This is a genomic window from Halomonas bluephagenesis (genome assembly GCF_054790765.1).
On the sequence record NZ_CP133631.1, the window covers coordinates 806,929 to 921,979 of the forward strand.

The window sequence follows — 115,051 nt, forward strand, 5'->3', positions numbered from 1 at the left end:
ATCTTAATATCGGTATTTAGCCACTTGGGCACCCAGCTAAAGCTTGTTGAAGACGGCCTTTTGCTCTTAAAAAGCAACATACTCCGCTCCAGGCCCTTCATGACGCGGCCAAGTGGCCGTAATTCGCCAACTTCTCAATATTGTGCACCAAGCAGTAGAGCTGCCACTGACCTTGCACTTTTTTCTTACCCCGAAGGCTGAAGCGGTTCAGCCTTTTCGTTGTGCCAATGTTGCCGAAGACGGGCTCCACGACTGACATACGATGGCTGTAAACTTCTTTGCCCCTGGGGGGCTATCGACTCGATGCTTCATCCAGTCGATCAGGTAGTGCACAGCGTGTTCAAAGGTGCCTAGCTGGATCTGATCTTGGTAATTGATCACCACCATAGCGTTCTGATCGTAGCTATAAGCCTTGAAGCGCGGCATGCTGACCACTCCTCGTATTTTTTCTCGATCCTACCAAAACTTAGCCGTCAGCGGAGTTTTTATACAGGCTCAACGCCCGGCTCACGAGCCGATTTAGAGCCGCGAAGCGGCGGGAAATAGGCCGCTGTGCAGCCGATTGTTAGAGGGCGGCATTGCAAGCAGCGAACGAAGATAATTTAAGTAGATGTAATGGTTTTGATGACTCTTCCTCAACGCCTTCTTTGTATAAAGCTAAGTCAGCCACGTGCAACATATCTCTCGCTAGAACCCATCTAAAATGAGCATAAACACGATTCGATTCAACTAGATAGTAATTCTCCGCCCTTTGACCGCTTCCTGCACCAATTCTAGATACCCCAGGAAGAACCCGAAATATGGGCAACCTCGCGATCTTAAGCGCATCACGTGACATAGAAGCCTGCCAAATTCGAGCATCATTACTTCCATCACCCCATGTTTTTGGGCTTGAGTTAAAAGCCCAAGCTTGCTGAACCTTGGCACTCGTTTGTTCATGCTTTGTTACGTGAACTGCCAATCCACCACCCAGTGAATATCCGGCAACGACAAACTTCATCTCCGGAAACTCCTTCTCAACATTAAGTACATAATTTCTTGCTTGGTCATACTGACGTCGATTTATAAAAGAAAAATTTGTTCTCCAATCAGCCATATCATTCGAGCCAATGAAAACAATTACAACCTCAAATAGATTGCTCTGACTGGAATATACCTTAAAGACCTCAGCTTCGAACCCTGTCTCATCATCCTGCTCAGAAAGCGATTCAACTCTTTCAATATACTCTGGCAATACAAATAGATGGTCTGAACCACCTTTGCTATCTTTTTGGAATGCATAAGCGCCCAAGAAGGCATACAGATATCCATTCTTTGCGACATCGAGATGCAGCTCGTCTTGTACTGTTTCAATCGAATCTCTTTCCGGCAAATACCTTTCATTGCACCAAACGCTATGTGACCCGATTGCTACTTCGCCATATCTATTTCCCGCGCATCCAGCCAGCACGAACATTATCAGAATAATCCACGCAATCTTCATGAAACATCCTCATATTTTCACAACATATCTAGATCCATATTTTTTGAGCGTATCGGCTGCTGGTCATCGCTCCACGCCACATCGGTGTGCAGTAGGTGACATCACCCTTGAGCGGACAATACGTGGTGGTTTCTGAAATAGTAAGTAAATCCATTCTCACGTCTTCACGTGGGAAGTAGTGGCGTGGTGGTTAGCCGTATTCGCGGAGTTCAAGCGTATTGGTGGAGTCGGCGATTAACGTGCCGTCAACCTGCGCCTGCACGCGTTGGCTAATAGGGTGAAGCTCAATGCGTGGGGCATTTTGCATTAGGTTGTTCCCTGCGGCGTTGTTCGCTCTAGTAAAATTAGCCTAGCAGTTAAATCCGTTGAGTCCTACGCTTGCCCCATAGCACTTTAGGCTACGGGCATGACCTCGGGCAGTTTTTTGCGATTTTCTCTATACCTCAGCGGCCAGTGACTGATTCAGATCCGCTCATCCCGCTAGTAGTGGAGCTTGTAATGGTTCATGAAGCACGCTTTTTACCTCTGCTTCATGAACGCCACAGCCAGACCCGACGATACAAACGTAACGCCTGCCCCAATATTTAAGCCAGAAACCAATTTTGGTTTGTTTCTCAGCCATTCTGATAATCTAGATGAAAACACGCCCATAAGGCTGAAACCTACCGCTGTTAAAACCGCAAACCAGACCCCATAGCCAATCATTTGCCAAGTCACAGATCCCAGATTAGGGTTTACGAATTGAGGAACAAACGCGAGCACAAACATACCCGGCTTAGGGTTGAGTGCCGCTGAAAGGAAGCCCGTTGAAAATACGGTTTTTAAAGACTGTTTTTTTGCAGGCTCTAAGGAAAATAGATTTCGAGACCGAAGGACTTTAACGCCTAACCAAATGAGATAGCCCGCACCAATAATCTTGACCACATAGAAGGCTAGCTCGGACGTTTGAATTAAAAGAGTCAGCCCAAATGTCGCCGCTAGCACGTTGAAATAGAATTCCCATCCCAGACGATAAGCCAGAAACGGTTGCGGCCAATCTGCCTTGGCTTAAACCTCGTCCTATCGCCAGCATGTTATCTGGCCCAGGGGAAATCACTAACAGCAAACATGCCAGTGTATATGTAGCCAACACCTCTAATGGAAACATGTCATCTCCTTCTACCTGTAACCGAACGTCATCGCCAGCGGGACTTCCTGCTCAGGTGGTGGTTAGGAACGGTATTGCTAGGTTCGTTTAGTCATAGAGCAGAGAACTCCATTGAGTATATAGCCTGTTGCAGCCCTCCTCGCGGGGGCGCCGGAGGCTTACCACGCGCTACATAACCATTAGCCTTGATCTATTATTGTAACTACCGTCGTCGAGACTGACCTTGTTAAGTGTTTTTTTGGACAAAGGCACGGTAGCTTTGAGCCTAGCAGTCAATTCAGGTGAAGCCTGCTTCTGTTGAACATAGATGCCTGCAAGGCGCGCATTGAACGGCTTTGTTAGCCGTTGAGGTTAATATCGATTCCTTTACGTTTCATGGCGGTAAAAAAGTCATACAGCGATTCGTTATCAAAGGCGTTCATGGCGAAATCGAGTTTGAAATAGTCGCCGTTGCTTAGCACAACCGTCAGCCGCGAGGCAGCTTTGCTTTTAGCGCCGCCCTGCCCTGACGCTGGCTGTTGCATGGTATGGGTATGCGTGCCGATGTGTATTTTTTTAACATCATTCACCGGCAGTTCATGTTCAATGGTTCGCCGCCCCGAAATGCCTTTCACGATGAGCTGATTGCCTCTCAGGGAAAGCTGGTATGACGACAGCGCTGTCAGCAGCCACTTCACATAGATGTAAAACAGGCCACCCAGTAACAGCACTCCGCTTGGTAGCCCGACTGTTTGCGCGACGGCTTGCTCCATGCCAAACAACTGCATTAGTAGCCATATAGCGAGCCCGACAAATAACGCGCCGTAGAGAATGAGCGCGACCAGCACCATAGGCAACCAGGAGTAAAATGACTTCACGATCTGCTCTTGCGTGTTGAGTCTGACGTCCATGATGGCCCTCTAGGCGAGTGAAGGTGATTCAGGCTTTTTTCACAAACTGGGCGGTGACCATCATGTCGCCAGCGCCATCGACCTTGCAGTCGAGCTGGTGGTCTTTGCCTTCCTTAAGCCGCTTGATGACCGCCTTGGTGCCAATCTTAAGCACGATTGAGCTGCCTTTGACCTTGAGGTCTTTGATAAGCGTTACCTTATCGCCTTCAGCAAGCAGGGTGCCATTGGCATCTTTCACCGTGACGGTGTCTTCCGCTCCAACCTCGGAAAGGTTCCATTCGTGGGCGCATTCCGGGCAGATGAACAAGCTTTGATCCTGGTAGACGAATTCAGATTGGCAATTGGGGCAAGGTGGGCATGACATGGAAGGTGACTTCTGTGATTTGGTTGGCTGCTTATGATACTGAGCCTTTGCAGCCTTGGCGAATGCATCCAGGCAGGTGCAGCCTGTTGATGGCTCAGTGTTTGAATCGTCGCGGGCTAAAGCCACCTCCTACGGGGCGTGTGGTAGGAGGTGCAATACGATCAAACCGGCTCCAGGTGCCAGCCTTGTTCGGTTGCTAGCAGGCGGTCTGTCAGGGCTAGTTTTTCCAGAAAGGCATCGTCGTGGGATACCACCATTAACGCGCCTTGGTAACTGCGCAGCATGGTTTCCAGTGCTTGTGCTGAAGGCAAATCAAGATGGTTATTCGGCTCGTCCAGGAGCAATAGTTGCGGTGGGGAATCGGCGTAGAGGATGCAGGCCAGCGCTCCTTTCAGGCGCTCACCACCACTTAGCAGCCCGCTGGGCGTGGTGATCTTTTGCGCGCCTAGGCCTAGCTGGGCAAGCCGCATGCGCAGGTCCCCTTCACTCGCGGTTCGGTTGGCCAGCTGCAGCTGTTCGAGTAGCGTCTTTGCTGGGTCTAGATTCCCCAGTTGCTGGTCAAGATAGGCGCTTTCAGGCGTTATGTTGTAGGTTCCTGATAAGGGCTCAATCTGGCCCGCCAGCACGCGGAGCAGCGTAGATTTACCACAGCCATTCGGCCCTATGATGCCTAGTCGCTGCTGCCCTTTCAGCATTAGATTAATGTGCCGAGTGGCTCCCATGACGAACGGTAGCTCAACCCTTTCTAACTCAACCAAACAGCGCTTGGCGGCCTGGGTAATAGGTATTTCATGCAGGTTGATTTGTAGCTCGTTTTCAACCTGCTTTGCGGCGTCACGCACACGTTGATTTAGCTGCGCCTGACTGGTCGCCTGCTTTTGGCGCAGCGCGCCCGCCGAGGTTTCGCTGCGCTCTTTCTGACGATCTAACAGAATCTTAGCCTGGTTGGCTTCCTTGCCCAGCCGATTGCCGTGAGCCTGGCGTTTCTCCTGACGTTCACGCTGCTTGCGCATCGCGCGCTCTTCGCGTTGGCGTTCGAGCTTTCGCTGGCTGAGCTGATCAAGGGCAGCCTGCTGTTCATGCGCTTTGGCTTGGGCATAGAACGTGTAGTTACCGCCGTAACTGTGCAGCCCTAAGGGCGACAGTTCCACGATACGTTCCATGGTTTCCAGCAGTTGTCGGTCATGGCTAACCACGATCAGCCCACGCGGCCAGCGCTGCAGCTGTTCGATAAGCGCCTGCCGATTGGGTCGGTCGAGATGGTTGCTTGGCTCATCAAGAATCAGGCAATCGGCATTCGAGAGCATGGCGCCCATTAAAGCAACGCGCATGGCTTCGCCGCCGCTCAATGTGTTCGCTGGTGTGCTGGCTTCAAGATAGCCCAGGCCATTGCGTTCGAGTTCATGGCGAAATCGCTGGGGCATATCCCAGCGATCATCAACTGCCTCAAAATCCTCAGGCGCTGTGCTGCCAGCCTCAATGCGTGTCAGCGCATCCAACGTTGTTCGAACACCGGCAAGATCAGCGACACAAACACCCTTCGGCTGCGCCACCTGCTGGGCAAGATAATGGACGCTGCCGGGGCGCTGACAATGGCCAGTGGCTGGCTGCAACAGGCCAGCAAGGATTTGGGCTAGGACTGTTTTGCCGACACCATTACGCCCCACTAACCCGGTTGGGCGGCTATCGAACTGCTCGTGAAGATCAGTGAAAAGCTTTCTGCCATCCGACAGAACGTAGGAAACACCTTTTAAGGTGAGATAGGTATTTGTCATTTGTGATTCCAACGATGCCAAGAACTCTCTCTAAAACCCCTCCCAAGGACTATTCCAAGGACCATCCCTAGAACTATTCCAAGAACTATCCTTACTACTGGGGGCTGGTGGAGACTGGTCGTTATTGCAACGGCGGCATCAATGGTTCATTAGACAAATACCTCTGCTAAACGTGGGAAGACTTAAAACCTAATACAAATAACCTTAGTTATCTATATGACTCACTAAGCGGGCGTGACCGCCGCCACTGGGCCAACGCCTGAATATCCGCTGGCGCTGTTCGGCAGCAACCACCAATAGCTGACGCGCCTGCCGCCAGCCATTGCTCTACCCCTTGTGCCAGCGCGGAAGGGCCACTGGCGGTGTGGTCGCATGTGGCCGGGTGCCAGGTTTTGGTCACCGCGTCGTACACTTCCCCTGAATTGGGGTAGACCAATACTGGCAGATCGCACTGACGCCGGATCGCCTGAATCAGCGACTCAATGTGGGGCAAGGCGGTGCAATTCACGCCAATCGCCGCCACGCCTGGGCAATTGGCCAGGGCTGCCGCGCACTCCTCTATCGGCGTACCATCGCTGATATGTTTGCCATCCTTTGCTGAGAAGGTGATCCAGGCCTGTGCGCCGGGATGCTCGGCCAACAAATCGGTGATCGCCAGCGCTTCATCTAATGAAGGCAAGGTTTCAGCCGCCAGCAGATCAGCACCTGCCGCTAGCAAGAGTTCAAAACGTTCGCGGTGAAACGCTACCAGCCCGGCACGATCCAGATCATAGCCGCCGCGGTATTCACTGCCATCGGCCAGGTAAGCGCCCTAAGGGCCAACAGACGCAGCCACTAACGGCTTGGGGCGATCGGTTTGACCAGGCTGCCAGACTGCATCACGCGCCTGCTGCGCCAACGTGACCGATAACTGAATCAGTTCCCGCGCTTCCTGCGCTGTCAGCCCTGCCTGCATAAAACCAGGCACCGTGGCCTGATAGCTGGCGGTAATCGCACAATCAGCACCGGCTTCAAAGTAGGCCTGATGAACTTGGCGAATTTTCTCTGGGGCCTGAGCCAACAAGCGCGCTGACCAGAGGGCGTCGTTGAGGTCGCAGCCAAGCGTTTCCAGCTCGGTGGCCATAGCGCCGTCAATAACCATAAAAGGCACGTCAGCCAACAGGGCTTTGATCGGGTTCAACTCACTCATACGGGCTTTTCCTCAACGGCGTTATTCGAATGTGCAGGACAGCTCGCTTGACGTGCGCGCTCTAGCTCATTCATGGTGACATCCCTATCTTTGGCTTAGCAAACCAATCGGACCTTAGGTGCCTAGCTCAAAAAGAGCCCCATTTTAGTGCATCACGCCTTTCCCAAAAAGCATAAAAAAAGACCCGTATATTCTTATTTTAAATATATCAATTGGTGATCGTTAGTAAGCGATAGATGATGAACGGTAGATGATGGCCATACCGCTTGCCGACGGGGACTCTTCCCCGCCGCTACTGTTAGCCTACAAGAAAGACAACCCTCTAAGTGAGCAGCTTAGGGATCTCGTTGAAGCGCATCCTTCATAAGCTTGGAGAATAGCGTGTTTTAAGCTGAGAAGTTGTGTGGTTATACCGTTCCAGATCCAGCCCCAAGAACTGGGTTCCAGGGACAGGGTTATTCGTCACGGGTGGGTGTGGAACGAACCCATATGACAGGTACAGCGCTAAGGCCGCTTTGAACTCAGGCAGCACATCAAGGCATATTTTCTTATACCCACTGCTGATGGCTTCCTGCAATATTCGCTCTACCAACCTAGCGCCCAACTTACTTCCACGAGCAGTTGGACGAACATAAACCCGCTTCATTTCGCAGGTATTATCGTTCACCTTGCGAAATGCAGCACACCCCACCGGTATCTTATTAATTGTCGCTAAAAATATCTTTGACTCATCCGAGCTATACTTTTCAGATAAGCTATTAAATTCTTCATCGTTACCTTGAAAAGTAAGGTCAACTGACGTGCTCGCTATATATTCTCGATACAAATCAAGTACAGCATTTAAGTCAGCGGGAAACGTTGCTCTTTCTACTGTATACACACCTTCCTCCTGATTGCATGACACCTAGCGGTAAACCAGCACCGTTGACACACTTGTTCACTTTAGGGAAAGGTCTCTCCCAATCCTGATACCCAGCTTTTTGTGTGAGAATCAGCCCACACAAGCAATGCTTTTGCTTTGAAAGCAACCATATGAAAATTAATGGTAGGATGGTATTCTTACGTTAATACACATAAGGTATTACGAATGCAATTCCTTCGTTTAGCTCTATTCAACTTTACCCTCCTGGCCATTTCGATGCCGGTGATTAACCAGCAAACTGCATGGGCTGCTGATGAAGAGCTATATACAGAAGCTGAGGCTATGCAGCATATCGCGCTCTTTTCCAGAATATCGCTTTCTGCCTTATACAATAAAATTCGTGTTTGCCACCTGGATAGTATCTTCTATTTGCATATTGGCCAACTCAAAGATGAGCAACATAAGTCGGAAGAAGAGCTGCTAGGCATGTTTTCAGGTGACCTAAGGTCTGTGGAAACTATCGCTAGCGTATTTGCATCAGAGGAACACTATTACGACGGCGCGATGGCCGTTTATGATGAATGCGCTAATCAAAAATTAGAAGAAATGAAGTCACTAAGCTCATTCGACCAACTTCCCACCATCGACCTGGAAACTGATTAAACACCGAAAAATGCGCCATAGCCAAGCTACCGGTAACGATTCGGTTTCCGAAAGTTGCATGGGCCGTACGCCAACAAACATCTGTTATGTCACCGAATGCGCACCAAAGAATGCATTATAAAAGCCCATAGCAAGAACAAACATCACAAAGGTAATAAAACCAAAAAGGGTAACCCAATTGACATCCCGCTGTGTTAACGCTCCTCTTGGGTATCGACCAATAGTGAGCAACCATAGGAATAGGCGCCCGAGATTAAAGAATATAACCTGGAGAAGCAGCACCATAACGAGAAGCTTTAGAAGCTCGACTATGATTTTAACTAATCTGTTAAGCGCATCATCCATCACTCAAATCCTTTAGCATATAAACTATACTTCTCCAATTTATTGCGAGTCCATTGACTCGCTAGAAAGGCATTTAAACCGAAACAGCTAGTTTCGCTTTCGCTTTATAGGGAAAGCAGCACTCATGCCTAAAATTTTACTTATTAACTATCAAATATTTCTTTATATGAACCGCTAGCCACCTTAGCTTCTCGAGTGCCATCTAACTACCGACAGACAATGTCAGCCTATTGCTTATCGACCATACATATTACTGAAGCTACCTCACTGACTATTTTTACGCCACTCTCTACCCTCTGCCCACGCTTAAACAGTCGTGGACGACGACCTTACCCCAAAACTACAGCCGCCTCCTACGCGGCTTTTTCCCAACCACGCAGAAATGAAAGCAATCGCTATTGGCTTATCCCCGCCTCGGCTCCTAGACTGAAAGCTCGTTTCTTATGAGATACCCGACCTATGCGTGTTTTTTCTAATCCGGTCGGTGCCGGTTCACTCTGGTTTGATAATTTGGTGACCGCCGACGGCGTTCCTGTGGCTTACGACCCGCAAGCGCGCGCCTTTCTGCCAATGCCGCCCTTCTGTGCCAACCGCGAAGTGATCGGTTGCAACTGGATTGCCCCTAAGCAAGGTGAATTCTGCCGTGCCTGCGCGATGACCGCCCTTGCACCTGACCCTTCTATTTCTGATGCCATGCCTAACTGGGCGCAAACCGAAGCGGCTAAGCGCTGGGTGATCGATAACCTGGGCCGTTGGAACTGGTTTCGCCCGGAAGACCCCGGTACACCACCAACCTTTCATATGCTGGCCGAAGGGGGAACGCCGGTACCCATGGGGCATGTCGGTGGCGTGGTGACCATCAGTGTGGCCGAAGCAGATGCGGTGCTGCGTACGACCCGCAAGGAGGCGTTGGAAGAGCCTTACCGCACGATGATTGGCCATATGCGCCATGAAATTGCCCATATGCTGTGGTGGCGGCTGAGTTTAAGGGATGACTTTCTTGATGCTTTTCGTGAGATGTTTGGCGATGAGCGGGAGGATTACCCCGCGGCGCTGCAGCACTATTATCACAATGGCCCGCCTGCGGATTGGCGGCAGCGGTTTCTGTCTACCTATGCGTCTTCCCACCCCCATGAAGATTGGGCGGAAACCACCTCGCACCTACTGCACCTGACCGATATTACCGATAGCTTTGTGTCAGCAGGCATGACGTCACCAGCTTTGCCCTACACCCATGGCTGGGGTGCTTACGCCGAGCCGGATGCTGAGCGTTTGATTCATATTGCGGCATCATTAGTGGCCGGTGTTAACCATGTAAATCGCTCAATGGGGCTTTCGGATCTTTATCCGTTTGTGCTTTCAGATGCGGCAATGCGCAAGCTAGCTTTCGTGCATGATTGGCTGCGGCGCGGCGCCCAAGGGCTTTAATTCGCATTTGCAACTGGCCCTGGGGAAAGCAGCGCATTACCCAGGGCCGGCCATTCTTCAACGCTTTAGCTTAGCTCGAGCGCGTCAATCGCCGCTGCCACCCTTTTCCGGGCATCGCCTTGCAGTGTCTGAAGCGGCTGGGGCAAGCAAGGCTGGCTTACTTTTCCAGTGAGTTCTGCAATAGTAGCGGCTACTCGCAGGCTGCCGCCGAAGTCCCGATAGAGTGCCCATAACGGTTCAAGCGCAGCGGAAAGCGCATGGGCATGTTGTTCGTCTCCCGCTTGGGCGGCACGGGTTAGCGCCAGCGCAGCTTCGGGGTATAACCCACCAATCACCGAGTACCAAGCATCGCAGCCAGCAAGTAGCCCTGTGGCAGCGGCTGGGGCGCCACTAATGCCAATTGTCACGTCGCTGGAAATCAATCCACGCAGCCGTGCCACACGTTCTTGTGCAGCGGCCATATCATTTTGCACTGGGGGAATTTTAATCGAACGAACCTGGGGCAGTTGGGCGATGCGTCCATGCAGTTCATCGCTAAATTCAAAGTGCGTAGTACCAGGGTTGTCATAGACACATAGCGGCACGCTCAGCGAACGACAAACCGTCTCGAAAAGACTAAACACCTCATCCTCGGTCAGCTTTTGATAAGACACTGGCGCCAACAGCACGCCGCACGCGCCTGCTTGCTGGGCGCTTTCTGCATTGGCCAGCACATCGCGGGTGCGTAGCGCGCCTATGCCCACTACCACTGGTACGTCAGCGGCATGCTCAACGCATAGTTTGGCCACTCGGGCGCGTTCTTCACCACTTAAATAAGCATAGCTGCCCGTCGACCCCAGCACGCCGATAGAATCCACCCGCGCCTCCACCAAGCGTTCCACTAAACGAGTAAACTCATGCTCATGAATGCCCTGCTCGTTCATGGGAGTTAGCGGAAATGCGCTCAGGCCGGTGAACATGGTGAATGATCCTTTTAAGAGGGTAGATAAGAAGCTTTTAACATACGTGATGCTGCTTGCTGAGGCTAGAGAGTCTCTCAAGGTTAATCAGAGGTTTCTTAGCAATTATGTACAAGCATTTGATATCCAGGAGCACATAAGCTAGGTGGTGTGACTCATCAGGAGGGTTTGGCATGGCGAATGCAAGCCGGTTTCAATTCATCAAAAGTCAGCATGTGCCAACACTAACGGTGCTTCAGGCAGCGATTAAAGACTTCAGCTATGACCGTCACGCCCATGAGGAATTTGCTTTCGGCGTAACGCTGTCTGGGCGTCAGGATTTTTTTAGCGGCGGGCAGTTCCACAAAAGCCCGCCGGGCAATGTGATTCTGTTCAATCCTGAGGAGGTTCACGATGGCCAACCGGGTGGTAAGCACGCACTGGACTACCTGATGGTTTATGCTCCCCCGGACCAGGTAAAGCCGCTGTTCGCTGATGCGCTTGGACGTGAACATGCCACGGATTTTCGTTCCAACCAAACGCTGATTCAGGATGCTCAACTGCGTCACGCCATTTTGGAACTGGCGCGCTTGGTCACCTCCCAAACAGGTAGCTGCATTGATCAGGAAAATGCGCTTTATCGGGTTATCGAGAGAACCGTTCAACTCGGCGGCATTTCACAGCCTAGCCCCGTCACAAATCGTCCTGACACCCTGCTACGTCTGGCTAAGGAGTATATCCATGCTCACCTGGAAAGCGATATGTCGCTTGATGATATTTGCCAGGCAGCGCATTTATCCAAGTACCATTTCTTGCGCTTGTTTCGCCAGCATTACGGTATTACACCCCATCAGTACGTGATTAACTGTCGAATCAATGCGGCCCGTACTGCACTAGACGTCGGCGCCCCACTTAACGAGGTGGCATTACGCTTTGGCTTTGCCGATCTTAGCCATTTTAATCGGCGTTTTAAGCGCATTTATGGCATGACTCCCCACCAGTACCAACGCGATATCGCGCGTTAATCCCCAGTTTAAGAACTGCCATTAAACAAACGAGGCTTCACCATGCTAGGAATCGTCGCCTATGCCCTGGGCGCTATGTATACGCCTGGGCCTGTAAATCTGCTGGGCTTAAACGTTGGCATCAATGGCCAAGCCAAAAAATCGCTAGGTTTTTGTCTGGGAGTAGGCACCGCGATGTTTACTTACTTATTACTATTGGGCTGGGTAGGAGCCGCTTGGATCGACGATGAGGCACTGATCGTCGTGAGCGCCTTAGGGTGTAGCTATATTGTTTATCTCGCAATAAAAATTGCCCGCTCAAGCGCTGATTTAAGTAGCGACTTAAACACCCATTTAAACAACCATGACCACACCCCACATCTGCTGCGTTTTCGCGATGGGCTGGTGATGCAGCTACTTAACCCAAAAGCCATTATTGCCACCCTTCCCCTCGCCACACTGCAGTTTCCTGCGGCGGGTATTGAGGGGCTTAGCTTGGTAGTTTGGGCATTCGGGCTGGCAATATTAGCCGCTGGCGCACCCGGCAGTTATGTCTTGATGGGCAGTTTGGTTGGCCATCGTATTCAAAGCGTAGGGATCGTTAAGGGCTTTAACTGGGTAATGGCGGGGCTGCTGGTCGCCGTGGCGTTATCGATTGGCTATGAGCATGTTTGGCTGCCGCTTGATGCTAGCTAGCCTGCTGACACGGTAGGTTAGCCATTCTAACGATTTGATTGCTCGCTACATTTGCGATATGTCACACACCTTCTTGCGCCCTGGCAATAGCAGCAGAAATAGCTGACGTTGCCTGAGGGCTGTTTTTCCAGCAGGTTGTGTGCAGCATGGCGGCCACCATTTCTGCTATCTCATCAACTTGACGGGCGGCCAGCTGCGTAAATGAGTCGATACCAATCTCTTCAAAACGCTTAATGACAGTGGGACCAACGCCTTTCACACTTAAAAGTGCATCTCTTTCTGCATCAGTAAAGGCCACTTATGTCATCCTCTTGAATCTGTTCTTAAAAGGGGAAGCGATAGTAGCACCTTATATGAGCACCTCTGACCAAACCGCAAACTCATTGCCACTGGGTTCTAAGAAGTGAAAACGAAAGCCGCCTGGGAATTCAAAAATAGGCTGAATGACCTCACCACTGCTTTTTTCTACCTTAGCAAGCGTTGCGTTAATATCTGCGCTGTAAAACACTAACAATGCGCCGCCATTAGCAGTTCGGTTGCAGGTATCTGCATGATAAAAACCGCCATCTAACCCCTGGTTAGAAAACGCTGTGTATTCAGGGCCGTAATCGACAAACTCCCAGCCAAACACCGCCGTGAAAAACGTTTTTGTCGCGACTAGATCTTTCGCTGCAAACTCGACGTAATTAAGTTTTTCATGCGGGTGCATTGGCTTGTTCCTTTAAACTTAGTCTAGCGTGACTGTTTAATAACCAGCTCAACCGCTTGCTTAACGTACGCGTACATTACTGGGCAAGTGCTGGCTCTGGGGCCTGCCACGTTTAAGACGCTAATGTTGCGATCATGCACAAAGTCGGCAAGCAGCATCGCCGCGTGCAGTGGGTCTATCAGCTCAATATCGATTAGCTTGTAGGGTTTTGATTGCTGAATACAGAAAAGTGCAGTGGCTTCTGTTCCCCCTTGAAGATAAGACGCATAGAAAATGGCGGTGCCATCGGCATCCTGTACATTTTTATGGTTGCGCTGACGGTAATCGCCGCTCACTTCTTCGAGGGTATAGATGCTACTCATCGGCCCATCTTCGGCCATTCTGCCTACTGGGCAAACACCACCAATAGGGAAATCCAGTGCTAGTGCGGCATCCAATGCCGCTCGGTCAGCGCCTGTTTGGCCGCCACTCATGATTTTGGAAAGCATAAATTAGCCACGTGTCTCTGATTGAGCGGCAAACGTGTTGCCACGCGGTGTTAGTAAGTGAAAACGAACGCTGTAAAGGCTACTGCCCAAAACCGATTCCCAAGCTCAGTGCTTGAAGTCCATCAAACTCAACGCTTACGTCATCAGAAAACACCGGGTGCCCTTGTACCACCATGTTCACTGCTGCCTGAGAACCGCGGTAAGTAACGGTTACTGTCAGTTCTGCAGAGGTGTTAATCGGCGCGAATAGACCATACTCAACGTTATCAACACTCACCGAAGATAGGCCGCGATCATCTAACTGCTGCTGCACTTCTTGTTTTACGGCGACTCCGTAATAGATATAGATGCCCACATAGCCAATTGCCAGTAATACGATCAGTGAAAAGAGCTTTCCCATTATTTTCCCTCGAAGTGACAAAATCCTTATGGTTGCCGCCTTTGGCAGGCAACCGTGAGCGGTGATAATGCCTGCGGTAGTAAGTAGCTACAAGCACTGAAAAATGAACATTATTTACAAACAAGCGAGAAGGATTCTAATGGTGAGGTGTCGGGAGTAAGTGGCATGTTGTTCACTGCGAACACTTCGCTACCGTCATCTGAAACTACGGGAACGACCTTCACGAGGCACCAGAGGATTTTTGCTGTGTTCATTCCTCACCGTTGGACATGAACTAAAATGGTCGCCTCCTAGGCTGGTAGCAAGACGCGAAAAAGAGCAGGCGCTGCTGGCCTGCTCTCTTAACGTATCGTTCTTTTTACTCTGCCTGTATCAATCTGCTTGTATCAACAAACTTGTGGCTCACTCGCCTCCCTGCACCCCCTAACTCTTTCAGCCAACTCACTGACTAAGCTATGCACTCGCTCAACGGCTTCGTCAGGCGTGTTGGCATGTTCAATACAGTCAACAAGTGCGGAGCCGACCACCACCGCATCGCTAAAGCGGCCAATGGTGGCGGCTTGCTCGGCGGTGCGAATCCCAAAACCAACGGCAATAGGTAGCTCGGTATGCTCGCGCAGTTGGCCAACCGCGCTTTCCAGCCGCGCTGGTGTGGGTGCACTGCCACCCGTTACGCCCGCGACAGATACGTAGTAGATAAATCCAGAGGCGTTACCCAGCACTTTGGGCAACCGCTTGGCATCGGTAGTCGGGGTGGCCAACCGGATAAAATCAATGCCGTGCTGAGCTGCTGGCTGGCAGAGCTCTTCGTCATGCTCGGGGGGGAAATCCACCACAATCAACCCATCTACCCCAGCGCTGGCAGCATCAGAAAGAAAGCGCTCAACGCCATAGCAGTAGATAGGGTTGTAGTAGCCCATCAGTACGATTGGTGTGGTGCTGTTCTGTTCGCGGAAACGGCGCACCATTTCCAACGTTTTAACTTGGGTTTGGCCGCCTTCCAGGGCACGCAGCGCGGCTTTTTGAATCGCGGGCCCATCGGCCATGGGATCACTGAACGGCATGCCAAGTTCGATGATATCCACTCCTGCTTCTGGTAGCCCATGCAGCAGGCGGCGAGAAGTCTCGGCATCTGGGTCCCCTGCAGTAAGGTAGCTGACCAGGGCTGGGCGATTTTGCTGTTTGAGCGCTGCGAAACATTGCTCAAGGCGAGAAGGATGGTTCATGGAAAGCTCCTTGTGCACGCTCATAGGTTTTTAACGCCGAATTTGTCACCCAGGTGGTGGGCCACGCTCATCATGTCTTTATCACCCCGCCCACTTAGGTTGACCACCATTAGGTGATCGCGGGGCAACGTAGGTGCTCGCTTGGCGACTTCAGCCAGGGCGTGGGCAGTTTCGAGGGCTGGAATAATGCCTTCCTGGCGGCAGCAGATCTGGAAGGCTTCCAGCGCTTCGTCGTCGGTGGCGGAAACGTACTCTACCCGCCCCTGCTCGTGGAGCCATGCGTGTTCTGGGCCGATACCGGGGTAATCTAACCCCGCTGAAATTGAGTGGGCATCAATAATCTGGCCATCCTCGTTTTGCAGCAGGTAGGTGCGGTTGCCGTGAAGCACTCCTGGCGTGCCGCCGTTCAAGCTGGCCGCATGCAGGCCACTTTTAACGCCTTTGCCGCCCGCTTCAACGCCAATCATCTTGACGTCTGGATCGTTGATGAAGGGATAGAACAGCCCCATTGCATTAGACCCCCCGCCGACACAAGCGACCAGTGAATCCGGCAAGCGGCCCTGCTTTTCGAGCATTTGACTGCGGGTTTCATGGCCAATCACGGCTTGAAAATCGCGCACCATGGCAGGGTATGGATGCGGCCCAGCCACGGTACCGATAATGTAGAAAGTGTCATCAACGTTGGTCACCCAGTCGCGCAGCGCTTCGTTCATGGCATCTTTGAGGGTACCTGTGCCTGAAGTGACCGGCACGATTTCCGCACCCAACAGTTTCATGCGAAAAACGTTAGGCTGCTGGCGCTCAATGTCCGTCGCGCCCATGTAAATGACGCAAGGCAGGCCAAAGCGTGCCGCCACCGTGGCGGTGGCCACCCCGTGCATGCCCGCGCCGGTTTCAGCAATGATGCGTTTTTTACCCATCTGCTTGGCCAGCAGTACCTGGCCGATGCAGTTGTTAATTTTGTGCGCGCCAGTGTGGTTTAGCTCTTCGCGCTTGAGATAAATACTCGCGCCGCCGAAGTGTTCGGTCAGCCTTTCAGCGAAGTAGAGCGGGCTTGGCCGCCCCACGTAATCTCCTTGGAAGTAGGCGAGCTGGCGCTGAAATTCGGGGTCATTTTTAGCAGCAGCGTATTCGTCTTGGAGCTCTAAAATGAGCGGCATTAGTGTTTCAGCGACAAAGCGGCCGCCGAAGCTGCCAAATAGTCCGTTGGCATCGGGCAGGTTCACGAATTGATTCATCACGACCTCTGAGTGCGGTATAGAATTTTGGAATGCACTGAAGGTAGCGCAGGCAGGCGGGGATAAAAATCGATAAGATGGCTGCAACATGTGAGATATGGTCAACTGTTAACACAGCACAAACCATGCAGGAAAAGCTATGCAGGAAAAACTATGCAACACAGCATGCCACCATTAAGCGCCCTGCGTGCCTTTGAAGCGACTGCTCGGCTAGGCAGCGTGACCGCTGCAGCAAATGAGCTCAACGTTACCCATGGTGCGGTTAGCCGCCAGTTAAAAAGTCTGGATGAACATTTTGGTGTGGCGCTATTTGCCAAAGTGGGGCGTGGGTTGGTGCTTACTCACCACGGTGAGCAGTTGCAAAGCGGCGTGGGCGAGGCGTTCTCACGACTGCGTGATAGTTGCGCAGCGCTCAAGCATGAAGTGGAAGAGACACCCTTTACCCTGGCCTGCCCTGGCAGCCTGCTAGCGCGTTGGCTGATTCCTCGGCTTGATCGTCTTCACCGTGAGCTACCCGAACTAAAACTGCAGGTGGTGGTGAGTGACACTGAACAGCTCGGTAAGCCTAGTGATGCCAGCGCTACCCTGGCGTTTACTGAACCGCCCTGCCCTGCCGATATGGCGGTTATACCGCTGATGCCCGAACAGATTTGTGCAGTGGTGAGCCCAGCGCTGGCAGCGCAAATCGATTCCGCCAAACCAGCATCGCTGTTTGCTAACAAGCTGTTAGTGACCGCTTCGCGGCCTCAGGCCTGGCCACAGTGGGCCAATGCTAAAGGGTTGGAGCAACGTGCATTGGAGGACGCCCTTCAGCAGGGCCAAGGCTTTGCCCATCTTTACTATTTGATTGAAGCAGCCGTGGCCGGTTTGGGTGTCGCCATCGCACCTAAACTATTAGTAGAGGATGATTTGAGCAGCGGGCGATTAGTCGCCCCGTGGGGAAGTATCGAAACGCCCGCGCAGCTCTGCCTGTTGCTACCTAAACACGCCAACGTTCGCCGCAGCGAGCCACTGGCAGAGTGGTTTAAGCAGGTGCTTAAAGGGTGAGAACGGCGCCTTGCTGGGAGGCTGCGCCTCCATTCGCGGGTGCCTCATTTGCTCGTCCCTCACAGGATTCGTTACGCCGCGCTACAGAACCCAAGCTATTGAATTTTAATATGTCGTAGCGCGGCGTAAGCGTCAGCGCACCCACGGGGGCGGCTACATAAATGCTGTCTGTTGAAAACTATCCCTAGCAATTACTGCGGCATGCCATGCTTTGAGCTGTGGGTACGCTTCCTGCCAGTGCACTTCTGGCAGCCTGAAGGCCAAGTAATCTAGCGCAACAGCGCAGGCAATTTCACCAAGAGTAATCGACGGCGCCAGCTGACTTTCGTGGAGCTCACTGTTCAGTTGTTCCACTATTCGTTGCATGGCTCGCTGGCGCCTTCGCCCAAGCTCACTGTAATCAATCTCAGCACCATAATGTTTTCTGGCGATAACGGTTGTAAACGCAACATCCATAAGATTCTGACCGAGCCCGGCCAGGTGCAATACATCCGCTAATCGGGATTGGGGAATCATAGGCAAGCTAGAACTGACGCTATCAAGATAAACAGCAATCAACATCGACTCACTAAGTGTCGCCCCTTCGTCAGTCACGAGCGCTGGGATTCGCCCGGCGGGATTAACCGCTAGCAGCGCTTGGTCGTCGGTCCAGGGATCGCACCAGCGCAATGTAACGTCGTCTGCCAGGCCTTTCTCCAGCAAGAAAATCCGCGCTAAGCGCGCATAGGGTGAGGTCGCGTTCAGGAAGAGTTGCATTATTACCTCCGTTTCTTAGTAGTGAGAGAAACAGTAGTGAGAGGAACAGTAGAGAGAGGAATATGACGCTGCTCCACGCCACGGCTAAGCAGTACCAGCACAAAGCCGCCTACCAACATCAAGCCGCTAATCGCAAATAGCGGTGAGTACGTGCCCCACGCCACATATAGCCCAGACATTGCGTAGCCAGAAAGCGCCTGAGCGGCAGCAAAGGCGGCGGTTGCTTGCCCCCAGAGCTTTTTGTGGGCGATGGGACCGACTAATTCAGCAAGTCGCCCAGAGGTCAGCGCCACAATGCCAGGGATCATCGCGCCCACTACAAACGAGGAAACTGACTGGCTAGCAAGTGCGAGAGAAAATACGGGTAGGGATACAGCGGCAGCCTTGGCTAAAAAGGCGATGGTTAGGCCATGGTGCCAGCCTACTTGTCGCGCCAATGCTCCTACTATTAGCGGCCCGCACACGGCACCCAAGCCGAAAATGCCCCACTGTAGAGAAGCCGCTTGATTGCCTAGCGCATTTTCCCTGGCGAGATAATCCACCCAAAACACGGTATGAGGAACAAACCCGATGGCGTCTAGGGCATACGCACCAATTACCAGTAGCACGGCGACCTTTACCCCTGAATACCCTTTCTGACTCTCCGCCCCTTCGTTACCTGTCACCGGGGGTGAAGCCAGTCGCGTGACACCACGGACACCTACCAACCCCGCCAAGATGCAGAGCAGACCAAGCGCCCCCCAAGTCGCTGTTAGGCTTAATTCCAAAAGCATAGGCACTACCGATGCTGAAAGCAGTGCACCAAGACCAATGCCAGTAAAAACCAGGGCACCGACACCGGCTCGCCTTTCAGGGGGTGTTGCCGACAGAGCCATCGATGGGCCAACCACCATGAGAATAGCGCCAGCAATACCTGAGACTAATCGCCAAAAGAAGAACCAACTGAAACTGCCAGCCCCAGCACAGAGAAAAAAGCTCAGAGCAATCGCCACGAAACTTGCCGCCAACACTGCGCGAACTGGAAAGCGCTCACTCAGCGCGTGAGCAGAAAGCGCACCGATAAAGTAGCCCAAAAGATTGGCGGCCCCCAGGTAAGCCCCTTGGCTGGCGGTAAACCATCCCTCTTGAATCAGCGCCGGTAATAGCGGTGTGTAGGCAAAGCGGGCGATGCCTATTCCTGCCAAGGTTGCCATCACGCCGGTAACCAGGGCAGGCAAATCTTTACTGTTGATCATGTCGTGTCCTTACTGAATCGCTGTGCGGCAAGATTGGCGACGGGCATATTTACTAGTAGCCTACGCACACCAGCAATTCTTTAAAAACGTTTTATAATGATAGTAGCTATCTTATTTTGAGATAGAAGACGCTTAAAGGAGATGGGAATGCAGTTGAAATCGTTGCGGTTGTTTATGGCCGTGGCTGAAACCGGCAGTTTTATGGCCGCTGCGAAGCAACTGCATACGGTGCAATCTAACGTGACCACGCATATCAAAAAGCTTGAGGAAGAGTTAGGCGCGCAGCTGGTTCATCGCGCTGGTGGCGTGCGTCTTACCTCTGCCGGGCTGGCATTACTGGATTACGCGGAACGGTTGTTGGCGGTTCATGATGAAGCGTTAGCACTATTTAAAAGCCCAGAGAACGCTGCTGGGCAACTGCGCTTAGGGTCGATGGAAACCACCATGGCACTGCGCCTTCCCCCGATACTGGCGGCCTATCATGCCAACTTTCCAGACGTTGATATGACCCTGGCGACCGGTCCCACCGCCAGCTTGATCGAGAAACTCATGACCGGCCAAGCGGATGGCGTGTTTGTGGCAGGCGCTATCGATCATCATCGCTATCATTCGCTCAAGGTCTTCAGCGAACAGCTTGTACTGGTAAGCTCAACCCCTTTGACGAGCGTGCCCAGCGCTGAAGAACTACTGACAGCAACGTTTCTGGCGTTTCGCCAGGGTTGTAGTTATCGCCAACGTATCGAATTGCTGCTGGCATCTCAGGGAATTAATGCCGTGCGTGTTTTTGAATTTGGCACGCTAGATGCCATGCTTGGCTGCGTCGCGGCAGGGGTGGGCTACACCGTGCTGCCACGTATTACTATTGAAGCCCACCGGCACCGCTTCGGCATTCACACGATGGAACTGCCCTCCGCCATTGCCAATATTGACACTTACTTTGTTACACCAGAACCCGCCACTTGGTCTCCCGCCTTAGCGCGTTTCGTCGATACGTTACGCCAGGAAGCCAAGCTATAACTCTGCCCCACTCTTCATCTCATGTCTTTTGAGCAATCAAGTATGCGTGCAGTTCAGGATGTTGGTCATACTCTAGATGCTTACATACCGCGCCAAGCTTTATCAGCAGGGATAAAAACCCGTTAGTACCGAGCGATGAGTAGTAAACCGCTGGCCCCATGAAGCTGTCGGTGTGATCAGCGGGTTCATCGGTGCCACCGAAGGAGAAGATAAATACGCCACCTTCGTTCAGGCTATTAATAATTTTGGCTATCACAGCTTCCTGCTGAGCGAGAGGAATATGCCAGATGCTATCCCACGCAGTAATGACATCGTAGTTGCCCGGCAGTTGCCACTGACAAATATCCTGGTGGTGAAAAGTCACGCTTGGATGCTTCTGTTTAGCCAGCCGCAACATTTCAGCAGAGATATCAACACCTTCTGGTGTAAAGCCTTCCTGCTGTAGCAGATCAATAAAGCGCCCCGTGCAACCACAGCCAATATCCAGCGCCCTGCCTCGATTCTTCACAAACGATAGCGCTCTTTTGTGCGCGTCTATACCGTTCGTGAGGTTAAATTTTTCGCTCTGCCAGAGATGGGTAATCTGATTGTATGCACGGCCAATATCGGCGGGAGTCATCGGAGCCCTTTTTAAGACGAGATTACTGAACGATCTCCTCAATCGATCGTTTGCCATCCAGCAATGTGTATTCCTGGTTAATTATGCTCGACGTTTGCACCACATGCAGCAGCGCGTGCGCAACGTTAGCCCGGGAGATTTGGTTATCACCCGCCTCATCCATTGAGCTAGCAAACTGGCGGCTGGCTATTTCGTCGGTCAGGCGTCCTGGTTTAAGGATCACATGAGGGATATCGCTTCTGCGTAAGTGCGCATCGGCAGCGAATTTAGCCGCCATGTAGGGGCGCAACTTTTCCGGTGCTTCCAGCGGGTTTTCTGCTCTCATGGCACTAACCATGATATAGCGAGAGAGACCTTTTTGACTGGCCACATCGGCTGCGCGAATGGCGCCAAAAAGATCAATCATCAACGTTTTATCTGGCCCGGTATGCGGGCCAGACCCCGCAGTAAAGACGGCTTGGTCGCAACCTTCAAAGGCATGTTCAAATTCACCTTCTAAATCGGCTACAACGCTTTCAATGCCACGCTCGTTAAACCACGCTGCCTGCCCTTCGCTGCGAATCATTGCTTTGACAGGTGTGCCCGCCTGCTGCGCCAGCTCGCAAAACTGTTTACCAATCTGTCCGTTTGCACCAATGACTAGCGTCGTCATACTTTCTCCTTTTGAATGGCTCTCAATACTCTGAATGCAGGCGCTTTTGTTTAATTCAACCCTTGTAGCTTAGGCACCTACCTCAAGCCCTTGCCAACCATACTTCTCTACCAATGCTTTCAACTGCGGCGGTCGGTAACGGCTGGCGCGCTCGTAACGAGCTTTTACGCTGGGGTGAATCAAGGTGGGCTTATTTTGAACCACTAGCGGTCGATCTAAGGGTTGCTTGAAGCGATAAACATGCTTACGCGAGCGGTGGACCTGACCATTAGCTCCATCGGTTAGCTCATTGTGAATATGCGGCTCAGTCATCAGTCCCGCCGCTTTCGCTTCATCCAGCATCCAGGCAAGTGGGGTATCAGAGGCTTGAATGCCGTTTTGATCAGGCTTGTATGAACCGCCAACATCTGCATGAACCCCAGCAAACCATACTTGCTTTAGATCAACACTCGGCCGCGGTGTCCAAAGGGTAGGAATGAAGTCCTCGCGCTTTTCATCAATGGCAAGTGCATGGCGAGCAATGGCGACGTTGGAGCCCATTTTGGTGTCGTAGAATTCATCATCGCTTTCAAACAGCCCCATGATACTGAATGGTATACCGAGAGCCCCTACCGTATCCCAAACGCCGATAAAGTGAATATTGCTGGCAGGCTGACAATAGGTGGCCCGAAAACGCTTCGACGTCTCACCACTAGGGTGATGCGATGGCGTTGGGCTTTTGTAAATTTTCCAGGCTTCTACAATAAGGCGCGCATCACTGCGCTGGAGAATACCGCAATTGTTAATTAACCCACTAAGCGCCCTCACGGTGTAAGCGCCTCGGCTAAAACCAAACAGGTAGATGTTGTCGCCTGGGGCGTAATTTTGAACGATATAGCGATAGCCATCTAAGATATTCTTGTGAATACCTGACCCCGTAGCACCGGCGGTGATGCTGTTATGATAGGAGCCAATCCCCCAGTCATAAAACACATGCTGTTTAATGTTCCCTCTTTTGGGAGCTACTGCGCGTGCCAGTTTTAAAACGTTGCTGGGAAAGTCGTTTTGAAGATCTTCTTCCGGGCGATTCCAGGTGCCGTCGGCACATATCACGATATTGGCCATACTTAATGCCCTCCACCGGCCGCTGTTTCGACTTCAGTAGTTAGCAGCTACCGATCTCGTTCGCTTCAGTGTTGGCTTAAACTCTACCGATGAGGATAGACCACAAACGCCAGCTTGTTGCCGTCGGGGTCTCGCACGTAGGCTGAATAAAACCCTGCGCCATATTGAGGACGATAGCCAGGTGCACCTTCATTGCTGCCCCCGTTGTGCATGGCTAAATGATAGAGCGTATCGACTTCTTTGGGGTCAGCAAATTGAAACGCTGTCATGCTGCCGTTGCCAACGCTAGCGGGATAACCATTAAAGGGGAAACCAACAAAAAACCTTGGCACATTGACATCATCGGGGTCGCCGAAAGAAACACAGGCGTCATCTTGCCAACACACGTCCAGCTCCATTGTGTTGAACAACGGAACATAAAAGTGAAGCGCACGCGCTAGGTTATGCGTTCCCACCATCGTGTAAGCAATCATTATGGTTACCTCTATTATCTATCTCCTTAGGGAACACCCGCAACACTCTGCCCGCTGGGCTATCGGTGAGAAGATAAACTGCCCCATCCAGGCCGACTCGTACATCGCGAATGCGCTTTTCTAACTCGCCTATATAAAGTGCTATTACTGAGTAAGCGATGAAAAAGCATCCACTTAAGAATAGCTGATGTTGTGTCGGGGTAAGCGTTGAATGGCACGCTCACCTGTCAAAGCGTGCCTTCCTTTAATAAGCATAAACAGATCACCTATTTGGCATTTGTGTAGTGAGACCTGTAGGATAATTGAACAACTGTTCAGTTAAGGAGTTTTTATGCAACGACATCCGTTGATTGCTGCCGTTTCACTGGGTCTTTTTGCTGGTGCTGCTACGTCCACTGCACTCGCAGAGGCAACGCCACTAGAGCAGCAGCTAAAGGATCTGGAGTCGTTTCAGGTGATCGCTCATCGCGGCGCCAGCGGACATGCGCCGGAAAGCACCATGGCAGCCTATGAATTGGCTCACGAGTGGGGTGCTGATTACTTGGAACTGGACGTCCAGCTAACCTCCGATGGTAAGTTAGTGGTATTCCATGATGATACTATCGATCGTACAAGTGACGGCGAAGGCAATATTAATGATTACACACTAGAAGAGCTAAAGGCACTGGATAGTGGTACCTGGTTTAACGAAGCCAATGCCGACAAAGCAGATACAGCCTTTGAAGGAGCACAAATACTCACACTGGAAGAGCTATTTGAGCGCTTTGGTCATGATGCTCGTTACTACATTGAAACCAAGTCCCCCCTGTTAAACCCAGGTTTAGAAGAAGCCCTGGTTGAGACACTTGAAAACCATGAAATGATTGAAAATGGCCGAGTGCTGGTGCAATCGTTTGAACAGGGTAGCCTACTCAAAGTACGTGAGCTTAATGAACATGTCCCACTCATTCAGTTAGTGTGGTACTCGCCAAGCGAGGAAGATAGTGACCGCTTAGTGGAGTGGACAGGCGTTACACCAGCGCCAGCAGAGATTACTGATGAAGACTTTCAGGCAATCGCAGAGTACGCGGCGGGTATCGGCACTAACGTAACGTATAAAGGCGAAGACGTTATTGATGCTGGCTTTATCAGCCAGGCGCAGGAAAATGGCCTTCCTGTTCACATTTACACTATCAACGAAACTGATGAGATGCAGCGTTTACGGGGCTGGGGCGTCAACGGTTTATTTACCGATTACGCTGACCGGCTTCTTGAACTTGAGGACTAACCCATCGTTGCTTCATCACTCTTCACGCCCGGCTTTGACCGGGCGTTTTAGTTGATTGGAGTGAATCTGCGTAACACATCAAAAATGCGTGTAAAATTAGCAATAACTTATTTTACACAGGAGCCATACTTTCGTCGTGGGCCGTTTCGTTGATTGTGATGTAGGTAAGTTCAACAAAATTGATGTAGGGTTTAAAAATTGTGCTGTTTCCACTTGCCAATGCTGGGCCGAAGCTCAAAAGAGTTCATTCGCCATCACACAGAGTACTTATAAAACAATAGTTTACCTCTAAAGACTGAAGAGGAGTAAGCGTCATCATTTCACACACATATAGCGTGCTAGTACGAATGGCATGGTGCATGGACTTGGCGTTCAGCAAGCGATGGACAAGACTCGCGCTATGCCGTTTCTTTACTTGATACCTATCGCTTTCCAACGAATCACACGTGGCCCCGTGTGGCTGTTGCTGGCTTTTTTTTTTGCCGGACATACCCATGCACAATCCGGTGATCAGGACGCTTCCATACTTCTAGTGGCGCACCCAACGGTCGCCACGCAATGGCTAAACCGTGACACGACACGTGCTATGTTTGCCATGCGTCAACGTACGTGGCCTGACGGCGATGCAGTACAAGTGTTTGTGCTGCCAAACCGAGACCCTGTACATGCTCGCTTCACAAAAGAGCAGCTCGCCGTTTACCCACACCAGCTACAATTGGCATGGGATCGCATGGTGTTTTCTGGCATGGGGCAAGCGCCTAATCGCGTTGCTGATCAGCTCGAAATGCGCGAGAAGGTTGCCAATACTCCCGGCGCGCTGGGATATCTTGAAAGGGAGTATCTGGATGAAAATGTCCAAGTTATTTCAATGGAATGAACATTTGTCCGTTACCCGCAAGCCCACCACATTCGCACTCGCAAGCTTGTTAGCGTTGCCTGTTTGCTCGTCTGCCTGGGCAAACGAAAGCATGCTCGACACGCTGCAAGTGCATGGGTTCCTGAGCCAGGCACTGATCATCACTGACGAAAACGATTTCTTCGGCAGCAGTAGTGATAATGCGGGAAGTCTGGAATATACCGAGATAGGCATTAACGCTTCTGTTCGCCCTCACCGCAATGTGCTGGTGGCCGCTCAGGTGCTTAGCCGTCGCGCTGGCGGTGAAACTAGCGATGCTATCCCAACGCTAGATTACGGCGTGGTGGACTATCAGATGGTCTCCAACCAGCAGCGCACACTTGGCCTTCAGATAGGTAGATTTAAAAACCCCTTTGGTCTTTATAACCAAACCCGTGACGTGGCTTTCACGCGACCCAGCATCTTATTGCCACAGTCGATCTATTTTGATCGAACTCGCTCACTGGGCATAGCGGGCGATGGTGCCAGTATTTACCATGAAGAAAGAACCCAGTCAGGCGTTTTTCGCTTTCAAGCAGGCGTTGGTAAAGCACGCATAGAAGACGATGTGGATCTAGCGCTTGGGCTGGAGCGTTTTCCGGGGTCGTTCCAAGCGGGCTCTTCTGCGATTGGCCAAATACGCTATGAGGACGATGGTGGGCACTTTCTGATGGCCCTCAGCACCGCTAGCGCGAACGCCGACTATGAAGACTCTCAACCTCCATTAAATAATGGCAGCTTCCAGTTTCAGCCTTGGGTATTTTCATTGCAATACAATGACGAGCTGTGGAGCTTAACCTCTGAGTATGCGCTGAGAACGATTGAACTAGATGGCTTTAATCCCGCCATTGACCAGAAAAAAACCGGCGAAAGCTGGTATGTGCAATATACGCGCCGCATGGACAATGACTGGCAGTGGTTAATTCGCTTCGATCGCTTGGTAAACGACCGAAATGACCGTTCAGGCACTGCCTACGAACAGAATGGCTTAGGCCCTGCCCATTCCCAATTTGCTGATGACATTACCTTTGGCGTTCAATGGACGCCCAGGCCCAACCTGATGTTGGCAGGTGAATTTCATCATGTGGATGGTACTGGCTGGCTACCCTTACACAAGGACGCCGAGGCGTCGGAAACAAGTCGGCACTGGAATATGCTGCTCTTCCAGCTTTCACTGCGCTTTTAGCATTACCTGAACGGGATACGCAGAGATGACCACACGTTCGTCCTCTAAAGCGCGCCATCGGCTTAGTTTGACTTGGCGTGTTATCGCGCTGAGTAGCCTATTACTGTTAGTGCTTGTAGCACTCTTTATCTGGTTAGGCCAACACCATCTTACTCAGCAGTTAGAAGGTAGCCGTATAGAAAGCCATGAGCGGCAGCAGCGCGAAATACGCTTAGCGATGCAACGCTCATCAGATAACTTACGCCAGTTAGCGGGGTTAACCGCTGCGGCGCCGGAGCTGGGAAGCGCTCTGCAAGATAATAACCAGGATGAGTTAGCCGATGTATTAAGAGCGCAGTGGCCTTCTCTGCAATTAGAAGCGGGGATTGATGAAATCTTTGTTTTTAATACCCAAGGAGTGAGAGTTGGCTACTCAGGCACCAACGATCCTCTTATTGACCTGCCCATCCAAGGCTGGATAGGCAGTGTATTGACCACAGAATCTCCCATTACGACACTGCGCTGCGCAATGACATGCCAGCAGTTCGCTGCGGTTCCCATTCTGATGGAGGGCGCTAGCATCGGAATGGTTGTGTTGTCGCGCTCACTTGCTGACGTTACGCGACAAGCTAAAGAAGTCTCCAATAGCGAAATTGCACTGATGGTGACAGGCCGCATTGCTGGACAAACCCCTGCCGAGGCCCCCCTGCTGGCCGACTGGAACGGTCATATTTTAGCGCTAACGAACCGCGACCAGACACTCTCTGTCCTCCAGCGCGCATCTAAAGGCGTCCTTCTGAATCAACTAGTTCACATGCCTTTCGGCCTTGAATACATGGACCGTTATTTTGAATTAAGCGCGGTGTATATGGAGGAGGACGCCGACTGGCGGAGCACTGGGTATTTCCTGCTTATTTCAGATATCACCCCTCAGATCGCGGCTATTCGCACAGCGACAAACACACTGCTTGTGGTGGGCGTAGTTGGCTGGTTAGCTGCCGAGCTATTATTGTTGATGATTTTATTAGGCCCAATGGCTCGACTAAGACGGGTCGCTGGGCTATTACCCGCGCTGGCAAACGGTGAGTTTCGGCGTGTGAGGGATAAACTTCCCTTTTCTTGGCGGCATTTTTCCAACGAAATAGATAGCTTGGAAGACTCCACCCGTGAACTTTCTCACCAATTAGAAGCATTGGAACAGAGCGTTCAAGAGCATAGTGGGCAGCTAGCCGAGCGCGTTGATGAGCTGGCCAAAGAGCGAGATTTTGTTAATAGCCTGCTCGATACTGCACAAGTCTTTATTGTTGTTCAAAATAGCACGGGGCGTATCCAACTGATTAATGGCTAAACGCTAGAAAGGCTAGGGCTGAAAGACACAGATATCGTTGGACGCCATTTCTCTGACATCTTTGATCAAGATGCTCGCTTGGCATTGCCTGATGGCAACGAGAATGAAACTAAGAGTGATGCCAATGACCGTACTGTGCCTCACCTAAGTGCTCCCAACCAGGAAGAAAAGACATTTCAAACTTCGGATAAACGCTCGTTTACCGTCGTTTGGTATCACGCTTTTTTGGCAAATAGTAACGACCACAATGCTTCTAAAATATCCGTTGGACTAGACATTACCGAGCGTAAAACTGCTGAAGCACGTTTGACATGGCTTTCTGAACACGACCCATTAACGGAGCTCTATAATCGTCGCTATTTTCAAGCTGCTTTGCAGCACACTATCGCTAATCAAGCCGAAGGCGCTGTTTTACTGTTAGACCTAGACCAGTTTAAAGAGATCAACGAACTCAGTGGCCACCATGTAGGTGACCGCCTATTACGAGAAGTCGCTGATACGCTTTTCTTAAACCTTAGCCAGCGAAGCATTATTGCCCGCCTCGGTGGTGATGAGTTTGCCCTACTGCTGGAAGATATTAACAGCGAACAGGCAATTAACGTGGCGGAGTACATTTCTCAGTTGCTGGGCGGCCTTGGCTTTACAGCCGCCGGAAGAAAACATCATGTTTCTGCCAGCATTGGTATCGCGCTGTTCCCCGTTAATGGGCAAACGCCAGCTGACCTATTAGCGAGTGCCGATATGGCCATGTACAAAGCGAAAGAGAGCGGCAATCAACACTGGTACCTTCTCAGGCAGGCAGAAAATGCTAAAGATGAGCTTCAAGAACGCGTCTATTGGGTAGAGCGGCTACACAAAGCGCTAGAAAACGACGAATTTGAACTGTGGGCACAGCCCATTGTGCGGCTCAAGGACCGTGATATTAAGCATTACGAAGTATTGCTACGTATGCGCAATGACGATGGAAGCTTGGTCTCTCCGGCACAATTTATACCTGTTGCTGAGCAAAGCGGTTTAATTGTTCAAGTTGACCGTTGGGTGCTGCACCATAGCTTAGAAGCACTGACATCGCTGCAAAAAGAGGGCTTATCGTTGGCTGTGAACTTATCAGGCCAATCTTTACATGATTTAGGTTTAAAACAATACCTAGCCGACCAATTAAAAATCAGCGGCGCTGATCCCCATCATCTCATTTTAGAAGTAACAGAAACGGCTGCAATAACAGATTTCTCAACAGCCCGCAACGTGCTACAAACCGTAAGAGACTTAGGCTGCCGAACGGCGCTAGATGACTTTGGAATTGGATTTAGCAGTTTTCACTATCTAAGTCAGCTCCCTGTGGACTATATTAAAATCGATGGCTCTTTTATTCGCAGCTTACTTATCGATACAGATAGCCACACGCTTGTCAAAGCAATTGCCGATATCGCAAGAGGCTTCGGGAAGCAAACTATTGCTGAATTTGTCGATCAAGAAGCACTGATACCTGTTCTTCTTTCATATGGCATTCAGTATGGACAGGGCTATCACCTGGGGAAACCTGAAAAAATTCGACTATAGTAAGCAGCGGCACTCAAAAGGAAGCAACTGATGCTAGCTGAGAAAACCACCCAAGGGAGAGAGTTTGACGATAAAAGTAATCATAAGGAGATGATTGATAAATTTATCGATGAATATCATTTTTTTATTGCTAACACCCATGACCAAAAGCAACGCGCCTTTCGACTGCGACATGATGTTTTTTTAAAAGAATTCCACTACGAAATGCGTGAAGATGAGGCACGTTTATACGAGTCCGATGAGTACGACGATTACTCAGTTCATTGCCTTATAGAGCACAAACGTAGCGGCATTCTTGCAGGCTGCGTTCGATTAGTCATGCCCTTAAGCGGCAACGCTAGCCCACCCGATCATTTACCTGTTCAAAACAAAGGGGAGCTGTTACTTAACCATCCCACATTAACGCCGTTTAAGCTACCGACGCTAGAGACGTGTGAAGTATCGAGATTAGCTATTTCTAAAAACTTCAGAACGCGAAAATCCCACACTCCAGAAGAAGCAGCGGGTGAAGAAATCGTTTTATTTTCGCAAGATGAGGCAAAGACATTTTCACTCGTCGCATTGGGACTTTTTTTATGCACCTACTCTATTGTTGGCTTAACTACCCGCCGTCACGTTTTTGCAATGATGGAGCCTCGCCTTCCCCGCTTATTAGCGATATCAGGTTTTAAGTTTACCAAAGTGAGCGAACCGATTGTGTATCACGGCACTCGACATGCTTATTACATTGACTATCATGTGGCGAAAAAAGAGATGAGCGAGCGCCTGATCCCGTTATACGAACATATCGTAACAACATTAAAGCCTCAGATCGCTCACACATTTATCTATTAACGCGTTTTTTAAACCTGGCTCGTTCGACCATTTAAGAAAGCGCCGTTTGTCTAAAATCCTGAACTGAAACGCTGGCGAATTTTTCTAAGAAAAACACCAGCGTTTCAGGGTGCTGAAAGCGGCGTTCAAATGTCTCTTGCCCATTTTTACCGCGCCGTGTCACTTTGGCATGATATTGACTGCCTATTTTAGCGACATTAACGCTATTTTCTTGCTCACCTTCACAATGAACAGCAGATAAGGGCGAAGCGCTATCAAGCAATTTGGTAAGCTGCTTTGCAGCGTCTGCTTCTACAGGCGTTGCCCACAGAGGCTGATCACGCTTGCCGTAGTGAAACAGCACTATGATTAGCATCACCGAGAAGATACTGCTTGTTAGCATCCAGGTAAGCGCAACGCTGGAAACCGGCATGGTGAAGACCACTAGCAACTGCCCTACTGCCATGACTGCCAGTACCACGGCTAGAGGTTGCCACATACGGGGGTTCATAAACCCACGTTTCAGTATGTAGCCCCATAGCCCTACCACGGCGAGCGTTCCCAGCGCGAGGTGAGCCACCGCAAACGGCGTACCCCCGCCTGAGAAAATAGCCACTAGCCCGATAAGTGGAAGCAGGCTGTAAAAAGCCGCTAGCAGGTAATAAGCGCGCTGAAGGTTCATCAATAGCTCCTTTTATTGTTATCGGCTCTACTCTTGGTATGCAACCAGTATAGATGAACACGGTAAGCGTGCAGCGCAAGAAAGCTGTCCTTTTAAACGCCTTGCCACACGGTAACGATCGCCTCAGCTTCTTTTCATACTCGGTTCGTTTGTTACTTCATTTCAAAGCCACGCTTAACTAAAAAGTCACGCATGTGAGGACGCAGTTTTGAATCGAAGAGCGGCGTCAGGTTATGTGACCAGTCAGTCGTTTTGTTGCCAGTACTGCGTGTTTGGTAGTACGCCTGCATAGTGCTGTCAAAAGCCTCGACGTGATCAGTATCTTCACGGTAAGTATCTTCCTTGAGAATAGCCTCCACCGATAAGCGCGGTTTAACCTCAGGATCATGAGCCGGATAGCCAAGGCACATACCAAACACCGGATAAACATGGTCGGGCAAGTGCAAAAGTTCGCTGACCGCTTGAGGATTGTTGCGGATACCACCGATATAACAAATCCCAAGCCCTTCAGATTCGGCGGCCACTGCAACGTTTTGTGCCATCAGGGCAGTATCAACGGTGGCGACCAACAGCTGTTCGGTCATGCCTCGTTCAACGTTGGCGCCTGTCCGCTCGGAAGCCTCTGTGGGGCGCTTCATGTCCGCACAAAAAACTAAAAATACCGCACTACTTGCGACATACCCCTGGCCACCGGCGTATTCAGCAATTTTTTCGCGGTTAGCTGAGTTTTTGACATTAATAATAGTGTAGGCCTGCACATGGCTCGATGTCGCTGCGGCTTGGCCCGCTTTGATGAACTCTAACAGCAGCCCACGCGGAATTTCCTGATCGGTAAACTTGCGTATAGAACGGTGGGATTGAAGCAGTTTGATAACATCATTCATTTCATCTAGCCTCTTAATGCTTAATATAACGGATATTAATACTAAATTGCCCCCGCCTATTTGGCGGCTCAATGCTTTTGCTCCTCAATTCAGGTTTAACGCATGCTATTGATAGCAAGCTATACTAAAAGAAGCCATTGGGTCACCCCTAAGATAAATAACGCCGCTAGGAAGCCGATATGTCTAACGCCCCTCACACTCCGCCAGGGCAGGAATGGAATCCCAGCCACTATGCGGAACACGCGAATTTCGTTCCCACGTTGGGAAGCGATGTAATGAAGCTTTTAGCGCCACAGCCTGGCCAGCGTATATTGGATCTTGGATGTGGTGATGGTGCACTCACCGAACGCATCATTCAATTAGGTGCCGATGTGCTGGGTGTCGATGCTTCCGCTGAGATGGTCGCCGCCGCCCAACAGCGCGGGGTAACTGCTAGGGTTATTGATGGGCATCAGTTGCCCTTTGACCAAGAGTTCGATGCCGTCTTCAGCAACGCGGCGTTGCACTGGATGCTGGATCCACAAACGGTACTGGCCGGCGTAAAACGCGCGCTAAAACCCGGTGGGCGTTTTGTTGCAGAGTTTGGTGGACATGGCAACGTAGCTGCCATTTGTACAGCGCTTATTGCCTCGCTGCAGTTTCGTGGCATTAGCTCACGAGGTCGTCATCCTTGGTACTTCCCCACCCCGGAAGAGTACACAAACTTGCTTCAAACAGCGGGCTTTCATGTCGATTCTATCGAGTTAATACCTCGACCCACACCGCTACCCACCGGTATCGCTGGCTGGCTCGAAACCTTTGCAAGCCCGTTTTTGCACGGGTTAGATGAAGACCTGCAAGTAGCCATTATTGATAATACGATTAACCTGCTCTCCCACAGCCTAAGTGATGGACAAGGGAACTGGACAGCCGACTATGTCAGACTGCGAGTCTCTGCCCACCTGTAACAGCCTCGACACTCAATAGCAGCAGTGCGAGAACCCCACCGTTAGTCAACGGTGGGGTTGCGTTTATGGCGCTAGGCTAGCTGGCATTAGCTTTTGAAAGTCGTTACGCAGCTGAATCTTTCAGCGTTGCCATATCAATGACAAAACGATAGCGCACGTCACCTTTTTCCATACGTTCAAGGCCCTCGTTGATGTTGTTAATGTCTAACATCTCAATATCGCAAGTGATGTTCTGCTCTGCACAAAGTTTAAGCAGCTCTTCCGTTTCAGCGATACCACCAATCAGCGAGCCAGCTACCACGCGACGCTTAAACACTAAATTGAAAGCTTCAATAGCAGGTTCAATCGGTTCTAGCAGGCCGACAATAATATGCGTGCCGTCGTATTTCAAAGAGGTAAGGTAAGGATTTAAATCGTGCTGAACTGGGACGGTATCCAGCATGAAATCGAACGTTTCTGCGACAGCATCCATCTGCGCTTGATCACTAGACACCACTACGTGATCCGCACCATTGCGCTTAGCTTCTTCTACCTTGGCATCCGAGCGAGTAAAGACCGTCACTTCCGCACCCAGTGCTTTCGCCAATTTCACGCCCATATGGCCAAGACCACCCATGCCAATCACACCCACTTTGTGGCCTTTGCCAACACCATAGTGTTTTAGTGGCGAGTACGTCGTAACACCTGCACAGAGAATGGGTGCTGCGGATGCTAGATCAATACCCTCTGGCATTTGCAGCACGAAATGCTCGCTAACCACGATAGCATCTGAATAGCCGCCTTGAGTGAGAGCGCCGTCTTGGCGGTCAGGGCTACCGTAGGTCATCGTGAACCCTTCCAGACAGTACTGCTCCACGCCATTTTTACAGGCAGAGCAGGTGCGGCAAGAGTCGACCATGCAGCCAACGCCAACCAAGTCACCCGCTTTAAAGCGGGTCACCTCACCACCAACCGCGGTTACACGGCCCACTATCTCATGGCCAGGTACCAAAGGGTATTGGCTCATACCCCAGTCATTTCGGGCAAAGTGCAGGTCACTATGGCAAACACCACAGTATAGAATTTCAATGGCCACATCGTCTGGACGTGGCTCACGACGATCAAAGGTGAACGGAGCAAGTGGTTTGTCAGCCGAGAAGGCAGCATAAGATTTTGCTTGGCTCATGGAAACTCCTTAATAAGCATTCCGCATAGGCGGGAAAGTGCTTCCATTATTCGCTGCTAGGCATTGGATAGCGATGAGCGAAGCTACGTTTTTTTTGCTCATTTCTCTTTCTACATGCGATAAAATAACAAAAAATCTCAAAAAAACATCATAATTGTCGTTCAGCTTTAATAGCCATTCAGGTTTGGAGTTTCCATGGTGGCCAGTACCACTCTCGCAGGTAACGCACTTGCTGATTTAATCTTACCGCTAGTAACAGGTGACGGAATAAGCATTTCTCGATTGCCCAGAGTAGGCTTACTTTGCCTAGGACGGCGCCAGGAACGTACCCCGCTGATGTACGAACCTAGCTTAATTATCATCGCCCAGGGCCGCAAAATAGGTTACCTAGGCGATCGAGAGATACACTACACCCCTGGCCACTATCTCGTGCAAACTCTACCGCTACCCTTTGAGTGTGAAACTTATGGCTCGCCAGAAGCGCCTCTGCTAGGTGTATCAGTAAAGTTAGACCCAGCGTTACTAAGTGAAATGGTCACTGCCATGGGCGACATGAGCCATTCAAACCTCGCTCCGAAGCCGATGGCTTCAGTGGCGATGAATGACGGCATGCAAGCCGCAGTGCTACGCCTAGCACACGCCTTACACGACGAAGTAGAGTGCACCGCCATGGGCGAAGCTAGAGTAAGAGAGGTGGTGTTTGAAGCATTAAAAGGCGAACAAGGCCCTGCTTTGCGTGCCCTGGTTAAAGGGCACGGTCACTATTCGCGTATTGTGCATGTGCTATCGCAGTTGCACGCTCATTTTGCCGAGGACTTTACCGTCGAACAGTTAGCCCAGCAGGCCAATATGAGCATATCGACGTTTCATCAGCACTTTAAACAGATTACGCGCTCGTCTCCCGCGCAATATTTAAAGCGACTGCGCCTACTTAAGGCACAGCAACTTTTATTGCAGGATAGCCACAACGTGAACCAAGCGGCACAGGCGGTCGGGTATCGCAGCGTGCCTCAATTCAGCAGAGACTATAAGCGCTACTTTGGCGCATCACCGCTGCAGCATAGGCGTAAGGAACAGGCGCTGCGTGCTTAGCCATACCCGCTTACTACTCCACCTTGTTTGGAACAATTTTCCTGAACACGCTTATTTAGCAAAAATCTGGCGCTGGTCTTTGAACGCTTTAAACTCCAGGGCATTACCACAGGGGTCGAGCAGGAACATCGTAGCTTGCTCACCTACTTCGCCTTTAAAGCGAATGTATGGCTCAATCACAAAATCGGTATCCCTTGCCTTTAATCGCTCGGCTAAGGCTTCCCATTCATCCCACTCTAGAATTACGCCAAAGTGCGGTACCGGTACGTTGTGGCCATCGACCGGGTTAGTGTGAGCGCTCTGTTGGCCTGGTGTTTTCGGATGTTCATGAATCACCAACTGATGGCCGAAGAAATTAAAGTCGACCCAGTGATCGCTAGAGCGTCCTTCTTCCAGACCAAATACATCGTTATAAAATGTTCGGGCTAGAGCGACATCGTAAACAGGGATGGCTAGATGAAAAGGCGAAAGGCTCATGGTTATCTCCTATTGCAGCGGTTTTATTCGTTGCGTTATTTTCGATGGCCAGCCGCGTTGTCCTGCCACTGTATAGCCATCCTAGATCGCGTCATGTAAAAATAAAATCAATTGTTATTTAACCACTTTTGAAACACGTTTTAGATCACTCATTTAAAAAGAGCTTAAAGCATGAACCCCGAAGACCTTGAGAAGCTGGTAACGCACACCATGCCCTTTGGCAAATACGAAGGCTGGCTTATTGCCGATTTGCCTGGCCCCTATTTGAACTGGTTTGCTCGGGAAGGATTTCCAAAAGGAGAAATTGGTCAACTCCTACATTTAATGCATGAAATTGACCACAATGGTTTGAGCGACTTGCTAAACCCGCTGCGCAAAAATTGACCTTTCCGCCAAAACTAACAGCGGCACCATTCTTTAATGGCCTGCTCACGCTCGGAATAGTAAAACGCTTCCTGTTGGGAGGAGGATGAAGGAAAACGCCCCAACTCCGCGGCAAGCTCAAAAAAACCTGCTGCCGGAAGGCCTTTTCCACTACGGCTAATTACAAGCGTTGCAATAAAGGGCTTTTCAGCGGCGGCGTCTTCCCTCATTAGCTGTTCAAGTGCTTGTGCGATACGCTGAATAGTCTTGGGTGGCGAAAGGCCTAGCGCGTTCGCCGCTTGCTGATAGGTTATCGGTAAAGCACTGCTCGGGGTCGTCGCCAGTAGCTCTCGCAAGGGTGGTGCTAATGCAGTTGCTGATGTCATGCTTACTTCAATCTCTCAAATTGTAAAACACTCAAATTGTACAAACTGACTATCCACGCTAGATCTATTTGCATTACTGCTAACAGCAGCATAGTAGTGTGTCTTAGCCACCCCGTCTAACCAAGACAGATGCGCTACTGCAACCTATGCTAGGTAGATCAACACCGTATTCATAATGAGGGAAGACATATGGCAAAGGAGCGCTCAGATCGCTCGCTCAAAGGGGGCATTTGGCCAACGCTGCTGGCTTGGCTCAGCGTTATTGCACTGGTGGCATCTGCTCTGCTAATGGCTGGTGCTGGGCCAGCCTATCGTTGGGAGTTGATTAGCCTGGGCGACGCCTTCAACCTGATGCGCAATGGTGTCTATGCAGCAACCGCTGCCGTAGCAATAAGCGTCCTGCTGTTGCTAATCAGTGTGTTTACTCGCCGTATTGGCGCAGGCGTGGTGGCAATCTTTGTCATCGCAACTACTGCCGCGTTGTTGTATATGCCATGGCAGCAGTGGCAGCGTGCGCAGCAGGCTCCTGTCATACATGACATTACCACCGACACCCAAAACCCTCCTGACTTTGTCGCGTTAAGAGACGCCCGCGAGGCAGCACCTAATGAGGTTGATTATCCTGGAGAAGCTACAGCGCGTCAGCAACAAAATGCTTATCCTAATGTGCAGCCTTTACAAGTAACCGCGCCTAAAGCGACCGTTCTTGCGGCAGCTCAGGCAGAAGTAGAAGCGTCTAGCTGGCAGATAGCAGCGATAACAGGGAACACTATCGAAGCTACCGCGACAACCCGCTGGTTTGGCTTCGAAGATGACGTCGTCATTCGCCTTACTGAGCGACAAAACGGCGTGCAGGTGGATATGCGCTCAGCATCACGGCTAGGTGCCAGCGATGTCGGCACCAACGCACGACGTATCGAGACCTTCCTGGATAATTTAGGTAAGCGATTAGAGTAGCGGTCTTAGCTGAAACAGGCTTGATCTACCGACTGATTTAACGGTAGCAAAACAGTTTCAATGCATCTGATTAGTACGCGTGGCAGCTTCTCTGCTCAAAATTTGCTGCGCATCTAATGAGCCAATTGCCACTTCCACGCTTTTTGGAATATCACCGCTAAGCTGAAGCGCTTGGTAGCGCAACGCGCAGACACGCAAAAATGAGGTGAAATTGCCAAGATCGTGTCCAGCATCGATCGACTCATGATAAAGCCGCGTGATGAGTTGGGCCGTGTTCATCCCATCACGTTGAGCCATCTCTTCTAGAAGGTGCCAGAAGTAGTTTTCCATGCGAACGCTGGTCACCATGCCATCAATGCGCAGCGAGTGTGTGGCGCTACGCCATAGCTCAGGGTCTGCATCAATAAACAGTTTGCACATTGTTATGCTCTCTCTGCTATCGAGTAAATTGCCTGCTCTTCAGCATAGCGGCTAACAGAAAACACGCCCAGCAGCGTTGAACTCGATATCGCTGGGCGCGAAAGGAACACCTGTCAGTACCTACTTATCCAATAGCGCCATAAACTGAGCAAGCCATGCAGGGTGTGCAGGCCAGGCAGGCGCAGTGACCAAGTTGCCATCCGTCACCGCATCGGTGACCTCCAGGTTTGCGAAGTGGCCGCCGGCAAGTTCCACTTCTGGCTGGCAAGCAGGATAAGCCGAACACTTCTTGCCTTCTAGCACCTTCGCCGCTGCCAGCAACTGAGCGCCGTGGCAGATAGCAGCGACCGGCTTCTGTGTGTCAAAGAAGTGCTTCACCATCGCCAGTACATCTTGGTTTAAGCGCAAGTATTCAGGTGCACGACCACCGGGAACCACCAAGGCATCGTAGTCAGCGGGGTTAATCTTGGCAAAGTCGGCGTTTAGAGCGAAACGATGACCGGGCTTTTCGGTGTACGTTTGGTCTCCTTCAAAATCATGAATGGCCGTTGCCACGGTATCGCCGGCGACTTTGTCGGGACACACCGCGTCGACTTGGTGCCCAACCGCCATCAGCGCTTGGAAAGGCACCATCGTTTCGTAATCTTCAGTGAAATCACCGGTAATCATTAAAATACGCTTGCTGCTCATCTCAGTTCTCCTTGTCGTTATCTGTTGAGGTGCAGAGCACACGCGTGGCGTGTGAAATGAGAGTAGCAAGCGCAGCTATACAGCGGGTAGTAAACCACTACTACATGTGAAAAACGGCATTACTCGCCCGCCTAAGGTGAACGTCATCAACCAAACTGGTGGCAGCGCTGCTCATGTAGACATTTAGGCATGCCAACACCATGGGGGTAACGTCATGACAGGTAGCAGGTCGCAGGCCTCAAAGCGGTACCTCTGAGCTAAGTGTGCTAGCCTTACGAGCCACATGCGACATAGAGGAACTGAATGCTCACTATCTCAACTAACGTGACGATAGCGGACTGGGAAATCGATATCAGTCAGATCAGGGCTCAAGGCTCGGGGGGCCAAAACGTCAATAAAGTCGCCTCTGCGGTACATTTACGTTTCGATATTCAAAGCTCTACGCTACCGCCGGTTTATAAAGAGCGCTTAATGGCGCTGTCTGATCAGCGTATTAGTAAAGAGGGCGTGGTGATTATCAAAGCCCAAAGTTATCGCACCCTGGAATTGAACAAGGAAGATGCTCTTGCACGCTTAAAAACGTTGATTCAAAGCGCAGGCAAGCAGCAGAAAACGCGTCGACCAACCAAACCCACCAAAGGCTCACAACGCCGCCGTGTGGATCACAAAACACGTAAAGGCAAAACGAAGTCACTGCGTGGTAAAGTGCCGATCTCATAAGGCGTGCACGGACTAAGTGATTTTCGCCTAGCATCGTTTTTTACCACTGCATTGAGCTCGTCATCATGTCCAGCACCTCATCCAGCTACCCCCTTCCCGTTGCCCGCCCGCTGTCACCCTGCATTCAGGTATGCAACATTGACCCCGCCTCATCATTATGCCAAGGCTGCGGTCGGACGCTAGATGAGATTGCCTGCTGGGGTAGCATGACCGAGGCCGAGAAGACCCCGGTTTGGGAGAGACTTGAGCAAGAAGGTTATGTCAACACATTACGCCGGGAAGTACGTTAGTCCTCGTCAGTATGACGGTCACTCAGAATGTGGTGTAGTTCGCCACACGTCACCATCGAGTCATCGCAGTTAATCACGATCTTAGATTCTGCCAGCACATAGCTACGGCCAGTCGTGGGGTTCTCCACCACTTGATAATCGCCTTCTTGATGTGTGCCAGTGAAAGTGCCGATAAACCCCGTTTCACGTAGTGACACTGTCTCTAACTTATCACCGATTGCCAGCCGACCTTCATAATTCATCAGCGCCAAACGCGCGGAGGTTCCCGTGCCAGTGGTACTGCGACAAATAACACCAGGATGCACATACGTCGCTGAACGAGAGCGAATATAGCCTTCTGCCACTTTCTCTTCCGGCCCCATAAAATGTAAAAACGGCAATGGCCCTACATCTCCCAGGGTGTAATGAGAAAAGCCACGTTGTGCTTGTATCGCCTCAACAATTTTATAAGCACAAGCGGCCAACGCCTGCTCTTCATCGCGAACTAAACGAAAACCCAGCTCTTCGGCATCTACCAACGCATAAAAGCCACCGCTGTAAGCGACTGAGTAGGTAACTGTCCCTATTTCAGGTACTTGAATCGTGTCGCGATAGGAGTCGATATAGCTTGGCAGGCCTTCACAGGTAACTGACTCCACTACCCCATTGCACACCTTTGCTTCAATTTGCACCAAGCCTGCGGGTGCTTCCAGGTTAAAGCGCTGAATCCCCTCCTGCTTGGGCACAAGCCCGCTTTCCAACACAGCAGTGGCGGTACACAGCGTGTTAGAACCGGAATAAATCGGATCCCCCATGACTTCCATAATGATATAACCCGCCACGGCGTCCGGGTGCGAGGAGGGCACTAACAGATCTACTGACATCTCCGGAATACCATATGGCTCTTCCAACAGCAGCCGCCGCAGGCCATCGGCATCATCACGCAGGTACTCCATTTGCTGACGCACCGTGGCACCAGGGAGCATATCAATACCACCCGTTACAATACGGCTAACATCGCCACCGGCGTGAGTATCCATCAACTGAATCGTATGCAGATTCTTCATAAACATTGCTCCTAGTCGGTGGTTAAGGCAAACGGCGCACCGTGGGTTTCCCACTGCGCGTCAGGAACAATAACGATCTTTCCCAAGTAGTTACTGCCACGGTTCACAAAATAACGCTCAGCGTTATGCAGATCTGAGAGCTTAAAGGCTGCGTGCAGCACTGGCTTTAACGCTCCACTGCAAATCCATTCAATCAGTTGCTCAGCCTCTTCGCGGGTACCGTGGGAAACACCAAAAATCTGCACCTGATACAGGTAGATCCGAGTCCACATAATCTCGCTGATATTGCCGCCACTCGCGCCTGCGATGGATAGCCGCGGATAACTGTTACGTCCCTGCATATCGACAATCATGGTATCGATAAATAGGTCGGTCATCTGTCCACCAACCAAGTCCATCACTGCATCAATCGGCTTACCATCGGTAGTCGCCAATACACGCTCAACGAACGTCGATAAATCACCACGATCAATGACCGCTTCAGCACCCAACCCCATAAGCGCATCGGCCTTATCCAGCTGGCTGACAGCGTAAGGAATAGCGCCCACGATCCGACACAGTTGAATTAACGCCGTCCCGACACCCCCACTGGCTCCCGTCACCAGCACACGTTCACCTGCGCTTACGCTGGCAGACGTCATCATGTGATAAGCCGTCTGATATGAGCACATACCCATCGCAGCAAGCTCTGCATCATGCAGCTCAGGGTTGGAAACATGATGGAACTGATCAGCAGGCACTACGACAAAGTCAGCGTAGCCGCCATCAGCTCCGTGGCCGTAATAATCTGGCGTTAAATTGATATCGCGGCGCTCATCAGCGTAAATATTAAAATCGAGCAGCCCTCGTTCACCAATACGGGAGGCATCCACGCCCTCGCCTACCGCCGCCACGCGGCCAGCAATATCTGCCCCTTGGATACGAGGAAACGTCAATGTGGGCGAACCCCCCATGGCAAACGATGTGACCTCTTCTTTCCCTTTCGTAGGGTAAAGTCCTTCACGCGCTTTTCGGTCAGTATTATTTTTGGCCGTTGCCGTTACCTGAACTAGCACTTCCCCCGGCCTTGGTCTAGGGGTAATAACATCCTGCCGATACTGCAGCTTGTCTACATCACCGTGGCCAGTTAATAACATCGCAGACATCGTCTTCGGTACTTGAGGTGCTGCTTCAGCCATAAATTGACTCCCGTTTAAAACATTGGATGTACTTATCTGACAATAACAAACTTTTGTTATTACTAAAGAGATAAAAACAAAAACGGCGTCAACGGATATAAACCATTGACGCCGTTAATATTTATTAACAATTACTAGCTAAAAACAGGTACACCAATAACTAACACGTGTAGGTAAAGAGCGAACAAAATATACGCTATCAAGCCAATCACAACGGTGGCTATTGTCGCGGGAGCCGAGGTTGATACTGGATTAGCGGGATGTAGGCGATCACGCTTTTTGGCCGCCTTAAATGCCAGGATGGCCCACACCAAAAACGCTGCAAAAAAGATAATATCGCCAAGTCTTCCGTTGGCCAGCAGGTGTGAAAACGCCCAAATTTTGACGGCCAACATCATCGGATGACCAAGCTTCGCTTTAATCGCATTGCGCGGCACATAGGCTGCCACCAGCATAATAAAGGCAGGCACCATCAGCAGTGCTACCGCATGGCGTAAGCCCGTGGGGGGGAACCAAACGTAGATGGGGTCTAGGCGCATTTGGCCAAAACCATAAATAGCGATTGCTAGCCCAACCACTGATACAACGGAGTACGCTAGTTTCCAGGTGTTTTCGCCATGTTTAACAATCTGTTGCCGACGCCAGTCTTCAGCAAAGATACGCACGGAATGGCTGCCAAGAAAAATCAGCAGGCCAATAATCATGATGGTCATAAAGGTGGCTCTCAGGTTGTTTGCAGGTCATAGGTCGCCTGCGAGGATGCCACACTAAAGCTCAAACCACATGGCGAACTATCAACTTTTCGCCGACGGCGAGCGTCTGTCTCGGTTTAAAACCAGTTTTTACGTTTAAACAGCCAAATTAAACTACCACCGATACCCAACATGGCCCCCCAGACAAAAAAGTACCCATATTGATAGCGCAGCTCTGGCATGTACTCAAAGTTCATGCCATAAATACCGGCAACAAACGTCAACGGCACAAATATGGCAGTAATCACCGTTAATACGCGCATGGTGATATTTAACTGGTGAGAGGAAATCGAAATATAACCGTCGACGAGATCACCGCAAATGTCGTAGTACATTTGTGTCAGTGTATACAGGCGCTCAAAACGCTCTTCTACGTCTGTGATAGCATGCAGCGTCTCACTTTCACCCCGTGGAAGATGAGCGTAGTCATAGGCCGTAAGCTCTTGGGTAATACCTTTGTGATAACTAAAAATACGCCGCATCTTCACTAAGCGTGAACGATAGGTGGTGATTTTCCGCATCAGCACATCGTTACCATCTTCCAGTAGCTCATCTTCTATGTCGCTTAGCTCGCTTTCAAATTCCAGTAAGCTATCAATATAGAAGCCTGCCGAGATGTACATGATTTTCAGCGCCACATGCTCTGGGGATAGCGCCAGCAGCGTTTTTCCGTGCTCGTTAAAGAGCCGTTCAATACTAAGCGCCTCACCGGCGTGCAGGGTGATTAGAAAACGCTCGCCGATAAAGAAACACACTTGCTGAGGTACAAAGTTTAGCTGAGCATCAAACGAGGAAATACCTCGGTAAATAATCAGTGTGTGATGTTCAAACTCTTCAATTTTAGGCGGATGACGCTCCTTGTGGGCATCTTGAATTGCCATCGGATGACAATCAAAGCGTTCCAGTAGCTGGCGTTCACGCTCCTCAGGCTCACCTTTCATGTCTATCCATAGGTGGCTGCCAGGCGTCGCTTGCCAGTCATCGATAAGGCGTTCATCGCCTTCGCGCACATCACCTTCTGGCATCGTTAGTAGGCTGCGAATCATGATCGTCCCTGTTAATTTGGCTCACGGCTTAACGTTACGGCCTAACGCTTTGACGATTAGGCAGGTAGGCCAGTGTAACGCTGACAACGATAGACGCCAGCAGCGCCCCTAAAAAAGGCCCTAGCGTTGGAATACTGCCAGGAAAGGTAGCCGCCATGATGCCAGCAGCAATACTTCCCTGACTTAGCCAACCCGGCAGTATGGCCCCCACTAACCCAGCCATGCCGCCACCAATCGCTGCAATTGGCGTCATTCGTTGCCACAGGCCAAGTAACACAGGCACCACGATGGCAGCGCAAAGTAAGTCTGCTATCAAGAAGAGTCGCAGTACTGACAATCCTTGCAGCGCAATCAGCACCACCGGCACCATCATTGCTACCGTTATCCACCTTGCGGTGGTTAAGGAAGCCGTATGACGTTCGCCGCCACGCCCTACAATTAGCGACGCTATACCGTTTTGCAGCGTATCGACACTTGAGGTCACTAGCGTCACTGCCAGTACCAACGCAGGCAGCGCTACCCAGGCAGGCGCATCTGTTAACAGCGCAAAGAAGGGAATCGGCGGATCTCCTAACGAAGCACCGCTCATAGCGGCCATCATGCCGACACCGCCAATCACCATCACAACCATTACGGTCATACCACCGCCTAGCCAAGCGCCTCGACCTAAGCTCTGATCATCCTGGGCAGCCCATACACGCTGCCAATAGCCTTGGTGAAACAGATTGGCGGCTGTCACCGCAATCACGAGCGTCAAGGCAACGCTGAGCGCACTTGCGATGGGAATAGAGGGCATTACTGCGTCATTCGGCATCGTTGGCAGCCGCCATATCGCAACGCTACCTACGGCTAATAACAGGGCTAGCAAAAGCCATGCCTGCCAGCGATCCGTTGCAAGACTTGCTCGTAGCCCACCGATTACCGTATACACCAAGGTTGTGAGCGCAACGCCAATAATCACCAGCGCGGGGGGCACATCAGAAAGTAGCGCTGTAATAGCGCCAATCGCCGTTAGCTCCGCTGCTAAAAAACAGCCCATGTAGGCCACGGACACCAGTAACACCCAATGACGCACACCTTTGCCATAACAAGCATGGGCAAATTCAGCGATGCTTCTGCCCTCAGGCAATGCACGACGAATTTTTGGCCCGTACAACCCCAATACGATAAACGGCAGCGCAGAGCCCAGCGCATATCCCGACAGTGCCACCGGACCAACAAAAGCACCAATTTCAGGCGGTGCAAACAGGATCCAAGCGCCCATTCCCGATGCTAAGAATGAAAACCCTAGCGTGGACGCAGTTTGTGAGTTCCGTGCCGTGACATAGTCATCGAGTGACCCCTGCACATGGCGTGCACGCAGGCCCAAAAAAGCAAAACAAAATAGCGCCGCACCAAGTACGGCTGACGTTAGGTAAGGCATGTCGCACTTCCTCCGCCGGTATGAACCGGATCAGGTTCCAGGGTCTGCGCAGTGCACATTCTCAGCCCATCATGATGTGGGCTCCCCTGGCGACAGTGAATGGAGAGGCTATCCTCGGTGAAAGCGGTTCGTTAGTAAAGGCTGTGCGTTAGTAAAATCTGTCTGTGAGTAACGCCTAAGCCCACGTTTTCTTCATGCTAACGCGGTAGGCGCCCCATCAAATAAAACTCCTCGTTAGGGGGAGTACCCGCCATGGTAACTAACCGATTCGACATGCCGAAAAAGGCAGCGATGGCGCCGATATCCCAACAATCCTCTAGCGTAAAACCTGCCTGCTCTAATGTTGTTTGCCACGAGGAAGAAAACTCGCCAATCTCAATACCGCAATGCATCGCAAAATCCAGCATTACGCGATGACGCTCGCTCAGCCCAGCCGTCAGATGGTTAATAGCGACATTGTCAGCAACTAAGGGATCTTTACTATAAATTCTCAATAGCGCTCCATGAGCAACCACACAATAGAGGCAACGATTGCGAGCACTTGTGGCCACCACAATCATCTCTTTCTCAGCTTTGGTCAGCGTATCGGACTCACGCTCCATCAAAGCATCGTGGTAGGAGAAAAAAGCACGAAATTCATCAGGCCGATGAGCCAACATCAAGAACACGTTAGGTACAAACCCAGCTTTTTCTTGAACTTTCAGTATCGCATCGTGGATATCATCAGGCAGTGCATCAAGCGTTTCTGGCACATGGAAGCGGCTAAGTGGATTAGTCATCGTTACACCTCTTTTCCTGAATTAAGATTTAATTTTTTGTTGTGGTTAAACAGTTACATTATTGAGTAGTGCAATTCAGTAACAAAATACTAAACAAAGTGACTTTCAATCGCGGCCAACGCTGTCCATACTCTAAGCTATTCAATAACATATAAGCCGCGCAATGAACGCGTAAAACGGCAATTTAAAGGGACACCCAAATGCATTATTCCGAAGCGAAAGAGCATACGCCAGGGCACCTGCATACGCTGTTTGCTGACCCTTACAGTGCGTTCAAAAACGACACCGATGAGCGACAGCTACACATTCGGATAATGTTGCACACCCTTTTTGCACGGCCGTTGAAGCAGTCGCAAGTAACCCTTCGAGTAATTCATGGATGGGAAAACGGCAGTTTCGAGCCACACGACTTAAAGCACATTGACTACCCTTTGAGCTCACTGGACGATTTACAGCGAGTAACCAGTGAATTCTCCCTAGCTTCTCAGCAACGTCTACCACTACCAGCCCATGACTTTTCGCTTCTTGAAGCTCCGTTAGCCAATATTCTTGCCCACTCAGAGACTAAAGACAGCGCCGCTAATGAAATAACGCACAACACGCCAGCTCGCTGGCCTACGCTGCCAGGAGGCTTAGCGCTTTACACGCTTTTCAAGATGTATCATCGGCTAGTTTACGGCGAAGACGATAACTATCGCTGCTCTCAGTGCGAAACACCCAATGGCCTATGTGAACTTCACGAATTCCATATCGAAGAAGGCGAATTTGCACTGTTGACTCCCCACCAGCAGTCGAAAACAGTACCAACAATTTTGGTGCTACATGCCAGCCAGCTAGGTCCTATCGGCCAACTTCTAAAAAGTAGCCTGCCGTTATTTCAGGACACTTGAGTCGAAACTTAAAAAGCCCCGCTCATCACGGGGCTTTTTTCGGCGCAACTAGCTCAACGAAATAGTGCTATTAATACCGCTAGATACATTTTCTGGCTCAAACCAGCGGGCGGTGACCGTTTTGGTTTGCGTCCAGAAAGTAATCGCCTGCTTGCCGTTCGGCCCCAGGTCGCCAAGCTTGGAAGCTCGCGAACCCGTAAAGCTGAAGTAAGCAACAGGGACAGGAATCGGCACGTTGATACCAATCTGGCCAACGTCAATATCAGTTTCGAAGCGCCGTGCTACCCAGCCTGAATTAGTAAATATCGACGTACCATTGCCGTTAGGGTTAGCGTTGATAAATGCAATCGCTTCATCCAGCGTTACCACACTGACCACGCACAGCACCGGGCCAAAAATCTCTTCCCGGTACACCGTCATATCTGCTGTCACGTCGGCAAACAGGGTTGGGCCAACAAAGTTGCCGTTTGGATAACCATCTACCGTGCAACCACGGCCGTCCACCAGCAGTTTAGCGCCCTCTTTTTCACCCGCCGTAATCAAGCGCTCAACACGCTCTTTCGCCTGGGGAGAGACAAGCGGCCCCAGGTCTGCATCGCGCTGAGTGCCCGGGCCGACTTTCATGCTACGCGCGCCCTCCTCAATATCTTTCAGCCACTCACGAGCTTCGCCTACTAGCACCACCACCGAGTTAGCCATGCAGCGCTGACCAGCGGCACCAAACGCCGAGCCAAGGAGGCTATCAATCGCCTGACTGCGGTTGGCATCCGGCATGACGACACAGTGGTTTTTAGCCCCCATCATCGACTGCATACGCTTGCCTGCAGCAGCAGCGCGGTTGTAAAGCAAGGAACCCACATGGGTCGAGCCGATAAACGACAGTGCTTTAATATCCTGGTGGTCGGCGATCTGGTTGGCGACATCAGGGCCGCCATGAACCACGTTTAAAACGCCTGCCGGGACACCCGCCTCATGGGCAAGTTCAACTAGTCGCATCGTGGAACTGGGATCTTGCTCAGACGGTTTCAGTACAAAGGTATTTCCCGTTGCAATGGCCAGCGGGAACATAAAGCAGGGCAACATAATTGGGAAGTTGAAAGCTGTAATGCCCGCGCCAACGCCCAACGGTTGGTGCATGGTATAGACATCGACTTCATTAGCGGCATTTTCCGCCAGCTCGCCCAACTGCAAGGATGTAATAGAACAAGCGTGCTCAACGACTTCTAGACCGCGCCCCACTTCACCTTCAGCGTCAGGCAGGGTTTTACCGTGCTCTTCGGTAATTAGCGCGGCTAATTCAGCGGTATTTTCGCGGATTAGTGCCTGAAGCTTAAGCATGATGCGCATGCGCTTGCCCAGCGGCACTTTGCGCCACTCTTTAAAAGCTGTTTTAGCGCTGGCAATCGCACGCTCCACTTCTTCGGCGGTACAAAATGGCACCCGGGCAACCACTTCTTGGGTTGCAGGGTTTACCACATCACGCCAATCCTGGCTTTGTGACATGACTGGCTGGCCATCGATATACATAGGGATTTCACGGACAGACATGACTACCTTCCTCATCGTTGTGTTTGTTATGAGACGCAAATATGAGCCCTAGGGTATATCAGCAAGTTGACGTAAACGTCAATTAGCCACTTGATAAAGATGAAAGCCACTCAGCGTTGAGATTTACGCTTTCCATAGCCGCACTGCCCTCGCTATGCTGGCTATTAGCACCATTCGCTGCACATTGGAGTATGCGCTTTTCCTAGATGCACGTGGCCCTCACACTGGTCATCACACGAGGAGGCATCCATGCAGACCTTTAGTTGCCGCTGTGGCAATTCGCTATTTTTTGAAAACACGCATTGCTTGGCCTGCGAATCCGAGGTTGGCTGGTGCCCTGCCTGCACGCATATTGTGGCACTTGAGCCGTTACTGAATGGGGGCTACCGCTGCACTCACCCAGGCTGCGGGTCAGCCCTAATGAAGTGCCACAACTATGCGGTTGAGAATGTGTGCAACCGCATGGTGGTGAAGGCCGAGGGATATGCCGATACGTTGTGCGATTGCTGTCGCTATAATGAAATGACTCCCGACCTCAATATCAGTGGCAACCGGGAACGCTGGGCGGCGCTTGAAGCCGCCAAGCGACGGCTATTTCACACGCTTGATTTATTAGAGCTTCCCCACGGCATTAGCAGGGAAAATATTCGTGTCCCGCTTAGCTTTTCGTTTATGGCGGGTGCTCTGCCCGACCAAGGGCTTTGGCGCTCTATCGCTAGCCAAGAGAAAGTTTATACCGGCCACGCCAACGGCCATATCACCATCAATGTAAAAGAAGCCGACGACGTTGAACGCGAGCGTCTGAGGGTTGATCTGAATGAGTCCCACCGCACACTGATCGGCCACTTCCGGCATGAAATTGGTCATTACTACTGGGATTTACTGGTCAAGGGCCTAGATGAAAACGCTTGCCGCCAAGTGTTTGGAGACCATAACAACCCTACCTACGGTAACGCATTAGAGCGGTACTACCAGCAAGGTACGCCGGCCAATTGGGCATCCCAGTTTATTTCCGCATACGCCACCATGCACCCGTGGGAAGACTTTGCTGAAACCTTTGCCTTTTACTTGGATATGGTGGCCGTACTCGATACGGCACTGCATATGGGGGTTTCCCGCGCCGAGCATGATGGCACGCTGGACGGCATGCTAAGGGCGTTTCACCAAGTAGGCATGGCGGTTAACGAACTTAACCGTGATATGGGCCTGCTTGATTTAGCGCCAGGGGTCATTGCGCCTGCTGTGCGTGAGAAGCTGACGTATCTGCATCGACTGATTCAGAACGCGAACGCCAGCCCCCGTGCTTAACGTCCGTTAATCGTTATCGTCATCCCCCACTTGGCTTTGCGATTGGCGCTGTGACAAACGGGGGACCCCGTCACTATTAACAAAGTAGGTTGCGCTTAGCGTGTCGTGAATCGAAGCGAAACCAATCTGCAGCTCATCCACAAAGTCGTGTAGCTTGCTTGGTGAATGGGCTAGGGCCTGAATGTCAGCGTCCACCACATCTGCCCGTACAAGCGATACCGTTGCTGCCACGCGATCCTGCCTGGGTAACAGCTGAAGCTCGTGCCCCACCGTTTCCAAGCTACAGGCAATAGAGCGTGGAAGATTAGGATCTTGCAATAAAAAGCGCAGCACATCGGGTCCACGCACCCGCAAACGGACTTGCTGACGATACATTTGATACGCGGTGAGCGACTTCAACACACTCATCCACTGTAGATTTTCAAACGGCAGTAGCTCTTCAGGATTTTGCGGCAGTAGGCTGGCTGAACGAACATCGACAATGCGGGTGGTCATGTCTGCCCGCTCTAAATGTCGCCCCAGTTTAATGAAGGTTCGAGCGGGGCCATAACTGAGCGTTCCTTCAATTAAACCAGTCAATGTTTGGCAGCCACGAATCACGCTTTTCAAAAAGGTGTCACGCCGCCGTGGACTAACGCCATTTTCCGCGTGCTCTGCAACGCTAAGATAGAGTTGATTGACCTCTTCCCAGATCTCCCTCGGCACGACATCACGGGTGGTACGCAGGTTTTCTCGGGCGCTCGCTAAGGCGGCCAAAATAGAGCTGCCATTTTGCGCATCGGCACACAAAAAGTGCACCACGCTACGTTCATCAAAGCTTGAATGGCGCTCATTAAATGCTTCCAACGTGCCGGTCATTTCAATCAACGGCGCCCAGCCCAGGGGCAAATGGCGTGGCAAATCCAGCATTAAGTGGCTATTAACGCTCAGCAGTCGAGCAGTATCTTCGGCCCGTTCGATGTAACGCGCCATCCAATAGAGGTTTTCAGCTACGCGTGACAGCATGGCACTAGACTCCTTCCTGCTCAGCGGCAGGCGCCGCGTTCTCATCGGTTTCAACAATCCAGGTATCTTTACTGCCGCCACCTTGAGAAGAGTTCACTACCAATGAGCCCTCCACCAAGGCAACCCGGGTCAAGCCACCGGTGGTCACATGGGTTTCTGGACCGGAAAGAATAAACGGGCGAAGGTCTACGTGACGCGGCTGCGGCAAGCCATTCGCCAACGTGGGGGTGGTGGAAAGTGCCAGGGTAGGCTGAGCCATATAGTTACGGGGATTGGCTTTAATCAACCGAGCAAATTCGTCGCGGGTTTCTTTAGTGGAGCGTGGGCCAATCAGCATGCCATAGCCGCCAGACTCATTCGCTGGCTTCACGACCAATTCATCCAGGTGCTCCAGTACATAGTTGCGATCATCTTCAAACATACACAAATAGCTAGGCACGTTTGGCAGCAACGGCTCTTGGTCGAGATAATAGCGAATGATTTCGGGTACAAAGGCATAAACGACTTTATCGTCGGCGACCCCAGCTCCTGGCGCATTGGCTAACGCCACTTTCCCTGCCCGCCAGGCGCGCATTAGCCCCGCTACCCCAAGCATTGAATCTGGATTAAACGCCTCAGGATCAAGAAATTCGTCGTCTACACGGCGATAAATCACATCAACGCGACGCAGCCCTTCAACCGTGCGCATATAAACCACGTCGTCGTCATCTACCAATAAGTCGCTACCCTGCACGAGCTCAACGCCCATTTGCTGAGCAAGGTAGGCGTGTTCGAAGTAGGCGGAGTTATAGATACCAGGCGTTAGCACCACCACTTGTGGATCATCGCCGGGGCGAGGCGACATCGACGCCAACATGTCATATAGCTGGGCAACGTAATCATCCACGGGAAGGATTTTGCCGGACGCAAATAACTCAGGCAGCACGCGTTTGGTCACGTTGCGGTTTTCAAGCATGTACGAAACCCCAGAGGGAATACGCAAATTATCTTCCAGCACATAAAGCGTGCCATCACCACCACGTACTAAGTCGGATCCGCAAATATGCGCCCAAATGCCATGAGGAGGATTAATACCGACACACTGAGGACGGAAGTTAACCGATTGAGCCAGCACTTCAGCAGGTAACACTTTGTCTTTAATTACTTTTTGATCGTGATAAAGGTCGTCAATAAAAAGATTAAGCGCTTGAACACGTTGCTTTAAACCAGCTTCAGTTTTACGCCATTCACTAGCAGGAATGATTCGCGGCACGATATCAAAGGGCCATGCTCGGTCAATCATGGCGCCCTCTGAATAAACAGTAAACGTAATTCCCATGGTGCGGATGGCAATTTCTGCCGCGGTTTTACGCTCTGCCAACTCTTCCGCACTAAACCTTGCCAACATATTGCACAGCTCATCAGCCGAGGCACGTGGCTTGCCTGGTGCCGCTAGTAACTCATCGTAATAGTCACGGCACGCATAGTTATTCCAATTCACTTGGCTCATGGGCGCTCTCCTGGCGCAATGGGGGAAGCGGCAACTTCCTCTAACGTAGTGCAGGCCGACCCCGCGCAAACTACGCCGTTCTCTTCACATATAAGCACGCAAAATACATACCATCTTTTTCGCTATTTCAACGTTAAAAGGATTCTGTTAACACGCGCCTTACTCAGCTCTTCAACTGAATCGTTACTTTTAGTTTATCTTTTAGAGTTCAACTTAAAACTGAAAACAAAAGCACCAAAACAGTGCGTAAAACTAACACTAATGGTGCATTTTATGTTTTTACTCTTCTTAAACGGCTTAGTGAATTTTGCAGCTGCAAAAAAGCCTAACTACAACGATACTACCGTTACTTATCTCTCTTAACCGAGGCGTCTTAAGGGCGAATCGATTGATATAGACTTACCTTAGAGGGTGGCTTATGCCCATTCGTGTTGCCTTGCACCACCGAACTACTTATCGTTTTGATCGGCCGGTGAACTTGTCACCCCACATTGTTCGTCTGCGCCCTGCACCCCAATGCCGAACGCCTATTGACGATTACTCACTCACCGTTTCTGGAGATGATCACTTCCTCAATTGGCAGCAAGACCCGTTTGGTAACTTTAATGCACGCATCGTATTTCCAGAGCCACGCAACGAACTGATTATCACAGTCAAGCTCATTGCTTCGATGACCGTGATTAATCCATTTGATTTTTTTCTGGAGGAGTACGCACAAAAAACCCCTTTCGCCTACCCCGAAGAATTGAGCAAAGCACTGTGGCTCTACCTTGAAGTCACTGAGTCTGGCCCACGGCTCATGGAGTGGGTTAAAGAGATTCCTAGAGACCCCATTAACAGCGTTGATTTTTTGGTTGCACTTAATCAGCGCCTCAACAGCGACATCAGCTATTTGCTTCGCCTGGAGCCTGGCGTTCAAAGCTGTGAAGAAACATTGGCGCTAGGCAGAGGCTCCTGTCGTGACAGCGCTTGGCTGCTGGTGCAGATTTTTCGCCATTTAGGGCTCGCCGCTCGCTTTGTATCCGGGTATTTGATTCAACTTGCCGCCGATAAAAAAGCCGTGGTTGAGCCAAATAGCAAAGACATTGACAGCACTGATCTACACGCCTGGGCAGAGGTTTTTTTACCTGGAGCAGGCTGGATAGGCCTGGATCCTACCTCGGGCCTGTTTGCTGGCGAGGGGCACATCCCCCTGGCCGCTACCCCCGCTATCGGTAGTGCTGCCGCTATCACGGGGTCCTCGGAAAAGTGCAACACCGAGTTTAATGTGGACATGCACATCAAGCGTATCCACGAAGCCCCATAGGTAAACAGGCTCTTTTGCAACCAGCACCAACATTAACAATGTGACTTTGCGGCGTTTCGGCCAAGCTAATGCTTTCCTATTAAGGCAGGCTGCAGGATAATTCGCTGCTTATTTGCTTAGGACTACAAGGATCATGGTGGCCCCTGTCTCTCCCACGCTACTTGAGTTCGGCTCTGCCGGGCTTGTAGAAGATTACTTTAATCAGCTTGGCGAGGGACAGCCCGGCATTTTCGATGCCATGGTGGACTGTCATGGACGACTACGGCCCGGCTGGGAAAGCCTGTTAGGGTCACTGGAAACACTTGGCCCCGAGGGTCGTCTTCAACAGCAAGAAGAGATTCAGCGACTGCTGGCCGAAAATGGCGTCATCTTTAACATGCACGATGACGCCCGACGCTCATGGCGACTAGACCCTCTTCCCTGGGTCATCGACCACGCCCAGTGGCAAGCTCTCGAACTAGGATTGATCCAACGCAGCCGGCTGCTGAACGCACTCTTTGATGATATTTATGGCGCGCGTAGCCTGTTTGATACGGGTTTATTGCCTACCCAAGCATTACTCGCATCGCCGCATTTATTACTTCCCTGTCACGGTTCACAACCCAGTGACCGTCCGGCAATCAGTTTCCACGGTGTTGATGTCATTCAAGATACGGAAGGACAGTGGCGCGTCATTGGTGACCGCTTACAGGCCCCATCAGGCACAGGCTTCACCCTCGAAAATCGCATTTTAATGGCGCGAGCACTGCCTGAAATGTACCGCAATGCCCCCCTTAAGCGGCTGGCCGGCTTTCTCGACAATTATCACCGCACCCTGACGGCGCTTGCCTATCAACATCGCGACAACCCAAACGTCGTGCTGCTTACCCCTGGACCAAGCAGTCCGCGCTATTTTGAGCACGCGTATCTCGCTAACTATCTCAATATCGACCTTGCCGAGGGACAGGATTTAGTCGTCAGGGATTCACAGCTATGGCTACGTACGTTGGGCGGTTTACAGCCAGTGGATGTGGTATTGCGTCACTGCGACGATGCCTACTGTGACCCACTTGAACTTCGTGGCGACTCTCAGCTAGGCGTCCCCGGTTTACTACAGGCCGCCCGCGCTGGCGGTGTGGCGATGTCAAACGCACTCGGTGTGGGCATCTTGGAGTCATCCGAACTTGCCGATTGTCTGCCCGCCCTTTGCGAGCATTTGCTAGGCGAAAAGCTACTCCTGCCTAGTGCCAATGCCGCCACGCAACCGGCCACGGCGCCGGTATTTGATAGCCAAATGCAGCGTTTGTCGCCCACTACACTGAACTTGCGCTGTTTTATTACTCGCTCAGCGAGCAGTGTAACGACCCGAGGGCAGCAGCTCAGCGACTATCATGTTATGCCTGGCGGGTTAGCCTGGGTTGGAGCACCCGGCTCACCGTCATTAAGCAGCCCTATCGTGAAAGATGTCTGGGTCACAGCCAATACGCCACAGCCCCATGTTAGCCAGCTTCGCCAAGCCCGCGGCCCGGTGGTGGCCACTCGGGACGGCACTGACCTCCCTAGCCGGGTTGCCGAAAGCCTATTTTGGCTGGGTCGCTACGGCGAACGTCTGGACGCCAGAGCACGCTTGCTTCGTGAAGCGCTGATGCGATTAATGGAAGTTGACCAAGACGAGATAGCGGACCAGTTACTTGATGAGTTGCTGATAGCGTTGGAAATCACCACGCTCAAGAAGGATGGTGAAGGTTCCAAACCGCTGCTTGTTGGCTTTGTACAGAAACGCGCGGCGCTGCTCGCGCAGTTTGACGACACAGACTCCCAAGCCTTGCAAGCGCTGTTTAACCAGCTGCTTCGTAACGCTCGTAGCGTACGCGACCACTTAGGGGATGATTCTTGGCGCGTCATTAACCAGCTTCGCCAGCGCGTCAGCTCTTTTAATTCGAGCCTTGGTGCCAGTGCTGCGCGACGCGCCTGTGAAGGGCTTTCCGCACAAATAGCCGCCTTTTTTGGCCTGTGTAATGAAACCATGCCCCACCACTACGGCTGGCGGTTTATGGATATTGGACGCTTTCTAGATCGCGTTTTAGGCCTGCTATCGCTACTCAAATTCACGCTCAACGCGCCTCATACTCCGGGGCTGGCACTCTGGGAAGTAGTGCTGGCCACCACCGATAACTTTACCACTTACCGCAGGCGGTATCGCAGCGAACTGCACCCTGAGGCGATTCTAGATTTACTGCTATTTGATGAAACTAACCCTCGTTCGGTGGGTTACATGCTCAAACGTCTTGAGCGTCAAATGAACCGCTTACCAGGCAGCTCTTCTCCCTACCGTAACGCGGAGCGTCGCCTGTTAATCCAAGCCAATGCGGCGCTACATTTAGCCGATATTGATCGCCTCAATCACCTTACCGATACCCCCGAAGCACAAGAAGCGCTAGCGCAGTTGCTTGATCAACTAATTGAGCCGTTAACGGCACTTTCTGATGCCATCAGCCATAGCCATTTCAGTCATGTCGAGCGGCCACGCCAATTAGTTAGCATGGAGCTTGACGCATGAACTACACACTGCGGCACACCACGCGTTATCACTACAGCGCCCCCGTCACGCTATGCCATAGCGAAGCACGGGTGTTGCCACGCGAAACGCTGCATCAGGAGTGCAGTGTATCCGAGCTAGCCATCAGCCCACTGCCACGGGTTCAAGCAGAACGACGTGATGTATTCGGCAATCGTGTGCTTTATTTTGCGATGGAAGACGTTCACCAGTCCCTGGACGTGACGGTAATAACTCAACTCAATACCCAGCCGCTAGCTCCTCTGCCTGCCTTTTCTCCTGCGTGGGAAAACGTTGCCGAAAAGCTCAACAGCGATAGCCGCTTTGATATGCAGCTATACCGTCTGGACTCACCGTTTATTCGCCGTAACGATGAATTAGCTGCCTTTGCTCGTAGTTGCTTTACACCTGGCCGCCCACTCGTAGAGAGCGCGCTGGCGCTCAACCAACTGATTTACGATACCTTCGAGTACGACCCTAGTTTCACTACGCTGGCGACCCCGTTAAGCGATGTACTGGCTAACCGCCGTGGGGTGTGCCAGGACTTTGCTCACCTAGCGATTGGAGCACTGCGTTCAGTGGGTTTGGCCGCACGCTACGTCAGCGGTTATCTGGAAACTCAGCCGCCTCCCGGCCAGCCACGCTTAGTGGGCGCAGACGCCTCTCATGCTTGGTTAGCCACTTGGATTCCCGACTGGGGCTGGCTGGCACTCGACCCCACCAATGGCACCATCGCTGGCGAACAGCACCCCGTGCTCGCCTGGGGGCGTGACTATGCGGATGTCGCGCCGTTAAAGGGCGTCATGAACGGCGGCGGCGAACATCAGCTAGAGGTAGAAGTGGATGTCATGCCAGTTACCGCTGAATAAGCCCATTAGTTAACCACGGTAACCACGCGAGAAGCACAAGAGTCACTAAGGTCGCCAGCAAAAATGGCAGCAGCGCGCGAAATATTTTCAGCGGGGGCGCGCCAGTCATCGAAGAAGCGATAAACAGCCCGGCCCCCACGGGAGGCGTTAACAAGCCCATCACCAGGGTTAAGCACACCACCACACCAAACTGATAAGGGCTAATAGCGAACTGACTTTGGGCAATGGGCATTAAAATCGGCACCACCAAGATCAGCGCCGCAATGCCATCAATCACCATCCCTACTAATAGCAGTGCGCCAATCACCAGCAGCAAGAACACGAAGGGGTCGCTGGTCAGCGCCGCAATCCACGCAGCAGCCATTTGCGGGAGCTGCTCGTAAATCACCACCCAACCAAACACGCCAGCGGCGGCAATCAGCATAATGACCAACCCAGCATTAATCGCCGTGCGATTCAGCACCTGGGGCAACTGACTTAAACGCAGGTCCCCGTACACAAAGCGACCCATGATTAATGCCGCGAGCGAGGCCAGCGCTGCTGACTCAGTAGGCGTGGCAATGCCCCACAAAATACCGCCAATAATGATCACTGGAATGAGCAGTGCAGGCAGCCCCCAAAGCAGATCATGGAACGCTTGGCGGCGGGAGGGCCACTGCCCTTTGGGGTACTGCTGCACCAAGCCTACCAAGGCAATCACTATAAAAAAGCTTGTCCCCAAGAGCAGCCCAGGCAACAACCCAGCAATAAACATTTCCGCAATCGGGACTTGGGCCATGACGCCAAACAACACAAACAGCATTGAGGGCGGAATAATCGGCGACAGTAATCCACCAGCAGCGGTAATCGCAGCACTGTAGGGTTTATCGTAGCCCTCCTGCTCCATCGCTGGCACCATCGCCCGGGACATAATGGCAATTTGGGAGGCCGCCGAACCAATAATCGCCGCCATCATCATGTTGGCCACTAAATTAATATAAGCAAGGCCACCACGAAATCCACCCACCAAAATGCGCGCTAATGCAATTAACCGGCGAGTTAAACCGCCTTCGTTCATTAACTCGCCCGCCAGCATAAATAACGGAATCGCCAGTAATCCATAGCTTTCAATGGCGCTAAACAGCTGCTGCGGGTAAGAATCAAACAGCACCGTGTTGCCAGACGCCTGGATATACCACATGGCCGTCAACGCCAGCACTAGCGCAATTGGCACGGCACCAAGCAACAGCAGCAAAAAAACAGCAATCGTCATAAACGTACCGCCAGCATGATAAGCAGGATTAACGTCGCGTTGTGGTGGTGGGTTCTTGAGCCGGGGTTCGCCACTGTTTGAGTGACTGGATAAGATTCGCCCAGCCATGCAGGCTAAGAGAAAGTGCAAACCACGGCACAATTAACCACGCCCAGAATTTTTTAACGCCAAGCGTGGAGGTGTTTTCAGCGTAAATAAAATTGAATGTTTGCCCCTGAAAAGCACGGGTATCGAACCCCGCTTGCATAAGCGCAAGGGGCTGATACCAACGCCAGCAAAGCCACGCTAGCAGCAAAGCAAATAGCAGCACCATGGCATCCACCCAGATACCTATCAGTTTCCGGCCGGTTTGCGGCAGCAGATCACTTAGCAGCGTGACTGCTATCCCCTGGCGGCGCTTAAACACCGTGCCGGCAATCAGGAATGTCATCCAGATCATGGCATAAATAGCCAACTCACTGACCCAATAAAGCGGGCTACCCAACGCGCGAAACGCAATATTGGTGAGAATCAAACAGGTCACCGCCGCTGCCAAAGCAGCGGCGGTGACTTCTTCACAGCGGGCAAGCCCCGAAGAAAAACGTTGTAGCATATTACTCGTCACGTAACCGGTCAGCTTCGTCGCGTAACGTTTCTAACATAGGTGCTTTAGGCGCCCAGATGCTTTCCCACTCAGCAATGGCGTCAGAGAAAAACTCAGCATCCGCTTCAACAATGTTGATATCTAAGGCGCGGATTTCTTCTTCTTGAGCGGCGTCCATCTCTTCAAAGCCCACCAGCACGTTTTCGAGATGCTCAGCCATCGCGGTATCAATCAGCTCGCGGTCTTCTTCAGATAGCTCGCGCCATACTCGCCCAGACACGACGCCCACCATAGGGAACATCATATGGTTAGAAATCAGCAGGTTTTCCGCCTGCTCGTAAAATTTCAAAATTAAAATAGAGTCGAAATCCATATCAATGGCATCGACCTGACCGTTAGCCAGCGCGTCATACACTTCTAATAGCGGCATGGGCGCAGGGGCAGCACCTGCGGCCGTATAAAAATCACGGATCGGCTCGAAAGGGGTAATACGCAACCGCTGCCCCTGCAGATCATCGGCACTTTCAATAGGGTCACGGCTGAGCACTTGACGCATGCCTACCATGCCGTAGCCAACGCCAATTAAGCCGACTTCTTCTGGCATTAATTCGAGTAGTTCCCCAGCCGCGTCAGAACGTAGCAGCCGTGCCGCGTGATTAACGTCATCGACCAAGTAAGGCGCGTATAGTGCGCCAAAATCTGGAATACGGTTGGAAATTTCGGCAATCGTCAAGAAAGCCATATCTAACGCACCGGTTTGCAGTTGCTGAACCATCTGCGCTTCATTGCCAAGCTGCTGAGCTGGAAAAACGCTAACGCTATGTTCGCCAGCGGAGCGCTCGTTAAGCGTTTGGGCAAAGGCTTCCGCCTCAGTAGACCATAGGTGCTGTGCAGGCGTGATAAGACCGAGACGAAAATCCTTCGCTTGAGCACTCGTGGCTGAAACGGCGAGCGTGGCTGCTGCGCAGGCAAACGTAAGCGTTTTAATGCGATTCATGCAAAGCCTCTTATATCCAGCGGAAGCGCCAGGGGCGCTTCACGTGTTTTTTAATTGATAGGCTTTGAGAATACCTTAGGGTTAGCGTTAATGGCACCCGCCATTACGCTAACGCTACGACGCAGTTTAGGCCGCTTCGTAAGCCGCTTTTAAGCGGTAGAACTCATCAACAATCGCTGCCATTTCAGTAGCGTCGTACTCACACAGGCCGCTGACCACTAGTTTCTTAGAGCCCACCCCAACCGCTTCTCCATCTGACTCAATAGAGAACTCAAGCAAGGCATCGGCACGCTTGCCCTGAACCTCTAACGACGAGCTCGTTAGGGCTAAGTTGGGCGAAAAACCGTCTAGACGCTCTAAGGAAAACCCCATGCTGTCGTAAATAACCAAGGGGCGTTTAGGGTTAAACATTACCCCATGCTGCTCCATCAAAGGCTTTAAATAGTGGGGAAAATTCTTACCTGAAAACGCCACATAGCAGCGGGAAAAGGCTTCAATAGCTGCTTCATCGTGAGTAACCTCTCCACCACGAGTCACCTGCAGGTAGCACTTGCCTCCTTCATCACAGACATGTAGATCACCATTCTCTTCTTCACTAAACTTGAGAGGTGTGTCAGCTCCCACCATATTGGTGAAGCGAAATTCCATTTGTCGCGACAGCCCAAACTTCACCAGCACCAGCGTAAACAGCAGGTCACCAGGTACGCAAAAACGACGCGCATCTGGATTGTGAATCGGGTTGTAATCGCCGGCCACGCCTTTGGCGAAACGGCTGGGCTGCTCAGCAGAGATCACAACATACTCTCCGCGCTGCGCGTAAAAATCCTTGAACATGGCTTTGCTGCCTGCCTAGCGTTGAAATCGAAAACCCATTACGGTCCTACGACGCGCATAATGCCATAAAACACGCGCCGACAGGAGTCATCTGCAAGGAAGCCCGTATGCCAAACGAGAACCCTAGGTCAAAACGTCTACTCCGTGTCCTGATAATCACGCTATTAAGCGCTTTGGTAGCAGCGTTGGTATGGGCATTTGGCAGCACTTGGCTGCTGAATAGCCAATGGCTAACCAAACGACTTTCTCAGATTGAGGGGGTCGAAGTGCACTGGACAAATGCAAACAGCCTGCACCCTGGGCGCTGGGAAGTAGAGAACCTCTACTTAGCACGTGAAGACGACAGCTTGCCCATCTCCGTTGAAGCCCAGCGTGCAACGCTTTCGCTATCATTATTGGCACTCCTGCGCGGCGAACTTCACATACAGACACTGGATGCGAACGGGCTTCGCCGCTTGACCGTAGGCGATATTGCTCTCGAGGCACAAGGCCAACTGCAGGTGACGGATACCCAACTAAGTCGCGCTGCGTTAGCCGTTCCCAGCGTATCGCTGGATATTAGTCAAGGTCACCTACCCCGCCTTAGCGACCAAGCCTCGTTAGTACAAGATATCCAGCTACGCGCAGATGCCTCCCTAGGCAGTGTTACTACTGAGCAAATTCCCCGTGAGGAGCTCACCGCAGAGCTACTCAGCGCCCTATCTGCACAACTTACCATCGAGGCGCAGGCTGATGCCTGGGACGTATTTATGCCCTACTTAGAAGCGTTGCCCTGGTTGACACTTTATGGCCACGGTAATTTAACGGGGGAACTTAACCTGAGTAGCGGTGTGCTACAGCGTGGCAGCGAGTTAACTCTAAATGCGCCTGAATTGCGCTTATCAGTGAACGAGCAGCGTTTGCAACCCCGCGATACAGACGACCTGCGCTGGTTGATTGCTGAAACACCGCCGGCGCTCCACACCGCCGTTGGTGAAGGCGCTGTGCGCTTGGCGGTAGAAGACGACGAACTCCACTTTTCAACGCAACTAATTAATGTCGTATTGGCGGATACCCACCCTTATGCCATCAATACGCAACTTCGCCTAGCGACCAACATGCCCAATCAGCGCCTAGACCAACTAGACCTTCCTACCGGCGCCTCACTTGAGCTACAGGGCGAAGTCTCTCGCCTGGACATGCTTGATCGCTATCTGGCACACACATTTGATGGCCAAGGGGTTCGGCTTGCTGGTAACGGTCAAATTGAGGCTAGCGTGACGCTACGTGACGCCAAGCCTTATCACGCATCGCTAGCAATTCAGGCACCAACACTTGCGGCTGAGTTGCTTGATTTTACGGCTCAAGGAAGTGGCTCGCTAGCAGCACAACTGTCGACTGAAGAGATCATAGACGCAACGCTCACCTTCACTGACGCCCCCCTTAGCCACCATCAGCAAACGTTGATGGCCGACGCTGCCATCACGCTCAATGCGCTTAGCCCGATTAACCCAGAGCTTGCACAAGAAAACGCCACTGCCCGTCTGACCTGGCAATCTGCTCGCTTCCCCGACATTAGCGTGCTGCAAACTTACCTTAAAGCTGCCTTACCCGATCCTGCCCCATTGCAGCTGCTTAGCGGCCAAGCTACCAGCAGTGGCCAGCTCGACTTCACCACCGAGCAGATGCATGGAGAGATCCATTTAGAAGGAAAGCAATTAGCGACTCGCTGGCAACACTCTGAACAGAACAGCGTACTGGAAAGCGACGCACAGCTTAGATTATCCATTCGCCGAGCGGCTCTGGACGGCACAAGGCTTGATATCAGCGGTTCACGTCTGCGCTGGCAAGTAGCGGATACGCAGTCTACCGGCGAACAATTAGAGAGCATCTTAGTACTCAATGATGGACGTTTTCAGCGTAGCGGCAGTAACGGTGATGAAAGTGGTAATACACCGCTCAGTGGGGAGTTTTCTCTGGAGGGTAGCGTACAGCGGCTTGGGTTCTTAAATATCTTTTTACCTGACGCCCATGGCTTGGCAATTGCGGGTGACGGCCAGCTATTCGCTCAAGGGTCTTTTCGTAATGACCGCCTTCTAGCACCCACCCGCCTTCGGGTGAATGCCAACCAGCTTGAAGTGGCATTTTTAGATTACATCGCTACTGGGCGCGGCGAACTGACTGCCCAACTCGACACGTCTGAGCAGGCCCAGCTTTCGCTAGGTATTCCACACTTTTCACTTATGCGCCTGGACGATGATCGCCCTCATCTGGAAGGCCGCCACTTTGCCCTCACGACCGAAACTGAACGTTTTAGTGACGTCCTAGCGTCACCAGAGCCCGAACACTTCTCTACTCGCATTGCACTGCCTATTACAGAAGTGCCTGACTTCACCCGCTATAACCGCTATTTACCTGAAAATGCTGGAGTTACCTTGTTAGGCGGTCAGGCTAGCTTAACCAGCGAATGGCTGCTGGATGGGCTTACCGCCCAGGGCGACATGACACTGCGTGCGTTTGGTGCCGAGCTAGCGCTACTTGATCAGCAGCTAAAAGGCGATGTTGAACTGCATCTGCAACTCACCGAGGGTGATTTAGAAACGCGACGTTTCAACGCCAATGACTCATTTCTGCGCCTGGAAAACGTCTTTCGGCAAAGCTCGGAAGGTGCACAAGATGCTGGCTGGTGGGTACAACTCACTATGGAAGAAGCGCAACTTGAGTGGGACGACCCAATTCGCTTAACCAGCCAACTGCGCCTTGGCATGCGCGATACAGGCTTGCTAGCAAGACTCTTTTTAGCCCGCGCCAGACAAAGCGAGTGGTTGGGACGGTTATTGAACGTGCATGACATCAACGGTAGCGCACAGCTGCAGATCAATGGCGAGCGCATTCGCTTGCACGACCTAACGCTTACCGGCGGCCAGCTTCTGCTGCTTTCCGATGTAACCTTGGCTGAAAAAAGCGCCAATGGCGCGCTCTATGCACACCTTGGCGCACTGGGTATAGGCGTAGAGCTGATCGACAGCGAACCCACGTTGAAGGTATTGCAACCAAGGCGCTGGTTTGATCGCTGGCGAGAAGCAAATGCATTTTAAAAGAGATTTAAAAGAGAGAAGGTAACGACGAAGGAAGAGACGAAATAGAAAAAAGAGACGGATACGCCTTCCTTTAGTTAGCAACATCGCCAAAGGAAGGCTGCCGGGCTAATGTTTTTTACGCTCCCTTCGAATCATCCGCACCCGCTCTTTGGCTTTCTGAGGGGTTGATAGTGGTGCTGCAGTTTCGTCATGCGTTTTCGGTGGTAGCGTAACCCAGGCAAATACCGGTAGCGCCAGGTGCCAGTGAATCGCCGCTAGGCGCAACCCAAGCGTCACTATTAAGGCGGCTGCAATCGCAACCGTTAGTGGCGCCTCTAACGCATCGAACGCCACATACACAATGCCACCCGCCAAAGCCGCTGTTGCGTAAATCTCTTCACGAAGCACCATGGGTACCCGCTGGGCTAGCACATCACGAATCATGCCACCCGCCACGCCTGTCATCATACCCATTAACACCGCCACAACGCCTGAGGTACCCAGCAGCAGTGCTTTATGAGTGCCTATGACAGTGAATAGTGCCAACCCAAACGCATCGGCAACGGGTAGAAAACCCCGAGAAAGGCGATGAATATAGTGAAATCCCACCAAAGACACGCCCACTGTGGCTAATATCACCCACAAATAGGTCGGATCCGTCACCCAGAATACTGGGCGAACGCCAAGTACCAAATCCCTAAGTGTGCCGCCGCCAATGCCGGTCACCGCCGCCAGCACCAGCATACCGAAAGGATCCATTCGCGAACGACAGGCCAAAATCACACCTGACAAGGCAAATACAATGACACCCGCCATATCCAACCAGTAAATCACACCCGACACGCGACTCTCCTTGGAGACATGCTTAATGAGGCGAGCAGGATAGCACTCCTGTGAATACTCGGGTCATCGCGAAGGTGATGAAATCTCTAATTAGTGGTCGTGCTGCTCCAACCACTCACGCAGGAAAGCAATTTCGCTCTCTTGAGCAGCGATAATGTCCTCAGCCAGTTGGCGAATCTCAAGGTCTTCACCGTACTCCAACACAATTTCTGCCATGGCAATGGCGCCTTCATGATGGGGAATCATTCCTTTAGCAAAATCCACATCGGGGTTACCCGTAAATGACATGGCCATATCTTCATGCATACGATCATTGGCAGCTTGATAAGCTGCGATGGCAGGGTTATCACCCTGCGAATGATCCGAGGCACTATGGTGACCATGGGTATCTTGGTGGTTATGACTGCCATGATGATCAGCCAAAAGGGCGGGAGACGTCATCAAACCCGCCACAGCGCAAGCACTCACTGCTACTTTTAAAGGACTAAATAGCCGCGCATTAGCTAACTTAAATTTTACATAATCGAGCAGCATAGCAACTCTCCTGACGAGTGATAAAAGCATGAAACCGCAAGATTTAAAGTTTAAAACCTATATGCAGCACACAGGTCAATACGCGTCGAGTAGGTTACTCTAGTGGACAGCTTCATTCATAGACTGCATAGGAGCACACATGGACTGGAACCCTGCTTATACTTGGCTGGTGATTGCCCTATTGCTAAGTCTCGCAGAACTGACGTCAGGCGCAATGTTATTGCTTGCGCTGGGAATCGCTGCGGCACTGACCGCTGCGGTAACTGCACTGGGGTTATCGCTGCCTTGGCAGTTGCTCAGCATGGGAGTTTTTGCGGGTATTTTAGTGCCTTTAGGCGTTGTGGTAATTCGCCCGCGCTTTTCACCAAGAGGCGTTGCCTACGGCACAACCGGCACAGGCGTTGAAAAAGGCAACCATTACAAAACACTGACACGCGATTTTGACAACGCAACCGGCATTAAGGTGAACGGTGATTTCTATCGTTTACGTGTCATTGAGAGCGGTGATACTAAGCTGCCGCCAGGAACCCTAGTCATCTTTAAACGCTTTGAAGGTACAACGGCCTTAGTGACGCTGACACCTTCATCAGACGTTAGCCCCCAGGATGCAACTTCCCAACGCAAGGAGCCATAAGCATGAATAACCTGATGGATTTATCGATTAGCCCAGGCCTACTCATCAGCCTGATTATTGTTGTCATTGGCGTGCTCATCATCTCAAAAGGATTGGTCATTGTTCGCCAGTCAGAAGTGATGGTGATTGAGCGTCTAGGATCGTTTCACCGCGTGCTTGAAAGCGGCATCAATATCATTATTCCTTTTATTGAGCAGCCACGCGCGATCACAATGCTGCGCTATCGCAAGATGGGCGAAGATTACACCGCGATTACCAGCGATGAAATCCGCATTGATCGCCGTGAAACAGTCATGGACTTTCCTGGCCAACCGGTTGTCACCACGGATAACGTCACCGTGAGAATCAACGGCGCTCTTTACTATCAGATTATCGACCCCAAGCGAGCTGTCTATGAAGTAGAGAATATGAGCCAAGCAGTCGAGGTTCTGGCAAAAACCACGCTTCGCTCAGTGGTCGGCAAGATGGAACTAGATAAACTGTTTGAGTCTCGTGCCGAGGTTAACAATGAAATCCAGGCAGCGATGGAAGAGCCCGCTTCCAAGTGGGGTGTCAAAATCTCTCGGGTAGAGGTGCAGGATATCGCCATGCCGGAAGAGGTGGAATCTGCGATGCGCCTGCAAATGGCCGCTGAACGTAAACGCCGCGCGACGGTAACAGAAGCAGAAGGTGAAAAATCTGCGGCCATTGCGATGGCTCAAGGGCAGCGCGAGTCGGCCATTCTTAACGCCCAGGGCGATAAAGAATCAGCGATTTTACGCGCCCAAGGTGAGCAGGAATCCATCAAACTCGTGCTTAGCGCCATCGGTGACAGCGAAGAGAACAAGCGCACGGTGGTGGGCTACCTACTTGGCCAAAGCTACATCAAAGGGCTGCCCAACATGGCGAAAGACGGTGAGCGTGTATTCGTGCCTTACGAGTCCTCTGCCCTGCTGGGGTCAATGGGTATGTTCCGTGAAATGGCGGGTTCACCTGAAGACACTGTCGCTAATCATCTAAAAAACCGCAACAGCAGTGAGGGCGGCTTTCGCAGTGGCATCGTCGGCGGTGCAACAGCCTCTTAAAAAGCACTATTTCAATAATACAGCGCTAAGTGCTATTACTAGTAGCTGCGCAAAGCCTGCCAGGGCTGGTCCAAGAGAGGCCCAGCCCTTCCCCTCACCTCCCGCGTAACGTTTTTTAACGTTGAAGTAACTGCCATTATCCTGGGCTTGTTTTTAGTTAAACTGGTGGCTGGCTTTGATGTTTGCATCATGCGCGCCTCAATCAATCAGTGGGCTTGGATTGAAGCACTTATCAGCAGAAGGATCGTAATCAGGAGATTAGACGTTCATCATGCTGCCTCGTTGGCTTGCCATACGTCATTTCACCCAGTTGCTCCTAATACTGGCCACGCTTGTAATGTTTCCAAGTGGGCTTTTCGCTGCCTCCCCGCCACAACCACTGCAAAATTGGGAATATCGCTGGGGCGATTCTCCTCAGGCTTCTACTAGCCATCCACTTTGGCTGCAAAGCAATACAACAGAGTGGCAAACCATTGACTCTCCCTCCAATCCGCCTGGCCGTGAGGGGCACGAGCATCTCTGGTTACGCACAACACTGCCCGCCGGTGACTGGAACGACCCAGTTCTTTTTATCACCAGCATTAATCTTATCGGACAAGTTTATCTGGGTGACCAACTCATCTATCAATACGGAGAGTTTGACGATCAGGGCAAAGGAGATTTTGCTGGTTGGCCCTGGCATATGATCGACTTACCCGAAAATGCCGCCGGACAACAACTCACCTTTCGGCTCTATTCGTACTACACCAGTATTGGCCTATGGGGCCAAGTGCAAGTGATGGAGCGTATTGACGTACTGAAGCAAGTTATTCATGACTCCGCTCAGGACCTGGGCGTGAGCGCACTGGTATTGGTGCTAGCGATCCTGGCTAGCATTTTCGCGTTGATAGGCCCGCAGCGCCAAGGCTTCGGTGCCATTGCACTATTTGCCTATGCTTCGGGACTGATGTTGCTTGCTGAAACCCCTGCTCGCCAGCTAATTTCAGATGGCGCTTTGGGTTGGGACATGTTGCGGGCTGGAAGTTACTATCCCCTGCCAGTGGCATTGGGGTTGTTGCTCAGCGACTGGTTAGAAGGCACTGCGAAACGTTGGATAACACGATTATGGGTTATCCACTTGATGTATCTCGTTTTTGCCATGGGCTTGGTGCAGTTTGGTGTGATCAGCCTTTCACTCACCTTTCCTATCTTTGACGTACTGCTAGCTATCACACTTCCCATGATGCTGGTGCTAGCACTCATGCGCTTTCAACGGTTAACGCTCGAACAGCGGCTACTGGTAGTGAGCTTTATGTTTTATGCACCATTGTTGTTAGCCGATATGATTGTTGCCCACGGCTTTGTGACCTGGCGCAGCGTGCCATTGAGCTATGGTTCGTTAGCTTTCGCAGTCGCGAACGCTGCTATTTTTCTGTGGCACTATCGCCATACTCAACAACAGCTTGCTCTAGCGAATGAAACCCTTGAGCAACAGGTGGCGTCCCGGACAGCTGATCTCGACCGACTCGTTGAGGAGTTAGATGGCTTATCACGCAAAGATCCATTAACGGGCCTGCATAATCCCCGCCACTTCGACACAGCATTTGAGCACCAATGTCAGCGAGTACTACAACATGCCAGCCACCTTTCTGTGCTCATGTTGGATGTGGACTATTTCAAACAGATCAACGACGATTTTGGTCATGATGCAGGAGACGCTGTACTGGTGGACATCGCAGGGCTGCTGCGTCACCACCTACGTGATCTCGACGTCATCTGTCGTTTTGGTGGTGAGGAGTTTGTTGCTTTGCTGCCTGCCACATCGCAAATTGCTGCCGAGTCCAGGGCAAAAGCGCTGCTAATATCTATTTCCCAACAGGCATTTGCCCATCAGGATACTCCGCTACGGCGAATCACGCTTTCCTGTGGGGTGGCTACCTATCCTGATCACACTCAAGATCCTAAGAAGCTGCTACGACTTGCCGACGAGGCGCTTTATCAAGCAAAACACAGCGGACGAAACCGCTGTGTTGTTTGGGAAGACTCTCTTGAGGATCAAGGCTTTTTGTTCAGCAAACAGCAGACACTATGAACGTTAGTGGCGCGGCCTATTAAGCGGAATCCGTCGCCAAAAAGTGCTCCACGAACACTTGGTAGTCTTGAAAAACGCAGTCGGCATACGCAATTGCAAGGGTCGACACCACCTCAATAAACTGCGTTTCGCGACCTTCTAAACGCTGACATACCGCGTTGGCAAATGGCGCTGAATGACCTCGGTGAAGCGCCTGGGCACCGCGAAGATGTTCACGTGCCAGAATTTCACCCCATTGGCGCGCCAGCTTGCGGTAGGACTTACCCCCTGAAAGCTTGTGAGTAGGCACGTCTTTTTTGAACGGAGAGCGCTCTCGGACCGAAAACACTTTGCCGTTTATGGCCAGCCAGCCCAAGTAGGCGTCCGGATGTTCGGCAATGGCATGAAACGCCGCCGCATGACGGATGCCTTCATTAGGAAATAACTTTCGCCACGCCTGCTGTTGGGTTTTATTCATTAAGCCGTAAGCTTCCGGCGTTACTTGTTCTTTAACATCTAATATAACGTCATCGTGTTCATGATCCGCCCCACCCTCAATCAATACGTAGTAACGCTCGACACCTAATGAGCCCGTTCCCGCATCCAGGCGTCGGGCGGTATCTTTTACACGAAAGTGCTTTGGGTCATTCTCTTTTATCGGATGCTGTAGCGTCTGTTGATACTCTTGCTCAATCAAACGGCGCAGCTGGCTGGCGACATCTGCTGGTAAATTCGCTAGCTTCCCAGGTCGCTCAGCGAACATACGCCCTTTCTGACTATCGAGGGTTGTCCATTTTTCCAGCATACGCGCCCGACTCTGCTTATCGGCGACTTTGCCCATGAAAGGCTTGAGTGGGCCTTTGGCGCTATCCAAAGTCACCGCATCAATGAACAGTTCTTTAGTATGAGCATCTTTTGCATGAGCTTCTTGGGTATAACCCGCTAGCGTATGAATGTAACCCTCTAACAGCTTTTTCAGCGCTTTATCAGTCGCTTTAGAACTTAACGCTGCGTTTTCACGGCTATCCAACACCACACTGATCGCTAGCCGCCATACATCGTATTGATAGTCGCCGATCAATGCGTCGTCGAAGTCATCCATGCCGTAGCGCACTTGGTCATCGTGGTGACCATAAGCACCAAAGTTATAAACGTGCGCATCGCCTTGGAGCCACGTTTGGGTATTAGGCCATCCGCCGAATAGCGCAAAACGCCAGTCGTGCCAAACGTCTTGCCAATACAAGTGATTAGTTCCACGGAAAAATCGGTAGGGAGACGCGGCCATCTTGGCGTACTTTGCTTGGCGGTGCGCTGCATTTAGCGGCGCATTCACCTGCTGAATCGCCTCAATCACCTGCTGTGGGCGGTTATGCCCGGTTAGTGCATGGCTCATGGCGTTGCCTTTATCAGTGCGTAACAAGCATTCTGCTATATAGCCTAGGAGATAAACGTTAAGAGATTAAGTCATTTGAAAATTATGCCCATATCCAACTAGCAAGCGCGGTCAGATTGAGCAGCACCGTCATCCAAAATATACGCCTGAAGGCACGCTTTTGTGTTTTGTGGCGAAGCCATTGCTGTGCAACCATTGCCCCGGGCCAGCCGCCCAATAGTGACAACACATGCAAGGTATTTTCGGAAATCCGCTGCGCGTTTTTTTGTGCAGCGGATTTATCTACCGCATAAGTAAGACATGTCACCACACTGACCGCTAGGTAGATGAACAGCAACCACATAGGTAGCTTTTCGATGACGACCGCGACGGCCAGTAGCGCAAAAAATGTCAGCGTTATGACTAGTGACCGCCCCACAGTGCCTTTCACGTGCCGAGGTGCGCTAGCCTTTCTATTCAACATGATGGTTTTGCTCCTCTCCTTGAGCCTCGATTATTCTGTTGATGAGCCCCCATCACAACGACAGCAAATCAACGCAGACACTCACGAACGCCCCACCGCTCAAAAGCTCGGCTATTCGTGTTCTTGCAAAGCAGCTAAAAGCGGGCTTTCTGCCAACGACCCGCCCCAGCCATCGCTGTGCACCAACTCATTTAATGAAAGCCGGGAGCGCCAGCCTTTTGCTTCCAGCTCTGGCTGATCTAAAAACTCACTGACATAACCAAGGCAAAGATAAGCCAACGGATAAACATGTTCAGGCAACTTCAACGCCGTGCCTAGCTGATCTTGGTCAAGAATACTTCCCCAGCCAACGCCAATGCCTTCTGCCCGTGCCGCTAGCCAGAGGTTTTGCACGGCTAAACACGTGCTGAAAAGGTCGGTATCCACAATGCTATTGCGCCCTAGCACATGGGGGCCGCCTCGGCTACGGTCACAAGTAATGCAGAGATTAATCGGACTTTCCAAAATGCCTTGTAGTTTCAAGCCTTGGTAGCGCTCCTTGCGTTCTCCCTCAAACCGCTCGGCGGCTTTTTGGTTTTCTTGCTCGAACATCGCCACTATCGACGCTCTAACCTCGCGGCTTTTGATCACAACAAAATCCCAGGGCTGCATAAACCCTACTGAAGGTGCGTGGTGGGCAGCCTTTAGCAGTCTTGCTAAAATCTCGGGGGCAATGGGATCAGGTAAGAACTGTGAGCGCACATCGCGCCGCTCATAAATGGCGCGGTATAGCCCGTGCTTTTCAGCGTCTGAAAAGTGGTGGCTTGGAGTACTCATTGGGTGTAAGGCCTTTGATAATACAAATATAAGTGCAGCCTACCCCAGAACGTTGCTGCGTTCATGAATAGAGCAGCAACAGAGTTAGATTCCAAGCAGCGGTGAGTCGAGTGATCTGGACCTGCTAACGCCCCAGCCCGCTAATACCACCGACCAGGGCGATGACACAGGATGATCGCTAGAATGAAACAGGCTTCATTTTCGTAGCCAGCTCGTCATCTATTGCATTCGCACGTTTGGCGGCGGGCCTGCTTTCAGTGCGCTCTATGTATTCTTTGAACACCTCTTTTGGCGGAATGTTTTTCTGCATTATTTCCCACCATAGGTAGCTGCTGAGCAAGATATCCGCTGCGGTGAATTGATCGCCACAAATATACGGCGTTTTTTCCAGCGCCCTTTCCAGAGTATTAATACTGTCTTCTAGGCGGCCACAGCCAACGGCCTGGGCGTTACTGTCATCAATTTTCCACCCATAGGCCATTGCACTGGTGGCCATCTCAAAGGGACCGGCCATGAAAAACAGCCAGCGACAGTAAGCACCGCGTGCAGGGGATTCCAACGGCGGAGCCAGCTTTTTATCTGGAAACTGATCTGCTAGATAAGCCAAGATGGCCGCGACCTCGGTGACGACAGTGTTGCCGTGCTTGATCGCCGGTATTTTACCCATGGGATTAATGGCTAAGTACTCCGGACTTTTCATCTCAGCGCCGTACTCCATGGCCTTTGTCACGTAGGAAATACCTAGCTCTTCTAGCATCCAGCGCACCACACGGCCGCGGGACATAGGGTGAGTGTAAAAAATTAGTTCTGACATGCTGATCTCCTTTTTCAGTCAATGCTTCAGATGACGTGAGTTACTGCGAGATCAGGTTAATTTGTAAATAGGTGAGAACTTGTCCTATATAAACGCAATAATTTAATTCGTCTGCAATGCTTGAGTTCAGGCTTCAAAACTCGTTCCAGGAGGAAGGCCGCATGGCGAACCCCACAACACGCGTGCTTGCTGTGCTTGAATTATTGCAGACCCATGGACAGATGGGCAGTGCCGAACTAGCAGAGCGCCTCGGCGTCGACCGACGCACCATCCGTCGTTACATGACACTGCTGGAAGACATGGGCGTGCCGATTTTGACCGAGCAAGGACGTTACGGCGGCTACCGGTTAGTGGCTGGGTTTAAGCTCCCACCGATGATGTTTACCGACGAAGAGACCCTCGCTATATCCCTGGGGTTGCTAGCCGCCCACCAGCTTGGCCTTACGGAAGCAGCTCCCGCCATTGCCAGTGCTCAGGCGAAACTTGAGCGAGTGATGCCCGCCAACCTTAAAAGCCGCATGCGGGGTGTTAGTGATACCACTCGGGTAATTCTACCCCGTGGTGCACCCAGCCTTGATAACCGAGCTCTTGAAACGCTGACCAAAGCCACAGAAACCATGCGAACGGTGGGGCTTATCTACCACTCTCCACAGCAGGGACCGATAGCGCGTAGAATTGACCCCTACGGCCTAGTTTTTCAGTTGGGACGCTGGTATGTCGCTGGCTTATGTCATTTGCGGGGGGCTATGCGGTCCTTTCGTCTGGATCGTATCAGCGATGTTCACCTTCAGTGCGATACATTTATGCGCCCAGCCAATTTCGATGCGGCGGATTTTTTGAGTGAAAGCTTTTCGTCCTGGAGCCAACCCTATGAGGTGTCGCTAATACTCCACACCGATCTCAACACCGCTAATGCCGTATTCGGTTTCCAGGCTCTTTGTGCAAGCCCCCACGAACAGGTGGAAGGCGGGCTGCTAATCAATACCCAAACCGACAGTTTCGAGTGGCTTGCCAGTTGGCTGGCACAGCTCCCATTTCGGTTCACCGTACTGAAGCCAACGGCGTTGAAGGATGCCTTGCGTGAACGAGCCAATGATTTACTGGCAAGTTGTGGGAACTCTGTTAGCGACGCTAGTTAATAGCGAGATCAATTTAGTCGCCAGCGCAGCGGGATATATCCACTAGCCCTGTAAGGAGTAGTCAAATGACTTTCTGAGCAACAACGGTATAAATATGCCAATGCTTGGACTTGCCAAGCAGTGTCGTACCTTCCGTGTTGTGCTCAACAATATCTATTACCTTAAACTGATCCTTAAAAAGCGCTTGGATATCAGAATAGGTGTGTATCGATAAATCTCCTCGCCCCATTTTTGCCCAGGTGTCATTGGGGCCCATAAAATGGCCACAGAATACACCGCCCTTCAATAGTGAACGCGTAAGGTTTTGCCAAGCGCTGGCAAATAGCCCAGGATCACAAAAAAATAGGCTTGAGCATGCATTAATGGGCGCCGTTTTTGGATACACAAACCGCTCAAAGCTGCACACTTGAGAAATTAGAGTTTGATTAATATAGCGCCCTCCAACCTCCTCTAATCGAGCTATCGCCACATCACTTTTATCATAGGCATGCACCGTATAGCCGTGCTCCATCAAGAACAGTGCATCGCGCCCTGCTCCGCAGCCTGCATCAACGGCAACCCTAGGCAAGGTAGTGTCTACAACGCCAAGCGCCCGCTTTAATGGCGGATAAACCGCAGCGCTGAGTGACTTTTCGAGATATGTTTGCTCGCTCATTCCAACACCTCAACACTTTTATAAGTGAGCGCAGCATATATCGATGTGTAAGCGGTTATGGCACATATTACTGTTGCTCCAATCCCGCTAAAAACTGCTTCAGCAGAGCATCTAATTGCGCCAGTTGTTCTTCACTTAAGCCGCTAGTGAGCTGCGCCTGAGCTTCCACATGAGCGGTAACCGCCTCATCAATCAATTCAAAACCACGCTGTGAAAGAGAGATCAAAAAACCGCGCCCATCCTCTGGGTTTTTGACCCGCTCAATCAAACCAGCCTTTTCCAACAGGTTGATACGGTGAGTCATGGTGCCAGAGGTCACCATCGTGGAAGCCATCAACCCCCCTGGCGACAACGCAAATGGGGGGCCTTCTCGACGAAGGGTCGCCAAAACGTCAAAGCTTGCACCATTCAGCCCGTACTTTGTCCAGGTTTTTTCTAGTTCACGGTTTAAGCAGTAGTTCAGTCGCTTAATCCGTCCAAGGGTGGCCATCGGTGCAACATTAAGGTCAGGCCTTTCCTGCCGCCACTGATTAAGAATGCTATCCACATGATCCCTATCCACATGATCCATAGAAGTACTGCGCTCCTAATTATTGCTCAGCTCATTTATCTTGACGTCAAGAAACCCGGCATATATCTTGATATCAAGACATCAATCGAGAGCGTATCTGATGACATTATCAAACACAATTGCAACACACTCACCAAAAAGGGTCTGGCTTGCTCCACTGATTTACCTACTATCAGGTGGAGCACTACTTGGCCTATCGACAAATTTGGCTAAACTTGCCGGGGAAATGCAGCTATCAGCACTCGCATTTCTGTTTTGGTCAATCACAGGGGCTGCGCTTATTTTGCTGGCCATCTCAGCAATACGCGGCCATTTACCGCCTATCAACCTCCGCACCGTCGAGTATTACTCAGTATCCGCACTGCTTGGCGTGGCTGGCTCTAACTTGATCTTTTTCTCCGCTATCCCGCATGTGGGTGCTGGGTTCGTTGCGCTGATCATTACGCTCCCGCCGCTTCTCACCTACGTTGGTGCGCTGTTATTGAAAATAGAAAAGTTTCAATTTATTCGAGCGGCTGGCGTTATGTCTGCGCTGTTGGGGGCTATCCCCTTACCCGCCAATAAGCTTTCAGCGCCTGATGCCGATCACTTATGGATCCTCATTGCCCTGGCTGGGCCAGTGCTATTAGCCATCGGCAACGTTTACCGAACATTACGCTGGCCTGAAGGCGTATCCAGCGATGCGCTAGCCCCCGGCATGCTCATCGCCGCCGTTGTAATCCTGTTAGGAGTAGGGTTTTTACCGGTTTTTTCATTAAATGTTCCAACTCAACACCACTTGCCCATCATGCTGATTGCGCTCCAAGCGCTAGTGTTCGCTGGCCAATTCTTACTACTGTTCCTGCTGCAGAAAAGCGGTGGCCCTGTGTTCCTGAGCTTACTGGGTTCCGTTGGAGCTGTCGTGGGGGTGCCTGTTGCCATCTTCCTCCAGGGAGAAGCCGCCCCTGAGGGCTTACTACTAGGCATCGTATTAATTGGCGCAGGTGTTTTCCTGCTCAACATTGGCAAAGCCAATCCGCTTCCTAGCGCTGACCAAATCAACAACAACCCATCCAAGATTAACTAAGCCTAGATTAACTAAATCAAGGAATAACTATCATGAAAATCGCGATATTGGGTGCCGCAGGCGACGTTGGAACACGCCTTATGAGTGAAGCGTTAGCACGAGGACATCACGTCACTGGCGTAGTAGGAGCTGAAAATCAGCGTAATAAGCTGCCTGCTGAGGCAAGCTACTGTGTCGCCGATATATCCGACCCGCACCAGTTAGCGCAGGTGGTTGAGGGCAAAGATTTACTGATCAGCGCTGTTCGTCCACCAGAGGGGCAAGAAGCGCTGTTGGTGACTAACGGATGTGATATCTAGAGAGCGCCCTCGCAGAACAACGTGTGGCTCGATTACTAACCCCAGGACGCAACGGTGAGACGGTCTTACCAGCCACAGACTTCCTACCGGTGACGGCATTAGAAATTGCCAAGGTTTGCCAAGCACAATATTAACGGTGCCTTGCTGAAACGCGCACAGCGTGGACAAGAACGGAGAGTCTCGTATTTCAATGGAGGATTTTGCGGTGGCGATGCTCGATGAAGCAAAAACGCCAAGGCAGTGCCTTGGCGTTTTTGCGTACTGAGCTAGAGTGGTTAACTCAATTGGAACGGATAGACAGGCCCAACCTTTAGCAATTGCGTTAGCTCGTCCAGCGCGGTGAGCACTTCAGTGGCGAGCTGGGGGTCGGCAAGGTCATCTGCCGCTAGGCGATCACGGTAGTGGCGATTAACCCAGGCGGTCAGGTCATCGTACAGCGCATCATTCATTAACACGCGGCCGGTCAACGCTGCCTGTTCAGCTTCCGATAAAGCAACACGCAAACGCAGGCAGGCGGGGCCACCGCCGTTGCGCATGCTCTGCTTAACATCTTTAACGACCACTTCACCAATAGGGTTATTGCCCGCCAGAATAAAGTCCTGAATCGTGCGCCAGACGGCTTCGCGCTCTTGGCATTCGCTGGGCACTACCAGCGTCATGGTGCCGTCCGGGTTGGAAAGTAGCTGGGAGTTGAACAAGTACGATGCTACCGCATCTTCCATGCTCACCGCGTCTAACGGAACTCGCACCGGAATCAGTGGCGTAGACATTTTGGCGCGCAGCTCATCCAAGGTGCGCGTTTCATCCCAAAAGGCCATTTCGTGATAGAGCAGCACGGGGCCATTACCCACGGCAATCACATCGTTATGGAAGACACCCGCGTCGATGGCATCTGGGTGCTGCTGAGCAAACACCGTTTGTGCATCCGTTAGCCCATGCTGGCGGGCCACCGCTTGACTGGCTTCCAGGGTTTGCCGAGCGGGGAAGCGTTTTGGCTCACGCTCACCGCTACGCACGTCACCAAATGCTTGGCGACCATACACAAACAGGTGAACACCTGGCTCGCCATGTTCACCGCATAGTCGGGTATGATTCGCGGCACCTTCATCAGAAAAGGCAGGCGTTGCAGGCAGTACTGGATGGTGAGCAAAGTGCTGTTCATCGTGGAAAATAGCCTGTAGCACACGACCGGTGGTTTGCGGCTCCAGGTAGCGATGAAAGCTCGACTGTAGGTTCGCTGGTGTGAAATGCACCCGGCGATCAGGCGCGTCAATACTGGGGGTAACGGTGCCTGCGTTGGCCGTCCACATGCTGGAAGCCGAGCAAACCGCCCGCAGCAGCTGAGGGGCCTCTTTTGCAGCTCGGGTGAGCACGTCACTATTACTGCCGCTGAAACCTAAATCTCTTAGTGCGCCTACATCCGGGCGCTGTTGAGGAGGCAGGACGCCCTGGGCGTAGCCCGCGTCCATCAGCGACTTCATCTTGGCAAGCCCCTGTAACGCGCCCTCTTTCGGGTTGGAAACCAACCCACCATGACTCATAGACGCCACGTTGCCGTGGGCCAGACCTGAGTAGTTATGGGTTGGCCCTACCAAACCGTCAAAATTGACTTCTCTGACGTTGCTATTCACTACGTTGCTATTCACCACGTCGCTCATAGGTTGACTCCCGGCGGCAGAGTTTCTGGCATTTCCAAGGTGTCGGCTTCCATAGACGCCACCGGGTAAGCGCAGTAGTCCGCCGCATAGTAAGCGCTTGGGCGATGGTTACCGCTGTCGCCTACGCCGCCAAAGGGGGCGTCGCCAGAGGCACCTGTGGTTTGGCGGTTCCAGTTAACAATCCCTGCACGAATGCGCAGCAGAAAGTCGTCCCAGTCAGCTTTATCGCCACCGATGAGTCCTGCAGACAAGCCATAGCGTGTATCGTTAGCCAGCGCTAACGCTTCATCCCAATCGCTGTAACGATGGATTTTCAGCAACGGGCCGAAATGCTCCTCGTCGGGCACGTCCATTCCCGTTACATCAATCAATGCAGGGCTTAATAGGCTGGTGTTATCTTTAAGGCGTTGCATACGGTTAATCACCGTACCGCCCATGGCCTCCAGCTCGTCTTGCGCCTTGAGCAAACCATCGGCAGCCGCCACGCTGACCAAACCGCCATAGAACGGCGCAGCAGGTGCTTCCTCAAACTGTCCGGCCACATGTAGCTTGGCGATAGCATCAGAAAGTGCGTCGATCAGGCGGTCACCGACCTCTCCATTCGGCACCATCAAACGACGGGCACAGGTACAGCGCTGGCCGCCGGATAAAAACGCCGACTGCAAAATAGTCAGTACGGCAGCACGCTCATCGTCGACATCTTTCACTATTAACGGGTTGTTGCCGCCCAGCTCCAAGGCGAGGATTTTATCCAACTGCCCGGCGAACTGCTGCTGCAGCATGCCACCCACTTTCGCGCTACCAGTAAACAGCAGGCCATCGATACCTGGATGCGCTGCTAAGGCTTGCCCTACAGCGACACCACCCTGTACTAAGTTAATCACCCCAGCAGGCAGCCCCGCTTCCACCCAGCATTGCAGAGTTAAATCGGCAGTAAGCGGCGTTTGGTCGCTGGGTTTAAACACCACGGTATTGCCAGCGAGCAACGCGGGCACCATATGGCCGTTGGGCAGGTGGCCGGGGAAGTTGTAGGGGCCAAATACCACCATGACACCGTGAGGGCGATGACGCAGTACGGCTTTCGCACTACCCACTTCTTTTTCTCGCTCACCCGTGCGCTCATGGTAGGCCTTGATAGATAGCGCCACCTTACCGACCATCGCACCAGCTTCAGTGCGTGCTTCCCAAAGCGGCTTGCCGGTCTCAGAGGCAATCGCTACCGCTAAGTCTTCGCGGCGGGCCGTCAGCACGTCAACAAACCGTTCAACAAGTGCTTGGCGCTCAGCAAACGTTGTGCGCGCCCATTCAGGGAAAGCCACACGCGCGGCATCGATAGCGGCGCCAACCTGTGCGTTTGAAGCCGAAGCACCTTGCCAAAGCAGTGTTCCCGCAACAGGATCGTGCTTTGTGAAGGTGTCGGCATCGCCCGTTACCCAGGCGCCGTTAATCAGTTGCTGCTGTTGGGCGTGCATCGTTATCTCCTTCCCTTATGCGAGCTTGTTATGTGTACTTGTTCTTAAAAGCTATTGTGAAAAACTATCGTAAAACGCTATTTTTGAAGAGCTAGGTTTCCAACAAACGAACGTGGTCACCCGTTGTCACACCCAGGCGGTCCGCTTCTTGCTGGTTAAGCACGATAGTGTTTTCCTGGGTAGGCGCGCGGCCTATCCAACTAGCGGTGAAGTTAAGCATCTCGGTAGTGGCTGCCAGCCAGCGGCTAACGCTCTCGTCTGGTGCGCTTTGTGAAACTTCCACCTGGCAGAGCCGTGAATTACGAATCGCCCGCACGTCGTCAATATAGGCCTCCACCGTGGGGCCACCATCGAAAATATCGACATAGCCTTCCCAGCGTAGTCCTTCTTTCTTGAGCATTTCCAAAGCGGGACGCGTATGGCGGTGCACTTGGCCAATGCAGGCACGCGCCTCTTCCGACATAAACGTGGTGTAGATCGGAAACTTAGGCATCAGCTCGCCGATAAAGCTTTTCTGCCCCAGACCGGTTAACCGATCGGCTTCGTTAAAGTCCATGGGAAAGAAGTGTTTACCCAGACTTTCCCAAAAAGGGCTGGTGTTATGTTCATCAAACACACCACGCATTTCCGCCAATACTTTCTGCGGAAAACGGTCACGAAACTGAGCAATAAACAGCCAACGCGCTTTGGAAAGAAGTGCACCATTACGTAGGTGTTTATTCGCTTCGCCGCGATATTCAGGGCGTAAGAACAGCGAGCACACTTCCGCATCGCCGGTGTGATCGGAGCTTAAAAATAGCGTGTCAATCGTACGGTGCAAGTCTAACTGCACCGAAGAGTGTGCCAATGTGCCTAACCGATAATTATAAAACGGCACTTCGCGACCTACTTGGCCCTCGATGGCACAACAACCGGCCAGTTCTCCATTCTGCTCATCTTCCAGTACAAAGAAGTAGAGTCGATCATCGGCGGGTGTGCGCTCTTCAAAGGCACGGGCGGCAGCTTCAATTTTGCCAGCCAAAAACTCACGGTTATCCGGCAGTGAGGTAAAGCCAACGCCTGCCTGTTGCGCAAGTGCCTGGAGCCCATCCAAATCGTCGCGGGCAATGGGTCGAATGCGCATTACATCTCTCCTTCATCAAGCGCATCTACCGCGCTTGGCAGGGTTAACGGCGCTGCCAGCACCGCGCGCCCCTCTTCAACACCTAACCGTTCAGCGTGCTGCGGTGAAAGCATCAATTGTCCGGTAGGCGAAAGCGCATAACGCGCCACAATACAACGGAAATCGCCTAAGGTTTGGTTGGCAATCATCGCTGGCTCTGCATCGGGCAGTGCGTGCTCAGGACGTACCCTGACCGGATGCCAAGCAGCACGACGGAAGGTTTCCAATCGCTCACGCTCAGCTTTTACAATCGGCCCTGCGTCGAAAATATCGACATGGCGAGAACGCACAAAGCCTTCTGCCAACATTTCTGCTAGCGCGTCTTCATGGGCGGGGTGCTCTCGGCCAATAGCAGCTCGCGCCTGAGGCGTTAGCAGCGGTAGATAAAGCGGAAACTGCGGCATCACTTCAGCAATGAAACTTTTCGAGCGAACGCCAGCCATGTGATTCATTTCTTGGAAGCTGCGCGCAAAAAAGTGACGACCAACGCTTTCCCAAAAAGGCGACTCATTTTTGCTATCCAGATAGCCCGGAAAGGCGACCGCCAGAATGCGTGAAAAACGCTCAGGGTATTGGGCAATAAACATCAGTCGCGCACGGCGTAACAGGCTTTCTGCACTGGTACCTTTGTAGCGCGGGTTAAGCGACAGCGCGCAGAGCAGCGTGGCATCAGAAGCTTCGTGAGAAAGCGCTAAGGTTTGCACTTCTCGACGCACATTCAGCTGTTGGGAAGCATGAATCAGCGTTTCCTGGCGATAGGTGTAGTAGGCTTCCGCTGCCCCTGCCTGGGCACGAATGGTCGCCGTGCCTAGCACTTCCTCACGATCATCATCCGCCAGTACAAACATATAATGTTCGTTACCAGGGAACTCTATTTCACTGTTAAAGGCTTCCTGGGAGCGCACAATGCGCTCCTCAAGCCGATCACGGTTGGCGGGCAGATTGGTGAGCCGCGGCACCGCGTGCTCTGCCAACTGCTCCAGGGCTGGAAGGTCAGCCATTGTTACCGGTCGGATTACCAGCATCCTTAACGCCCCCTCTTGTGTGGCTTCTTGCCTATTCATGCGCTGGCAACTAGCCGCTCAATAGCACGTTCTAGACGCGCCATACCTTCAGCAATATCTTCTTCTGGAATGACTAAAGATGGCGCCATACGCAGCACGTTGGGGCCAGCAATCAGTGCCATCACGCCCTCTTCAATAGCGAGAGGTAGAATGTCTTTAGCGCGACCTTCAAAGGCATCCGACATTTGTGCGCCCATTAGCATTCCCATGCCGCGAATCTCTTTAAACACGCCATGCTTGCGGTTAATGGTTTCTAAATGCTCGCGGAACAGGTCGTGACGATGCTTAACGCCGTTAAGCACCTCGGGGGTGTCAATGAATTCCACGGCCGCTAGAGCAACCGCAGACGCCAGCGCATTACCACCATAGGTAGAGCCGTGAGTACCAATTGCTAGAGATTTCGCAATCGCATCCGTGGTTAAGGTGGCACCTACCGGAAAGCCACCGCCCAGTGATTTGGCACTGGTGAGAATATCGGGGGTGATACCGAAGTTTTTGTAGGCGTAAAGTTCACCGCTGCGGCCAACACCCGTTTGTACTTCGTCAAAAATCAGCAACGCGTTGTGTTCGTCGCACAGATCGCGCAGGCCCTGAAGAAACTCTTGGGTCGCAGGAACGATACCGCCTTCGCCCTGCATCGGCTCAACCATAATGGCGCAGGTGTCATCGCCCACTAGCTTGCGCACGCTTTCCAGGTCATTGAAGTTGGCATGCAGAATGCCGCCAGGCACTGGGCCAAAGCCTTGAGAGTACTTGGGCTGACCACCCACGCTCACAGTGAAGAAAGTGCGGCCATGGAAAGACTGATAAAACGAAATGATTTTATCTTTATGCTCGCCATGGTGGTCTACCGCCCAACGGCGGGCTAGCTTAAGCGCGGCTTCGTTAGCTTCGCCACCGGACGAGCACAAGAACACTTTGTCGGCAAAGGTGCGCTCAGTGAGTGTTTTGGCAAGCGCCAGCGCTGGCTCGTTGGTGAACACATTAGACAAGTGCCAAAGCTTTTCGCCCTGCTCTTTAAGCGCATTCACTAGCACCGGATGACAGTGGCCAAGCGAGTTCACTGCAATACCACCAGCAAAGTCAATATATTCACGCCCCTGCTGATCCCACAAGCGGCTGCCTTCGCCACGCACTGGAATAATCTGTTGTGGCGAGTAGTTTGGCGCCATGTAGTTATCGAAATCCTGACGGCTTGGGGTGTAGCTCATGGGACGATACCTCCGGTGGAGTAAAGGATAGATTCAGTATACGGGGGGCAATAGACGCCGTGCTTTCAGTATTGGGACGGTAAATTATGAAAAGCCGCGCTTATCCAAGCCGTTCTTCCCGCGGTGTAATGCCAAAGTGATTACGATAGGCGGTAGAAAAGTGCGCACCAGAAGAGAATCCGGTCATCAGCGCGATATCACCTACCGGCCGATCACTCTCTCTTAATTGTTTACGCGCATCTTGTAGGCGCAAATCCAGGTAATAGCGGCTAGGTACTGCCTGCAGATACTTTTTGAACAGTCGCTCTAACTGGCGCCGAGAAATACCCAAATGCTCGGCCAGCTCTAGCGTAGAAAGCGGCTCTTCAATATTCGCTTCCATTAACGTAACAGCATCCACCAGACTTTGCGGCGCGTGGCCCAGGCGATTACGCAGCGGTACGTGCTGGCGTTCATCGGCTAAGCGAATGCGGTCGCAGACAAACTGCTCGGAAACCTGCTCGGCAAGGCGCTGGCCGTGATGCTTGCCAATCAGCGTTAGCATCATATCCATTGCAGCAGTGCCGCCGGCACAGGTTAACCGTTCGCGGTCAATTTCAAATAGCTGCTTGGAGAGCGTGACTTGGGGGTAAGCCTGCGCAAACGCATCGAATCGCTGCCAGGGTAGCGTGGCGCGGTAGCCTTCTAATAGCCCACAACGGGCAAGCACTTCAGTGCCTCCCGCAAGGCCACCAATAGCAACGCCTCTGCCCTGATGGCTGCGCAGCCATTCATTTAGCTTGGCGGGCAGCGCATAGGGCAGCGGCGTGGGGGCACACACCAATAGCATATCCAGAGGACCAAGCGGCGCGCCTAACACATGCTGAGCTAGCAAGGAAAGTTGCGCGCCGCTGCGCACAGGCTCATCGGTTAAGCTGAGCGTAACGGTGTGATAAAGCATCTGCCCGCTTAGCTGATTGGCCATTTGTAGCGGCTCGATAGCGCTCGCATGGGCCAACAGCGAAAAACCGGGCAGCAGCACAAAGGCCACCCGCCGACGCTCACTGGCGGATGACATCAACGTACTTGGGGACATAACAAGTTGCTTTGCTGCATAGAAATCGCCGCCAACTTAGGTAAATAGCTAGTCAAAAAGCCATCTTACCCAATTGTGCAAATGAAGGCAGCGCTATGGCTCTTAAAACTAAAATAGGAGGCATAAATACAAAATTGCCGGGCACTAGGCCCGGCAACAGGAGGAGTAATGTGTCTTCGTTAACCGCCGCTATTGCCAAGCCCAAAGATGACAATGCCTGCGACGATAATGCCCATCACGATAATAATTAAAGGGAGCATTTTATGTAGCCCGTTAGGGGACTTTTTCGCTTCCGGCTGCCGTTGTGGCTGAGATGTTTCAAAGTCCTCAGGCAAACGTTCGCTCATTACGTGCTCTATCTCTTCTTCCCGGGTTTTGCTTTCCTTGGTATCCATACAACACCTCTCGCTTTCCGGTTAGATGATCAAAAACGCGGCGATTAACACTCCTCGTCGCGCTTAGCGCTATAGTGTAACGACATCAAAGTGAACATCAGGGTTCACATCTGCGTCGTAATCTACGTCATCACGCTCGAAGCCAAACAGCTTCAAGAATTCATGCTTATAACCAGCATAGTCGGTAATTTCGAATAGGTTCTCTGTTGTGACGGCTGGCCATAGGTCTTGGCAGGCTTTTTGTACGTCGTCACGCAGCTCCCAGTCATCAAGACGTAGGCGTCCTTTTTCATCGGTGACCATATCGTCATGTTGACCAGAGTAAAGACGCTCACCAAACAGGCGATTTAATTGGTCAATAGTGCCTTCGTGTAGTCCCTGCTCTTTCATGATGCGGTAGACCATGGCGATATACAGCGGCATAACAGGAATCGCGGCACTAGCCTGGGTAACGACCGATTTGAGTACGGCAACATTGGCACCGCCCCCCGTCTCTTTAAGTTTGGCATCAATAGCGGTAGCCGCGCGATCAAGATCTTCTTTGGCTTTACCCAGCGCACCGTGCCAGTAAATCGGCCAGGTGATTTCAGTACCGATATAGCTGAACGCAACGCTACGCGCGCCTTTCGCCAGCACACCCGCTTCGTCCAGGGCGCTCATCCATAGCTCCCAGTCCTCACCGCCCATCACCGTGATGGTATCGTCGATCTCTTGCTGGGTGGCAGGCTCTACTTCTGCTTCGATGATGGCGTCTTTATTCGTATCAATGGCGGTAGCGCGGTAGGTTTCGCCAATCGGCTTCAAACTCGAGCGCTTTACTTCCCCAGTATCTGGCAACTTACGCACTGGCGAAGCCAGGGAGTACACCACCAGATCAATTTCACCCATGTCCTGCTTGATCAACTCAATGGCTTTTTCCCGCGCTTCGTTAGAGAACGCATCACCGTTGATCGATTTGCTATACAGGCCCTCTTGCTTGGCAAATTTGTCAAACGCGGCACTGTTATACCAACCAGCAGTGCCGGTTTTTTTCTCACTGCTGGGCTTTTCAAAGAAGACGCCTAGGGTATCAGCGCCATAACCAAAGGCAGCCGTAATACGGGCTGCCAAGCCGTAGCCACTGGAAGCACCAATCACCAGCACCTTTTTAGGGCCTTGGCTTTTATCTAAGCCACGCGCGCGGGTCGCTTCAATCTGTTCCAGAACGTTTTGCTCGCAGCCTTTAGGGTGAGTGGTGGTGCAGATAAAGCCACGCACTTTTGGTTTAATGATCACATTGGACCCCTTTATCAGATTGATGTCGCTATCAGCATGGCGGTGCCATTACCGTGTGGGGTGTATTCTAGCGGTCTAGACGCGCTCTGTCCGCTCTTGAGCTTCTTCGCCATTCACGGCAGGATAGCGACCTGACCATTCCTTGCCGACGAGACCCGGATGAACGCACAGCAGCTAGTCGATGAACGCGGCGACCTATGGCTTGCTCTCGCACCGCTGTGGCTGGACCGTGAGCCAAGCGAGCGTGACTATGCCCATATGGTTGAGATAATCGTACAGCATGACATGTCGCTGAAGGAGCTGGAGTGGATGTTCCGCTTGGAGCTTGCTCCAGTGATGGTGAGACACCAGCTGTCAATTGCCAGTGAATGGCGAAAGTTCGATGACTACAAATTGATGAAGCAGTTGGTAAGCCATAACCTGCGCCTGAAAGGCTGGCGGCGTAAAAGTTGGGCGCTGTTTTCAGGTTTAACCACAATGATGGTCCGTCATCGCTGGGTGGAATTAATGCAACGACTGATGGTTACCCGCGGAGAGCTTTAACCGAGTGCCTGATTCTTTACCCTTCTTTATCAAGGGCGGCTTCCAGCGCAAGCCGCAGTGACAAGCCATGGTCATTGGGGGCAAACCGTGCGATCACCCTGCCATCGCGCCCCACCAGAAACTTAGTAAAATTCCACTTGATCACCTTGGTGCCTAATACGCCCGGTGCTTCCTGTTTCAGCACTACAAACAGCGGATGGGCGTTTGGACCATTCACGGAGACTTTTTCCATCAGCGGAAAGCTGACACCAAACTGTTGCTCGCCGAAGACACAGAAGGCCTCTGCGCTCTCCGGCGACTGTTTACCAAACTGGTTACAGGGGAAACCAAGTACCGTAAACCCACGATCTCGATAACGCTGGTATAAACTCTCCAGCTCTTTTAACTGCGGGGTAAAGCCGCACTTACTAGCCACATTAACGACCAGCAATACCTGCCCGCGCAGCGCCCGTAAGTTAAACGGCTTGCCTTGATGGGTGTAACAATCCTGCTCATAAATCATCATCGCAAGGCCCCCTAAATGACTCCACCAGCATAGGCTTTACCATGCCACGGGACCAGCAGTTACACCAGTGTGGCTTAAAAACTAATGGGGCCTGCGACAACGCGTAGCGCCAGCGCGATCAGCAGCACGCCAGTGATTCGATTGATCCAGTGGGCATGGCGCTGAAGCCAAGGCAATACGCGAGAATGCGAAAGCCCTACTGCCACTAAAACGTACCACCCTCCATCAATGATAATCGCCGTCGCGACGATAATGGCCTTGGCAAGTAAACTCATCTCGGGCGTTACAAACTGACTTAACAGTGCCACAAAAAAGATAATCAGCTTGGGATTACCCAGCGCCACCAACACTGCTTCTTTGGCGGCTTGGCGTGGCGTCGTCACTGCCGCATCGGGGGATAGCGCACCACCTCTGCCTGCTCGTAGCGCCTTTATTCCAAGCCACGCCAAATAGGCCGCACCACACCATGTCACTAGTTGAAATAACTCTGGGTGGCGCACGATAAGCGCACCCAAGCCCCATACGGTGAGCAACGCATAAAACCCGACGCCCAGTGCATGAAAAATCGCAGCTGTCATGCCGGGCAAGCGTCCACCTCCTAACGTATGACGCAGTACGAGTGCAAGGCTTGGCCCTGGCGACATCGCCCCCATGGCACAAATAGCAGCCAACGATAGCCAAAGTGACAGCGGCATTTTTCTCTCCTTGAAATCAGCATTATAGGCTGGCTGAGTATACGCCAACGACGCGGGTGCTTAGCGAATAAATCCGTCCACTTAAATAACACTGTTAGCATGGTACGCTGTTGGGTAAAATTTTCCCCTTTTTGAAAACGATGACGCCTGCCCTGCAGGCGGTTCATGGCTAATAAAGGACTTCAATATGGGTAGGGCGTTTCAAAACCGTAAGGAATCCATGGCCAAAACGGCCGCTGCGAAAACCAAGGTTTACAGTAAGTATGGACGTGAAATTTACGTCTGCGCTAAAGCAGGCGGCACGGACCCAAACGGAAACCTTGCGCTACGCGGTTTGATGGAACGGGCTAAGAAAGATCAGGTACCGTCTCACGTTATCGATAAAGCCTTGGATAAAGCGAGCGGCGCAGGCGGCGAAGACTTTTCACCAGCGCGCTATGAAGGCTTTGGTCCGGGTAACGTTATGGTGATCGTCGATTGTTTAACCGACAATCCCAATCGTACCTTTGGTGATGTGCGCGGCTGTTTTACAAAAACGAAAAGCAAAATCGGCACTCCCGGCAGCGTTAGTCACATGTTTGATCACTGTGCAATTTTTTCGTTTGCGGGTAGTGATGAAGAAGCCGTGCTTGAAGCACTCATGGAAGCCGATGTCGACGTCACTGACATTGAGCAGGAAGAGGAACGTATCACGGTTTTTGCTCCGCATACCGATTATGCTAAAGCCAAACAAGCGCTGATGGATGCTTTCGGTGAGGTCGATTTCGAAGTTGACGAAATCCAGTTCCTACCACAAACCCCCACTCCCATCGAAGGCGATGATGTGGTGATGTTTGAGAAACTACTGGGCATGCTTGAAGAGCTGGATGATGTTCAGAATGTTTTCCACAGTGCAGAGCTACCAGAAGAAACTGCTTAAACCGTCTCTCGGTTAAACCTCCTGTGGTTGTCGGCATCTATGTCGGCGACCTCAGGCTCTGTCATTAGTTGGCGGAGCCCTGTGAATCCAAGGCCGCATCAGGTGGCAGTAACGCCGGGGTAACGCCCGCCGCACTGAGCACCTGTTTACCACGCACGGTCAAATCAGTGATAAACAAAAATTGCTGTCGGGGATCTACTGGATAAGCGCGAATACGGTAATGCGTGCCCCAGGGTTTCTCCTCCGCCACAACAATAATCGGCTTATCAAATTTAAGGTAAGCACTCGTTAACGCGACGTCTCGTAGCGCTTTACGCCCCCAGCCAGCTTCGTGTTCCGGGTGAAGGTAAAAACTTGCCACGCATTGGAGGCTAGTTCCGCCATTGTTAGCATTATAAATGGCTGAATCCCAAAGTTTAAGATGAGGCACCGCTACCAGGTCATCGTCGGGCGTTAGAATTTCTACTGTGCGCATTCCAACGTGCTTAACTTCGCCATAAGTACCCTCAATGTTGACCCAATCCCCGGGGCGATAGGGCAGCTCAACGGCAGATACTACCCCGGCAATCAAGCTACTCACGTAATCTTTTAGGGCGAAGCCAATAGCTAAGCCAATGGCACCCAGCAGCGTTACCATGTTGCGCAATGAAGGCTCAATGACGATAGGTACAGCAACAGCCAGTGCAGTAATTAAAATCAATAACCGGGTTAGTGGCACCAGCGCAAACACTCTAAACCGCACTTGTCCATGTAAGCGATTGGCTAACCAGCTCAATCCTCGTTGGCTGACAATAATCAATAGCACTGTACTGACCAGAATGACTCCTAAGGTAATCAGCGCTTGACTATCAAACTCATTAAACAGCCTGGCGTACTGCTCTTGATCGTCCATATAAGCTCCTAAAGCGGGTCAACTAGGTAGTTACGCGATTCCAGCAGTTGTCGCACACTCGCGTAGCTTAATGGGTCGACTTGCCAGCGCCCTTGATGGCAGTTGAGAATCCCCTGGCGAGCAAGTGCTAGCCGTGCGTTTAGCGCCTCATGATTTGAAAATGGCAGCACATACCCTAACGCTTGATCCTCTAGCCCCCCATGAATGAGCAGCGTATGCAGCAACAGCGTCGCCACATCCCCTGTATCCGACGCTAGTTCCGCTTCCGCCAGCGCGTCCAATAGCCATAGCTCTTTTGACGGCTCTTCTTTCGACGGCTCTTTTGGCTGCCCTTGAGACGGCCCTTGTGAACGGCCACTATCCTCATTTTCAGCCGGTTCGCGCAGTCGCTCTCGCCAGTAGTGCCAAGCAATACCTAAATGCCCTCGACAGTGGGCCGCTAGACGTTGCAACTCTTTATAAGAACGCTCACCACTAGCGTTATCGTCATTCACGTCAGCAAGAATTGGCTGGGCCGTTCGGGAGCTATACACCGTAGGACAGACGCTACTATCCGCCAACTGAGCAAAATAGCGGGCAAGCTGCTCGCCCTCTAACGCTTGCAAGGTAACCACGGTGACGCCTTCCAAGCCCACCGCATGCTGAAGATAAGCATACGTCCAGCTATCACAACCAATCACGCCTTGCCCTAACCGGCCACTTAAAGCCCGCTCCAACAGTTCACGTACGCCCTGTAGGCCTCCAGTGTGACGTAAAAAATGCCGCTCCAAGGCCGGGATTGCCCACAGACGCTGATAGCCACAGCGCTCTACCCATTCTAGGCAACCGTCCGTAAGCTCTTTAAAGGTTGGTACAGATATGCAGTTGACGCCCTGCTGCTGAGCCCAGTGGCTAACCACTGCCCCGTGGCCACCATGAGGTGGCGAGATAAACAACACGACCGGTGCATCAGCATGCTCTTCCGTTACTTGGCCGAGGGCGTTAGCCGCCAGTGACCAATCAATGGCAGGCACCCAATGCGAAAGCGCAACTTCAGGCAGCTTACGCAGCTCACTCTCTTCCTTGGCTTGGCGTTCAGAGGCTTCTTTACCAACCACCCACGTAGTCGCTGCTCGCCAGCTACGCCGCCACTGACTGGCTTGGGTCTGCTCTGGTGTTTGAAACGACTCAAGTGCCACAACTTCCCATGGGGAAAAAGCAGACTTCGTTGAGTGCTGCGCCATAATGCCGCCTCGAACATAAATAAGTGGATTAAGGCTAGCATGCCTCATATTGTCATTGAGGGGTTAGCCGAACTTATCGTCTAAAATAAAGTCGTTATACAGTAGCTAACTAATATGAGAGCAAAGCGCAGGAGGCGATAATGAGCGTAGTTAACGTCACAATGGCAGAACTGCATGAGAAGCTTTCAAAGTGCATTGCAGGCGAACGGGTGCTTATCGATCACGAGGGAAATCGATTTAGCGCACGTATTCAACACGTAGGCTTAATGGGGTTAAAGGTCATCCCTGAAACGCAGATTAAAAATAGCACGGGTGACCCAGGCGATATAGACGGCGTAACCGTTCCTTATGATGATATTTGGGAACTTGAAGTGAAAGGCGTCGTGTATAGCCGCTTGGAAACGTAATTTTTTGCACACCCACTACTCAGTGGGCGTGCAAGCACATCATTCCAAAACCAAAAACGTTAACTAAAATAAACGCTTCCTAGCTAGAAAGTCAGACAAATCTTGCCGAAGTGTTTGCCTGACTCCTGATGACGGAAGGCATCGGCAATGTCGCTCAGTGCAAACTCACGGTCAATAATCGGCTTCAAATTAGACGCTTCGATAGCACGAATCATCTCGATTTGATGACGACGACTACCCACAATAAGACCTTGCAGCTTAGCTTGCTTAGCCATCAGCTTAGCCGTTGGTATCTCGCCTTCTCGACCGGTCAGCACACCAATCAGCGCGATATGCCCCCCAATTTTCACCGCATCAATCGATTGCGGCAGCGTACCAGGGCCGCCCACTTCAACAACATGGTCCACGCCTTCACCATTGGTTAACGCCTTAACAGCCTTGCCCCAGTCCGGCGTTTCTTGATAATTAATGGTGTGCTCAGCGCCCAGCTCGCGCAGGCGGGTCAGCTTTTCATTGGAAGACGACGTAGCAATTACCCGTGCGCCCATCATCTTGGCAAACTGTAGCGCAAAAATGGAAACGCCCCCAGTGCCTAACACCAGCACGGTATCTCCCGCTTTTATCCCACCATCAACCACTAATGCCCGCCAGGCGGTCAAGCCTGCGGTTGTTAGCGTCGCGGCTTCCGCATGGCGTTAGCCTTTAGGCTGATGGGTGAACGAGGTAGCGGGCGCAACCACTTGCTCGCGAGCATAGCCGTCAATGCCATCCCCCGGCGTGGTAGTGAAGTCGCCTACTCGCGCCTCCCCCTCTAGCCAATCAGGAAAAAACGTCGATACGACTGCATCACCGACAGCAAACTCGCTAACACCTTCCCCAACCGCTTCTACGACACCGGCACCGTCCGACATTGGAATACGGCCATCTGCAGTGGGTATCATCCCCGCTACCACGGCGTAGTCATGAAAGTTAAGCGAACTGGCATGCAGGCGTACTTTAATTTCACCGGGGCCGGGCTCACTTGGCACTGTTAGTTCAACCACGTCCAGTTTATCTATACCGCCGGGCTCTCGAAGCTGAATGGCTTGCATCGCTACCTCCTATTAAACGCATGTCGTTAAAAACGCCTGATACTAAAAACATAGTAAACGACTGGTCTAATAGGAAGTGGGGGCGTTATTTTCAAGATCAAGGTCATGCCCCAAAAAGCCCCCAGACTGGCGCTGCCACAGGCTGGCGTAAATGCCGTTATGTGCCAGCAACTGCTGGTGCGTGCCACTCTCCACCATGCGACCTTCATCGACCACAATTAACCGGTCGAGCATCGCAATGGTAGAAAGCCGATGGGCAATGGCGATCACCGTTTTGCCTTCCATCAGCGAATCGAGTTGTTCCTGAATAGCGGCTTCCACTTCGGAATCCAGCGCCGATGTCGCTTCATCCAGCACTAAAATCGGCGCGTTTTTTAGCAGTACGCGGGCAATGGCAATACGCTGACGCTGGCCACCGGAAAGCTTTACGCCACGTTCGCCCACATGGGCGTCTAAGCCGCGACGCCCTTTGGGGTCGACCAACTCGTTGATAAACGTATCTGCGTGGGCGCGGCACACCGCCTGCCACACATCGTCATCGCTGGCATGGGGGCTACCGTAACGAATATTGTCCCGCAGCGAACGGTGCAGCAGCGAGGTATCCTGGGTGACCATGCCAATCTGATGACGCAATGAAGTCTGGGTAACGTCAGCAATATTCTGTCCATCAATCAGGATACGCCCGCCCTGTAAGTCATAAAAGCGCAGCAACAGGTTTGCTAAGGTGGATTTACCCGCCCCAGAACGGCCAATTAGGCCAATTTTCTCGCCGGGTTTAATCGTCAGGCTCAGCCCGTCAAAGACATTTTTACTTTCACCCTTGGCCTGGGCGTACTGAAAGCGCAGCGCATCAAATACAATTTCGCCATTGGGCACCGCAAGCGCTTTGGCATTCGGCGCATCTTTGATCGTGGGCTCCTGGGCGATGGTATTCATGCCATCCTGCACCGTTCCGATGTTTTCAAACAGCCCGGCCACTTCCCATAAGATCCAATCCGACATAAAGCGGATACGCATTACCAGGGCAATCGCAATCGCTAAAATACCCAGGGAAATAGCGTCAAAATACCAGGCACTAATCGCCATGCCTGCCGTTCCCACTAGCAGCAGCGTATTGAGCAGGGTCAGGCAAACACTCATGATGGTGACTAGCCGCATTTGACGATGCACAGTGCCCATAAAGCCTTGCATGGCATCCTTGGCGTAGCTTTGTTCGCGTTCGGTGTCAGCGAACAGTTTGATCGTTTGAATATTGCTGTAGCTATCGACCACGCGTCCCGTCATTTGGGCACGGGCGTCGGCCTGAGCCATCGAGACGTCACGCAGGCGCGGCACAAAAAAGCGCATAATGCTTAAATAACCGATCAACCAAAGCCCCAACGGCAATAACAACCACGGGTCTGCACGGCCTAACAAAATTGCCGCCCCAGTGAAGTACACAATGGCGTAAACCATTAGATCCATCACTTTGGTGACGGTTTCACGGATAGCTAGCGCCGTTTGCATTACTTTTTGCGACACCCGCCCCGCAAACTCATCCTGATAAAAGGCTAAGCTCTGGCTAAGCATATGGCGGTGAGAAAGCCAACGGCCAATCATCGGGTAGTTACCGAAGATACTTTGGTGGGTCACCAGTGATTGTACGAGCACCAGTAGCGGCAAGCCGATAATCACCAACAAACCAACACCCGCCAGCCAGAAGCCGTGGTTCGACCAGAAATCCACTCGCTCTACATTACCCAACCAATCAACCAGGTCTCCCATGTAACTAAAAAACACTACCTCCGCCGCGGAAACCAAGGCAGTCGCTACCGACATCAGCAACAGCCACGGCCATACTGGGCGCGAAAAATGCCAGATAAATGGCAGCAGACCTTTCGGTGGCGTGGCAACCTCTCCCTCTGGATAGGGGTTCACCCGCGTTTCAAAGTAACGGAATAGTGGCGCTAGCAGACGTGACAACATGGAAGATCCTTTCGTTACCTTGGTAGACAGACGTCTTTAAGAAGATTGACGACGCAATAGCCAACGCGCCCAAAAAGGGGCCACGATCACCAATGTGACCATGCGCAGTAAGTGGTGAAATGCCACAAATACCGGGTCGATATTAAGCGCGACAGCAAGAATGGCCATTTCGCCGATGCCGCCGGGGGCTAACGCTAATAGCGCCACATCACGGCGCACACCCAACAGTTGATGGATCAGTTCAGCAAACAACGCCAAGACCACCAGTGCAAGCAGCGTCGCCACCCCGGATTGCCATAAATAGCGCCCGAGCAAGCGTCGTGTCATGCCTTGAAAACGCGAGCCAATCGCGCTGCCTAGCACCCACAGCATCAGGTTCATTCCCCAGCCGGGCAGGGTAAGGCTTGCAAGCCCAAATCCTGATAGCAAGCCCGCCATAATAAGCGGCGCAAGTAACGCGGCGCTAGGAATGCGCAGCCACCGACCCAAGGGTAATAAAAAAGGAATAGCAAGCAGCATCCAACCATGCTCAAGCGCAGCCTGGGCTGGCCCAATATCACCAGCACCGCCTTCAAACGCCCAGAACAAAGGAGGAAGAAACAGGATGACGAGAATAATACGTAGCGACTGGGCAATGGCTATACGCTGGGGGTCACCGCCACATTTATCGCCGAGCATGATCATCGCGGTCATTGCACCTGGCGATGCACCAAACCAAGCACTGACCGAGTCGAAGCCACAGCGACGATACCACGCCGCTGCAACGGCGGTGGACGCCGCAACCCCTGTCAGTAAGAGTGCTGCCGAGATTGGCCAATCCAGCACACGGTGTGCAAGTTGAGGTGTTACTTGGCTGCCCAGCACCATGCCCATGACCGCTAAAAACACGTTACGCAGCGGCTCCGGCACGCCAACATTAATCCCTTTTGCCGATACCAGCAGGTTGGCTATTAGCGGGCCTAGCATCCAGGCAAGCGGTAAACCAGTGAGATGAAAAACGACGCCGCCGAAGGCACCTACGGCAAGCGACGTTACAAGCCCCTTTGCACTTTCTGCGCTGACGCGAATGCCCTTCACGCTCCCCTCCCCCCAACCTCTAACGTTAAAACGCAATTGTTAACCTGCTAAGCGTAGACGTTAGCTTACCACTGCTAAGGGTATTAGGGTGTTAAGAGCTAGTTGTTAAGTGCTAGGTGTTTCTATCCTTAATCTTCGTCCTCGTCACCGCGAATACGTGCCTGTCGATCGGCCTCTTCTTCAATAGCATCGTCAATCACTTCTAATAGCTCATCGACATTGGCTATGTGGCTATCAAGTTCAAAATGGCCAGTCAGCTTACTATCCGGGTGTAGCTTGCCAGCTTCATACAAGGCCCACATTTCTTTACCATAGTGAGTGGTGAGAAGCTCCGGCGCGAAACGACCAAAGTAGGCGCGCATATTATCGACATCGCGCTCTAGCATCGCCGCCGCACTGTTGTTTCCCGCTGCATCCACCGCCTGGGGTAAATCGATAATCCCCGGCCCTTCGGCATCCACCAGCACGTTGAATTCCGATAAGTCGCCGTGGATCAGGCCTGCGCAAAGCATTCGCACCACGTCTTGAATCACTTTGGCGTGATAGCGAAGCGCTTGCTCCTCGGTTAAGGTCACTTCATCCAGGCGCGGTGCTACATTCCCATCGGCATCGCTGATCATTTCCATGAGAAGCACGCCATCAACAAACCCATGGGGCTCAGGCACACGTACATCAGCGGCAGCAAGACGGTATAGCGCATCGACTTCCGCATTCAACCATGCTTGCTCCTGCTCTTTTTGACCATAGCGGGTCTTCTTGGCCATGGCGCGCGAACGACGACTGTTGCGCTCTTTACGCCCTTCTTGGTATTGCACGGCCTGTTTAAAGCTACGTTGTTTAGCTTCTTTAAAGACTTTAGCGCAACGTACTTCTTCACCGCAGCGCACGACATACCCCTGCGCCTCTTTACCACTCATTAACTGCACCAGCACCTCGTCGATCATTCCATCATCAACAAGGGGCTGTAATCGCTTAGGGATTTTCATGGTTAGCTGCGTCGGCTCCTCTTTACTATCTGTGCACAATCATTAATCGATCAATAGCGAATGCGGCGAACGCGGAAAGCGCGCCCTTTAAGTTTGTCACGCTCAAGTTTGGCCTGGGCTTTTTGAACGGCGCTATGCTCCACTGCCACATAGGCACTGCGGGCCAGCACTTTAATTTTGCCTACCTGATCACCACGTAAACCACCTTCGCTGGTCAGTGCCCCCAGGATATCACCCGGGCGCAGCTTGTCTTTCTTGCCACCCGCTAACTGTAGCGTTGCCATGGGCGGTTCAAACGGCACTGAATGCTGGGGTTTCGGCAAGGGTTCCGTGGTGATTGGTTGCTCCAGTAAGCCTTCCAACCGCCCCAGCCGATAATGCTCTTTAGGCGTGACCAACGTACAGGCAATGCCGCTAGCCCCAGCGCGCCCGGTACGCCCGACCCGATGCACGTGAACATCAAGCTCACGGGCAATCTGGTAGTTAAACACCGCATCTAATTGAGCAATATCTAACCCCCGCGCGGCAACATCAGTAGCCACCAAAATAGATGCACTCTGATTAGCAAACAGAATCAGGCGACGATCACGATCCTTCTGCTCTAAATCACCGTTGAGCGCCACAGCACTAAAGCCGGCATCAACCAGTTGCTCAGCCACCGCCTGAGTTTCGCGTTTGGTATTGCAGAACACTACGCTGGTCGCTGGCCTATAAACCAGTAGCAGCTGTTGAAGGGCCGCGAAGCGTGATTCTTCGTTGGCGACTTCATAGAAGTGTTGATCGATGGTAGTGGCATCATGAACCTCGGCCACTTTGACCATCACAGGTTCACGCATCACACCTCGGGTCATGGTGGCAAGGCCGCCAGACGCACGATCATCCGGGAACGTCGCGCTAAACAGCAGCGTTTGCCGGTCGGCAGGCGTCTCAGCAATGATCGCATCAATGGTGGCTTGAAAGCCCATATCGAGCATTCGGTCGGCTTCATCAAGTACCAAGGTGGTGAGCGACCCCAGCGTAAGCGAGCCTTTGCGCAAATGCTCATCGATACGCCCAGGCGTGCCGACGACAATATGGGCGCCATGTTCCAGGGACCCTAACTGCGGTCCAAAAGGCGCACCGCCGCATAAGGTAAGTACTTTAACGTTGGGTAACCCACGCGCCAAACGGCGCAGCTCTTCGGCCACTTGGTCGGCAAGCTCTCGAGTGGGACACAACACAAGACCCTGTACAGCAAACGCTTCTACGCGCAGCTCTGCGAGCAGTGCCAAACCAAAAGCGGCAGTTTTTCCCGATCCTGTTTTGGCCTGGGCCAATACATCGCGGCCCGCCAACATCGGTGGCAGGCTTTGCGCCTGCACAGGCGTCATTGCGTGATAGCCAAGGGAATCTAAGTTGGTTAAAAGCGCGGGAGAGAGCGCGAGCGATGCAAAAGAAGTGTCAGACACAAAATTATCCTGAAGGGGCTATATTGCCCAGCAAACCTATAATGTGAAGCACCATACCAGAAAGCGCCACCCCATGCCTTGCTGCAAGCTTCGGCAAATGGGAAAGCAGCCTAGGTGCTAGTCCCTTAGATATTAGGACAAGGTGGTTGCCAGCGCTGCAAAACGCCCCTGACATAACGTTGCTAAGTCGCTTGGGGAAAGCTCAATTTCCAGCCCACGTCGCCCTGCGCTTACATAAAGTGTCGAAAATGTCTGCGCCGAGTCGTCAATAAAGGTAGGCAGGCGTTTTTTCTGACCCAGCGGGCTAACGCCACCCAGCACGTAGCCAGTGCTGCGTTCAACATCATAGGGCGCCGCCATAGCCGCTTTTTTCGCCCCTGCCGCTTTAGCAATTTGCTTTAACCCCAACTGGCTGGTGACCGGTACAATGCCGACTGCCAACTGCTTACCATCCAGGGAAACTACTAAGGTTTTAAACACTTGCTTGGCGGCAACACCCAGTTTTTCAGCTGCCTCCAGCCCGTAGGATTGCGCAGCAGCATCGTGTTGATACTCATGAAGCTGGAACGCAATCCCTGAGTGTTTCGCGCTATTAATCGCCGGTGTCATGGGGTTCTCTTAAATTAATGTCGTCAGCCAGTCTGGAAAAGGCATGTCTTCCCGATAAGTTAAATAGCGCGACATACAAAAGAAAGTCAACTGACAGGCGTTTTGAAATGAAAGCAGCGGCCGGGACAAACCGGTGGCCGTTGCTATTGATATTGCTGGTTAATTTCAAAAATCATCACGTCACTAACGTAATGCTGGTGACAGCACGCAAATTACGCCGTTTGCAGTGCTGCTCTACGCTTTCGACAATCTCTTCAGCATCATTGATTTGCTGCATATCTAATTGAATATCAACCATTAAGAAACTACCAACCTGAGCCATACGCACGTCGTCATTAGCAATATCGAAATCTGCTACTTCTTGCACCATTTCCTGACGAACGCTGCCCAAAGGCTCGCCAAACATCAATTCGCGCAGCGCACCACGCACCATGCGAATGGGCATCGGCAGGAAGTATCCCGCGATAATCAGCACCATCACCGGATCGGCAAACCGCGCCAAGTGTGCCCAAGGGGTAAGCGTCAATCCCCATGTGAGCGCAAAGCCCAGCATGACGGCGGCACTCAGCCAAGTGTCCATTTGCCACTGACGCAACTCGGCAGCCAGCAGTGATGAACGGGCGATTCGGGCATAACGGTTCAACCACCACCAAGTAAGTAAACCCCCCGCCACGTTCACTACGCCAAACATCAACGCAAGATCCAACGTTACCGGCCGTCCACCTTGTGCGAGACTCCACACAGCAGACACCATCGAAAACAGGCACACCAACGCTATCACTACGCCTTTAAGCAGCACAGCCAGCGGCTCAACGGTAAGCCGCCCAAAGGGGTAATGATCATCTGCCGGTTTGCGCGCCTGCTGTAACGCAAACAATGAAAGCGATGCCAGCACTAAACTTAATAGCGAATAGCCACTATCGAATAAAATAGTAATTGATCCACTGGCAAGCCCGAGTGCAAGGCCGGTAAAGGCAAACAAGCTGGCAGAGACAGCAGAAAATCTGAGCGCACGGCGCTCGGCGACAAAGGGGGTCACGCGAAATACTCCAGTAAAGTGTGTTAAACGCAACGCATCATAGTGAGTACACTAACGTTTAACCAATCGCTCAGCGCCAACTTTTTTGGCTCTTAACGGAGTAATCCATGCGCGCAGAACAAGTGCAGGCGTTTATTGACGTTACTGAACATGGTTCTTTTGCTGCCGCCGCGCGGCATACAGGGATAAAACGCAGCACCTTAAGTGCCACAGTGAATGCCTTGGAAGATAGCCTAGGGGTCGTGCTGTTTGAACGTTCAGGCAATAGCCTACAGCTAACTGCGGTAGGTGAAAGCGTGTTGCCAGACTGCTACCGCCTGCTAACAAGTGCCAGCCGAATCAAAAAGCACTGTCAACAGCACCTGCAAGGCGTAGAGAGCCAGCTGTGCATTGCCAGGGATGATGCATTGCCCGAAGCGTTTTGGCGACAAGTCATGCACGACTTAAAGCAGCGCTATCCGCTTACGGCCATCTCGGTGTATTTATTGCCGCCCCAAGAACACCCGCAGTTTGTCCTTCGCCAAACCGTCGATATTGCCTTTGGGCTGTATACCGCTGAAGGCGCGGACGTAAATGCCAGTAACCTTGCGCCGGTTAGCATGTGCTTAGTGGCCGCAACGTCACATCCGCTAAGCCGCCTTCCCAGCGTTACCCGCGATGATCTAGCCCAATATACTCAGGTGTGCTTAACCTATGAGCAGGGCGATAAGCTCGTCAGTGATGCACTTTTTTCGACAAATTACCTGGGCCTGACCATGTTCGAGGTCATCCGCGATGCAGCGATCAACGGCACTGGCTGGGCATTGCTACCTTACCCTCTGGTGAAAGAAGCAATAGAAAGCCACCAGCTTTGCGCGCTAAATCATGATCTCGCCCTAGACAGTCATTATTATCGCTACGTGGAAGGTGAAAGCCTGGGAGTGGTCGCCACCGCGCTGCTGACGAAGGTGTCACGCTTTTTAGGTACTACCCGTTGATGCTTTGTAATAACGTTGAAATAGAACAGTGGAAAAAATTGCTTACGCCTTCCACTCTGTTAATGACCCTGTAAAAAAGTGCTACATAAGGAGATCAAAAGGACACGCTAGAGAACCGGCACAGGCGAGTGTCATCTAAGCGTAAAGTGCATCTGCCAGTGTCGATGTTGCCGTCAACTAAGGAGTAGTTTCCACGATGGTACGACTCGATAAGAAAGCGACTAGGCTGTATGTCCTAGACACGAATGTCCTTATCCACGACCCCGCCGCGCTCTACCATTTTGATGAGCACGACGTTGTTATCCCCATGACAGTACTTGAGGAGCTAGACAAACATAAGAACGGCATCAGAGAGATCGCCCGCACGGCGCGGCAAATTAGCCGCACGCTTTCCGACTTAACCAGCCAGGTCACCTTCGACGAAATCCAGAAAGGCATTCCTATTCCCCGCATCAGTGGTGAATCAGGCCGTCTACACTTTTTGTGCTACAACGACCTCAAGCCCTTCGACTCGCTTGATGACAGCCCCGACAACCGCATTTTGGCGGAGACCTGCCGGCTACGCGATGAGCGTCCGGATGCTTCCGTTATCCTGATCACCAAAGATATCAACCTACGGGTAAAAGCCGCCGCGCTAAAAGTACCGGTGGAAGATTACCTGAATGACCGCGCTTTCTCTGACAGCGATGCGATGATTGAAGGTGCGCAGGTTTACGCCACCGCGGGACAGGATGGTGCATCGCTGTGGGAAGCGCTCAATGTCGACGTCAACGTTGAACGTGTCGACCACCACACCTTTTACCAGTTGAGTGGCAACATGCCTCGCCATTGGCATGTAGGTATGCTGGTCTCGGATAGTGAAAATGGCGCCGAGTTTGAAGCCATTGTCCGCGAGCTTTCACCATCATCTGCCCGACTACAGTTACTTACCAACTACCGTCACCACGCTGGCGTATGGGGAGTCCATGCCCACGATAGCCGCCAAAACTTCACGCTCAACCTGCTGATGGACCCGGACATTGATCTGGTCACTATTGCTGGTAATGCAGGCACCGGCAAAACCTTTATGACGCTCGCAGCGGCATTCCAGCAAACACTGGATGCCAAACTATTTGAGCGCATTGTGTTTACCCGTGCGCCAATTCCCATGGGCGAAGACATCGGATTTTTACCAGGCACTGAAGAGGAGAAAATGTCACCGTGGATGGGTGCCTTCCACGACAATATGGATAACCTGCTACGTAACGAAGAGGGAGAGTCTAGCTGGGACAACGGCGCCACTCGGCAGTTGATTGGTTCGCGGGTGCAGATTCGCGCCCCGAGCTTCATGCGTGGGCGCACGCTAAACGACACATTCTTGATTATCGACGAGGCGCAAAACTTCACCCCCAAACAACTCAAGTCGTTGGTGACCCGAGCGGGCCGAAATACCAAGATTGTTTGTTTAGGCAACGTTGGCCAAATCGACACCCCCTACTTAACTGCCAACACCTGTGGCATGGCTGCTGTTGTAGAACGATTCAGAGATTGGCCTCACGCTGGGCATATCACGCTGAAAAGCGTTGAACGTTCACGCCTCGCGCTGGCCGCCGAAGAGCTGTTGTAACGCTTGACATCGTCACCAGCCCTTTCTCACAGGCCTTTTTACCAACCAACCCAATACACCACGACATTCCTATTCACGACACCGCCCAGCTTTGCTGGGCGCCTTTGTCTAGACGATTGTTAATCATCAGGTTGACGTCGGGTATCAGGGTGTTCGCTATTCCAAGGGTTCTCAACACCAATCGTATCGGCAGCAAATGCCTTACGTTCGCCAATAGGGCGAGCTGCTCCCACCGTCGTATCGTTGCTGGTCTGGCGCTCCATCTCGCAGTTGAGTTCTGCACCAAACAGCACCACAAACGCTGATAACCAAAACCATAGCATTAGCGCTACAACGGCCCCAAGAGAGCCATACAGCTCACTAAAGGTAGAGAAGTAGCGCACGTAAAGCGACAGGCCACCTGAGCCTAGCAACCACATGATAGTGGCAAACAGCGTACCGTAGCTTAACCAACGCCATTGGGCAGAACGTCGGTAGGGAGCGTAACGATACAGCAAAGCAATAAGCACGCTCATCAGTAACAACAGCGCGGGCCAACGCAGCCATTTCAAAACACTATCCATCGGTGGCTCAATCGTCAGCGCATCAACCACTATTGGCACAATGGCAATAAACCCTAGCGACACCAGCGTCATTGTGATCAGACCAAAGGTCAACGAAACTAGCACGACACCACGCAGCAGCAGCGGACGTTTCTCATGTTCGCCATACACTACGTTTAAGCCAATCACCAGCACAGAAACACTTTTCGATGCGATATACATGGCAATCAACAGTCCTGCTAGCGCTGCCATCACACTGCCAGATTCCGTGCTTTCTACTACCTCTTGCGCCTGCTGATCAATCAAATTCGCCGCGTCCGGTGGCATAAAACGGCTAATTTCGTAAAGCTGTCGGCCTGCCTCAACAGGATCAAACAGCAAACCCCAAAGAGAAATAACGGCGGCAATGGTCGGAAATAGCGCCAGCAGGGCATAAAAAGCGATGCCCGCTGCAAAGATAGTAATCCGGTCCCGACGTGCAGCACGCAATACCCGCCAAATAATATCGAGCCACCCCTTACGGGGAATATCGTCAGGCGCTGTTGCTTCTCTGCCTCGACAGTGAGCCTCCACTCTCTCTTTTTGGCTCATCGCAGCCCCTCCCACATCAGCAAAAGCGCTGCTATCACAGCAAACGCCATCATCAAACCGCTTCCATGATGACGCATCCATGCTTCTGCGAATAACCCTTTCTTCAATTGCGCCACTAACGTTCGTTCAAATGCTAGCGAGAATGACACACTCGCCACTTTCACCTTTTCACAGGCTCGGGCCAAAGCCTCTATGACGTGCAATCCTTTTACAGAAAAGGCGCTATACAGCCACCATAAATCGCCTGCAGGTGGCGCTTGAATGACAACGCGGCGCAGCCAGCCAGTGCAAATCACAACAGCCATCACAACGACCATGACACCGACGGGGAAAGGCCAACTAAGACTTAACCATTCAGTGGCTGGCGGCACCTTGACGCTGCCGACGGGCAGTGGAAGCCACATTGGCGTTACCAGGGCAGCGACCAATGCCGCCAACCACGCGCCCCACTGGAAGGCATTACTGCCCCCTGAGTGCCGTTGTTGCCACTGACGCCACACGCAGACGCTGATCAACGCAGAAGTGCCAATGGCCGCCCAGGTAAGCAGCATAATCAGATGTTCGTGATGCATTTCATAAAGCGCACTTTTAACGCCCCATTTACTTAGCACCCCCGCCGCCAGCGCACCCGTTAGCGACACGCCTGGCAAGGCGATTAATGCAAACAACAGAGGTTGCGGCCAGCGAGGCATGTGCTCGCTAATACTGGTGCCCAGAAATAACGCTCCTTTTGCCAATGCATGATGGCCGGCAAAAAACACCACACCAGGCAATAATAGCGGCCACACGTCTTGGGCGGCCAACCCCATGGCCACCATGGCAGTGAGCATGCCCATTTGGCTGATACTCGAGTACGCCAGCACCGCTTTTGGATGACGCTGCCACACCCCATACAACGCTGCGCCAAACGCGGCTGCTAACCCGGCCACTAACATGATGTTGCCAAGTAGAGTGAACGCGGGCGACAACCCATCAACTCCCAGCGGCAATACATTTATCCACCCTAACAGCCCGGCCTTGATCATCGCGCCACTCAACACCGCGCTAGCAGGAGCAGGCGCGACTGGGTGCGCCAAAGGCAACCAAACATGAAGGCCAATAACACCCGCTTTAACCCCAAACCCAAGCCATAACAAAAGCGCCATCAAAGCACCGTAATCAGCGGCAGCAATTCCTTCGCGCACCCCCTTAAGCGTCAGGGTTTCCACAGTGCCGGCTGCCCAAAGTAGGCCACCAAGGATAAGCCCTTCGCCAATAACGGCTAAGATTAAGTATGCCCTTGCACCCAGCCGCGCTTCGTTACTACCGCTATGCACCACCAGGGCATAAGCGGCAAACGTCATCAGTGCAAAGCCCAGATAAAAACTGGCGATATCTTGAGCAATAATCAGCAGCACATTGCCCAGCAACGTCAGTGGCCACAGTAGCGCTAACCGCTGAAGTCGACGCTGGACAGCCTGATCGCCCGCCTGGGCTTTTCTTTGATCTGCTGCAAAGTACCCCCGCGCATGAACGGCCGCCAAACTCCATAGCAGAGCAGTAAATGCGAGCCAAGGCCGACTCAGCGCGTTTAACTCCCAATAACCGCCTAACATCCAGGCATCGATTGTCCATTGGACCTCGCCGCTAAAAGCCAGCAGTAACGCTGGCCATGAAGCACTCATCCAAAGCAACGAAAAATAGCGACGGCTCGCAGCCGGCGTTCGATACGCCTGCCATACAGTGCTGCCCGCAACCCAAAGGGGCCAGAGCAACGCCGCCGTCAAGAGTAGTGAGATCATGGCAGGTACTCCCCTACTGCCACGCGGGTAGCCCAATCCAACGGACTAAACGGCAACCCTGCCAACAGCCCTGCCCCAATGCTAACCATCGCAGTAAATACCGCTGGCCATAATAACCAACCGTGGGTTTCCAGACGCCCAAGACGCTGCTCATTGGGCCACTCGCCGTTCCCATGAGCGGGGCCCTCGCGGAACCAAAGGCGGTGCAAGATAGGAAGAAAATAAATAGCATTCAAGGTACTGCTCGCGACTAAAACAACCACGACCCAATACATCTGTGCCTGGATAGCACCCACCCCTAAGTACCACTTAGTAATAAAGCCCGCGATAGGAGGCAGCCCAATCATCCCCAACGCCCCCACAGTGAATGCGAAGCTAGTAAGTGGCATGCGCTTCCCGGCACCGTCCATTTCATCAATACGGTGGATGCCTAACTCTTCAGCGTAGTTACCCGCACAAAAGAACAGCGTGACTTTCATCAAGCCTTGATGCAGAAGATGCGCAAGTGCACCAATGGTACCGAAGGGGCCAAACAGGCAAACACCAAGCACAACATAGGAGACCTGGCTGATAGTGGAAAATGCCAGACGGGGCTTTAATTCCTGCTGGGCAATCGCGCGTAGCGAGCCGTAAATAATCGTGATTGAAGCCGCGACCGCCAGTACAGTGGTGACACCAAGCTCAACGCTGAGCTCAATACCGTAAAGATCATAAATCACCCGAAGGATGCCAAAGGCACCGGCTTTTACAACCGCAACAGCATGTAACAGCGCGCTAACCGGCGCAGGCGCTACCATGGCTCTTGGCAGCCACCCATGCAACGGCACCATGGCGGCTTTAACAGCTAACCCCCCCACCAACAGCGCAAATATCAGTGTCAGCAGACCACGATGATCATTGAGATAAGGCGATAACCCCTGTTCAGAAGCGAACGAGTGGTCGCCGGTTAAACTGTAAAGCAGTACTACACCGAGTAGCAGCACCACCCCAGCCGTTAAGGTATAGCGCAGATAAACACGCCCCGCTGCTAACGCTTTAGCAGTTCCGTAGTGGACGACCAACGGGTAGGTGGAAAGGGTCAGCATTTCGTAGAAAATCAGGAACGTAAACAGATTCCCGGCTAACGCGATACCCAGCGTACTCGCGACACACAGGCTGAAAAAGCCAAAAAAGCGTTTGCGGTTCGCCGCCCCTTCTAAATAGCCGATCGCGTAGATCGTGGTACACAGCCACAGTAGCGAAGAAAGACCAGCAAACATCACCCCTAACGAATCGGCTCTCAATACGAACTCAACACCACCCACTATCTGGAAACTAAAGGTGTCTTCAAACCCCTGAGAAACCCGCCCAACCATCAAGGTTACCAGGATGATTTTACTCACAGCGGCAATCAGGTTAATGCTGGTACGCAGCCGCCGCGCGTCTTCAGGTAGAAGAAAAATAACCGCCGCTGCAAAGAGAGAAATCGCTAACGTTGTTAGCGGTAGCCAAGCCGCGTTCATGCGCCACCTCCCTGCAATAGCGCCAGTGGTAGGTGAGCCAATAAGCCAAGTGCAAACGCAGCTAACGCTAAACAAAGCGCAATAAGATCCATGCCGGGCGCTAACGGCTGGTAGTGATGACGAGGCGCCGTTTCATCAAAGGAGTAGCGGAAAACGCGAAACACATAGGCAGCTGTCAGTAGCGTACCGGCTAATAGCGCAGCGACGGCTACCCACTGCTGAGTCATCACCATTGCCTGTAGCAGCAACCATTTTGCAGTAAACCCTGCGCTAGGCGGCAGCCCCATCAGCGTAACGGACGCAATCCCGAACACAAGTAGTGACAGCGGTAACCGGCGGCTCGTGCCTGACAGCCCTTTAATTGAGCTTTCGCCAGTGGCAAGAATCAGATTGCCAACGGCCATAAACATGGCCGCTTTTGCCAGCGCGTGGCCCATTAACTGCAGCCAAAACCCTTCCCAGGCCAGCGCTCCAGGCAGCGGTGAAATAGCTGGCCCCAACAGCAAGGGAAAAGCCACCATTAAATAACCCAGCTGGCCTACCGTCGAAGACGCTACCAAGGTTTTAAGTGATTCAGCACGCCACGCAATTAGCCCGCCCCAAACAATCGCTAGCATGCCTAACCATGCCACAAAGCGCGGGGCAAACAGCGCCTCGGGAAGCAAAATACCCCACAGCATGACCAGCATAAACAGCGAGGCTTTAATCACCAACGCTGCATGCAGTGCACTCACCGGTGTCCAGGCATTTTCATGCACAGGCGTTAGCCACCCGTGTAACGGAAAGAGTCCCGCTTTCAGCGCCAGCCCTGCGCCTATCAGAGCCGCAGCAACCCAAGACACTGGGCCAGGCTCAACAACCTCAGCCAGGGATTTGAGGTCAAGCTCGCCCCAATAGCCAAGCAGCAGGGCCACGCCCAGCAGATAAGCAAGCGACCCCACCAACGCTAAAAGCAAATAGCGCATGCCTGCTTTCAGCGCATTAGGCTTACCTGACAGCAGTAACATACCCACAGCAGCCAGACCCATTGTTTCTAGCGCGGCGTAAAGGGTTAAGAGATCTGCTGCTAGCCAAATAAGCGAAAGCGCACTGATCAGCACACCCATCAACGGCCACAGCCATCGCGCGTGCTTGCCAGGACTGGTAAGTTGCAAATGCCCCGGCGTGTACAAGGCAGCCGCTACCCCCACCCATTGAGTGATCATTAACATTAAACCGCTCAGGCCATTAAAACGCTGCGATAGTTCAACGCCCGCAACGTGCCATTGCCAGCGCAGTAACCCCACCTGCAGGTAGTCGACAACCAACAGTGCACCCGCCAGCAAAATTGGCAGGCACACAAGCAAAATAGGAAACAGGCGGCGCGGCCTAAAAAGAGCACCTAAAAGACCTGCAAAGATCGGCAGCACCAGCGTTGCCAGCAACGCCCAGTGGGTATACCACAGCGGTTCAAACGTGCTTTCGTGCAGGCCAAAACGCCATATCATTACGCGTGCCTCGCAGCGTCACTGTCACTTTCTAGTGCAAGCACACCTTCTAACGAAACAAGTTGCCGAATTAGCAGCACGCCCAACAAGGTACCCAACCAGGCAATGGTCAATCCCACGCTGATAAACGCCTGTGATCCAGGTATCGTGCCCGCCATTCCCGCCAGCAACAGGAACACACCAGACCCAAGAACATTGAAAGCCATTAAGCGGCGCAGCATATGCTTATGTAGTGCAAACGCCCCCATCGCGGTCGCTACAATAATGACGGCAGCGATGATCAGCGGATGCTCAGTCAATGAGTACGCCATGTCAGGCAATAAAAAGCGAATGGCACCGCCTATCATCACACTCCAGGCCAGCGCCAACAGTGCGCGTACTACACTATGTGACCAACGGTGAAGGGAACGGTCATAATGTGGCACTTTTTCGGTAGTGGCAGGGAATGCACTCAATGCATAAAAAAAACTACCACCCGTCAGCGCCAACCCTAGTACAAGCTCTGCTAACGCCAACCAGGGTGCGCCAAGCTGCCACCAAGAAAGACTCATTAATAGCGCAAATAGCAAAAACAGACCGCTCGCCCGTTTTAAGTGGCGATCAAACAGACAAGCTAGCGCCGCGGCTACCAAGCAGAGCGCTAAACCGCTTTCTACATAGTCAATTGAAGCTATCATAAGCCTTCGCTGATTCCTTGCATCGGCTACGGGGTTGGATGCAAGGCTAAGCTAGACGCTCGCTCAACCACTTGCCAATATCATTAACCTGCTGAGGGCATAGCGCATGCGCCATCGGATACTGGCGATAATTAACCGTGTAGCCCATTTCTTTTAGGCGTTCGACACCACTGCGACCTAGGGTTTCAGGAACGATGGGGTCGAAATTCCCGTGGTGTGCTTCGATAGGTATATCGCGATTGGATTCGGCTAAATCGATACTATCGGCCGTCGCAAAATAGGTCGACATAGCCAACAGTCCGCCAAGAGGTTGAGGGAATGAGAGCGCCGCCTGATAGGCTACCGCGCCTCCCTGAGAAAACCCCGCTACGATAATGCGGCGGCTGTCGATTCCTTGATCAATCTGCTCTTCAATCAGTGCCTGAATGCGTTCAGCAGACGTTTTTAGTTGCGCTTCATCCACCCGACGCCCCAAATCCATTGCGAGGATGTCATACCACGCAGGCATCACCATGCCGCCATTAATAGTGACCGCCAAGCGCGGCGCGTGGGGCATAATAAAACGCACATGCGCTGAGTCCGGCAGTGTAAGGGCTGGTACTAGCGGCTCGAAATCGTGCCCATCGGCACCCAACCCGTGAATAATAATCACGCACGCATCGGCGGGTTGACCATTCTGCGGTTCAATAATCAGTTCGCCTGGGGCTGTCATGGGCTCTTTCCTTGCTGACGTTAAAAGCGCCACCCTAGCGCAAAGTGGCGCGTTGAGCGAGTCATTTGCCTGCTTAAAACGGCCAAACCAGTGGAATAAGGGTTAAGGCAATGGCTCCCGTCAATAGGTTTAAGCCGCCACCTACACGTAAGAAATCACTGATCCGGTAGCCGCCAGGGCCATGCACCATGAGGTTCGTTTGATAACCAATCGGCGTTAAAAAACTCGCCGAGGCAGCGAACATTACCGCCACCACGTAGGGCATCGGGTTAACTCCCAGGCTTTCCGCTGCCGCCATGACCACCGGAAAAATGATCACCGCAGCGGCGTTATTGGTCACTAGCTCGGTTAACATTGCCACAACGCAATACGTAGCAATTAAAAGCAGCAGCGGGTTACCCGCCACCAACGATAGTACACTTCCCGCCAAGAAATCCGCCGCGCCGGACGTTTGCAGCGCAGCCCCTACCCCAAAAGATGCCGCAATGGTCAGCAGCACTTGGGTATCCAGACCACGCTTAGCAGCCCCCACGGAACAACAACCGGTTAATAACGCTAGCGACGCGCCCAGCATAGCGGCATTGAGCATACTTAAGACACCTAACGCCGCCAGCAATACAGCCCCCAACAAAATCGCCCAAGCCAGCGGTGCTTTTTCATGCACAGGACGCGCTGAGCCATTCAGTTCGCTGATTAAAAGAAAGTCTTTCGATTGACGGTGGCGCTCGATGAACGGAGGACGCGCTTCTAAAAGCAGCACATCGGCAGGCTGCAAGCGTACTTGGCCTAAGTTTCCAGTCACCCGCTCGCCGCCACGGCAGATCGCTAATACGGCAGCGCCATACAGTGTTCTAAAACGCCCGTCACGAATTCTCTGTCCAATAAACTGACACTGGTTCGACACCACCGCTTCCACCAAGCGACGCTCTTTGAACTCTTTTTCCAAACTCGAAGCCGCATCACGAGAAGGGATGAGCCCACGAATTTGCTGTAACTCTACAGCGGCGTCAGAGGTGCCAACAAAGACAAGCCGGTCACCTGCCTTTAGCTGCTCCCCCGGTCCCACCACACTCACCACATTACCGGCACGCTCAATTTCAACTAAAAAAAGCTCTTGAAGGTGGCGTAAACCAGCCTCTTCCACCGTACGGTCGACCAGCACACCCGCAGGATCAACTTCCATTTCGATGGTGAACTCACGAGGGTTAGCAAACGCTTTTGACATCCCCTCTCGTGAGGGCAATAAACGTGGCCCCAAGAAGATAAGGTAAGCAAGGCCCGCCAGCGCGACAGGAATACCTACCCACGCCAAATCAAATAGCCCCATCGCAAGCGCGGGGTGACGCTCTACTAACAGTCCGTGTACGACTAAATTAGTACTCGTACCAAATAGCGTAATGGTTCCGCCTAAGATGGAAGCGAAGCTAAGCGGCATTAAAAGCCGTTGGGGAGAAAGCCTCAACCGTCGACTCCAGCTCATTACAGCCGGAATGTAGGTCGCGACCACGGGCGTGTTATTAAGAAAACCACTCAGCGATGCCACGGGTAGCAAAAGCCGAACAAGCGCGCCACGTTCACTGTTAGGGCGACCTAGTACATAGCGAATAATCAGGTCAATACCACCAGTTTCGCGAATACTGGCAACCAGTACGTACATGAAAGCCACGGTAAACAAGCCACTGTTGGAAAAGCCGCCCAGCGCTTGCTGTGGGTCAATGACACCCAAGGTCATTAACAACACGACAGCACCGAGCAGAATAATATCTGGTCCCAGTCGAGACAGTGTCATTAACGGGAAGATAGTGAGCACTACCCCCACTGCTATCCAAGCATCCAGCGACATATCCTACATCCCTAACAAAAAAATCTTGGGATCATTGTGCCGCCTTCTCGATATTCTAAAAAGTTATTTTTAGAAACACAGTAAGATCAAAAAAGAATATGGGCGTGAGGCGTGAGGCGTGAGGCGTGAGGCGTGAGGCGTGAGGCGTGAGGCGTGAACAGGGTAGCGATTAGATAAAAACGAAAAAACCCCGCTTTCGCGGGGTTTTTTAGCATATTAGCGTTACACGCTAACAGCGTACATCAGAGTTACTAATTAAAGAACTTTGATGTTGGAAGCCTGAAGGCCTTTTTTACCCTGAGTGACGTCGAAGGAAACCTTCTGGCCGTCTTGCAGAGTTTTGAAGCCGTCAGCTTGAATTTCAGAGAAATGCGCGAACAGATCGTCGCCATTGTCGTCCGGAGAAATGAAGCCGAAGCCTTTAGTGTCGTTAAACCACTTAACGGTACCAGTTGCCATGATCGAAATCCTCGATGTAGCTTGATGTAGAGCCGGGTAATACCCGAGTTGCAGTGGGTAGAACAAGAAACTTTCACCAGACTAAACGCTTGGGCGTTTCGATACTGCTGACAACGTTCGACTTGCTAACCAACTGCATCCAGCATGCGCTTAACTTAGCCGCACGTCAATACAATGATGAAAAAAAATGTCAGGGTGATGACCGATCCGTTGCCATCATCCACCCCGCTGCTTTTTCGGCGATCATCAAGGTAGGTGAGTTGGTATTGCCGCTGGTAATGGTCGGCATGATGCTGGCGTCTACTACCCGCAACCCCGTCACACCCTTGACACGCAGTTTTGAATCCACGACGGCCATGGGATCGTCGTCGTGGCCCATTTTTGTAGTACCTACCGGGTGAAAAATTGTCGTGCCAATATCGCCCGCCAGCTTGGCCAGGTCATCGTCACTCTGGTATTCAAGCCCCGGCTTGAACTCTTCTGGCTGATACTTGGCAAATGCCTGCTGCTCGGCAATGCGCCGCGTAACCCGTAGAGAATCTGCCGCTACCTTGCGGTCTTCTTCCGTGCTCAGGTAGTTAGGCTCAATGGCGGGCGCAGTTTGTGGATCACGATTTTTGATCCGCACCGACCCACGGCTCGTTGGATTAAGATTGCAGACACTGGCGGTAATCGCAGGAAACCCATGCAGCGGCTGGCCAAACGCATCGAGGCTTAATGGCTGTACGTGGTATTCGATGTTGGCATGCTGGTACTCATCAGAACTGCGCGTAAAGATACATAGCTGGGATGGCGCCATGCTCATCGGACCTGAACGTTTAAGCACATACTCCAAACCAATCTTAGCCTTACCCAACAGAGTACTGGCCATAGTGTTAAGCGTTTTTGCCCCTTTCACTTTATAGACAGAACGAATCTGTAAGTGATCCTGCAGGTTTTCGCCTACACCTGGTAACACTGCTACTAACTCGATACCGTGACGTTCAAGCAGCTCTGCTGGCCCAATACCCGATAACTGCAATATCTGAGGCGAGCCGATAGCGCCTGCACTCAGCACCACTTCTTTATTAGCCCCCACACTAAGCGTTTTGCCCTCACGTAGAAGCTCTGCACCTACGCAGCGAGGTTTGCCTTCTTGCTGTTCAAATAGCAGACGATTGACGTGGGTAGAGTGCCATAAGGTGAGATTGGAGCGCTCTTTGATAGGTCTCAAAAACGCTTTAGAAGTATTCCAGCGCCAGCCTTTGCGCTGATTGACCTCAAAGTAATTGACGCCTTCGTTATCACCGCGGTTGAAATCATCAGTGCGTGGAATACCCGCTTGACCCGCCGCCTCGGCGAAATCGTCTAGCACTTGCCAGCTTAAGCGCTGTTTTTCGATCCGCCATTCGCCACCGTGGCCATGATAACGACGGTGCTCAGCATCGCCGTCACCGCCTTCGTCTAGCCGGTGGTGGTCTTCGTGCTTCATAAAATCCGGCAAGCAGTTATCCCAGCGCCAGGCGTCATCTCCAGTCAGTTCAGCCCAGTGGTCGTAATCCCGAGCCTGACCACGCAGATAAAGCATGCCATTAATGCTGGAACAGCCGCCCAAAGTTTTACCCCGAGGATAAATCAGTGAGCGACCGTTGAGCCCTTTGTCGGGCTCGGTGCGAAACAGCCAGTCGGTACGCGGGTTATTAATGCAATAGAGGTAGCCCACGGGAATATGAATCCAGTGGTAGTTATCTGGCCCGCCCGCTTCAATCAGCAGCACCTTATTATTTGGATTGGCACTGAGTCGATTAGCCATCAGGCACCCTGCGGTGCCTGCGCCAATCACAATATAATCGAAGTTATTATTAGCAACATATGGCATGAACTGGCTCCCGTAACGTAATGGCGTTACTTCGCCGTAGGCATCACAAACTCAGCGCCTGCATCGATGGAGTCTGACCAGCGCTGCATAATGGATTTCTGCTTGGTATAGAAACGCACACCTTCTTCACCATAGGCATGCATATCGCCGAACAGCGAACGCTTCCAGCCACCAAAACCGTGCCACGCCATGGGTACCGGAATCGGCACGTTGATGCCTACCATGCCCACTTGAATACGGCGGCCAAACTCTCGGGCGACGTTGCCGCTCTCGGTAAAGCAGCTGACGCCATTGCCAAACTCATGATCATTGATCAGCTCAATGGCCGTGGCAACATCTGGCACCCGCACGCAGACCAACACAGGGCCGAAAATTTCTTCTCTGTAGATAGTCATCTCTGGCGTGACGTGATCAAACAGAGTGCCGCCCATCCAGAAGCCCCCAGCACAGCCGTCGCCGGTTTGCGCAGAGTCGAACTCACGACCATCCACTATCAACTGGGCACCCTCTTCTACGCCCTTATTGATATAGCCGGTAATACGCTCATGGGCCTGATGGGTGACGATGGGTCCCATTTCCGCATCCAGCTGCATGCCATCTTTTACTTTCAGCGCCTTAGCACGTTCAGCCAGTTGAGCCACGACGCCATCCGCCACATCGCCCACCAATACTGCCACGCTGATTGCCATACAACGCTCGCCTGCCGAGCCATAAGCAGCGCCGATTAAGGCATCCACAGCTTTATCCAGATTGGCATCGGGCATTACTACCATATGATTTTTAGCCCCGCCAAGTGCTTGTACCCGCTTGCCATGACGGGCGCCCCGCTCGTAAATCAGATTGGCAATCGGCGTAGAGCCAACAAACGACAACGCTTTAACATCCGGGTGGTCGATCAGCGCTTCAACGCTGCCTTTATCGCCCTGCACCACGTTGAATACGCCATCGGGAAGACCTGCCTTTCTCAGCAAATCGGCCATCATCAGCGAGGCGCTGGGGTCAAGCGGACTAGGCTTAAGTACAAAGGTGTTACCTGCAGCAATCGCCACGGGGAACATCCACATCGGTACCATAACGGGGAAGTTGAACGGCGTGATGCCAGCCACCACGCCCAATGGCTGACGCATGGTCCAATTATCAATACCGGTACTTACCTGCTCCGTGTAATCCCCCCTTAACAACTGAGGGATACCGCAAGCAAATTCAACGATATCAATCCCCCGGGCAACTTCCCCTTGGGCATCGGTAAACACTTTGCCATGCTCTTTGGTGATCGCTTCCGCCAGTGCATCTTTATGGGCGTTGAGCAGTTCCAAAAACTTGAACATTACTCGTGCCCGACGAATAGGCGGGGTGTCTGCCCAAGCAGGAAATGCCGCCTTAGCAGCTTGCACGGCAGTATCCACGTCGCGTTCAGAGGCGAGCACAACGTTTCCGGTGACGTTGCCAGTCGCAGGATTAAAGACATTTTGAGAGAGACCCGAGACTCCCTCGTTGATCTGCCCGTTAATGAAATGGTTAATAGCGGTTGTTGTCATTGGGCTACCTTTATAAGCAGATTAAAATAACAAATTAAGTATCGACAGATTAACAAGCTCTAAAAGGTAATCAATTGAGTAATTTTTAACCTGGATATAAGCTTTACTAATAACATAACAGCAACAGGCGCTCGCTTATGCAAGAGAACTCAGCGCTACGGGCATTTGTAGCCGTCGCACGTACTGGAAGCGTTTCCCGGGCTGCTAACCAGCTATGCCTTACTCAACCCGCTGTCAGTCTAAAGTTGAAGCAGCTTCAACAGCATTTGGGGTTAACTCTGTTCACCCGTCGCCCCCAGGGGCTAACGCTAACCGCCGATGGCTATGCGTTATTACCCGCCGCTGAAAACGCCCTTGCCAGCGCCTTGGCCTTTGAACAGCGCGCAAGTGCTTTACACAGCACCCTGCGAGGAAAACTAAAAATCGGCACGATTGTTGACCCGGAATTTATTCGACTGGGCAAATTTCTCAGCCGATTGATGGCTCGCGCCCCTCAATTGGAAACCGAGCTACAACACAGCATGAGTGGTAGCGTGCTAGCGAAGGTGGAGCAGGGCGAACTGGACGTGGGCTTTTTTCTCGCCCCTCCTGGCGAAGGGTCAGGAAGCGAAGCTCTTGCTTGGCGCGAGCTGACCCACTTCCACTACCATGTAATTG

113 protein-coding genes, 4 pseudogenes and 1 riboswitch (1 of these 118 cut by a window edge) are annotated in these 115,051 nt (G+C 52.1%); of the genes and pseudogenes, 36 read left to right on the forward strand and 81 right to left on the reverse strand.

Annotation, left to right across the window (positions count from 1 at the left end; genetic code table 11):
* Positions 1-97: 97 nt before the first annotated feature.
* The 9 genes and pseudogenes from REH51_RS03585 to REH51_RS03625 form a co-directional block, all read right to left on the reverse strand.
* A pseudogene (locus REH51_RS03585) lies at positions 98-318 on the reverse strand (transposase); the annotation flags it as partial.
* Between the two features lie 247 nt (positions 319-565).
* Complete coding sequence (locus REH51_RS03590) at positions 566-1,483, reverse strand: Tle-like phospholipase domain-containing protein (protein WP_009721635.1); 918 nt, start codon at positions 1,481-1,483, stop codon at positions 566-568.
* Positions 1,484-1,511: 28 nt separating this feature from the next.
* Positions 1,512-1,637 (reverse strand): hypothetical protein, encoded by a 126-nt coding sequence (locus REH51_RS03595; RefSeq protein ID WP_498936877.1) that lies wholly within the window; start codon positions 1,635-1,637, stop codon positions 1,512-1,514.
* A 365-nt stretch (positions 1,638-2,002) separates the two neighbouring features.
* Positions 2,003-2,467 carry a LysE family translocator gene (locus REH51_RS03600; protein ID WP_009721633.1) on the reverse strand — a complete coding sequence of 155 codons (465 nt, stop codon included), beginning with the start codon at positions 2,465-2,467 and terminating at the stop codon, positions 2,003-2,005.
* Positions 2,468-2,968: 501 nt separating this feature from the next.
* A complete protein-coding gene (locus tag REH51_RS03605) occupies positions 2,969-3,520 on the reverse strand; it encodes a hypothetical protein (protein ID WP_009721632.1) in 552 nt (183 codons plus the stop codon).
* A gap of 28 nt (positions 3,521-3,548) precedes the next feature.
* The gene (locus REH51_RS03610; RefSeq protein ID WP_009721631.1) at positions 3,549-3,884 is read right to left on the reverse strand and encodes a zinc ribbon domain-containing protein YjdM; all 336 of its coding nucleotides are present in this window, start codon (positions 3,882-3,884) and stop codon (positions 3,549-3,551) included.
* 161 nt (positions 3,885-4,045) lie between these two features.
* A complete protein-coding gene (locus tag REH51_RS03615) occupies positions 4,046-5,659 on the reverse strand; it encodes an ABC-F family ATP-binding cassette domain-containing protein (protein WP_009721630.1) in 1,614 nt (537 codons plus the stop codon).
* 208 nt (positions 5,660-5,867) lie between these two features.
* A pseudogene (gene mmuM, locus REH51_RS03620) lies at positions 5,868-6,848 on the reverse strand (homocysteine S-methyltransferase).
* A 361-nt stretch (positions 6,849-7,209) separates the two neighbouring features.
* Positions 7,210-7,728 (reverse strand): GNAT family N-acetyltransferase, encoded by a 519-nt coding sequence (locus REH51_RS03625; protein ID WP_009721627.1) that lies wholly within the window; start codon positions 7,726-7,728, stop codon positions 7,210-7,212.
* A 207-nt stretch (positions 7,729-7,935) separates the two neighbouring features.
* On the opposite strand from REH51_RS03625, the gene REH51_RS03630 reads away from it, so the two are divergent.
* Positions 7,936-8,373, forward strand: coding sequence for a hypothetical protein (locus REH51_RS03630; protein ID WP_009721626.1), 438 nt, complete (start codon positions 7,936-7,938; stop codon positions 8,371-8,373).
* Between the two features lie 84 nt (positions 8,374-8,457).
* Here REH51_RS03630 and REH51_RS03635 read toward each other — a convergent pair whose 3' ends face one another.
* Entirely contained in the window at positions 8,458-8,718 is a 261-nt protein-coding gene (locus tag REH51_RS03635) for a hypothetical protein (protein WP_009721625.1), read from the reverse strand.
* A 459-nt stretch (positions 8,719-9,177) separates the two neighbouring features.
* On the opposite strand from REH51_RS03635, the gene REH51_RS03640 reads away from it, so the two are divergent.
* Complete coding sequence (locus REH51_RS03640) at positions 9,178-10,146, forward strand: zinc-binding metallopeptidase family protein (RefSeq protein ID WP_498936879.1); 969 nt, start codon at positions 9,178-9,180, stop codon at positions 10,144-10,146.
* Between the two features lie 65 nt (positions 10,147-10,211).
* On the opposite strand, the gene REH51_RS03645 is transcribed toward REH51_RS03640, so the two are convergent.
* The gene (locus tag REH51_RS03645) at positions 10,212-11,105 is read right to left on the reverse strand and encodes a dihydrodipicolinate synthase family protein (protein ID WP_498936881.1); all 894 of its coding nucleotides are present in this window, start codon (positions 11,103-11,105) and stop codon (positions 10,212-10,214) included.
* Between the two features lie 173 nt (positions 11,106-11,278).
* Between REH51_RS03645 and REH51_RS03650 the strand changes: the two genes are divergently transcribed.
* Both REH51_RS03650 and REH51_RS03655 read left to right on the forward strand, forming a co-directional pair.
* The gene (locus tag REH51_RS03650) at positions 11,279-12,109 is read left to right on the forward strand and encodes a helix-turn-helix transcriptional regulator (protein ID WP_498936883.1); all 831 of its coding nucleotides are present in this window, start codon (positions 11,279-11,281) and stop codon (positions 12,107-12,109) included.
* Positions 12,110-12,151: 42 nt separating this feature from the next.
* On the forward strand, positions 12,152-12,784 hold the full coding sequence (locus REH51_RS03655) for a LysE family translocator (RefSeq protein ID WP_009721620.1): 633 nt from the start codon (positions 12,152-12,154) through the stop codon (positions 12,782-12,784).
* Positions 12,785-12,845: 61 nt separating this feature from the next.
* On the opposite strand, the gene REH51_RS03660 is transcribed toward REH51_RS03655, so the two are convergent.
* The 6 genes from REH51_RS03660 to trpB all read right to left on the reverse strand — a co-directional run bounded on the left by REH51_RS03660 (position 12,846) and on the right by trpB (position 16,845).
* On the reverse strand, positions 12,846-13,082 hold the full coding sequence (locus REH51_RS03660) for a helix-hairpin-helix domain-containing protein (RefSeq protein ID WP_009721619.1): 237 nt from the start codon (positions 13,080-13,082) through the stop codon (positions 12,846-12,848).
* Positions 13,083-13,133: 51 nt separating this feature from the next.
* On the reverse strand, positions 13,134-13,493 hold the full coding sequence (locus REH51_RS03665) for a VOC family protein (RefSeq protein WP_009721618.1): 360 nt from the start codon (positions 13,491-13,493) through the stop codon (positions 13,134-13,136).
* Between the two features lie 23 nt (positions 13,494-13,516).
* Positions 13,517-13,981, reverse strand: a complete 465-nt coding sequence (locus REH51_RS03670; protein WP_009721617.1) for a YpsA SLOG family protein — start codon at positions 13,979-13,981, stop codon at positions 13,517-13,519.
* A 79-nt stretch (positions 13,982-14,060) separates the two neighbouring features.
* Positions 14,061-14,381, reverse strand: a complete 321-nt coding sequence (locus tag REH51_RS03675; RefSeq protein ID WP_009721616.1) for a hypothetical protein — start codon at positions 14,379-14,381, stop codon at positions 14,061-14,063.
* 386 nt (positions 14,382-14,767) lie between these two features.
* Positions 14,768-15,607, reverse strand: coding sequence for a tryptophan synthase subunit alpha (trpA, locus tag REH51_RS03680; protein WP_498936885.1), 840 nt, complete (start codon positions 15,605-15,607; stop codon positions 14,768-14,770).
* A gap of 20 nt (positions 15,608-15,627) precedes the next feature.
* Positions 15,628-16,845 (reverse strand): tryptophan synthase subunit beta, encoded by a 1,218-nt coding sequence (trpB, locus tag REH51_RS03685; protein ID WP_009721614.1) that lies wholly within the window; start codon positions 16,843-16,845, stop codon positions 15,628-15,630.
* Between the two features lie 153 nt (positions 16,846-16,998).
* On the opposite strand from trpB, the gene REH51_RS03690 reads away from it, so the two are divergent.
* Positions 16,999-17,892 (forward strand): LysR family transcriptional regulator, encoded by an 894-nt coding sequence (locus REH51_RS03690; RefSeq protein ID WP_498936886.1) that lies wholly within the window; start codon positions 16,999-17,001, stop codon positions 17,890-17,892.
* Between the two features lie 153 nt (positions 17,893-18,045).
* Here REH51_RS03690 and REH51_RS03695 read toward each other — a convergent pair whose 3' ends face one another.
* Positions 18,046-18,648 carry a glutathione S-transferase N-terminal domain-containing protein gene (locus tag REH51_RS03695; RefSeq protein WP_009721612.1) on the reverse strand — a complete coding sequence of 201 codons (603 nt, stop codon included), beginning with the start codon at positions 18,646-18,648 and terminating at the stop codon, positions 18,046-18,048.
* Between the two features lie 2 nt (positions 18,649-18,650).
* Positions 18,651-19,883 carry a YbfB/YjiJ family MFS transporter gene (locus REH51_RS03700; protein WP_009721611.1) on the reverse strand — a complete coding sequence of 411 codons (1,233 nt, stop codon included), beginning with the start codon at positions 19,881-19,883 and terminating at the stop codon, positions 18,651-18,653.
* A gap of 147 nt (positions 19,884-20,030) precedes the next feature.
* Between REH51_RS03700 and REH51_RS03705 the strand changes: the two genes are divergently transcribed.
* A complete protein-coding gene (locus REH51_RS03705; protein WP_498936888.1) occupies positions 20,031-20,900 on the forward strand; it encodes a LysR family transcriptional regulator in 870 nt (289 codons plus the stop codon).
* A 19-nt stretch (positions 20,901-20,919) separates the two neighbouring features.
* On the opposite strand, the gene REH51_RS03710 is transcribed toward REH51_RS03705, so the two are convergent.
* From REH51_RS03710 to REH51_RS03730, 5 genes are all read right to left on the reverse strand, one after another.
* Positions 20,920-21,519, reverse strand: a complete 600-nt coding sequence (locus REH51_RS03710; protein ID WP_009721609.1) for a class I SAM-dependent methyltransferase — start codon at positions 21,517-21,519, stop codon at positions 20,920-20,922.
* A gap of 22 nt (positions 21,520-21,541) precedes the next feature.
* Positions 21,542-22,171: an SDR family oxidoreductase gene (locus REH51_RS03715; RefSeq protein ID WP_009721608.1), complete on the reverse strand. Its 630-nt coding sequence runs from the start codon at positions 22,169-22,171 to the stop codon at positions 21,542-21,544.
* Between the two features lie 69 nt (positions 22,172-22,240).
* A complete protein-coding gene (locus tag REH51_RS03720; RefSeq protein WP_498936890.1) occupies positions 22,241-23,275 on the reverse strand; it encodes a T6SS phospholipase effector Tle1-like catalytic domain-containing protein in 1,035 nt (344 codons plus the stop codon).
* 83 nt (positions 23,276-23,358) lie between these two features.
* Positions 23,359-23,748: a VOC family protein gene (locus tag REH51_RS03725; protein WP_009721606.1), complete on the reverse strand. Its 390-nt coding sequence runs from the start codon at positions 23,746-23,748 to the stop codon at positions 23,359-23,361.
* The gene (locus REH51_RS03730; RefSeq protein ID WP_143759695.1) at positions 23,717-23,908 is read right to left on the reverse strand and encodes a PQQ-dependent sugar dehydrogenase; all 192 of its coding nucleotides are present in this window, start codon (positions 23,906-23,908) and stop codon (positions 23,717-23,719) included. The genes REH51_RS03725 and REH51_RS03730 overlap by 32 nt, the downstream gene beginning before the upstream one ends.
* A 171-nt stretch (positions 23,909-24,079) precedes the next feature.
* Here REH51_RS03730 and REH51_RS03735 point away from each other — a divergent pair, with 171 nt between their 5' ends.
* From REH51_RS03735 to REH51_RS03760, 6 genes are all read left to right on the forward strand, one after another.
* Entirely contained in the window at positions 24,080-25,015 is a 936-nt protein-coding gene (locus REH51_RS03735) for a glycerophosphodiester phosphodiesterase (protein WP_009721605.1), read from the forward strand.
* Between the two features lie 352 nt (positions 25,016-25,367).
* The gene (locus REH51_RS03740) at positions 25,368-25,892 is read left to right on the forward strand and encodes a hypothetical protein (protein ID WP_498936892.1); all 525 of its coding nucleotides are present in this window, start codon (positions 25,368-25,370) and stop codon (positions 25,890-25,892) included.
* On the forward strand, positions 25,861-27,096 hold the full coding sequence (locus tag REH51_RS03745) for a putative porin (RefSeq protein ID WP_009721603.1): 1,236 nt from the start codon (positions 25,861-25,863) through the stop codon (positions 27,094-27,096). The genes REH51_RS03740 and REH51_RS03745 overlap by 32 nt, the downstream gene beginning before the upstream one ends.
* Positions 27,097-27,121: 25 nt before the next feature.
* Entirely contained in the window at positions 27,122-28,423 is a 1,302-nt protein-coding gene (locus REH51_RS03750; RefSeq protein ID WP_498936894.1) for a cache domain-containing protein, read from the forward strand.
* A gap of 78 nt (positions 28,424-28,501) precedes the next feature.
* Positions 28,502-29,983, forward strand: a complete 1,482-nt coding sequence (locus REH51_RS03755; RefSeq protein ID WP_498936896.1) for a putative bifunctional diguanylate cyclase/phosphodiesterase — start codon at positions 28,502-28,504, stop codon at positions 29,981-29,983.
* 30 nt (positions 29,984-30,013) lie between these two features.
* Positions 30,014-30,817: a PEP-CTERM/exosortase system-associated acyltransferase gene (locus REH51_RS03760; RefSeq protein ID WP_498936897.1), complete on the forward strand. Its 804-nt coding sequence runs from the start codon at positions 30,014-30,016 to the stop codon at positions 30,815-30,817.
* Positions 30,818-30,848: 31 nt separating this feature from the next.
* Here REH51_RS03760 and REH51_RS03765 read toward each other — a convergent pair whose 3' ends face one another.
* Positions 30,849-31,478 (reverse strand): hypothetical protein, encoded by a 630-nt coding sequence (locus REH51_RS03765; RefSeq protein ID WP_009721600.1) that lies wholly within the window; start codon positions 31,476-31,478, stop codon positions 30,849-30,851.
* 152 nt (positions 31,479-31,630) lie between these two features.
* Positions 31,631-32,362: an oxygen-insensitive NADPH nitroreductase gene (gene nfsA, locus REH51_RS03770; RefSeq protein WP_009721599.1), complete on the reverse strand. Its 732-nt coding sequence runs from the start codon at positions 32,360-32,362 to the stop codon at positions 31,631-31,633.
* Positions 32,363-32,541: 179 nt separating this feature from the next.
* On the opposite strand from nfsA, the gene REH51_RS03775 reads away from it, so the two are divergent.
* Positions 32,542-33,309, forward strand: a complete 768-nt coding sequence (locus REH51_RS03775) for a class I SAM-dependent methyltransferase (protein WP_498936899.1) — start codon at positions 32,542-32,544, stop codon at positions 33,307-33,309.
* Between the two features lie 103 nt (positions 33,310-33,412).
* On the opposite strand, the gene REH51_RS03780 is transcribed toward REH51_RS03775, so the two are convergent.
* On the reverse strand, positions 33,413-34,474 hold the full coding sequence (locus tag REH51_RS03780; protein ID WP_009721597.1) for an NAD(P)-dependent alcohol dehydrogenase: 1,062 nt from the start codon (positions 34,472-34,474) through the stop codon (positions 33,413-33,415).
* Positions 34,475-34,669: 195 nt separating this feature from the next.
* Between REH51_RS03780 and REH51_RS03785 the strand changes: the two genes are divergently transcribed.
* Positions 34,670-35,566: an AraC family transcriptional regulator gene (locus REH51_RS03785; protein ID WP_498936901.1), complete on the forward strand. Its 897-nt coding sequence runs from the start codon at positions 34,670-34,672 to the stop codon at positions 35,564-35,566.
* A gap of 51 nt (positions 35,567-35,617) precedes the next feature.
* Here REH51_RS03785 and REH51_RS03790 read toward each other — a convergent pair whose 3' ends face one another.
* A complete protein-coding gene (locus tag REH51_RS03790) occupies positions 35,618-36,043 on the reverse strand; it encodes a VOC family protein (protein ID WP_009721595.1) in 426 nt (141 codons plus the stop codon).
* A gap of 171 nt (positions 36,044-36,214) precedes the next feature.
* Between REH51_RS03790 and REH51_RS03795 the strand changes: the two genes are divergently transcribed.
* Positions 36,215-36,427: a DUF3820 family protein gene (locus REH51_RS03795; protein ID WP_009721594.1), complete on the forward strand. Its 213-nt coding sequence runs from the start codon at positions 36,215-36,217 to the stop codon at positions 36,425-36,427.
* Between the two features lie 14 nt (positions 36,428-36,441).
* Here the strand turns inward: REH51_RS03795 and REH51_RS03800 are convergent, their stop codons facing one another.
* Complete coding sequence (locus REH51_RS03800; protein WP_009721593.1) at positions 36,442-36,792, reverse strand: hypothetical protein; 351 nt, start codon at positions 36,790-36,792, stop codon at positions 36,442-36,444.
* 189 nt (positions 36,793-36,981) lie between these two features.
* Between REH51_RS03800 and REH51_RS03805 the strand changes: the two genes are divergently transcribed.
* Positions 36,982-37,749, forward strand: coding sequence for a DUF1499 domain-containing protein (locus REH51_RS03805; protein WP_009721592.1), 768 nt, complete (start codon positions 36,982-36,984; stop codon positions 37,747-37,749).
* Positions 37,750-37,806: 57 nt separating this feature from the next.
* Here the strand turns inward: REH51_RS03805 and REH51_RS03810 are convergent, their stop codons facing one another.
* Positions 37,807-38,169, reverse strand: a complete 363-nt coding sequence (locus REH51_RS03810; protein ID WP_009721591.1) for a ribbon-helix-helix domain-containing protein — start codon at positions 38,167-38,169, stop codon at positions 37,807-37,809.
* Positions 38,170-38,289: 120 nt separating this feature from the next.
* Positions 38,290-38,859, reverse strand: a complete 570-nt coding sequence (locus tag REH51_RS03815; protein WP_009721590.1) for a DJ-1/PfpI family protein — start codon at positions 38,857-38,859, stop codon at positions 38,290-38,292.
* Positions 38,860-39,162: 303 nt separating this feature from the next.
* On the opposite strand from REH51_RS03815, the gene arfB reads away from it, so the two are divergent.
* Together arfB and REH51_RS03825 are read left to right on the forward strand one after the other, a co-directional pair.
* The gene (gene arfB, locus REH51_RS03820) at positions 39,163-39,579 is read left to right on the forward strand and encodes an alternative ribosome rescue aminoacyl-tRNA hydrolase ArfB (RefSeq protein WP_009721589.1); all 417 of its coding nucleotides are present in this window, start codon (positions 39,163-39,165) and stop codon (positions 39,577-39,579) included.
* A gap of 65 nt (positions 39,580-39,644) precedes the next feature.
* The gene (locus REH51_RS03825; protein ID WP_498936903.1) at positions 39,645-39,869 is read left to right on the forward strand and encodes a DUF1289 domain-containing protein; all 225 of its coding nucleotides are present in this window, start codon (positions 39,645-39,647) and stop codon (positions 39,867-39,869) included.
* Here REH51_RS03825 and REH51_RS03830 read toward each other — a convergent pair.
* From REH51_RS03830 to REH51_RS03855, 6 genes are all read right to left on the reverse strand, one after another.
* On the reverse strand, positions 39,866-40,915 hold the full coding sequence (locus REH51_RS03830) for a proline racemase family protein (protein ID WP_498936904.1): 1,050 nt from the start codon (positions 40,913-40,915) through the stop codon (positions 39,866-39,868). The genes REH51_RS03825 and REH51_RS03830 overlap by 4 nt on opposite strands.
* 11 nt (positions 40,916-40,926) lie before the next feature.
* On the reverse strand, positions 40,927-42,093 hold the full coding sequence (locus REH51_RS03835; protein ID WP_009721587.1) for an alcohol dehydrogenase catalytic domain-containing protein: 1,167 nt from the start codon (positions 42,091-42,093) through the stop codon (positions 40,927-40,929).
* Between the two features lie 134 nt (positions 42,094-42,227).
* Positions 42,228-42,806 (reverse strand): NnrU family protein, encoded by a 579-nt coding sequence (locus tag REH51_RS03840; RefSeq protein ID WP_009721586.1) that lies wholly within the window; start codon positions 42,804-42,806, stop codon positions 42,228-42,230.
* Positions 42,807-42,922: 116 nt separating this feature from the next.
* The gene (corA, locus tag REH51_RS03845) at positions 42,923-43,891 is read right to left on the reverse strand and encodes a magnesium/cobalt transporter CorA (protein ID WP_009721585.1); all 969 of its coding nucleotides are present in this window, start codon (positions 43,889-43,891) and stop codon (positions 42,923-42,925) included.
* Positions 43,892-43,925: 34 nt separating this feature from the next.
* Entirely contained in the window at positions 43,926-45,314 is a 1,389-nt protein-coding gene (locus REH51_RS03850; protein WP_009721584.1) for an SLC5/6 family protein, read from the reverse strand.
* Positions 45,304-45,412, reverse strand: a riboswitch (TPP riboswitch). Its footprint overlaps the gene before it by 11 nt.
* Positions 45,413-45,511: 99 nt before the next feature.
* Positions 45,512-46,093, reverse strand: a complete 582-nt coding sequence (locus REH51_RS03855) for a peroxidase-related enzyme (RefSeq protein WP_009721583.1) — start codon at positions 46,091-46,093, stop codon at positions 45,512-45,514.
* Positions 46,094-46,293: 200 nt separating this feature from the next.
* Between REH51_RS03855 and REH51_RS03860 the strand changes: the two genes are divergently transcribed.
* Complete coding sequence (locus tag REH51_RS03860; protein ID WP_009721582.1) at positions 46,294-46,983, forward strand: hypothetical protein; 690 nt, start codon at positions 46,294-46,296, stop codon at positions 46,981-46,983.
* A 48-nt stretch (positions 46,984-47,031) separates the two neighbouring features.
* Here the strand turns inward: REH51_RS03860 and REH51_RS03865 are convergent, their stop codons facing one another.
* The gene (locus REH51_RS03865) at positions 47,032-48,531 is read right to left on the reverse strand and encodes a CoA-acylating methylmalonate-semialdehyde dehydrogenase (RefSeq protein ID WP_009721581.1); all 1,500 of its coding nucleotides are present in this window, start codon (positions 48,529-48,531) and stop codon (positions 47,032-47,034) included.
* A 249-nt stretch (positions 48,532-48,780) separates the two neighbouring features.
* Between REH51_RS03865 and REH51_RS03870 the strand changes: the two genes are divergently transcribed.
* Complete coding sequence (locus tag REH51_RS03870; RefSeq protein ID WP_498936906.1) at positions 48,781-49,839, forward strand: zinc-binding metallopeptidase family protein; 1,059 nt, start codon at positions 48,781-48,783, stop codon at positions 49,837-49,839.
* Positions 49,840-49,845: 6 nt separating this feature from the next.
* On the opposite strand, the gene REH51_RS03875 is transcribed toward REH51_RS03870, so the two are convergent.
* Both REH51_RS03875 and REH51_RS03880 read right to left on the reverse strand, forming a co-directional pair.
* The gene (locus REH51_RS03875; protein WP_009721579.1) at positions 49,846-50,844 is read right to left on the reverse strand and encodes an alpha-E domain-containing protein; all 999 of its coding nucleotides are present in this window, start codon (positions 50,842-50,844) and stop codon (positions 49,846-49,848) included.
* 4 nt (positions 50,845-50,848) lie between these two features.
* Positions 50,849-52,333 (reverse strand): circularly permuted type 2 ATP-grasp protein, encoded by a 1,485-nt coding sequence (locus REH51_RS03880; protein ID WP_498936908.1) that lies wholly within the window; start codon positions 52,331-52,333, stop codon positions 50,849-50,851.
* A 418-nt stretch (positions 52,334-52,751) separates the two neighbouring features.
* On the opposite strand from REH51_RS03880, the pseudogene REH51_RS03885 reads away from it, so the two are divergent.
* The 3 genes and pseudogenes from REH51_RS03885 to REH51_RS03895 all read left to right on the forward strand — a co-directional run.
* Positions 52,752-53,636 (forward strand): annotated as a pseudogene (locus REH51_RS03885) (transglutaminase family protein); the annotation flags it as partial.
* Positions 53,637-53,772: 136 nt separating this feature from the next.
* Complete coding sequence (locus REH51_RS03890; RefSeq protein WP_009721575.1) at positions 53,773-56,178, forward strand: circularly permuted type 2 ATP-grasp protein; 2,406 nt, start codon at positions 53,773-53,775, stop codon at positions 56,176-56,178.
* Positions 56,175-57,044 (forward strand): transglutaminase family protein, encoded by an 870-nt coding sequence (locus tag REH51_RS03895; RefSeq protein WP_009721574.1) that lies wholly within the window; start codon positions 56,175-56,177, stop codon positions 57,042-57,044. Before REH51_RS03890 ends, REH51_RS03895 begins: the two co-directional genes overlap by 4 nt.
* Here the strand turns inward: REH51_RS03895 and REH51_RS03900 are convergent.
* The 4 genes from REH51_RS03900 to REH51_RS03915 form a co-directional block, all read right to left on the reverse strand.
* Positions 57,031-58,296, reverse strand: a complete 1,266-nt coding sequence (locus tag REH51_RS03900) for a TRAP transporter large permease (protein ID WP_009721573.1) — start codon at positions 58,294-58,296, stop codon at positions 57,031-57,033. The two genes, REH51_RS03895 and REH51_RS03900, sit on opposite strands and share 14 nt — an antisense overlap.
* A 28-nt stretch (positions 58,297-58,324) precedes the next feature.
* Complete coding sequence (locus REH51_RS03905; protein WP_009721572.1) at positions 58,325-58,888, reverse strand: TRAP transporter small permease; 564 nt, start codon at positions 58,886-58,888, stop codon at positions 58,325-58,327.
* A gap of 1 nt (position 58,889) precedes the next feature.
* Entirely contained in the window at positions 58,890-59,876 is a 987-nt protein-coding gene (locus tag REH51_RS03910; RefSeq protein WP_009721571.1) for a TRAP transporter substrate-binding protein, read from the reverse strand.
* 126 nt (positions 59,877-60,002) lie between these two features.
* The gene (locus tag REH51_RS03915) at positions 60,003-60,710 is read right to left on the reverse strand and encodes a DUF3581 family protein (RefSeq protein ID WP_498936910.1); all 708 of its coding nucleotides are present in this window, start codon (positions 60,708-60,710) and stop codon (positions 60,003-60,005) included.
* 107 nt (positions 60,711-60,817) lie between these two features.
* Here REH51_RS03915 and REH51_RS03920 point away from each other — a divergent pair, with 107 nt between their 5' ends.
* Positions 60,818-63,787 (forward strand): translocation/assembly module TamB domain-containing protein, encoded by a 2,970-nt coding sequence (locus tag REH51_RS03920; RefSeq protein WP_498936912.1) that lies wholly within the window; start codon positions 60,818-60,820, stop codon positions 63,785-63,787.
* 108 nt (positions 63,788-63,895) lie between these two features.
* On the opposite strand, the gene REH51_RS03925 is transcribed toward REH51_RS03920, so the two are convergent.
* Both REH51_RS03925 and copM read right to left on the reverse strand, forming a co-directional pair.
* Positions 63,896-64,612: a trimeric intracellular cation channel family protein gene (locus tag REH51_RS03925; protein WP_009721568.1), complete on the reverse strand. Its 717-nt coding sequence runs from the start codon at positions 64,610-64,612 to the stop codon at positions 63,896-63,898.
* Positions 64,613-64,702: 90 nt separating this feature from the next.
* Positions 64,703-65,146: a CopM family metallochaperone gene (gene copM / locus REH51_RS03930; protein ID WP_009721567.1), complete on the reverse strand. Its 444-nt coding sequence runs from the start codon at positions 65,144-65,146 to the stop codon at positions 64,703-64,705.
* A 139-nt stretch (positions 65,147-65,285) separates the two neighbouring features.
* On the opposite strand from copM, the gene REH51_RS03935 reads away from it, so the two are divergent.
* From REH51_RS03935 to REH51_RS03945, 3 genes are all read left to right on the forward strand, one after another.
* The gene (locus REH51_RS03935; RefSeq protein WP_009721566.1) at positions 65,286-65,780 is read left to right on the forward strand and encodes an NfeD family protein; all 495 of its coding nucleotides are present in this window, start codon (positions 65,286-65,288) and stop codon (positions 65,778-65,780) included.
* A 14-nt stretch (positions 65,781-65,794) separates the two neighbouring features.
* Complete coding sequence (locus REH51_RS03940) at positions 65,795-66,844, forward strand: SPFH domain-containing protein (RefSeq protein WP_039868519.1); 1,050 nt, start codon at positions 65,795-65,797, stop codon at positions 66,842-66,844.
* A gap of 271 nt (positions 66,845-67,115) precedes the next feature.
* Positions 67,116-68,915, forward strand: coding sequence for a GGDEF domain-containing protein (locus tag REH51_RS03945; protein ID WP_498936914.1), 1,800 nt, complete (start codon positions 67,116-67,118; stop codon positions 68,913-68,915).
* A 19-nt stretch (positions 68,916-68,934) separates the two neighbouring features.
* Here the strand turns inward: REH51_RS03945 and REH51_RS03950 are convergent, their stop codons facing one another.
* The 4 genes from REH51_RS03950 to REH51_RS03965 form a co-directional block, all read right to left on the reverse strand.
* Positions 68,935-70,287 carry a DUF2252 domain-containing protein gene (locus REH51_RS03950; RefSeq protein WP_009721563.1) on the reverse strand — a complete coding sequence of 451 codons (1,353 nt, stop codon included), beginning with the start codon at positions 70,285-70,287 and terminating at the stop codon, positions 68,935-68,937.
* Positions 70,288-70,369: 82 nt separating this feature from the next.
* Positions 70,370-70,750, reverse strand: a complete 381-nt coding sequence (locus REH51_RS03955; RefSeq protein ID WP_009721562.1) for a DUF1294 domain-containing protein — start codon at positions 70,748-70,750, stop codon at positions 70,370-70,372.
* A 111-nt stretch (positions 70,751-70,861) separates the two neighbouring features.
* Positions 70,862-71,566, reverse strand: coding sequence for a 5,6-dimethylbenzimidazole synthase (gene bluB / locus REH51_RS03960; RefSeq protein ID WP_498936916.1), 705 nt, complete (start codon positions 71,564-71,566; stop codon positions 70,862-70,864).
* Between the two features lie 178 nt (positions 71,567-71,744).
* The gene (locus tag REH51_RS03965; protein ID WP_009721560.1) at positions 71,745-72,380 is read right to left on the reverse strand and encodes a glutathione S-transferase family protein; all 636 of its coding nucleotides are present in this window, start codon (positions 72,378-72,380) and stop codon (positions 71,745-71,747) included.
* Positions 72,381-72,541: 161 nt separating this feature from the next.
* Between REH51_RS03965 and REH51_RS03970 the strand changes: the two genes are divergently transcribed.
* On the forward strand, positions 72,542-73,519 hold the full coding sequence (locus REH51_RS03970) for a helix-turn-helix transcriptional regulator (protein ID WP_009721559.1): 978 nt from the start codon (positions 72,542-72,544) through the stop codon (positions 73,517-73,519).
* Positions 73,520-73,580: 61 nt separating this feature from the next.
* Here the strand turns inward: REH51_RS03970 and REH51_RS03975 are convergent, their stop codons facing one another.
* On the reverse strand, positions 73,581-74,174 hold the full coding sequence (locus REH51_RS03975; protein ID WP_009721558.1) for a class I SAM-dependent methyltransferase: 594 nt from the start codon (positions 74,172-74,174) through the stop codon (positions 73,581-73,583).
* Positions 74,175-74,241: 67 nt separating this feature from the next.
* A complete protein-coding gene (locus tag REH51_RS03980; protein ID WP_009721557.1) occupies positions 74,242-74,745 on the reverse strand; it encodes a MarR family winged helix-turn-helix transcriptional regulator in 504 nt (167 codons plus the stop codon).
* Positions 74,746-74,845: 100 nt separating this feature from the next.
* Between REH51_RS03980 and REH51_RS03985 the strand changes: the two genes are divergently transcribed.
* Both REH51_RS03985 and REH51_RS03990 read left to right on the forward strand, forming a co-directional pair.
* Positions 74,846-75,811: a DMT family transporter gene (locus tag REH51_RS03985; protein ID WP_498936917.1), complete on the forward strand. Its 966-nt coding sequence runs from the start codon at positions 74,846-74,848 to the stop codon at positions 75,809-75,811.
* A 32-nt stretch (positions 75,812-75,843) separates the two neighbouring features.
* On the forward strand, positions 75,844-76,110 hold the full coding sequence (locus tag REH51_RS03990; protein ID WP_009721555.1) for an NAD(P)H-binding protein: 267 nt from the start codon (positions 75,844-75,846) through the stop codon (positions 76,108-76,110).
* Positions 76,111-76,385: 275 nt separating this feature from the next.
* Here REH51_RS03990 and astB read toward each other — a convergent pair whose 3' ends face one another.
* From astB to fabV, 8 genes are all read right to left on the reverse strand, one after another.
* Positions 76,386-77,768, reverse strand: coding sequence for an N-succinylarginine dihydrolase (astB, locus tag REH51_RS03995; protein ID WP_009721554.1), 1,383 nt, complete (start codon positions 77,766-77,768; stop codon positions 76,386-76,388).
* The gene (astD, locus tag REH51_RS04000; RefSeq protein ID WP_009721553.1) at positions 77,765-79,240 is read right to left on the reverse strand and encodes a succinylglutamate-semialdehyde dehydrogenase; all 1,476 of its coding nucleotides are present in this window, start codon (positions 79,238-79,240) and stop codon (positions 77,765-77,767) included. Before astD ends, astB begins: the two co-directional genes overlap by 4 nt.
* Before the next feature lie 91 nt (positions 79,241-79,331).
* Complete coding sequence (gene astA / locus REH51_RS04005; protein WP_009721552.1) at positions 79,332-80,363, reverse strand: arginine N-succinyltransferase; 1,032 nt, start codon at positions 80,361-80,363, stop codon at positions 79,332-79,334.
* Positions 80,363-81,427, reverse strand: a complete 1,065-nt coding sequence (locus REH51_RS04010) for an arginine N-succinyltransferase (RefSeq protein WP_009721551.1) — start codon at positions 81,425-81,427, stop codon at positions 80,363-80,365. Before REH51_RS04010 ends, astA begins: the two co-directional genes overlap by 1 nt.
* Positions 81,428-81,462: 35 nt before the next feature.
* On the reverse strand, positions 81,463-82,677 hold the full coding sequence (locus REH51_RS04015; RefSeq protein WP_009721550.1) for an aspartate aminotransferase family protein: 1,215 nt from the start codon (positions 82,675-82,677) through the stop codon (positions 81,463-81,465).
* 100 nt (positions 82,678-82,777) lie between these two features.
* Positions 82,778-83,752 carry a GlxA family transcriptional regulator gene (locus tag REH51_RS04020; protein ID WP_186004627.1) on the reverse strand — a complete coding sequence of 325 codons (975 nt, stop codon included), beginning with the start codon at positions 83,750-83,752 and terminating at the stop codon, positions 82,778-82,780.
* 179 nt (positions 83,753-83,931) lie between these two features.
* Positions 83,932-84,147, reverse strand: coding sequence for a hypothetical protein (locus REH51_RS04025; protein ID WP_009721548.1), 216 nt, complete (start codon positions 84,145-84,147; stop codon positions 83,932-83,934).
* A 69-nt stretch (positions 84,148-84,216) separates the two neighbouring features.
* Positions 84,217-85,422, reverse strand: coding sequence for an enoyl-ACP reductase FabV (fabV, locus tag REH51_RS04030; RefSeq protein ID WP_009721547.1), 1,206 nt, complete (start codon positions 85,420-85,422; stop codon positions 84,217-84,219).
* 159 nt (positions 85,423-85,581) lie between these two features.
* Here fabV and REH51_RS04035 point away from each other — a divergent pair, with 159 nt between their 5' ends.
* On the forward strand, positions 85,582-85,965 hold the full coding sequence (locus REH51_RS04035; protein WP_009721546.1) for a DUF7079 family protein: 384 nt from the start codon (positions 85,582-85,584) through the stop codon (positions 85,963-85,965).
* Positions 85,966-85,981: 16 nt separating this feature from the next.
* On the opposite strand, the gene REH51_RS04040 is transcribed toward REH51_RS04035, so the two are convergent.
* Both REH51_RS04040 and REH51_RS04045 read right to left on the reverse strand, forming a co-directional pair.
* A complete protein-coding gene (locus tag REH51_RS04040; protein WP_009721545.1) occupies positions 85,982-86,470 on the reverse strand; it encodes a glutathione peroxidase in 489 nt (162 codons plus the stop codon).
* A gap of 74 nt (positions 86,471-86,544) precedes the next feature.
* Positions 86,545-87,165: a LysE family translocator gene (locus REH51_RS04045; RefSeq protein ID WP_009721544.1), complete on the reverse strand. Its 621-nt coding sequence runs from the start codon at positions 87,163-87,165 to the stop codon at positions 86,545-86,547.
* Positions 87,166-87,352: 187 nt separating this feature from the next.
* Between REH51_RS04045 and REH51_RS04050 the strand changes: the two genes are divergently transcribed.
* Positions 87,353-88,084, forward strand: coding sequence for a YebC/PmpR family DNA-binding transcriptional regulator (locus tag REH51_RS04050; protein ID WP_009721543.1), 732 nt, complete (start codon positions 87,353-87,355; stop codon positions 88,082-88,084).
* A 64-nt stretch (positions 88,085-88,148) separates the two neighbouring features.
* Here the strand turns inward: REH51_RS04050 and REH51_RS04055 are convergent, their stop codons facing one another.
* The gene (locus REH51_RS04055) at positions 88,149-88,976 is read right to left on the reverse strand and encodes a mechanosensitive ion channel family protein (protein WP_498936919.1); all 828 of its coding nucleotides are present in this window, start codon (positions 88,974-88,976) and stop codon (positions 88,149-88,151) included.
* 8 nt (positions 88,977-88,984) lie between these two features.
* The gene (locus tag REH51_RS04060) at positions 88,985-90,199 is read right to left on the reverse strand and encodes a hypothetical protein (protein ID WP_498936921.1); all 1,215 of its coding nucleotides are present in this window, start codon (positions 90,197-90,199) and stop codon (positions 88,985-88,987) included.
* Between the two features lie 140 nt (positions 90,200-90,339).
* Here REH51_RS04060 and REH51_RS04065 point away from each other — a divergent pair, with 140 nt between their 5' ends.
* The gene (locus REH51_RS04065) at positions 90,340-90,606 is read left to right on the forward strand and encodes a hypothetical protein (RefSeq protein WP_009721540.1); all 267 of its coding nucleotides are present in this window, start codon (positions 90,340-90,342) and stop codon (positions 90,604-90,606) included.
* 83 nt (positions 90,607-90,689) lie between these two features.
* On the opposite strand, the pseudogene REH51_RS04070 reads toward REH51_RS04065, so the two are convergent.
* From REH51_RS04070 to REH51_RS04100, 7 genes and pseudogenes are all read right to left on the reverse strand, one after another.
* Positions 90,690-91,697: pseudogene (locus REH51_RS04070) on the reverse strand (zinc-dependent alcohol dehydrogenase family protein).
* 66 nt (positions 91,698-91,763) lie between these two features.
* On the reverse strand, positions 91,764-93,662 hold the full coding sequence (locus REH51_RS04075; protein WP_009721538.1) for an ABC transporter ATP-binding protein: 1,899 nt from the start codon (positions 93,660-93,662) through the stop codon (positions 91,764-91,766).
* A gap of 36 nt (positions 93,663-93,698) precedes the next feature.
* Complete coding sequence (locus tag REH51_RS04080) at positions 93,699-94,739, reverse strand: AbrB family transcriptional regulator (RefSeq protein WP_498936923.1); 1,041 nt, start codon at positions 94,737-94,739, stop codon at positions 93,699-93,701.
* Positions 94,740-94,867: 128 nt separating this feature from the next.
* Positions 94,868-95,725, reverse strand: coding sequence for a PA4780 family RIO1-like protein kinase (locus REH51_RS04085; protein WP_498936925.1), 858 nt, complete (start codon positions 95,723-95,725; stop codon positions 94,868-94,870).
* 50 nt (positions 95,726-95,775) lie between these two features.
* Entirely contained in the window at positions 95,776-97,173 is a 1,398-nt protein-coding gene (gene dbpA / locus REH51_RS04090; protein ID WP_498936927.1) for an ATP-dependent RNA helicase DbpA, read from the reverse strand.
* A 132-nt stretch (positions 97,174-97,305) separates the two neighbouring features.
* Positions 97,306-97,782: a Cys-tRNA(Pro) deacylase gene (gene ybaK / locus REH51_RS04095; protein WP_009721534.1), complete on the reverse strand. Its 477-nt coding sequence runs from the start codon at positions 97,780-97,782 to the stop codon at positions 97,306-97,308.
* A gap of 175 nt (positions 97,783-97,957) precedes the next feature.
* A complete protein-coding gene (locus REH51_RS04100) occupies positions 97,958-98,821 on the reverse strand; it encodes a cation diffusion facilitator family transporter (RefSeq protein ID WP_498936929.1) in 864 nt (287 codons plus the stop codon).
* Positions 98,822-98,928: 107 nt separating this feature from the next.
* On the opposite strand from REH51_RS04100, the gene REH51_RS04105 reads away from it, so the two are divergent.
* A complete protein-coding gene (locus REH51_RS04105) occupies positions 98,929-99,798 on the forward strand; it encodes a LysR family transcriptional regulator (RefSeq protein WP_009721532.1) in 870 nt (289 codons plus the stop codon).
* 196 nt (positions 99,799-99,994) lie between these two features.
* Entirely contained in the window at positions 99,995-101,404 is a 1,410-nt protein-coding gene (locus REH51_RS04110) for a PhoH family protein (RefSeq protein WP_009721531.1), read from the forward strand.
* A gap of 119 nt (positions 101,405-101,523) precedes the next feature.
* On the opposite strand, the gene REH51_RS04115 is transcribed toward REH51_RS04110, so the two are convergent.
* From REH51_RS04115 to REH51_RS04160, 10 genes are all read right to left on the reverse strand, one after another.
* The gene (locus REH51_RS04115; RefSeq protein ID WP_009721530.1) at positions 101,524-102,537 is read right to left on the reverse strand and encodes a YihY/virulence factor BrkB family protein; all 1,014 of its coding nucleotides are present in this window, start codon (positions 102,535-102,537) and stop codon (positions 101,524-101,526) included.
* Positions 102,534-104,318: a proton-conducting transporter transmembrane domain-containing protein gene (locus tag REH51_RS04120; protein WP_498936931.1), complete on the reverse strand. Its 1,785-nt coding sequence runs from the start codon at positions 104,316-104,318 to the stop codon at positions 102,534-102,536. Before REH51_RS04120 ends, REH51_RS04115 begins: the two co-directional genes overlap by 4 nt.
* On the reverse strand, positions 104,315-105,820 hold the full coding sequence (locus tag REH51_RS04125; RefSeq protein ID WP_009721528.1) for a complex I subunit 5 family protein: 1,506 nt from the start codon (positions 105,818-105,820) through the stop codon (positions 104,315-104,317). Before REH51_RS04125 ends, REH51_RS04120 begins: the two co-directional genes overlap by 4 nt.
* On the reverse strand, positions 105,817-107,307 hold the full coding sequence (locus tag REH51_RS04130) for a complex I subunit 5 family protein (RefSeq protein ID WP_498936933.1): 1,491 nt from the start codon (positions 107,305-107,307) through the stop codon (positions 105,817-105,819). Before REH51_RS04130 ends, REH51_RS04125 begins: the two co-directional genes overlap by 4 nt.
* Positions 107,307-107,984 (reverse strand): hydrogenase subunit MbhD domain-containing protein, encoded by a 678-nt coding sequence (locus REH51_RS04135; RefSeq protein ID WP_009721526.1) that lies wholly within the window; start codon positions 107,982-107,984, stop codon positions 107,307-107,309. The genes REH51_RS04130 and REH51_RS04135 overlap by 1 nt, the downstream gene beginning before the upstream one ends.
* A gap of 46 nt (positions 107,985-108,030) precedes the next feature.
* Positions 108,031-108,696: an alpha/beta hydrolase gene (locus tag REH51_RS04140; protein WP_009721525.1), complete on the reverse strand. Its 666-nt coding sequence runs from the start codon at positions 108,694-108,696 to the stop codon at positions 108,031-108,033.
* 73 nt (positions 108,697-108,769) lie between these two features.
* Positions 108,770-110,539 carry an SLC13 family permease gene (locus tag REH51_RS04145; protein ID WP_009721524.1) on the reverse strand — a complete coding sequence of 590 codons (1,770 nt, stop codon included), beginning with the start codon at positions 110,537-110,539 and terminating at the stop codon, positions 108,770-108,772.
* Positions 110,540-110,794: 255 nt separating this feature from the next.
* On the reverse strand, positions 110,795-110,998 hold the full coding sequence (locus REH51_RS04150) for a cold-shock protein (protein WP_009101184.1): 204 nt from the start codon (positions 110,996-110,998) through the stop codon (positions 110,795-110,797).
* 190 nt (positions 110,999-111,188) lie between these two features.
* Positions 111,189-112,856, reverse strand: a complete 1,668-nt coding sequence (locus REH51_RS04155) for a GMC family oxidoreductase (RefSeq protein ID WP_498936934.1) — start codon at positions 112,854-112,856, stop codon at positions 111,189-111,191.
* A gap of 26 nt (positions 112,857-112,882) precedes the next feature.
* Positions 112,883-114,394, reverse strand: coding sequence for a CoA-acylating methylmalonate-semialdehyde dehydrogenase (locus tag REH51_RS04160; protein ID WP_498936936.1), 1,512 nt, complete (start codon positions 114,392-114,394; stop codon positions 112,883-112,885).
* A 137-nt stretch (positions 114,395-114,531) separates the two neighbouring features.
* On the opposite strand from REH51_RS04160, the gene REH51_RS04165 reads away from it, so the two are divergent.
* Positions 114,532-115,051, forward strand: partial view of a LysR family transcriptional regulator gene (locus tag REH51_RS04165; RefSeq protein WP_009721521.1) — the 5' portion only. It continues 383 nt past the right edge of the window; only the first 520 of its 903 coding nucleotides appear in the window; its start codon is at positions 114,532-114,534; its stop codon lies off the right edge, out of view.

Bases quoted from the DNA above. Each gene is read 5' to 3' on its own strand.
- REH51_RS03590 (WP_009721635.1), bottom strand. From the start codon at position 1,483: ATGAAGATTGCGTGGATTATTCTGATAATGTTCGTGCTGGCTGGATGC.
- REH51_RS03595 (WP_498936877.1), bottom strand. From the start codon at position 1,637: ATGGATTTACTTACTATTTCAGAAACCACCACGTATTGTCCGCTCAAG.
- REH51_RS03605 (WP_009721632.1), bottom strand. From the start codon at position 3,520: ATGGACGTCAGACTCAACACGCAAGAGCAGATCGTGAAGTCATTTTAC.
- REH51_RS03610 (WP_009721631.1), bottom strand. From the start codon at position 3,884: ATGTCATGCCCACCTTGCCCCAATTGCCAATCTGAATTCGTCTACCAG.
- REH51_RS03615 (WP_009721630.1), bottom strand. From the start codon at position 5,659: ATGACAAATACCTATCTCACCTTAAAAGGTGTTTCCTACGTTCTGTCG.
- REH51_RS03630 (WP_009721626.1), top strand. From the start codon at position 7,936: ATGCAATTCCTTCGTTTAGCTCTATTCAACTTTACCCTCCTGGCCATT.
- REH51_RS03635 (WP_009721625.1), bottom strand. From the start codon at position 8,718: ATGGATGATGCGCTTAACAGATTAGTTAAAATCATAGTCGAGCTTCTA.
- REH51_RS03640 (WP_498936879.1), top strand. From the start codon at position 9,178: ATGCGTGTTTTTTCTAATCCGGTCGGTGCCGGTTCACTCTGGTTTGAT.
- REH51_RS03645 (WP_498936881.1), bottom strand. From the start codon at position 11,105: ATGTTCACCGGCCTGAGCGCATTTCCGCTAACTCCCATGAACGAGCAG.
- REH51_RS03650 (WP_498936883.1), top strand. From the start codon at position 11,279: ATGGCGAATGCAAGCCGGTTTCAATTCATCAAAAGTCAGCATGTGCCA.
- REH51_RS03655 (WP_009721620.1), top strand. From the start codon at position 12,152: ATGCTAGGAATCGTCGCCTATGCCCTGGGCGCTATGTATACGCCTGGG.
- REH51_RS03665 (WP_009721618.1), bottom strand. From the start codon at position 13,493: ATGCACCCGCATGAAAAACTTAATTACGTCGAGTTTGCAGCGAAAGAT.
- REH51_RS03670 (WP_009721617.1), bottom strand. From the start codon at position 13,981: ATGCTTTCCAAAATCATGAGTGGCGGCCAAACAGGCGCTGACCGAGCG.
- REH51_RS03675 (WP_009721616.1), bottom strand. From the start codon at position 14,381: ATGGGAAAGCTCTTTTCACTGATCGTATTACTGGCAATTGGCTATGTG.
- trpA (WP_498936885.1), bottom strand. From the start codon at position 15,607: ATGAACCATCCTTCTCGCCTTGAGCAATGTTTCGCAGCGCTCAAACAG.
- trpB (WP_009721614.1), bottom strand. From the start codon at position 16,845: ATGAATCAATTCGTGAACCTGCCCGATGCCAACGGACTATTTGGCAGC.
- REH51_RS03690 (WP_498936886.1), top strand. From the start codon at position 16,999: ATGCAACACAGCATGCCACCATTAAGCGCCCTGCGTGCCTTTGAAGCG.
- REH51_RS03695 (WP_009721612.1), bottom strand. From the start codon at position 18,648: ATGCAACTCTTCCTGAACGCGACCTCACCCTATGCGCGCTTAGCGCGG.
- REH51_RS03700 (WP_009721611.1), bottom strand. From the start codon at position 19,883: ATGATCAACAGTAAAGATTTGCCTGCCCTGGTTACCGGCGTGATGGCA.
- REH51_RS03705 (WP_498936888.1), top strand. From the start codon at position 20,031: ATGCAGTTGAAATCGTTGCGGTTGTTTATGGCCGTGGCTGAAACCGGC.
- REH51_RS03710 (WP_009721609.1), bottom strand. From the start codon at position 21,519: ATGACTCCCGCCGATATTGGCCGTGCATACAATCAGATTACCCATCTC.
- REH51_RS03715 (WP_009721608.1), bottom strand. From the start codon at position 22,171: ATGACGACGCTAGTCATTGGTGCAAACGGACAGATTGGTAAACAGTTT.
- REH51_RS03720 (WP_498936890.1), bottom strand. From the start codon at position 23,275: ATGGCCAATATCGTGATATGTGCCGACGGCACCTGGAATCGCCCGGAA.
- REH51_RS03725 (WP_009721606.1), bottom strand. From the start codon at position 23,748: ATGATTGCTTACACGATGGTGGGAACGCATAACCTAGCGCGTGCGCTT.
- REH51_RS03735 (WP_009721605.1), top strand. From the start codon at position 24,080: ATGCAACGACATCCGTTGATTGCTGCCGTTTCACTGGGTCTTTTTGCT.
- REH51_RS03740 (WP_498936892.1), top strand. From the start codon at position 25,368: ATGGTGCATGGACTTGGCGTTCAGCAAGCGATGGACAAGACTCGCGCT.
- REH51_RS03745 (WP_009721603.1), top strand. From the start codon at position 25,861: ATGAAAATGTCCAAGTTATTTCAATGGAATGAACATTTGTCCGTTACC.
- REH51_RS03750 (WP_498936894.1), top strand. From the start codon at position 27,122: ATGACCACACGTTCGTCCTCTAAAGCGCGCCATCGGCTTAGTTTGACT.
- REH51_RS03760 (WP_498936897.1), top strand. From the start codon at position 30,014: ATGCTAGCTGAGAAAACCACCCAAGGGAGAGAGTTTGACGATAAAAGT.
- REH51_RS03765 (WP_009721600.1), bottom strand. From the start codon at position 31,478: ATGAACCTTCAGCGCGCTTATTACCTGCTAGCGGCTTTTTACAGCCTG.
- nfsA (WP_009721599.1), bottom strand. From the start codon at position 32,362: ATGAATGATGTTATCAAACTGCTTCAATCCCACCGTTCTATACGCAAG.
- REH51_RS03775 (WP_498936899.1), top strand. From the start codon at position 32,542: ATGTCTAACGCCCCTCACACTCCGCCAGGGCAGGAATGGAATCCCAGC.
- REH51_RS03780 (WP_009721597.1), bottom strand. From the start codon at position 34,474: ATGAGCCAAGCAAAATCTTATGCTGCCTTCTCGGCTGACAAACCACTT.
- REH51_RS03785 (WP_498936901.1), top strand. From the start codon at position 34,670: ATGGTGGCCAGTACCACTCTCGCAGGTAACGCACTTGCTGATTTAATC.
- REH51_RS03790 (WP_009721595.1), bottom strand. From the start codon at position 36,043: ATGAGCCTTTCGCCTTTTCATCTAGCCATCCCTGTTTACGATGTCGCT.
- REH51_RS03795 (WP_009721594.1), top strand. From the start codon at position 36,215: ATGAACCCCGAAGACCTTGAGAAGCTGGTAACGCACACCATGCCCTTT.
- REH51_RS03800 (WP_009721593.1), bottom strand. From the start codon at position 36,792: ATGACATCAGCAACTGCATTAGCACCACCCTTGCGAGAGCTACTGGCG.
- REH51_RS03805 (WP_009721592.1), top strand. From the start codon at position 36,982: ATGGCAAAGGAGCGCTCAGATCGCTCGCTCAAAGGGGGCATTTGGCCA.
- REH51_RS03810 (WP_009721591.1), bottom strand. From the start codon at position 38,169: ATGTGCAAACTGTTTATTGATGCAGACCCTGAGCTATGGCGTAGCGCC.
- REH51_RS03815 (WP_009721590.1), bottom strand. From the start codon at position 38,859: ATGAGCAGCAAGCGTATTTTAATGATTACCGGTGATTTCACTGAAGAT.
- arfB (WP_009721589.1), top strand. From the start codon at position 39,163: ATGCTCACTATCTCAACTAACGTGACGATAGCGGACTGGGAAATCGAT.
- REH51_RS03825 (WP_498936903.1), top strand. From the start codon at position 39,645: ATGTCCAGCACCTCATCCAGCTACCCCCTTCCCGTTGCCCGCCCGCTG.
- REH51_RS03830 (WP_498936904.1), bottom strand. From the start codon at position 40,915: ATGAAGAATCTGCATACGATTCAGTTGATGGATACTCACGCCGGTGGC.
- REH51_RS03835 (WP_009721587.1), bottom strand. From the start codon at position 42,093: ATGGCTGAAGCAGCACCTCAAGTACCGAAGACGATGTCTGCGATGTTA.
- REH51_RS03840 (WP_009721586.1), bottom strand. From the start codon at position 42,806: ATGACCATCATGATTATTGGCCTGCTGATTTTTCTTGGCAGCCATTCC.
- corA (WP_009721585.1), bottom strand. From the start codon at position 43,891: ATGATTCGCAGCCTACTAACGATGCCAGAAGGTGATGTGCGCGAAGGC.
- REH51_RS03850 (WP_009721584.1), bottom strand. From the start codon at position 45,314: ATGCCTTACCTAACGTCAGCCGTACTTGGTGCGGCGCTATTTTGTTTT.
- REH51_RS03855 (WP_009721583.1), bottom strand. From the start codon at position 46,093: ATGACTAATCCACTTAGCCGCTTCCATGTGCCAGAAACGCTTGATGCA.
- REH51_RS03860 (WP_009721582.1), top strand. From the start codon at position 46,294: ATGCATTATTCCGAAGCGAAAGAGCATACGCCAGGGCACCTGCATACG.
- REH51_RS03865 (WP_009721581.1), bottom strand. From the start codon at position 48,531: ATGTCTGTCCGTGAAATCCCTATGTATATCGATGGCCAGCCAGTCATG.
- REH51_RS03870 (WP_498936906.1), top strand. From the start codon at position 48,781: ATGCAGACCTTTAGTTGCCGCTGTGGCAATTCGCTATTTTTTGAAAAC.
- REH51_RS03875 (WP_009721579.1), bottom strand. From the start codon at position 50,844: ATGCTGTCACGCGTAGCTGAAAACCTCTATTGGATGGCGCGTTACATC.
- REH51_RS03880 (WP_498936908.1), bottom strand. From the start codon at position 52,333: ATGAGCCAAGTGAATTGGAATAACTATGCGTGCCGTGACTATTACGAT.
- REH51_RS03890 (WP_009721575.1), top strand. From the start codon at position 53,773: ATGGTGGCCCCTGTCTCTCCCACGCTACTTGAGTTCGGCTCTGCCGGG.
- REH51_RS03895 (WP_009721574.1), top strand. From the start codon at position 56,175: ATGAACTACACACTGCGGCACACCACGCGTTATCACTACAGCGCCCCC.
- REH51_RS03900 (WP_009721573.1), bottom strand. From the start codon at position 58,296: ATGACGATTGCTGTTTTTTTGCTGCTGTTGCTTGGTGCCGTGCCAATT.
- REH51_RS03905 (WP_009721572.1), bottom strand. From the start codon at position 58,888: ATGCTACAACGTTTTTCTTCGGGGCTTGCCCGCTGTGAAGAAGTCACC.
- REH51_RS03910 (WP_009721571.1), bottom strand. From the start codon at position 59,876: ATGAATCGCATTAAAACGCTTACGTTTGCCTGCGCAGCAGCCACGCTC.
- REH51_RS03915 (WP_498936910.1), bottom strand. From the start codon at position 60,710: ATGTTCAAGGATTTTTACGCGCAGCGCGGAGAGTATGTTGTGATCTCT.
- REH51_RS03920 (WP_498936912.1), top strand. From the start codon at position 60,818: ATGCCAAACGAGAACCCTAGGTCAAAACGTCTACTCCGTGTCCTGATA.
- copM (WP_009721567.1), bottom strand. From the start codon at position 65,146: ATGCTGCTCGATTATGTAAAATTTAAGTTAGCTAATGCGCGGCTATTT.
- REH51_RS03935 (WP_009721566.1), top strand. From the start codon at position 65,286: ATGGACTGGAACCCTGCTTATACTTGGCTGGTGATTGCCCTATTGCTA.
- REH51_RS03940 (WP_039868519.1), top strand. From the start codon at position 65,795: ATGGATTTATCGATTAGCCCAGGCCTACTCATCAGCCTGATTATTGTT.
- REH51_RS03945 (WP_498936914.1), top strand. From the start codon at position 67,116: ATGCTGCCTCGTTGGCTTGCCATACGTCATTTCACCCAGTTGCTCCTA.
- REH51_RS03950 (WP_009721563.1), bottom strand. From the start codon at position 70,287: ATGAGCCATGCACTAACCGGGCATAACCGCCCACAGCAGGTGATTGAG.
- REH51_RS03955 (WP_009721562.1), bottom strand. From the start codon at position 70,750: ATGTTGAATAGAAAGGCTAGCGCACCTCGGCACGTGAAAGGCACTGTG.
- bluB (WP_498936916.1), bottom strand. From the start codon at position 71,566: ATGAGTACTCCAAGCCACCACTTTTCAGACGCTGAAAAGCACGGGCTA.
- REH51_RS03965 (WP_009721560.1), bottom strand. From the start codon at position 72,380: ATGTCAGAACTAATTTTTTACACTCACCCTATGTCCCGCGGCCGTGTG.
- REH51_RS03970 (WP_009721559.1), top strand. From the start codon at position 72,542: ATGGCGAACCCCACAACACGCGTGCTTGCTGTGCTTGAATTATTGCAG.
- REH51_RS03975 (WP_009721558.1), bottom strand. From the start codon at position 74,174: ATGAGCGAGCAAACATATCTCGAAAAGTCACTCAGCGCTGCGGTTTAT.
- REH51_RS03980 (WP_009721557.1), bottom strand. From the start codon at position 74,745: ATGGATCATGTGGATAGGGATCATGTGGATAGCATTCTTAATCAGTGG.
- REH51_RS03985 (WP_498936917.1), top strand. From the start codon at position 74,846: ATGACATTATCAAACACAATTGCAACACACTCACCAAAAAGGGTCTGG.
- REH51_RS03990 (WP_009721555.1), top strand. From the start codon at position 75,844: ATGAAAATCGCGATATTGGGTGCCGCAGGCGACGTTGGAACACGCCTT.
- astB (WP_009721554.1), bottom strand. From the start codon at position 77,768: ATGAGCGACGTGGTGAATAGCAACGTAGTGAATAGCAACGTCAGAGAA.
- astD (WP_009721553.1), bottom strand. From the start codon at position 79,240: ATGCACGCCCAACAGCAGCAACTGATTAACGGCGCCTGGGTAACGGGC.
- astA (WP_009721552.1), bottom strand. From the start codon at position 80,363: ATGCGCATTCGACCCATTGCCCGCGACGATTTGGATGGGCTCCAGGCA.
- REH51_RS04010 (WP_009721551.1), bottom strand. From the start codon at position 81,427: ATGCTGGTAATCCGACCGGTAACAATGGCTGACCTTCCAGCCCTGGAG.
- REH51_RS04015 (WP_009721550.1), bottom strand. From the start codon at position 82,677: ATGAGCTACACCCCAAGCCGTCAGGATTTCGATAACTACATGGCGCCA.
- REH51_RS04020 (WP_186004627.1), bottom strand. From the start codon at position 83,752: ATGTCCCCAAGTACGTTGATGTCATCCGCCAGTGAGCGTCGGCGGGTG.
- REH51_RS04025 (WP_009721548.1), bottom strand. From the start codon at position 84,147: ATGGATACCAAGGAAAGCAAAACCCGGGAAGAAGAGATAGAGCACGTA.
- REH51_RS04035 (WP_009721546.1), top strand. From the start codon at position 85,582: ATGAACGCACAGCAGCTAGTCGATGAACGCGGCGACCTATGGCTTGCT.
- REH51_RS04040 (WP_009721545.1), bottom strand. From the start codon at position 86,470: ATGATGATTTATGAGCAGGATTGTTACACCCATCAAGGCAAGCCGTTT.
- REH51_RS04045 (WP_009721544.1), bottom strand. From the start codon at position 87,165: ATGCCGCTGTCACTTTGGCTATCGTTGGCTGCTATTTGTGCCATGGGG.
- REH51_RS04050 (WP_009721543.1), top strand. From the start codon at position 87,353: ATGGGTAGGGCGTTTCAAAACCGTAAGGAATCCATGGCCAAAACGGCC.
- REH51_RS04055 (WP_498936919.1), bottom strand. From the start codon at position 88,976: ATGGACGATCAAGAGCAGTACGCCAGGCTGTTTAATGAGTTTGATAGT.
- REH51_RS04060 (WP_498936921.1), bottom strand. From the start codon at position 90,199: ATGGCGCAGCACTCAACGAAGTCTGCTTTTTCCCCATGGGAAGTTGTG.
- REH51_RS04065 (WP_009721540.1), top strand. From the start codon at position 90,340: ATGAGCGTAGTTAACGTCACAATGGCAGAACTGCATGAGAAGCTTTCA.
- REH51_RS04075 (WP_009721538.1), bottom strand. From the start codon at position 93,662: ATGTTGTCACGTCTGCTAGCGCCACTATTCCGTTACTTTGAAACGCGG.
- REH51_RS04085 (WP_498936925.1), bottom strand. From the start codon at position 95,725: ATGAAAATCCCTAAGCGATTACAGCCCCTTGTTGATGATGGAATGATC.
- ybaK (WP_009721534.1), bottom strand. From the start codon at position 97,782: ATGACACCGGCGATTAATAGCGCGAAACACTCAGGGATTGCGTTCCAG.
- REH51_RS04105 (WP_009721532.1), top strand. From the start codon at position 98,929: ATGCGCGCAGAACAAGTGCAGGCGTTTATTGACGTTACTGAACATGGT.
- REH51_RS04110 (WP_009721531.1), top strand. From the start codon at position 99,995: ATGGTACGACTCGATAAGAAAGCGACTAGGCTGTATGTCCTAGACACG.
- REH51_RS04115 (WP_009721530.1), bottom strand. From the start codon at position 102,537: ATGAGCCAAAAAGAGAGAGTGGAGGCTCACTGTCGAGGCAGAGAAGCA.
- REH51_RS04120 (WP_498936931.1), bottom strand. From the start codon at position 104,318: ATGATCTCACTACTCTTGACGGCGGCGTTGCTCTGGCCCCTTTGGGTT.
- REH51_RS04125 (WP_009721528.1), bottom strand. From the start codon at position 105,820: ATGAACGCGGCTTGGCTACCGCTAACAACGTTAGCGATTTCTCTCTTT.
- REH51_RS04130 (WP_498936933.1), bottom strand. From the start codon at position 107,307: ATGATATGGCGTTTTGGCCTGCACGAAAGCACGTTTGAACCGCTGTGG.
- REH51_RS04135 (WP_009721526.1), bottom strand. From the start codon at position 107,984: ATGATAGCTTCAATTGACTATGTAGAAAGCGGTTTAGCGCTCTGCTTG.
- REH51_RS04140 (WP_009721525.1), bottom strand. From the start codon at position 108,696: ATGACAGCCCCAGGCGAACTGATTATTGAACCGCAGAATGGTCAACCC.
- REH51_RS04145 (WP_009721524.1), bottom strand. From the start codon at position 110,539: ATGTCGCTGGATGCTTGGATAGCAGTGGGGGTAGTGCTCACTATCTTC.
- REH51_RS04150 (WP_009101184.1), bottom strand. From the start codon at position 110,998: ATGGCAACTGGTACCGTTAAGTGGTTTAACGACACTAAAGGCTTCGGC.
- REH51_RS04155 (WP_498936934.1), bottom strand. From the start codon at position 112,856: ATGCCATATGTTGCTAATAATAACTTCGATTATATTGTGATTGGCGCA.
- REH51_RS04160 (WP_498936936.1), bottom strand. From the start codon at position 114,394: ATGACAACAACCGCTATTAACCATTTCATTAACGGGCAGATCAACGAG.